The organism is Salinimonas chungwhensis DSM 16280 (genome assembly GCF_000378185.1).
GTDB classification, from domain to species: Bacteria; Pseudomonadota; Gammaproteobacteria; order Enterobacterales; family Alteromonadaceae; genus Alteromonas; species Alteromonas chungwhensis.
Window position 1 is genome coordinate 1 of record NZ_KB899389.1, and the last position, 106,314, is coordinate 106,314.

At 47.0% G+C, this 106,314-nt stretch carries 90 protein-coding genes, 3 tRNA genes and 1 pseudogene; 51 read left to right on the plus strand and 43 right to left on the minus strand.

Translation table 11 applies throughout. The features are described 5' to 3' along the window. From F458_RS20945 to F458_RS19770, 5 genes and pseudogenes are all read left to right on the plus strand, one after another. A pseudogene (locus tag F458_RS20945) lies at positions 1-223 on the plus strand (IS110 family transposase); the annotation flags it as partial. Between the two features lie 338 nt (positions 224-561). Next, positions 562-1,479, plus strand: coding sequence for a hypothetical protein (locus F458_RS0116035; RefSeq protein WP_018984456.1), 918 nt, complete (start codon positions 562-564; stop codon positions 1,477-1,479). Between the two features lie 114 nt (positions 1,480-1,593). Then, positions 1,594-2,316: an AbiV family abortive infection protein gene (locus F458_RS19765; protein WP_018984457.1), complete on the plus strand. Its 723-nt coding sequence runs from the start codon at positions 1,594-1,596 to the stop codon at positions 2,314-2,316. Positions 2,317-2,586: 270 nt separating this feature from the next. Beyond that, positions 2,587-3,734, plus strand: a protein-coding gene (locus F458_RS0116050; protein WP_156824278.1) for an IS3 family transposase whose coding sequence is annotated in 2 segments (ribosomal slippage) — positions 2,587-2,824 and positions 2,824-3,734 — 1,149 coding nt in all. Because the reading frame shifts where the segments join, the coding sequence is not laid out codon by codon here. A gap of 117 nt (positions 3,735-3,851) precedes the next feature. Continuing rightward, positions 3,852-4,601 carry a hypothetical protein gene (locus F458_RS19770; protein WP_018984460.1) on the plus strand — a complete coding sequence of 250 codons (750 nt, stop codon included), beginning with the start codon at positions 3,852-3,854 and terminating at the stop codon, positions 4,599-4,601. Positions 4,602-4,769: 168 nt separating this feature from the next. Here F458_RS19770 and nth read toward each other — a convergent pair whose 3' ends face one another. From nth to F458_RS0116100, 9 genes are all read right to left on the minus strand, one after another. Continuing rightward, a complete protein-coding gene (nth, locus tag F458_RS0116060; RefSeq protein WP_018984461.1) occupies positions 4,770-5,402 on the minus strand; it encodes an endonuclease III in 633 nt (210 codons plus the stop codon). Positions 5,403-5,411: 9 nt separating this feature from the next. After that, the gene (locus F458_RS0116065; RefSeq protein WP_018984462.1) at positions 5,412-6,104 is read right to left on the minus strand and encodes an electron transport complex subunit E; all 693 of its coding nucleotides are present in this window, start codon (positions 6,102-6,104) and stop codon (positions 5,412-5,414) included. A gap of 11 nt (positions 6,105-6,115) precedes the next feature. After that, positions 6,116-6,748 carry an electron transport complex subunit RsxG gene (gene rsxG / locus F458_RS0116070; RefSeq protein ID WP_018984463.1) on the minus strand — a complete coding sequence of 211 codons (633 nt, stop codon included), beginning with the start codon at positions 6,746-6,748 and terminating at the stop codon, positions 6,116-6,118. 6 nt (positions 6,749-6,754) lie between these two features. After that, positions 6,755-7,840, minus strand: a complete 1,086-nt coding sequence (gene rsxD / locus F458_RS0116075) for an electron transport complex subunit RsxD (RefSeq protein ID WP_018984464.1) — start codon at positions 7,838-7,840, stop codon at positions 6,755-6,757. Positions 7,841-7,932: 92 nt separating this feature from the next. Beyond that, positions 7,933-9,924 (minus strand): electron transport complex subunit RsxC, encoded by a 1,992-nt coding sequence (gene rsxC, locus F458_RS19775; RefSeq protein WP_018984465.1) that lies wholly within the window; start codon positions 9,922-9,924, stop codon positions 7,933-7,935. Further along, positions 9,924-10,493 carry an electron transport complex subunit RsxB gene (rsxB, locus tag F458_RS0116085; RefSeq protein ID WP_018984466.1) on the minus strand — a complete coding sequence of 190 codons (570 nt, stop codon included), beginning with the start codon at positions 10,491-10,493 and terminating at the stop codon, positions 9,924-9,926. Before rsxB ends, rsxC begins: the two co-directional genes overlap by 1 nt. Continuing rightward, entirely contained in the window at positions 10,493-11,074 is a 582-nt protein-coding gene (gene rsxA / locus F458_RS0116090; protein WP_018984467.1) for an electron transport complex subunit RsxA, read from the minus strand. The genes rsxB and rsxA overlap by 1 nt, the downstream gene beginning before the upstream one ends. Before the next feature lie 240 nt (positions 11,075-11,314). Then, positions 11,315-11,391: transfer RNA gene (locus F458_RS0116095), tRNA-Asn, on the minus strand. Between the two features lie 26 nt (positions 11,392-11,417). Continuing rightward, positions 11,418-11,494 (minus strand) — tRNA-Asn (locus F458_RS0116100). A gap of 1,089 nt (positions 11,495-12,583) precedes the next feature. Here F458_RS0116100 and F458_RS0116105 point away from each other — a divergent pair. From F458_RS0116105 to F458_RS0116115, 3 genes are all read left to right on the plus strand, one after another. After that, a complete protein-coding gene (locus F458_RS0116105) occupies positions 12,584-13,891 on the plus strand; it encodes an MATE family efflux transporter (RefSeq protein ID WP_018984468.1) in 1,308 nt (435 codons plus the stop codon). Then, positions 13,888-15,903 (plus strand): excinuclease ABC subunit UvrB, encoded by a 2,016-nt coding sequence (uvrB, locus tag F458_RS0116110; RefSeq protein WP_018984469.1) that lies wholly within the window; start codon positions 13,888-13,890, stop codon positions 15,901-15,903. The genes F458_RS0116105 and uvrB overlap by 4 nt, the downstream gene beginning before the upstream one ends. Before the next feature lie 171 nt (positions 15,904-16,074). Next, on the plus strand, positions 16,075-17,001 hold the full coding sequence (locus F458_RS0116115) for a LysR family transcriptional regulator (protein ID WP_018984470.1): 927 nt from the start codon (positions 16,075-16,077) through the stop codon (positions 16,999-17,001). A gap of 80 nt (positions 17,002-17,081) precedes the next feature. On the opposite strand, the gene queC is transcribed toward F458_RS0116115, so the two are convergent. Beyond that, complete coding sequence (gene queC, locus F458_RS0116120) at positions 17,082-17,741, minus strand: 7-cyano-7-deazaguanine synthase QueC (RefSeq protein WP_018984471.1); 660 nt, start codon at positions 17,739-17,741, stop codon at positions 17,082-17,084. A gap of 117 nt (positions 17,742-17,858) precedes the next feature. Between queC and queE the strand changes: the two genes are divergently transcribed. From queE to F458_RS0116135, 3 genes are all read left to right on the plus strand, one after another. Continuing rightward, positions 17,859-18,509 (plus strand): 7-carboxy-7-deazaguanine synthase QueE, encoded by a 651-nt coding sequence (queE, locus tag F458_RS0116125; protein ID WP_040610682.1) that lies wholly within the window; start codon positions 17,859-17,861, stop codon positions 18,507-18,509. A gap of 27 nt (positions 18,510-18,536) precedes the next feature. Continuing rightward, on the plus strand, positions 18,537-19,430 hold the full coding sequence (locus F458_RS0116130) for a type 2 periplasmic-binding domain-containing protein (RefSeq protein WP_018984473.1): 894 nt from the start codon (positions 18,537-18,539) through the stop codon (positions 19,428-19,430). 177 nt (positions 19,431-19,607) lie between these two features. Then, the gene (locus F458_RS0116135; RefSeq protein ID WP_018984474.1) at positions 19,608-21,236 is read left to right on the plus strand and encodes a GAF domain-containing hybrid sensor histidine kinase/response regulator; all 1,629 of its coding nucleotides are present in this window, start codon (positions 19,608-19,610) and stop codon (positions 21,234-21,236) included. Positions 21,237-21,292: 56 nt separating this feature from the next. Here F458_RS0116135 and F458_RS0116140 read toward each other — a convergent pair whose 3' ends face one another. The 3 genes from F458_RS0116140 to F458_RS20950 all read right to left on the minus strand — a co-directional run bounded on the left by F458_RS0116140 (position 21,293) and on the right by F458_RS20950 (position 25,450). Continuing rightward, positions 21,293-22,453: a M56 family metallopeptidase gene (locus F458_RS0116140; RefSeq protein ID WP_018984475.1), complete on the minus strand. Its 1,161-nt coding sequence runs from the start codon at positions 22,451-22,453 to the stop codon at positions 21,293-21,295. Next, positions 22,446-22,838, minus strand: coding sequence for a BlaI/MecI/CopY family transcriptional regulator (locus F458_RS0116145; protein ID WP_018984476.1), 393 nt, complete (start codon positions 22,836-22,838; stop codon positions 22,446-22,448). Before F458_RS0116145 ends, F458_RS0116140 begins: the two co-directional genes overlap by 8 nt. 194 nt (positions 22,839-23,032) lie before the next feature. Next, positions 23,033-25,450, minus strand: a complete 2,418-nt coding sequence (locus tag F458_RS20950) for a hypothetical protein (protein ID WP_018984477.1) — start codon at positions 25,448-25,450, stop codon at positions 23,033-23,035. Between the two features lie 113 nt (positions 25,451-25,563). Between F458_RS20950 and F458_RS0116155 the strand changes: the two genes are divergently transcribed. Then, positions 25,564-25,743: a hypothetical protein gene (locus F458_RS0116155; RefSeq protein ID WP_018984478.1), complete on the plus strand. Its 180-nt coding sequence runs from the start codon at positions 25,564-25,566 to the stop codon at positions 25,741-25,743. On the opposite strand, the gene asnB is transcribed toward F458_RS0116155, so the two are convergent. Beyond that, positions 25,728-27,395, minus strand: coding sequence for an asparagine synthase B (gene asnB, locus F458_RS0116160; protein WP_018984479.1), 1,668 nt, complete (start codon positions 27,393-27,395; stop codon positions 25,728-25,730). The two genes, F458_RS0116155 and asnB, sit on opposite strands and share 16 nt — an antisense overlap. A 205-nt stretch (positions 27,396-27,600) precedes the next feature. Continuing rightward, complete coding sequence (locus F458_RS0116165; RefSeq protein ID WP_018984480.1) at positions 27,601-29,271, minus strand: M28 family metallopeptidase; 1,671 nt, start codon at positions 29,269-29,271, stop codon at positions 27,601-27,603. Between the two features lie 70 nt (positions 29,272-29,341). Here F458_RS0116165 and F458_RS0116170 point away from each other — a divergent pair, with 70 nt between their 5' ends. Continuing rightward, positions 29,342-30,211, plus strand: coding sequence for a DUF3025 domain-containing protein (locus F458_RS0116170; RefSeq protein WP_051085036.1), 870 nt, complete (start codon positions 29,342-29,344; stop codon positions 30,209-30,211). Here the strand turns inward: F458_RS0116170 and F458_RS0116175 are convergent. Then, on the minus strand, positions 30,192-30,896 hold the full coding sequence (locus F458_RS0116175) for a Yip1 family protein (protein WP_018984482.1): 705 nt from the start codon (positions 30,894-30,896) through the stop codon (positions 30,192-30,194). The two genes, F458_RS0116170 and F458_RS0116175, sit on opposite strands and share 20 nt — an antisense overlap. A 177-nt stretch (positions 30,897-31,073) precedes the next feature. Between F458_RS0116175 and F458_RS0116180 the strand changes: the two genes are divergently transcribed. Further along, positions 31,074-31,850, plus strand: a complete 777-nt coding sequence (locus tag F458_RS0116180) for an ABC transporter ATP-binding protein (protein WP_018984483.1) — start codon at positions 31,074-31,076, stop codon at positions 31,848-31,850. A gap of 6 nt (positions 31,851-31,856) precedes the next feature. After that, on the plus strand, positions 31,857-33,050 hold the full coding sequence (locus F458_RS0116185) for an ABC transporter permease (protein ID WP_018984484.1): 1,194 nt from the start codon (positions 31,857-31,859) through the stop codon (positions 33,048-33,050). A gap of 52 nt (positions 33,051-33,102) precedes the next feature. On the opposite strand, the gene F458_RS0116190 is transcribed toward F458_RS0116185, so the two are convergent. From F458_RS0116190 to F458_RS0116260, 15 genes are all read right to left on the minus strand, one after another. Continuing rightward, positions 33,103-34,827 (minus strand): SLC13 family permease, encoded by a 1,725-nt coding sequence (locus F458_RS0116190; protein ID WP_018984485.1) that lies wholly within the window; start codon positions 34,825-34,827, stop codon positions 33,103-33,105. 18 nt (positions 34,828-34,845) lie between these two features. After that, a complete protein-coding gene (gene cysN, locus F458_RS0116195; protein WP_018984486.1) occupies positions 34,846-36,261 on the minus strand; it encodes a sulfate adenylyltransferase subunit CysN in 1,416 nt (471 codons plus the stop codon). A gap of 1 nt (position 36,262) precedes the next feature. Next, positions 36,263-37,051: a 3'(2'),5'-bisphosphate nucleotidase CysQ gene (cysQ, locus tag F458_RS0116200; protein WP_018984487.1), complete on the minus strand. Its 789-nt coding sequence runs from the start codon at positions 37,049-37,051 to the stop codon at positions 36,263-36,265. 2 nt (positions 37,052-37,053) lie between these two features. Then, positions 37,054-37,647, minus strand: coding sequence for an adenylyl-sulfate kinase (gene cysC / locus F458_RS0116205; protein WP_018984488.1), 594 nt, complete (start codon positions 37,645-37,647; stop codon positions 37,054-37,056). Position 37,648: 1 nt separating this feature from the next. Continuing rightward, positions 37,649-38,563: a sulfate adenylyltransferase subunit CysD gene (gene cysD / locus F458_RS0116210; protein ID WP_018984489.1), complete on the minus strand. Its 915-nt coding sequence runs from the start codon at positions 38,561-38,563 to the stop codon at positions 37,649-37,651. 256 nt (positions 38,564-38,819) lie between these two features. After that, on the minus strand, positions 38,820-40,328 hold the full coding sequence (gene putP / locus F458_RS0116215; protein ID WP_018984490.1) for a sodium/proline symporter PutP: 1,509 nt from the start codon (positions 40,326-40,328) through the stop codon (positions 38,820-38,822). A 133-nt stretch (positions 40,329-40,461) separates the two neighbouring features. Further along, entirely contained in the window at positions 40,462-41,169 is a 708-nt protein-coding gene (locus F458_RS0116220; protein ID WP_018984491.1) for a DUF3379 family protein, read from the minus strand. Then, complete coding sequence (locus tag F458_RS0116225; RefSeq protein WP_018984492.1) at positions 41,162-41,674, minus strand: sigma-70 family RNA polymerase sigma factor; 513 nt, start codon at positions 41,672-41,674, stop codon at positions 41,162-41,164. Before F458_RS0116225 ends, F458_RS0116220 begins: the two co-directional genes overlap by 8 nt. Before the next feature lie 196 nt (positions 41,675-41,870). Continuing rightward, positions 41,871-43,733: a DUF885 domain-containing protein gene (locus F458_RS0116230; protein WP_018984493.1), complete on the minus strand. Its 1,863-nt coding sequence runs from the start codon at positions 43,731-43,733 to the stop codon at positions 41,871-41,873. A gap of 46 nt (positions 43,734-43,779) precedes the next feature. Then, a complete protein-coding gene (locus F458_RS0116235; protein ID WP_018984494.1) occupies positions 43,780-45,477 on the minus strand; it encodes a BatD family protein in 1,698 nt (565 codons plus the stop codon). Then, entirely contained in the window at positions 45,477-47,426 is a 1,950-nt protein-coding gene (locus F458_RS0116240; RefSeq protein ID WP_018984495.1) for a VWA domain-containing protein, read from the minus strand. The genes F458_RS0116235 and F458_RS0116240 overlap by 1 nt, the downstream gene beginning before the upstream one ends. Continuing rightward, a complete protein-coding gene (locus F458_RS0116245) occupies positions 47,423-48,436 on the minus strand; it encodes a vWA domain-containing protein (RefSeq protein ID WP_018984496.1) in 1,014 nt (337 codons plus the stop codon). Before F458_RS0116245 ends, F458_RS0116240 begins: the two co-directional genes overlap by 4 nt. Beyond that, complete coding sequence (locus tag F458_RS0116250; protein WP_169334846.1) at positions 48,429-48,941, minus strand: DUF4381 domain-containing protein; 513 nt, start codon at positions 48,939-48,941, stop codon at positions 48,429-48,431. Before F458_RS0116250 ends, F458_RS0116245 begins: the two co-directional genes overlap by 8 nt. Before the next feature lie 10 nt (positions 48,942-48,951). Continuing rightward, positions 48,952-49,896 (minus strand): DUF58 domain-containing protein, encoded by a 945-nt coding sequence (locus F458_RS0116255; RefSeq protein ID WP_026294738.1) that lies wholly within the window; start codon positions 49,894-49,896, stop codon positions 48,952-48,954. Between the two features lie 6 nt (positions 49,897-49,902). Further along, positions 49,903-50,859: an AAA family ATPase gene (locus F458_RS0116260; protein ID WP_018984499.1), complete on the minus strand. Its 957-nt coding sequence runs from the start codon at positions 50,857-50,859 to the stop codon at positions 49,903-49,905. Between the two features lie 314 nt (positions 50,860-51,173). Between F458_RS0116260 and fadI the strand changes: the two genes are divergently transcribed. The 3 genes from fadI (at position 51,174) to F458_RS0116275 (ending at position 55,129) form a co-directional block, all read left to right on the plus strand. Continuing rightward, positions 51,174-52,484 carry an acetyl-CoA C-acyltransferase FadI gene (gene fadI, locus F458_RS0116265; protein WP_018984500.1) on the plus strand — a complete coding sequence of 437 codons (1,311 nt, stop codon included), beginning with the start codon at positions 51,174-51,176 and terminating at the stop codon, positions 52,482-52,484. Position 52,485: 1 nt separating this feature from the next. Beyond that, a complete protein-coding gene (gene fadJ / locus F458_RS0116270) occupies positions 52,486-54,654 on the plus strand; it encodes a fatty acid oxidation complex subunit alpha FadJ (RefSeq protein WP_018984501.1) in 2,169 nt (722 codons plus the stop codon). Between the two features lie 259 nt (positions 54,655-54,913). Next, entirely contained in the window at positions 54,914-55,129 is a 216-nt protein-coding gene (locus tag F458_RS0116275) for a hypothetical protein (RefSeq protein WP_018984502.1), read from the plus strand. A 56-nt stretch (positions 55,130-55,185) separates the two neighbouring features. Here F458_RS0116275 and F458_RS20880 read toward each other — a convergent pair whose 3' ends face one another. The 3 genes from F458_RS20880 to F458_RS0116290 form a co-directional block, all read right to left on the minus strand. Next, positions 55,186-55,350 (minus strand): hypothetical protein, encoded by a 165-nt coding sequence (locus tag F458_RS20880; protein ID WP_018984503.1) that lies wholly within the window; start codon positions 55,348-55,350, stop codon positions 55,186-55,188. Positions 55,351-55,610: 260 nt separating this feature from the next. Next, a complete protein-coding gene (locus F458_RS0116285; RefSeq protein WP_018984504.1) occupies positions 55,611-60,101 on the minus strand; it encodes an EAL domain-containing protein in 4,491 nt (1,496 codons plus the stop codon). A 197-nt stretch (positions 60,102-60,298) separates the two neighbouring features. Further along, positions 60,299-63,040 (minus strand): insulinase family protein, encoded by a 2,742-nt coding sequence (locus F458_RS0116290; protein WP_026294739.1) that lies wholly within the window; start codon positions 63,038-63,040, stop codon positions 60,299-60,301. Positions 63,041-63,220: 180 nt separating this feature from the next. On the opposite strand from F458_RS0116290, the gene sixA reads away from it, so the two are divergent. Next, complete coding sequence (sixA, locus tag F458_RS0116295; protein ID WP_018984506.1) at positions 63,221-63,730, plus strand: phosphohistidine phosphatase SixA; 510 nt, start codon at positions 63,221-63,223, stop codon at positions 63,728-63,730. Between the two features lie 184 nt (positions 63,731-63,914). Next, entirely contained in the window at positions 63,915-64,094 is a 180-nt protein-coding gene (locus F458_RS0116300; RefSeq protein WP_018984507.1) for a hypothetical protein, read from the plus strand. A gap of 7 nt (positions 64,095-64,101) precedes the next feature. On the opposite strand, the gene F458_RS0116305 is transcribed toward F458_RS0116300, so the two are convergent. Together F458_RS0116305 and F458_RS0116310 are read right to left on the minus strand one after the other, a co-directional pair. Beyond that, positions 64,102-65,406, minus strand: coding sequence for an HlyC/CorC family transporter (locus F458_RS0116305; RefSeq protein ID WP_018984508.1), 1,305 nt, complete (start codon positions 65,404-65,406; stop codon positions 64,102-64,104). A 99-nt stretch (positions 65,407-65,505) separates the two neighbouring features. Then, positions 65,506-66,300, minus strand: coding sequence for a cytochrome C assembly family protein (locus tag F458_RS0116310; protein ID WP_018984509.1), 795 nt, complete (start codon positions 66,298-66,300; stop codon positions 65,506-65,508). A gap of 236 nt (positions 66,301-66,536) precedes the next feature. Here F458_RS0116310 and ffh point away from each other — a divergent pair, with 236 nt between their 5' ends. The 5 genes from ffh to F458_RS0116335 all read left to right on the plus strand — a co-directional run bounded on the left by ffh (position 66,537) and on the right by F458_RS0116335 (position 74,420). Next, a complete protein-coding gene (gene ffh / locus F458_RS0116315) occupies positions 66,537-67,928 on the plus strand; it encodes a signal recognition particle protein (RefSeq protein ID WP_018984510.1) in 1,392 nt (463 codons plus the stop codon). A gap of 242 nt (positions 67,929-68,170) precedes the next feature. Continuing rightward, positions 68,171-71,857: an ATP-binding protein gene (locus F458_RS0116320; protein ID WP_018984511.1), complete on the plus strand. Its 3,687-nt coding sequence runs from the start codon at positions 68,171-68,173 to the stop codon at positions 71,855-71,857. Beyond that, a complete protein-coding gene (locus F458_RS0116325) occupies positions 71,854-72,489 on the plus strand; it encodes a condensin complex protein MksE (RefSeq protein ID WP_018984512.1) in 636 nt (211 codons plus the stop codon). The genes F458_RS0116320 and F458_RS0116325 overlap by 4 nt, the downstream gene beginning before the upstream one ends. Beyond that, positions 72,486-73,706: a coiled-coil domain-containing protein gene (locus F458_RS0116330; RefSeq protein ID WP_018984513.1), complete on the plus strand. Its 1,221-nt coding sequence runs from the start codon at positions 72,486-72,488 to the stop codon at positions 73,704-73,706. Before F458_RS0116325 ends, F458_RS0116330 begins: the two co-directional genes overlap by 4 nt. 303 nt (positions 73,707-74,009) lie before the next feature. After that, complete coding sequence (locus F458_RS0116335) at positions 74,010-74,420, plus strand: tellurite resistance TerB family protein (RefSeq protein WP_018984514.1); 411 nt, start codon at positions 74,010-74,012, stop codon at positions 74,418-74,420. 65 nt (positions 74,421-74,485) lie between these two features. Here the strand turns inward: F458_RS0116335 and F458_RS0116340 are convergent, their stop codons facing one another. The 3 genes from F458_RS0116340 to F458_RS0116350 all read right to left on the minus strand — a co-directional run bounded on the left by F458_RS0116340 (position 74,486) and on the right by F458_RS0116350 (position 80,580). Further along, a complete protein-coding gene (locus F458_RS0116340) occupies positions 74,486-77,593 on the minus strand; it encodes an efflux RND transporter permease subunit (protein ID WP_018984515.1) in 3,108 nt (1,035 codons plus the stop codon). Beyond that, positions 77,593-78,642 carry an efflux RND transporter periplasmic adaptor subunit gene (locus F458_RS0116345; protein WP_018984516.1) on the minus strand — a complete coding sequence of 350 codons (1,050 nt, stop codon included), beginning with the start codon at positions 78,640-78,642 and terminating at the stop codon, positions 77,593-77,595. The genes F458_RS0116340 and F458_RS0116345 overlap by 1 nt, the downstream gene beginning before the upstream one ends. A 138-nt stretch (positions 78,643-78,780) precedes the next feature. Next, a complete protein-coding gene (locus F458_RS0116350; RefSeq protein WP_018984517.1) occupies positions 78,781-80,580 on the minus strand; it encodes an ABC transporter transmembrane domain-containing protein in 1,800 nt (599 codons plus the stop codon). 201 nt (positions 80,581-80,781) lie between these two features. On the opposite strand from F458_RS0116350, the gene rpsP reads away from it, so the two are divergent. The 7 genes from rpsP (at position 80,782) to tyrA (ending at position 85,725) form a co-directional block, all read left to right on the plus strand. Continuing rightward, a complete protein-coding gene (gene rpsP / locus F458_RS0116355; protein ID WP_018984518.1) occupies positions 80,782-81,033 on the plus strand; it encodes a 30S ribosomal protein S16 in 252 nt (83 codons plus the stop codon). Between the two features lie 22 nt (positions 81,034-81,055). Next, entirely contained in the window at positions 81,056-81,577 is a 522-nt protein-coding gene (gene rimM, locus F458_RS0116360; RefSeq protein ID WP_018984519.1) for a ribosome maturation factor RimM, read from the plus strand. Positions 81,578-81,622: 45 nt separating this feature from the next. After that, entirely contained in the window at positions 81,623-82,339 is a 717-nt protein-coding gene (gene trmD, locus F458_RS0116365) for a tRNA (guanosine(37)-N1)-methyltransferase TrmD (RefSeq protein ID WP_051085041.1), read from the plus strand. A gap of 18 nt (positions 82,340-82,357) precedes the next feature. Beyond that, on the plus strand, positions 82,358-82,717 hold the full coding sequence (gene rplS / locus F458_RS0116370; RefSeq protein WP_018984521.1) for a 50S ribosomal protein L19: 360 nt from the start codon (positions 82,358-82,360) through the stop codon (positions 82,715-82,717). An 81-nt stretch (positions 82,718-82,798) separates the two neighbouring features. Further along, positions 82,799-83,326, plus strand: coding sequence for a maltose acetyltransferase domain-containing protein (locus F458_RS0116375; protein WP_018984522.1), 528 nt, complete (start codon positions 82,799-82,801; stop codon positions 83,324-83,326). A 141-nt stretch (positions 83,327-83,467) separates the two neighbouring features. Then, on the plus strand, positions 83,468-84,559 hold the full coding sequence (locus tag F458_RS0116380; RefSeq protein WP_026294742.1) for a 3-deoxy-7-phosphoheptulonate synthase: 1,092 nt from the start codon (positions 83,468-83,470) through the stop codon (positions 84,557-84,559). Further along, positions 84,559-85,725, plus strand: coding sequence for a bifunctional chorismate mutase/prephenate dehydrogenase (gene tyrA, locus F458_RS0116385; protein WP_018984524.1), 1,167 nt, complete (start codon positions 84,559-84,561; stop codon positions 85,723-85,725). The genes F458_RS0116380 and tyrA overlap by 1 nt, the downstream gene beginning before the upstream one ends. A gap of 39 nt (positions 85,726-85,764) precedes the next feature. Here the strand turns inward: tyrA and pheA are convergent, their stop codons facing one another. From pheA to yciH, 3 genes are all read right to left on the minus strand, one after another. After that, positions 85,765-86,946, minus strand: coding sequence for a prephenate dehydratase (pheA, locus tag F458_RS0116390; RefSeq protein ID WP_018984525.1), 1,182 nt, complete (start codon positions 86,944-86,946; stop codon positions 85,765-85,767). A gap of 244 nt (positions 86,947-87,190) precedes the next feature. Continuing rightward, positions 87,191-87,991 (minus strand): response regulator, encoded by an 801-nt coding sequence (locus tag F458_RS0116400; protein ID WP_018984527.1) that lies wholly within the window; start codon positions 87,989-87,991, stop codon positions 87,191-87,193. Positions 87,992-88,048: 57 nt separating this feature from the next. Next, positions 88,049-88,375 (minus strand): stress response translation initiation inhibitor YciH, encoded by a 327-nt coding sequence (yciH, locus tag F458_RS0116405; RefSeq protein WP_018984528.1) that lies wholly within the window; start codon positions 88,373-88,375, stop codon positions 88,049-88,051. A 224-nt stretch (positions 88,376-88,599) separates the two neighbouring features. Between yciH and F458_RS0116410 the strand changes: the two genes are divergently transcribed. The 6 genes from F458_RS0116410 to F458_RS0116440 all read left to right on the plus strand — a co-directional run bounded on the left by F458_RS0116410 (position 88,600) and on the right by F458_RS0116440 (position 95,079). Further along, complete coding sequence (locus F458_RS0116410) at positions 88,600-89,040, plus strand: tellurite resistance TerB family protein (RefSeq protein WP_018984529.1); 441 nt, start codon at positions 88,600-88,602, stop codon at positions 89,038-89,040. A 56-nt stretch (positions 89,041-89,096) separates the two neighbouring features. After that, positions 89,097-91,181 (plus strand): putative bifunctional diguanylate cyclase/phosphodiesterase, encoded by a 2,085-nt coding sequence (locus F458_RS0116415; RefSeq protein WP_018984530.1) that lies wholly within the window; start codon positions 89,097-89,099, stop codon positions 91,179-91,181. 204 nt (positions 91,182-91,385) lie between these two features. Continuing rightward, complete coding sequence (locus tag F458_RS0116425) at positions 91,386-91,643, plus strand: EF-hand domain-containing protein (protein WP_018984532.1); 258 nt, start codon at positions 91,386-91,388, stop codon at positions 91,641-91,643. A 99-nt stretch (positions 91,644-91,742) separates the two neighbouring features. Beyond that, positions 91,743-93,140 (plus strand): sensor histidine kinase, encoded by a 1,398-nt coding sequence (locus tag F458_RS0116430; RefSeq protein ID WP_018984533.1) that lies wholly within the window; start codon positions 91,743-91,745, stop codon positions 93,138-93,140. After that, positions 93,140-93,730 carry a hypothetical protein gene (locus tag F458_RS0116435; protein ID WP_018984534.1) on the plus strand — a complete coding sequence of 197 codons (591 nt, stop codon included), beginning with the start codon at positions 93,140-93,142 and terminating at the stop codon, positions 93,728-93,730. Before F458_RS0116430 ends, F458_RS0116435 begins: the two co-directional genes overlap by 1 nt. Then, positions 93,727-95,079 carry a sigma 54-interacting transcriptional regulator gene (locus F458_RS0116440; RefSeq protein ID WP_018984535.1) on the plus strand — a complete coding sequence of 451 codons (1,353 nt, stop codon included), beginning with the start codon at positions 93,727-93,729 and terminating at the stop codon, positions 95,077-95,079. The genes F458_RS0116435 and F458_RS0116440 overlap by 4 nt, the downstream gene beginning before the upstream one ends. Here F458_RS0116440 and F458_RS0116445 read toward each other — a convergent pair. Continuing rightward, positions 95,071-95,955 (minus strand): DUF72 domain-containing protein, encoded by an 885-nt coding sequence (locus tag F458_RS0116445; RefSeq protein ID WP_018984536.1) that lies wholly within the window; start codon positions 95,953-95,955, stop codon positions 95,071-95,073. The genes F458_RS0116440 and F458_RS0116445 overlap by 9 nt on opposite strands. A 152-nt stretch (positions 95,956-96,107) precedes the next feature. Here F458_RS0116445 and aspS point away from each other — a divergent pair, with 152 nt between their 5' ends. The 13 genes from aspS to F458_RS0116515 all read left to right on the plus strand — a co-directional run bounded on the left by aspS (position 96,108) and on the right by F458_RS0116515 (position 106,314). Next, positions 96,108-97,871, plus strand: coding sequence for an aspartate--tRNA ligase (aspS, locus tag F458_RS0116450; RefSeq protein ID WP_018984537.1), 1,764 nt, complete (start codon positions 96,108-96,110; stop codon positions 97,869-97,871). Continuing rightward, positions 97,872-98,309: a dihydroneopterin triphosphate diphosphatase gene (gene nudB / locus F458_RS0116455; protein ID WP_018984538.1), complete on the plus strand. Its 438-nt coding sequence runs from the start codon at positions 97,872-97,874 to the stop codon at positions 98,307-98,309. A gap of 2 nt (positions 98,310-98,311) precedes the next feature. Beyond that, on the plus strand, positions 98,312-98,830 hold the full coding sequence (gene ruvC, locus F458_RS0116460) for a crossover junction endodeoxyribonuclease RuvC (RefSeq protein WP_018984539.1): 519 nt from the start codon (positions 98,312-98,314) through the stop codon (positions 98,828-98,830). An 11-nt stretch (positions 98,831-98,841) separates the two neighbouring features. Next, entirely contained in the window at positions 98,842-99,462 is a 621-nt protein-coding gene (ruvA, locus tag F458_RS0116465; RefSeq protein WP_018984540.1) for a Holliday junction branch migration protein RuvA, read from the plus strand. Positions 99,463-99,477: 15 nt separating this feature from the next. Then, positions 99,478-100,488, plus strand: coding sequence for a Holliday junction branch migration DNA helicase RuvB (gene ruvB, locus F458_RS0116470; RefSeq protein WP_018984541.1), 1,011 nt, complete (start codon positions 99,478-99,480; stop codon positions 100,486-100,488). Positions 100,489-100,869: 381 nt separating this feature from the next. Further along, positions 100,870-101,268 carry a tol-pal system-associated acyl-CoA thioesterase gene (gene ybgC, locus F458_RS0116480; RefSeq protein ID WP_018984543.1) on the plus strand — a complete coding sequence of 133 codons (399 nt, stop codon included), beginning with the start codon at positions 100,870-100,872 and terminating at the stop codon, positions 101,266-101,268. Beyond that, entirely contained in the window at positions 101,258-101,947 is a 690-nt protein-coding gene (tolQ, locus tag F458_RS0116485) for a protein TolQ (RefSeq protein WP_018984544.1), read from the plus strand. The genes ybgC and tolQ overlap by 11 nt, the downstream gene beginning before the upstream one ends. A 27-nt stretch (positions 101,948-101,974) precedes the next feature. After that, positions 101,975-102,397 (plus strand): protein TolR, encoded by a 423-nt coding sequence (gene tolR / locus F458_RS0116490; protein ID WP_018984545.1) that lies wholly within the window; start codon positions 101,975-101,977, stop codon positions 102,395-102,397. Between the two features lie 4 nt (positions 102,398-102,401). Beyond that, on the plus strand, positions 102,402-103,253 hold the full coding sequence (gene tolA / locus F458_RS0116495; RefSeq protein WP_018984546.1) for a cell envelope integrity protein TolA: 852 nt from the start codon (positions 102,402-102,404) through the stop codon (positions 103,251-103,253). Positions 103,254-103,255: 2 nt separating this feature from the next. Next, entirely contained in the window at positions 103,256-104,584 is a 1,329-nt protein-coding gene (tolB, locus tag F458_RS0116500; protein ID WP_026294746.1) for a Tol-Pal system beta propeller repeat protein TolB, read from the plus strand. Positions 104,585-104,625: 41 nt separating this feature from the next. Continuing rightward, positions 104,626-105,192 (plus strand): peptidoglycan-associated lipoprotein Pal, encoded by a 567-nt coding sequence (gene pal / locus F458_RS0116505; protein WP_018984548.1) that lies wholly within the window; start codon positions 104,626-104,628, stop codon positions 105,190-105,192. Further along, complete coding sequence (gene ybgF / locus F458_RS0116510; protein ID WP_018984549.1) at positions 105,192-105,995, plus strand: tol-pal system protein YbgF; 804 nt, start codon at positions 105,192-105,194, stop codon at positions 105,993-105,995. The genes pal and ybgF overlap by 1 nt, the downstream gene beginning before the upstream one ends. A 243-nt stretch (positions 105,996-106,238) precedes the next feature. Then, positions 106,239-106,314, plus strand: a tRNA-Lys gene (locus F458_RS0116515).

Genomic DNA, 106,314 nt, shown 5'->3' on the forward strand with positions numbered 1-106,314 from the left:
GTTTGTAGAATGGTCCGCTAAAAGTGTCCACCAATCCTACTGGGCTGGATTGTATTACGAAAAACAACGAGCAAAAGGCAAAGCTCATCAGGCAGCTGTCAGAGCTTTAGCGTTTAAATGGGCGAGAATCTTGTTCAAATGTTGGCAAACAAAAACGCCTTACAATGAAGCCCGATATTTAAAAGCGTTAAAAGAGAGAAATTCATCTCTTCTAAGCACATAAAAAGGTTGTTGAATGACTCAGGGCGTGAAGCGGAAGTTGGCGTATTGATTACTTGATAGCGTCAACGCGCGAATTTCTGACATTCCCGCGACTGGTACCAACCTTCTGCTTGAAGTGCCATAGCTGACCATAGTAATTTCATTGTTGAGAGTTAAGTGCTTGTATGGGTATACAGATGTAGTGACCTTTCCCCTATATACATATCGTCAATTTTCCATTATGTAGCAATATGATAGTTAGTTTGATATTTATTGTGAAAGTATAAAAGTGAGCGCTGCTTTGGCAGAAAAACGCGCAAATCGCGCTATATTAAATTGTTATGTCTCAAGGAGAATTTTATGACGCCAGAGGAATGGTGGAAAAACTTTGCGCTTAACCGGGAGATCGATACATCAGGTACATTTATATACAATTCAATTAGAGCTTTAGAGGAGCTTGAATCATTTCAACACTCGGTTGATACATTCGAAGTTTTGTATGGGCTGGCCGTCGGGATTGAAAGGCTTGCTAAGATCGCAATTATCCTTATAGAGCACGAAGAATCAACTGACATCGAAGAATTTGAAAAAAGTTTAATTTCACACAACACTCTTGAACTTGTCGAGAGGATATCTTCGAATAGAGAAGTTAAAATTTCGGCACAGAGCAAAGAGTTTCTTGCCTTGCTCTCCAAATTTTATAAAACTCATAGATATGATCGATTTTCATTTTCAAGCGTGCCAAATATTGAGAAAGAGAAAACAGACTATCTAAACTTCTTAGACAAGCATCTTAAGACAGAGCTTTTAAATTCAAATGAGTTTGACTTGATCCCAAATACTGATCAAATCAGAAAATTTACTGGCAGAGTTGTGTCAAAGATCACTACTCAACTTTTTTCTGTTATAAGTAGAGAAACTTATCGTCTAAATATCTACACCACAGAAATACGAGGAGATTCTAAGGCATTAAAAGTCTTTTATGGCGAAAGGTTAGATTTAATTGATGAACGTTATAAAAGAAAAGAGATTTTACTCTATCTCATCAGTGATAAGTTTCAAGGTTCACACCGTGAGTTGTTAAAAGCAATGGAATCGTTAGAACTAGATGAAGGAATGGTACCTAATTACATTCAGGCTTTACTGAATGATAGAAAAGTTACTTTTGTAGGAGATGAAATCGATGAACTATATTATGATGTGGAAGACATAAAAAGTCGCCTTCAGTTTCTTGATATCATCGATTGTGAATACCTCTCTTATGGAGACGAGACATAACAAACCACTCAAGGCTCTCGCTTCGCTCGCTGGGACGCTAACACATGGGCTGCGTCACTTCGTTCCTAATTTTAGCCCATGTGTTATCGCCCCTTAGTGGGAAGTTAGGTGTCTATGAGCATTCGAAAAATACCAAACTCCTTTCGCTACTCAGAGAAGCTTTTAACTGAGTACAGCCGGACTAGCCTCGAAAACGCTCAGGATCTCATAGAAGAGGCTGAATTACTGCTCAAGCAGGGAAAATTAGCACGGGCATATTTCATTGCCATTGCCGCTATAGAGGAGACAGGGAAGTCATTCATTGCATATGATGCGCAAGGGCGGAATCTGAACGACTCTGCCGTTACCGCTAAAATTAGATACTCTCTTGAAAGTCACTCTAAAAAGATAAGCTCTGCCTTCCTTGCTTCAGTGATCAGCCATAGCGACATAAAAAATGATGTTATGACGTTTGTGGACATCATGATTGCGCTGAAGAATGGTCGAGAGCCATCAATGTACACAGATATAAATTATTCCACGGGCGAGATTCAAACGCCTGTGCGAGTAGTTTCTCCACGTGCCGCGAATGACTGTGTTCAACTGGCAAAGCATTGCTACTACAAAAATACCGAGCATCAAAAAACACAGCCGCCTACCGTAAGGTCCCAAAGCGAAGATCATTTTTATGGAATGAAGGATGGAAAGGTCAACCAGCTGTTCAAGACGGAGGACTTTTGGTGGTTTCATATCGCAAGAATGGAGGCAGGGAATCAGGATGTTTCGGAGTCCATACTCGTATACCAAAGAGAGTACTTGAGCAAAGGGAAACGGTTTAAGCCAGAGGAAGCCGAGTAGTGATACCTAACAATTCGCGTCACGCGGACGCACCAAAGTGCGCCGGTACGCACTGGCGTTAACTTTACTAGGGAGGGTTTGTGCAAAACTCAATATTCGTAGTAAGTAAAGAACCATATTGCATTTGGGAAATGGATGTAGGCGAGCGCAATAGAGATTTCTTGAACGGAATTGATCCAGAGTATTTCTCATATTTAGCCGATATCTGGACTTCCCAGACTTTGCTAGACACTTTTAACAGTTACAATGTAACTTCACAAAGAGGTGTTTATGAGCAAAGGCAAACGATATACCCACGAGTTTAAAGTCGAGGCCGTTAAGCAAATTACTGAACGCGGGTATTCTGCCGCTGACGTGGCAGAGCGGCTCGGCATTTCAAGTAATTCGTTGTACAACTGGCAAAAGCAGTTGGATAAAAAATCTGAACCGAAGAAGTCCGCTGATGATTCTGTCCGTATCGCTCAGCTAGAGGCTGAACTCAAGCGGGTGACGGAGGAAAGAGACATTTTAAAAAAGGCCGCAAGGTACTTTGCAAGCCAGCCAGAGTGAAGTACGCCTTTATCCGTGACCATCAGCGAGAATTTTCGGTCGCTGCGATGTCTCGCGTTCTAAAAATCCACCGCAGTGGTTTCTATGCCTGGCTGAACCAGCCCTCAAGTGCGCGAGCGATTGAAGATGAACGCCTGTTAAAACTGATACGTGAATTCTATATCGCCAGTGGAGCAACATACGGCAGCCCCTGGATCCATCGTGACTTACTGGAAGCCGGAGAATCATGCAGCGTTCATCGTGTAGCGAAGATAATGCGTAGAAGCGGGCTTCGTGCACAAATTGGTTACCAGCGTCGATACATTAAGAACGGCAAGCCCTCACGTATTGCTGATAATGTTTTGGAACGTGCTTTCGCTCCCACCAGGCCAAACACAGCCTGGGTCAGCGACATTACTTACGTAAGAACCTACGAAGGTTTTTTGTATCTGGCCACCGTCATTGATCTGTTTTCGCGTCGTGTAGTGGGCTGGTCAATGGACAAAAATATTGATAAGCATCTGGTTATCAATGCGCTGCTCATGGCGGTTTATCAACGCAGACCGAAACAGCAGGTTCTGGTGCACAGCGACCAGGGAAGTCAGTACGGTAGTGCAGATTATCTGGCGTTCATGAAGGAAAACAACCTCAAACCCTCGATGAGCCGACGCGGTAACTGTCACGATAATGCGGTAGCGGAAAGCTTCTTTGCTACGTTTAAGACACGAGTTACAAAGAAAAAGATATATGACACGCGTGATGAAGCCAGATCAGAGATATTTAATTTTATCGAGATGTTTTACAATTCCAAAAAACGACATTCTCATACAGACGGTGTCTCACCTGCTCAATTCGAGAATGCTTGGTTTACGAAACAGATAACTGTCTAGTGAAAGCTGGGAAGTCCAATCCATTTAGGGGCTGAAGACGAAAAGAGGGCCGCTATAGCATTAAGAGCGGCTTTTCATCATGCCTTAGAAACTCTATTCTCTTTAATAGGTGCTTATGTGCAGGCTCCAGACTGTGCTTACGCTTGGGTTGCAAAGTGTTCAAATAATCAACTTAGAAAGTTTGTCGCTGATGTGAGCAGTCATAGAAATTCATTGTTCACAAAGCTGAATATCGGCAACGTGGCATGGAGCGAAATCTCTAGAAGTGTTTTTGCCGGCTACCTTCCAAATACAGAAAAGAATGAACGAACTGTTAATTTGTTTGCGGAACTATGGGGAAAATTAGCAGGTGAATTTTTGAATGATGCGCATATTGATGAATATAACAGTATAAAACACGGTTTCAGAGTTCGATCAGGAGGTTTCTCCCTAGCTATTGGCCTTGAACATGAGTATGGGGTTACACCACCACAAAATGAAATGAAATGTCTCGGACATTCCAAACATGGAACTACAATCATAAAACTGGAGAAAATAGGCCCTAATAGAGATGAACGCAGTTATCGATCAAAACGTCATTCGCTAAATTGGAGCGTCGAAAAGACTGCTTTACTGCTACAGTTGGCCTCAATGTCTATCAATAATGTTACTTCTGCCATGAAAATATCGAATGGAATTGAAGCTGACACTTGTAAATTCACTCGTCCGCTGGAAGATGACGACTTTGCAACTCCGTGGAGCTATTCAACTGGAGTGACGAGCAGCAATATGGACGATTTCTTTAAGTTTGATAAAAGTATGAATACCAGTAAAGAGCAATTGCAAAAGCAAGTCGACAGTTATGTGCAAAGTAAAGTTAACAAATAAGGCAACCGGACGGTTTCACCGCCGGTTTTTTAGGCGTTAGATGACCGTCCGCTTCTTGTCTTCAGCAGACCTTCGCACCAGCAGCAGTGAAGGTCTGCAATTCGCACACAGCGGACTAACAGGACGGATTATACCAACGATCGTCTATAGCGCTACGCTGCCGCTATCTCACTCTGTTTTATCTTTAAACTCACACAAGTCTTCGATGATACAGGACCCACAACGTGGTTTACGGGCGATGCAGGTATAGCGGCCATGCAATATAAGCCAGTGATGGACATCGACTTTAAATTCGGCAGGTACCACTTTAAGTAGCTTTTGTTCAACCTGATCGACATTTTTCCCTACCGCCAGTTTGGTGCGATTGGATACTCTGAAAATGTGGGTGTCCACGGCGATGGTGGGCCAGCCGAAAGCAGTATTAAGGACCACATTAGCCGTTTTTCTTCCTACGCCGGGTAAAGCCTGCAGCGCCTCTCTGTCTTCAGGAACGTCACCATTATGCTTATCCAGCAAAATACGACACATTTTGTGTACATTTTCAGCTTTGGCGTTATAAAGACCAATGGTTTTTATATAGTCTTTTAACCCCTCCAGCCCCAGGTCGAAAATAGCCTGTGGCGTATTGGCTACCGGAAACAGTTTTGCTGTGGCCTTATTTACCCCAACGTCTGTCGCCTGCGCTGATAAGGTAACCGCCACCAATAACTCAAAGGGCGAGCTAAAATTAAGTTCAGTGGTCGGGGAGGGGTTAGCCGCGCGCAACCGGGTCAGTATTTCTTTTCGCTTTGCATTATTCATAGTGGGTAATTAACTTTCTGCAGTGACCCGGATTCGGGTTACCTGCTTTTTCTGCTTAGTTTGTCTGGCAGTCAGGCGATTATCGATGGCATTTTTAGCGGCGATTAATAAGCCCATACCAATAAATGCGCCAGGTGGAAGAATGGCCAGGAGAAAGGGTTGCTCGGTAGCGAAAATTGTCAGTGTCCAGTTACTTGCTATCGGCCCGAACAGGCGATCTGCGCCTGACAATAACGTGCCTGCGCCTAACACTTCGCGCATACCGCCAAGCAGAACCAGAACCAGGGTGAAACCAGCACCCATCATGACGCCATCAAAAGCAGCAGGTAGCACTTTATTTTTCGAGGCGAAAGCTTCAGCGCGACCAATAATCGCGCAGTTAGTTACGATTAACGGGATAAATATGCCCAGCGCCAGATACAGCTCATACGTGAAGGCGTTCATCAGTAACTGAATAATAGTGACGAAGGAGGCGATGACCATAACAAAAACAGGAATACGGATTTCATTACGTACAAAATTGCGAACCAGTGATACGGTGATATTTGAGCCCACCAACACGGCCATTGTAGCCAGCCCCAGACCTAACCCATTAATCACCGTAGCGGTGACAGCTAACAGCGGACACAGTCCAAGCAACTGCACCAGTGCCGGATTATTATTCCACATGCCTTCGGCGGCAAGGGATTGATAGTTAGCCATTTGCTCTCCTGTTACTCCGTCTCACTGCAATTCGCAGGCTGCTCAAATAATACTGTTCGGTTATCTGCTACATAATCAAGTGTTCGGCGCACTGCACCCACAACCGCGCGGGGGGTGATGGTTGCGCCGGTGAACTGATCAAACTGACCACCGTCTTTTTTCACTTGCCAGGCTTGTTTTTCCTCCTCGCGATAGGTTTTACCGCTAAAGGTACGGATCCAGTCACTAACCGCTAGTTCTATCTTGTCACCCAGCCCTGGCGTCTCCTGATGTTCGAGGGTTCTGACGCCCAGTACCGTCATAGAAGCGTCCACGCCAACCACCAATTCAATATCACCGCTATAACCGTCGGGCGCTGTTGTCTGCAGCGCCAGGGCCACGGGCTGATTCTGCTCGCGCGCACGATACACTCTGTGGTTGCGATCTGAGCCCAGCGCATCGGCTGAAATTAGGGTGCAGTCAGCATACAGTTGATTATCATACAGAGCCGCGGGTACAACTTCATTGAGAATCGTAATTAACCGCGCGCGCTGTTGTTGTTCAATTCGATCTTCTGTCCCAAGGTACGTCAGGCTGATCAGGGCAGTGGTAACCACTGCAAAGGCGCCGAGCATACCACCGTTTTTTGCCAAAGTGTCGAGCATACCTGTTTACCTGCCACGCTTGTTTGAGCGAGAGCCGTGACCATAGGTTCGCGGCCGGGTGTAATAATCAATTAGTGGCACAGCCATGTTCATAATAATGACCGCAAAGGCCACGGCATCAGGATATCCTCCGAACGTGCGAATGATAACCAGCCAGAAGCCGATAGCAGCACCAAAGATGAGCCGGCCCTTGTTCGTGGTTGACGCCGAGACTGGGTCTGTAGCGATAAAAAATGCACCAATCAACAAGCTGCCATTAAAAATATGAAATAGCGGTGAAGCATAAAAATCCATATCGGCGATGTGTAGAACAGTGGCACACACCACAACACTACCAATCATACCTACCGGAATATGCCAGTTGATGACTTTGGTCTTTAACAAAAACAGCCCACCAGCCAGATAGGTCAGTGCAACCCAGGACCATCCGGCCCCAAGGCTATTGGCGAGACCGCCGTTAAAGATACGCGACTGAATCGCTTCAGAGTAAGTCAGCCCCTCGGTAAGCCCGGTTTTTACGGCATCTAACGGTGTGGCCATTGTGATGCCATCTGCTACAGTACGCAGCTGAGCCACGTCCAGCCCTGCCTGGGTATAGCCGGTGAATATTAAGCTGACTGTATCAGCAAAGGAAAGTGGGTCAGCCATGAATTGTACTGGCGGCAGCCACATCGTCATCGCCGCCGGAAACGATACTAATAATATTACGTACGCGACCATCGCCGGGTTAAACATGTTAAAGCCCAACCCGCCATACAGTTGCTTAACAATACCGATGGCGCAAAATGTACCTATGAGCGTCATCCACCATGGTAAACCGGGAGGGATACTTACGGCCAGCAACAGCGCAGTTAAAACAGCGCTATAGTCACTTAATGCCCTGACCACTGGTTTTTGGCGCAGGCGTAAAATGCCTGCCTCAGTGATAAGCGCGGTGCTTACAGCAATTATTGACTGAATGAGCAGTCCCCAGCCGAAAAAATACATTTGCACTAGCATCGCAGGGGCCATGGCATAAATTACCAACCGCATAACCTGGCCGGTGTCCCGCTGAACGCGCTGGTGGGGAGAACTGGATAATGTCAGTTTCATATTAATTATTGTTCTCGTTTTGGTTATCCCGCTGCGCTTTTTTTGCTTTGGCTCTGGCTACAGCCGCCGCCACCCGCTGTTTTTTGCTATCTTCAGCGCTTTGCGATTCCTGACGGGCTACTTTTATCCGGCGCTGACTTACTGTCTCGCTGTGCTTTTTTTGCTTTGGCTCTGGCTACAGCCGCCGCCACCCGCTGTTTTTTGCTATCTTCAGCGCTTTGCGTGCTGACTTCGTCAGTGGCTCTATTTTCTGATTGCGCAGAACTGTTTTCCTCAGAGGCCGCGCTGTTTTTATCCGGCGCTGACTTACTGTCTCGCTGCGTTTTTTTTGCTTTGGCTCTGGCTACAGCCGCCGCCACCTGCTGTTTTTTCTCATCAGCAACATTATCAGAGCGGTCTTGATTGTCCTTGCTATCAGACTGCTGCCCACCAGCCTTTTTAGCTTTGGCTCTGGCCACAGCCGCAGCAACCTTTGCCTGTTTATCAGTTTGTGTAGCGGATTGATCCTGTTCGGTGTTGTTTTCCTCTTTACCAGCCCGTTTTGCTTTGGCTCGGGCTAAGGCAGCTGCTACCTTGTCTTTGGATGATCCGGCTGGCGTTTTATTTTCACGTGCTTCTTTGGCGCGCCGATGCTTTTCTTCACGCTCAATTTTTTCCCGTTCCAGACGCGCCTTTCTTGCTTCAAAACGCTCTCGGGCTTTTTCCGCTCTTGCTTTTTCGTCACGTTGCTGCCGGATGCTGGATTTTGCCTGCCGGTAATAGTGAACTAAAGGGATTTCACTTGGGCAAACGTAGGCGCAAGCGCCACACTCGATACAATCAAAAAGATTGTATTCCTGGGCTTTGTCGTACTCATGCGCTTTAGCATGCCAGAATAACTGCTGTGGTAACAAGGAAGCCGGACAAGCATCGGCACATGCACTACAACGTATGCACGGACGTTCATTATCTTCATCAATGAGTTCCCCGGAGGCCGGGACTAACAGGCAGTTAGTAATCTTTACTACCGGAACATCGGCATCATTGAGGGTAAAGCCCATCATCGGCCCGCCCATAACTACCTGCGGCTGAGCTTGCTTGGTCGGGTTGTAGCCAGCTTCTTTTAATAAATGATTAACCGGTGTGCCGATAAGTGCCCAGACATTGCAGGGCTTCTCTACCGCTTCGCCGGTTACAGTGACTACCCGCTCCACTAGCGGCTTGCCCTGAAAGATCGCATCCGCGATGGCGTAGCAGGTCCCTACGTTGAACATCAATACGCCGATATCAGCTGGTAACCCATCACGGGGGACCTCACGTCCGGTCAGCACCTGGATAAGTTGTTTTTCGCCGCCGGCTGGGTATTTGGTAGGCACAGATACAACGCGAATATCCGCGCTGTCCTGACAGGCAATCTGCATGGCTTTGAGTGCTTCGGGCTTGTTATCTTCAATGGCAATAATAATTACTTGCGGCTTTATCAGGTGGGCCAGGACATCGGTGCCCTGACGAACCTGCCAGGCGTGCTCGCGCATAAGCCGGTCATCCGCGGTGATATAGGGCTCACACTCAACCCCGTTAATCACCATGAACTCTATCTTCTTCGTCCCGCTGGCTTTGATGTGGGTGGGGAAGCCCGCGCCTCCCATACCAGATATGCCAGCATCACACAGAGCCTCTACCACTTTTTCTGACGAGTGTGCTGTGTAATCAGATAACGGCGTTAGAGACGTCCATTCATCGTGACCATCGGGAATAATCGTGATTGCCTGTTCATTCAGGCCGCTGGGGTGAGCGGTTACATGAGGGCCTATTTCAGTCACCTTGCCAGAGGTCGGTGCGTGCACAGGAATCGCAAAAGGATGAGAGCTACGCGTAAGCGGCTGCCCCTTTTTAACCCTATCGCCCACGCTTATGGCCAGCCGGCCTTCTGTACCGACATGCTGGCGAATCGGAATAATTAATTTTTCCGGTAAACTGACGGTCTGTATCTCAGCCTGACTTGTTAAAAGCTTTTTATCTTCAGGATGCACGCCACCCGGGAAGTCGTAGAGTTTTCCCGCATTAAGTTTGGCAATAATTTCATCAAAACTGACAGACAACATTACGACACCATTTTTATGGGAATATCGCCTTTAGGCGTTTTATCAAAATCCCAGGTCCATGAGGTAGTTGTAGGGGAAACGGGTACCATATCTATGCAATCCACGGGGCAGGGGTCCACACAAAGATCACACCCGGTACACTCATCGGTTATCACGGTGTGCATATGCTTGGCAGCGCCCAAAATAGCATCCACCGGGCACGCCTGAATACATTTGGTACAGCCAATGCATTCATCTTCTCTGATAAAGGCAACTTTTTTCTCGTCTTCCTCACCATGCGCAGCATCCAGTGGCTTCGCCTCGACACCCATCAGATCAGCCAGTTGCTTGATAGTAGCTTCGCCTCCCGGCGGACATTTATTAATCTCATCGCCATTGGCAATTGCTTCTGCATAGGGGCGACATCCCGGATAGCCACACTGTCCGCACTGCGTCTGGGGCAGGATTTCATCAATCTGATCCACCAACGGATCGCCCTCAACCTTGAATTTAATGCTGGCATAACCCAGCACCAGGCCAAATATAAGCGCCAAAAGGCCGATTGCTATTAATGCTACTGTCAAACTCATTATACGTTCACCAGTCCGCTGAACCCCATAAATGCTAATGACATCAATCCGGCTGTAACCATTGCAATAGACGCGCCCTTAAATGGCGCTGGTACATCTGCAGCGGCTAATCGCTCACGCATTGCAGCGAACAGAATCAACACCAGTGAAAAGCCCACAGCAGCGCCAAATCCGTAAATCAGACTTTGCATAAAATTATGTTGTTCGGTCAGATTTAACAGCGCTACGCCCAGCACCGCACAGTTAGTAGTAATAAGCGGCAGAAAGATACCGAGCAGACGATACAGGGTAGGGCTGGTTTTATGAACGACCATTTCAGTAAACTGAACCACTACGGCAATAACAAGGATAAAAGCCAGTGTACGCAGATACCCAATGCCTAGCGGCTGCAGAATATATGTCTCAACCAGATAACTTGAAACAGAAGCAAGTGTCAGAACGAAAGTCGTCGCCATCGACATACCAATCGCCGTTTCCAATTTGCTGGAAACACCCATGAATGGGCACAGACCGAGAAACTTCACCAGGACGAAGTTATTCACCAGAACCGTTCCAACAAGTAACAAAAGAAAATCGGTCATGTTGCTATCAGATGCTCCACGCAATGCTCTATAAGCGTTCGAAATTCATCAGAATTACTGACAGAGGGTTAACCTCCAAGATATATGGCCATTATCCCTGTTTGTCTCGTGATTAACAACTTGATAAGACTAAGGTTATTTAAGTTGCTATGCATGGGAACAGGAAAATTGTAAGAAAAAGAGGAAGTAACGATAAAAACTGGAAATAAGCGAGAAGAAAATTAAGAAAATAAAAGAGTTTGGCTCCCCCTCCCCGACTCGAACGGGGGACCTGCGGATTAACAGTCCGTCGCTCTAACCAACTGAGCTAAGGGGGAGCAGATACTCTTTTTTGCTGAAAAGTTGGCTCCCCCTCCCCGACTCGAACGGGGGACCTGCGGATTAACAGTCCGTCGCTCTAACCAACTGAGCTAAGGGGGACCTGCTTTTCAACGGGAGCGAATATTAAAGACCATCGACGGTGGTGTCAACAAACTTACGTGAATTTTTTTCTGATTGAACAAAAAGTGATATTTTCGGGTCTTTTAGCTTATTTTTGCATCAATATGCACAAAATCATTTTAACGTCGAGCAGCAGGGATTAACCCGTTATTATTTTTACCGTTTTTTATACGCCGAATCACAGACATAAACTGTATTCTCCTCTTATAACTAAAATAAAGGGCGCGTGTAGAAAATACTATTAAATAATCCTTTTATACTGTTAAAATATACAGCTTGTCGCAAAACTGTAACCAAAGTGTAGTAGTTAAAAGGTTAGTCTTTACTTACACGATCGTTCAGGGCATTAGCAAAATACCCCGTCCTTGCTGGGCTTCAATCAGTTATCCACTAAAACTGTGGATAACTATGTTGATAGAGGCATTAAACGTTGCGTTACGCACAGATCCACTTGCACGCAGGCCTGTGGTTAAATAATGGTCTTATTGATAAATTGTTATATTTTCAGTAGCTTAGTGTTTTTTAGAGTGATCGGTGTTCGGATCAGGCAACGATCCGTTAGACAAGATTTTGCTTGTGTGTTAAATCGGCGCTCAGCCATATAATTGTGAATATTTCAGTGCTATAGCGTTTTGAGCGTACGCCCATAATTTACATCATCGCGACAAATCATAGGGTTAGCGGAAGTTTTGACAATATCTTAACGGTGCTTCTTTAAAAGAACGACGGATTGTCAGTCTCAACCATGACAATAGCCGTTTAATCAGCGTAGTGAAAAACTTGTTTTTTGTTGATTTCAGTGATTTGCATCTCAATGTTTCAATAAACCAATGTTCTTCTGATTCTGACTTTACATTATTTATTGCGCTCACCATGCAGCGGGGGTCATGCACATGGTAGGTAAAATTTGTGCTCTCACTGAATTGGGGTTTCAATACACTGCTGACTACTGTGTAATAGGCGGCTGAAATAACACCTGGGACCATTGTGCGCAGAATTACCCGAACACGAAATGAAAATTTAACCGAAGGTCCGGTCGGAGAAACACTTAGACGGATGACTATCCCAATGATCCTGGGCATGGTCATGATGATGAGCTTTGGCCTGGTAGATACATTTTTTGTCAGTTTGCTGGGCACTGACCAGTTAGCCGCGATTAGTTTTACCTTTCCAGTCACGTTTACCGTGATAAGCCTTAATATTGGTCTGGGTATTGGTACCTCCGCCATCATTGGAAAGTTGTTGGGCGCAGGTGCTAACAACGATGCTAAATTGCATGCAACAGGGTCGTTGATGCTCTCTGTGATCCTGGTCAGTTCAATGGCGACGCTGGGTTATTTTTTAATTGACCCGATTTTCAGTTTGCTCAATGCCAGCGATAATCTGATGCCATATATCCGCGACTATATGGGCGTGTGGTATCTTTCCAGTGTATTTTTAAGCTTACCTATGGTGGGCAATAGCGTACTTCGCGCCTGCGGCGACACCCGCACGCCAAGTATAATAATGGCGTGCGGCGGGGCGTTAAACGCCGGTCTCGACCCTATTTTTATTTTTGGCTTTGGCCCCGTTCCGGCGATGGGCATTCAGGGCGCGGCAATGGCAACATTTTTCGCCTGGCTGATCGGAGCGATCTGGATTGTATGGTTTTTGGCGATCCGTCGTGGCTTGATGGTACCGCGGCTGCTCAATATTGCAGAGTTTAAAGAAAGTGCCCGTGATGTTTTAAAAATTGGTTTACCGGCAGCGGGCGCCAATATGCTCACACCTATCGCTGGCGCAGTAATGACTGCGCTGGTGGCAAACTATGGCGCAGAAGCGGTAGCTGCCTGGGGCGTCGGTAACCGGCTGGAATCCATTGCCAGCATCATTATTCTGGCGTTGTCGATGACCTTGCCGCCGCTCATCAGTCAAAACGTAGGGGCCGATTTACATGAGCGGGTAGAGGCTGCCTATAAACTAACCTTAAAATTTATTTTGGGCTGGCAGCTTATCGTCTACGTCGTGTTATGGCTGCTGTCTGACTGGATTGCCGCTATTTTTGCTAACGAGCAGGAAGTTGCCCAGCTTATTACGCTATTTTTGGCAATTGTTCCATTAGGATACGGGATGCAGGGTGTCATAATCCTTACCAACTCGTCATTCAATGCTATGCACATGCCTATGACGGCCCTTGTTTTAAGTATCATCCGTCTGTTTGTATTTTTCGTACCAGTGTCGTATGTGGGAAGTTTGTTGTTCGATATTCCCGGATTGTTCTGGGGAAATGTTGTGGCCAATATCATCATGGCCTTAATTTCTTTTATTTCGTTTAAACGCGCGCTGCTCAGCCGACGAGCTGAGGCAGCCGAAAGTGAGGAAAAAGTGACGTTATGAGTCGAGGGTTTGAACTTGTATCCAAATACCAGCCAGCCGGTGATCAGCCCAAAGCAATTGACGCTTTGATCGACGGGCTCGACAGCGGGCTTGCAGCACAAACGCTATTGGGGGTAACAGGTTCCGGAAAAACATTCACCATGGCGAATGTTATAAAATCTGTCCAGCGACCAACGCTGATTCTCGCTCACAATAAAACGCTGGCGGCCCAGTTATATGGTGAGATGAAAGAGTTTTTCCCCAACAATGCGGTGGAATACTTTGTTTCTTATTACGATTACTATCAGCCCGAAGCATATGTGCCCAGCACCGATACCTTTATTGAAAAAGATTCGTCAATAAATGACCATATCGAACAGATGCGGCTGTCAGCTACCAAAGCGCTGATGGAGCGCCGCGATGTTGTTATTGTGGCGAGTGTATCTGCAATCTATGGTTTGGGCGATCCCGAATCTTACATGAAAATGCTGTTACATCTGCGTCAGGGTGACACCATGGATCAGCGGGATATCTTGCGTCGGCTTGCCGAACTGCAATATAGCCGAAACGATCTCGCGTTTGAGCGCGGTAACTTTCGGGTGCGCGGAGATGTAATTGATATTTTTCCGGCAGACTCTGAGAAGCAGGCTGTGCGCGTTGAACTTTTTGATGAGGAAATTGACAAGATCAGCCTGTTTGATCCGCTCACAGGCGCGGTGGAAAAAAGTGTTGTCAGAGCAACAGTGTTTCCCAAGACCCACTATGTCACACCGCGAGAGAAAATTCTGGATGCCATCGAAAGAATTAAAGAAGAGCTGAAAGACCGTAAAGAGCAGCTTAAATCCGTTAACAAGCTACTGGAAGAACAGCGCATCTCTCAGCGTACCCAGTTCGATATCGAAATGATGCTAGAACTGGGGTATTGCTCTGGCATCGAAAATTACTCACGGTATTTGTCTGGTCGGGCCCCGGGCGAACCACCGCCTACGCTACTGGACTACTTTCCCGCCGATGGCCTGATGTTTATTGATGAGTCTCACGTTACCGTATCTCAGGTTGGCGCGATGTACAAAGGCGACCGCTCACGCAAGGAAACCTTGGTTGAATACGGCTTTCGGTTGCCCTCTGCGCTCGACAACCGGCCGCTGAAATTTGATGAGTTCGAGCAAATTTGTCCGCAAACAGTTTATGTATCCGCCACACCGGGTAAGTATGAGCTGGAGAAATGCAACGACGATATTGTTGAGCAGGTAGTACGTCCCACTGGCTTACTGGACCCCCAAATTGAAGTTCGACCGGTAGCGACTCAGGTCGATGATGTTTTATCAGAAATTCATAAGCGGGTTGAGGTAGACGAGCGAGTATTGATTACCACGCTCACCAAACGTATGGCAGAGGATCTAAGCGAATACCTCAACGAGCACGGCGTTAAAGTCAGATACCTGCATTCCGACATTGATACGGTAGAACGGATGGAAATAATCCGTGACCTCAGATTAGGTAAATTCGTTGTACTGGTCGGCATTAACCTATTGCGGGAAGGGTTGGATATGCCGGAGGTTTCTCTGGTAGCAATTCTGGATGCGGATAAGGAAGGCTTTCTGCGTGCAGAGCGGTCACTTATCCAGACCATCGGCCGGGCAGCACGGCACATCAATGGCAGAGCGATTTTGTATGGTGATACGGTGACCAAATCTATGCAAAAAGCGATTGATGAAACAAACCGGCGACGGGAAAAACAGGAAGAATACAATAAAAAGCATGGCCTTACTCCTCAGCGCCTCAATAAGCCAATTACTGACATTATGGATATTGGGGAAAGTAGCGGCGGAGAAACCGGTAAGGTCAAATTACGCAAAGTCAGTGAGAAAAAGAAAGGCGCTCATGCAGCCAGTGCCACTGAGTTAATGGCCAGAATCACTGAACTGGAAAAACAGATGTTCGAACATGCCAGAGAGCTCGATTTTGAAAAAGCGGCCTCGTTACGGGACGATATCGAACAGTTACGCAATCAGGTGGTATCTGTTTCCTGAGTTAACGCCTGATAAGTGTATTACTAAAAATACCCTTGTCAGGCTTGCTTACTATTCACCTTTTTGTAGCCAGTTCAATAAACTTAAAAAATCCCGTTGTAATCCCGTTAAGTGTTGCCTATGATAGATTCTTGAGTATCTATAACTATACCTATAAAAAATGGTGACTCCATGTTAAATCGACTTCAAGAGTCAGATATAAAGCTTTTACGGGTCTTTTATGCAGTGGCCAGTTGTAACGGATTTACTGCCGCAGAGCCGGTGCTTCGTATGCAGCGTCCGAATATCAGTGCTGCCATAAAGAAACTGGAAGAACGATTAGATTTGGTACTTTGTCATCGAGGCCGTGGTGGTTTTCAAATGACGAAGGAAGGCGAGGTGGTTTTTCAGGAAACTAAACGCATATTCAATGCCTTTGATAACTTTGTTTTCAATCTTAAATCACTTCATGACGATTACTCTGGCCACATTACTTTAGTGTTGATGGCTGGTTTACCTTTGTCTATACAGCTGGCGGTAAGTAAAGCTGTGAAGAGCACCATGAAAAAATTTGACGATATTCATGTCAATATTCAGACACGCCTGTACAACGAAGTCGAGCATGTGGCTTTATCGGGTGAGTGCCATCTGGTGATTTCAACTTATGATATGGTCAAACCGGAATCGGTAACGTTTCATCCGATCGGTATCAAATGCAAGGGTAGGTTGTATTGTTCGCCCGGTCACCCATTAGCAAAGTATCGGGATACGCCATTACCAGATGATGTCCGTATTGAGGATTACCCCGCTATTGGTTTGTCTGGTCTGTCATCGGGCAACTATATAGAAGATGACCGCAGGTTGGCGATTCAGACTTTCTCGGACTCTTATGATGCTGCAATGTCAGCTATTATGACCGGCGAGTATGTAGCCTTGTTGCCTGACTTTATTGCCAAAGAGCAGGGCGCGAGCCTGGGCCTGGTGCCAATCGCTCAGGGCAGCATGTTTAACTTTGAGCATGAGTTATTTGTGATGAACGGGAAAAATACCCGCCTCAATCCGGTTTTACGTCACTGCATCAAAGAATTAAGTTACTTTATTTCTGAAAGTCAAAAGTAAATAACGCTAGCAGTTTACATAATACGCTGCCGGTACCATTTATTGTAAATAAAGGTACCGGCAGTAGTTATTAATTGTGGTCAGGATTCATAATACAGCGGGTCGGTAGCATTATTGAGCGCGAAAGCCTCAAGCCGTTCCTGGCAGGCGCCACATTTACCGCATGCTTTTTCACGGCCGTTATAACAGGTCCAGGTTTCACTATAATCCAGTCCCATAAATAAACCATCTGCTAAAATGGCGGTTTTACTCTCTAGTAGATAGGGGGTCACGATCTCTACCGGACTATAATTGGCTATTTGCGAAACGTCATTCATTTTTTGCACAAACTCGGGGCGGCAATCAGGATAGATAGCATGATCACCAGAATGTGCGCCATAGTAAACTTTGGTGGCATCCAGTGATACAGCATAGCCAATAGCAAGAGACAACAGAATCATATTTCTGTTGGGAACCACCGTAGTTTGCATGGATGGTTCTTCGTAATGGCCTTCCGGCACCGCGATATCACTGGTTAGTGCAGACCCGCCCACTAACGAATTAATACTCGATATATCAACGATTTTGTGCGCAATACTGAGACGCTTGCACACTTTTTCGGCATAATCGAGCTCCTTTTTATGCCGTTGTCCATAATCAAAAGACAATGCATAGGGAGTTTTACCTTCACGTAATGCTTTATTCAGTACGGTGTAGGAATCCATGCCACCGGAATAGATAACAACAACACTTTCAGACATGAGTCTTTACCAGTTCTGTAAATAATGACCGCAACTTTTCACGAAACTTGATAAAATTGCAAGATAACACGCTGTCAGGGGATCACATTGAGCGCGCAAGAACTTAGTATCAACGAAATGTTTGAAACAATCCAGGGGGAAGGCTTTCATACTGGCGTTCCTTCCATTTTCATTCGCTTGCAAGGCTGTCCTGTGGGCTGCCCGTGGTGTGATACAAAACATACCTGGACACTGGATGACGCATTTCTGACCACAGCGGAAACTGTCATGACTAAAACCCGGGAAAGTGAAGCATTTTTTAACACAGCCGGCGCCAGCGTTCTGGCGATGTTCGACACGTATGGATATCAGGCCAGGCATGTGGTTATTACTGGCGGTGAGCCCTGTATGTATGACCTGACAGCGTTTACCCGCTTACTGCATGAAAATGGTTACTCTACACAAATAGAAACCAGTGGCACCTACGAGATAAAGTGCGTTCCGGAAACCTGGGTAACGGTATCGCCTAAGGTGGATATGAAAGGTGGATTGCCAGTGCTTACCAGCGCGCTTAAGCGCGCCGATGAAATTAAACATCCGGTTGCCATGCAAAAGCATATTGAGGAACTTGATGTCCTTCTGGAGCGCCTTGACGGGGCGTTTTCCGGCCAGATTTGTTTGCAGCCCATCAGCCAGCAGCAGCGTGCAACAGACCTTGCAATAAAAACCTGTATCGAGCGAAACTGGCGATTGTCGTTGCAAACCCACAAGTATATCGGCATCGAATAGCCTTAATCGCTTAACAGGAGCTTACGTATGGATTTTGGTCAGTCGTTAAAATATTTTTTTCGGATACTGTTGCCATTATGGCTGCTAATGGCCGGTCAGGTTCACGCTGCCTTGTGGTCCATCACGTACCCGCGTCCAATCAGCGAAAATGACATGCGCACAGAGTATCCCGTCGCGCTACTCACGCTGGCGTTGGAGAAAACAGGGGTTAAATATTCGTTATTGCCCTCTGAGCGAATTTTGTTGCAGGGTAAAGCATTGCGCCGCTTAAAGGAAAACAGGGAAGTTAACGTGGTATGGAGCATGACTGATGTTCAGCGGGAAAAAGATTTATTGCCCATCCGTATTCCCATTGCAAAAGGCCTGATAGGCTGGCGTGTTTTCTTAAGTACCAAAGGTCAGGTCGATAATTTTGGTCAGATAACGTCAAAATCAGGCTTGCGCGCGCAAACCCCGGTACAGGGTGAAGAATGGCCAGATACAAAAATACTGCAGGCAAACGGGTTTAATGTATTTACCGTTCCAGACTACTTAGACGCTATTGAGATCCTTCAGTCACAACAGGCGAGTTTCTTTCCGCGCTCGGTCATTGAGGTTATCAGCGAACTGGAAAGTGGCGGATTGCCAGCAGACATCGTGCTCGAGAAACATTTGGCGCTCTACTATCCAACAGCTATGTATTTTTTTGTAAATCGGGGGAATCCGACACTGGCCCGATTAATCAGAACCGGCCTTGAGCGTGCAATAGAAGACGGCTCTTTTGACGCGCTGTTCGACTCCTCGTATCAGGAAACGTTCAAGCAACTGGACCTTGATAACCGAAAAATCTTTATATTGAATAATCCTGCGCTACCCGACGCTACACCTTTAGATGAAAGCGCATTATGGCATAAACCGAGCGGAACCAGCGTAAACAACTAGGCAATCACCAATTGCTACGTCGCGTTTTGACGCTTAGCTGATATGACGAATTATCGCGTATCCGCCGTAATTTCAGTGAAAATCTGGCAGAACAGTGTGAATCAGCTATATTGAGGGCAACGTGTTTAATCACGTTGTATTTTGCTGATTAACTCTTTCATTTGGTAGTAAAAATAGATGCGCCCAGCACCTGAAGCAGAGAACGAGAAAGAACGCCTTGACGCGCTGTATCAACTTGATGTTCTTGATACTGAAGCTGAAGATGTGTTTGACGATTTTACCCGTATCGCTTCGCAAATATGTGATACCCCCATCGCCCTTATCAGCCTGATAGATGATAAGCGGCAATGGTTTAAATCCAAATTCGGTTTAAACGCATCGCAAACTAACAAAAATATCGCTTTTTGCAGTCATGCAATACTTCAAGACGAGGTTTTCGAGATCAACGATGCATTAAAAGACGAGCGCTTTTTTGATAATCCGTTGGTTACTTCTGAGCCATATATTCGATTTTATGCCGGTGCGCCGCTTATTAGCTCGGAAGGGCACGCTGTTGGTACACTGTGCGCCATCAGCGATAAACCAAAGTCACTGACTGAGTATCAGCGAGAAACCCTGGCGATATTGGGGCGTGCGGTTATTGATCATCTGGAACTGCGATATAAAAACCGGCAACTGGCCCTGGTAAGTCAGCGTAAAACTGATTTTCTGTCGACGATAAGCCATGAGCTTCGTACACCACTGAACGCAATAATTACGTTAAACGAACTAATGCTCGAGGAGGCCAGCGAGACCCCCCTCCCGGAAAAGTTTGTGCAGTACATGAACCACATTAATTATAGCGGCAAGCGGTTGATGGAGCTGGTTAATTCTGTACTCGACCTGAACAAAGCTGAAGCGGGTAAGATGGAGTTATCGCCTGTAACTATAGACAGTTCCACATTTTTTGCCTCTATAGAAGGGGTAATGCGGCCAAAGGCTGAGAACAAGAGCATTGACCTGAGTTTTCATTTGTCTGATGACTTACCGTCAGTTTTGTACGCTGATGAGTCAAAGCTATCTCGCATAATCTTTAATCTGCTTGGTAATGCAATTAAGTTTACTTCACAGCACCAGTGGGTGCGTTTAACAGTCTCGTGCGCAGAAGGCTATCTGGTTCTCACCGTCGCTGATGGCGGAGTGGGTATTGCAAAGCAGGACATGGATGTGTTGTTCGACAAATTTACTCAGGTAGGTCGCCAGAAAGAAATAGAGGGTAGCGGATTGGGGCTGGCAATTACAAAGGCGCTGGTGGAGCTAATGGAAGGCACTATTGAGCTGGACAGTGAACCTCAAAAGGGGACAACAGTTACTGTTTCATTGCCCCTGAAGCCAATGGTGGAGAACACCATGCACGAACAGGCGCCGGTGACTCAGGCTGAAAACGCTGGCAGCTACAACACCCAGGCACATATTCTGGTGGTAGAAGATAATCTTATCAATCAGGAAGTGGCGAAAGCAGTATTTGAGTCGCTTGAACTGACTATAGATATAGTGGAAAGCGGTGAGCAAGCGGTTCGTCAGACCAAACACACACACTATGATTTGATATTTATGGACTTGAACCTACCCGGTATTGATGGCTGGGAAGCGGTTGAGCAAATCCGGCTACATGATACCCAAACGCCAGTAGTCGTACTTTCAGCAACAGTCCTTGATACCGGAGAAAGCAAGCTGGCAAGTCGGGGAGTACAGGGCTTTGTCACCAAACCCATTGAGATAACAACGCTGATTGATGTATTGGTTAACGTTATCCCGGCGCATTGATGACCAGCTAATCTGAGGGCCGAAAAAAGCCCTCAGATCGTTGACGATAAGGTACCTTAATTTTGGGCAGGCGGACTTAGTTTAAAATCCAGCTGGACGAGCAAGTCGGTTTGTCGTTGCGCTTTTCCACCCTGAATGCGAGGCTTATATTGCCACTGAGCAAGTGCAGTTTTTGCGCTGTCATTAAATATGTTCGCGGGTTTCGACTCGACGATTGTAATATTATCCGTAGCGCCATCTTCGTTGATATCAAACTGCAATGTTACGGAACCTTCCTGATTATTTTCAACCGCTTCTGCCGGGTAAACCGGGTCAACCCGTTTAACCGGCATCGCCTCATTAACTTTCTGCATATTCACTGTTTGCTGCGGCAACTTAGCCAGGACGGTATTGGCACTCAACGCCAGAGCAAGTAGCGAGGATGTAACAGCCAGGGTTTTACTTACTTTGGTAGGTTTGGTTATAAAGTTTAAACGTTTGAGCATTGTGCTTTTTCCTCCAAGGGTGGGGTATGAAGTCAGGTGGACTGACGTATGCTCAGCACACTGCACAAGTGCTTTTGCATAAAGTTTTCTTTCAGTAAATGTTTTCTGGCGTAAAACGTTATTGTCGCAGGCCAGTTCCTGACTAGTGCGAAAAGAGCGCACACCAAGCCAGATAAAAGGGTTAAACCAGCATAGAATAAGCAGTAGGAGTGCCAGCGCGTTCCAGATATGATCGCCGTGTTTATAATGTGTGTTTTCATGTTCAAGTATAAGGCGCTGCTGAGTCGGCTCAAATATGCTATCAAAATCTGTAGGGACAACTATTTTCGGTAAAATTAGTCCAAACAACAGTGGTGTAGAGACGACTTCTGAGACATAAACGGGTCGACCAAAACAAGCTGATTTACGCAAAGAGCGAAGAAGCTTAAGGGAGTGGTAGCCGGTGTATAAGGAAAGCACAATTATGCCTGAAATCCAGGCAATAAATAAACTGTTAACATCCTCCTTGGCTAGTGATGGCGTGACGTTGACCACATAGCGGGCATAGCTGTTAGTAACAACTACAGCGTCTTCTAAAGGAAGATTGTTAACTATCAACACCAATGGCACCAGAAGCCACAATCGGTACATAAGCCCGATACCTACCCGGACACAGAACATACGCTCAAGGAGAATCAGAAAAACCAGTGCGATAGATAGCGCGGCTTGCTGATTCACAATCCACTCAATCATTATCGTTTTCCCATTTTTCAATTAGCGCCTTTAGCTCATTTACATCTTCTTTGGATAGAGAGCCTTCGTTGGCAAAGCCTGCAACCAGCGGAGCAACTTTGCCTTTAAAAAGCCGGGTGACAAAGTTACTTGTCTCTTTTCTGGCGTATTCATCACGACCAACTAGTGGATGATAAAGATACTGGCGCTGTTGCTTTTCAAAGCCCAGAACTTGCTTTTTAACTAATCTACTGAGCAGTGTTTTTACCGTTTTATCGTGCCAGCTTTTGCGTTTGTTTAAACGTTTTACCACTTCACTGGAAGTTACCGGGTAGTCATCCCAAATGACATCAAGCACATCGAATTCTGTAGTGGTGATCTCAGGTTTCGCGTCGGACATTGCCATGCAATACTCTCATTTGATTACAGTTGTAGTCTTAGAATTTAGATTACACGTGTAATCTAAAAGAGCAAGCTTTTTTTGATTATTTTTCAGACAAACCTGGAAGGTTGGTGGCAAGGTTGTGAGCCGGAAAGGCGCAATGGAATTAAAAAAGCCTGGTGCATGTGACCAGGCTTCATATCTAAAACATAAAACTACTACTTAATTGTGAGCCTGCGACGAAGACCTATCAGTGCCAGAGATAACAAGCCAGCAATACCCAGCGAGCCGCCGCCACCGCCGCCAGAGCTACTACCGCCGTCAGAACCGCCGTCGCTACCAGAACCGCCGTCGCCGCCTGAACCGCCGTCGCTACCAGAACCGCCGTCGCCGCCTGAACCGCCGTCGCCGCCTGAACCGCCGTCGCCGCCAGAACCGCCGTCGCCGCCGTCATCAGAATCATCTTCGGACGTCATTGACTCTATAAATCCGACCTGTTTGTACAACCGGCTATCACCAAAGGTTATTTTAACGATGGCGTACTCATCATCAACGTCATCAAACATGCCGGCGGGCGCCGATACAGAAACCGTGGTCTCACCACCATCCTGAGAGACATCATATCCTGGAGTCCAATTAGAGAAAGCATCGGAAATAACGCTGACTTCAATATCATCTTGATCGAATGTATCGGTAACTGTTACCTGAGCCTGACCACCATTACTGCCGACCTTACCCACCAGGGTGGATGCCGTGGCGCGAGGAATCGCCTCGAACATGCCTCGCATATCCAGGCTCAATGAATAGGTTTCGTTGGTACCTGCCAGGTTGACAAACATACGCAGCAGCTGAGGTTGAATTTCAGTACTCGCTAGCGATTCAATCCAATCAAAAGAATCAGTATAGTCGTCACTGATTTCAAACGTCAGTTCCCGATTATTTCCAGAGCCTGAAACTGTAACAGTGAGAAATTGCTGAACTGCGTCTGCCTCTTCATAGGGAATGTCCGCGAATGTACTGCCAGATAACTTAGAAAAGTAAAGGTCGATATCATTATTAGAAATATCTCCATCAGCTACGTAGACAGGAACGGTGGTTGTAGAACCCGGTTCGGTAGACACGTTAACGTTGTCAACAAAAAAGCCAGCATCACCACGGTATTCCTGCATAACGCGGATAATCGGAAGAGTGTTGTCTTCTATTTCAATCCAGTTAACAATAACAAGGCATGAACTTGTGGATGCATCAATAGCAACAGAAGATTGAGAGGGGCCCAAGTCAATCAGGGTACTACCTGTGCCCGAGGTGAAAGTATTCAGGTCTGTACGATACAAATTACAGTTGTAACTGGATCCAATAAGAGTTTGCTTGACCGTCTCCGGCATGGGCGTCCAGCTTAACGTAACTTCTGAGTCGTTAATCGCCAATGAAGATGAGCTTTTAAGGTTAGTCCCATTCATTGAAAGTTTAGCTGTTTTGCGTAGAAACTGGGCGTTATCCGCCGCATCATCCCTACTATCTTCTACACCAATAGTGATACCATCGACCACTTCGTCAGGGTTGGAGAAAAATGCTACGCGCTCTGCATCAGCGTCATTACTCGATGCCATAATTGTCGCGGTTTCAGAAGGTTCTAAAAAAGCGTAAGGAAGCGCACCAGGTACTACTTGGTCTAGTGAGCTCCGCTCATGATTGAGCGCTAAGTTATGGCCAAACGCATGCGCGAGTTTATCACTACTAAACGGCAAATATTTAACGTGTGATTCCTTAACAAATCGCAAGCTTTGCTCTGCGTTTGCGGGATCGTTGTTGGTTACAACGCGCGTGTTGGCACGGCTATCAAAATTATCTTCAAAATCACTGACATGCATGGTGCTAACAAAATCGGCTTCGCCGGCTCCAAACTCAGCCTTAGCCATTACGTCATCATTTGCAAAGAACCCACCTTTATCATCAGCAATAAGGTAATAATTGAGAATGCCGACCGCGACATCGTCTACCCCAGCTTCAGATAGTGCAGTATTAAATACTGCTAAATCTTGCTCAATAATCGACTCTGGTGATACGTCATCACTGGTATCAGAGGCGACAGCTTCAGCGGCTACATACGAATCTGCAGATATAAAAAATGCCGCACCCGCTGTCTCAGACAATTCCGAAATAGTTTCAGTAACCGTTTGTTTAGTGTCAATATTTGTAGGGCGTAATGAATGCCACCAGGGCGAAGCAGTTGGTTGTTGAATAGCCGGTATACCTGGCTCTTTACCGGTAACTGTTGACTGATAACGAGACAGTGTTCCACCGTTATCAGTCAAACTCAACGATTTCTGTACGCCGTTTTCAAACAACAGCGCGCTAACCGCGTCTCCGCGTTTACGAAAAACCAGTTTATCTGAGGAGTCAAATGCCTGATAACGGTAAGTTTGACCAAAGCGGTCTGTTGTCTGCGAATCATAAATATAAGCCGTATCATTGATGACAATATCCTGTTTAAAAGATAATGCCTCTTTTACTTCGGCAAGCGTTATGGATGATACTGACTCCCGTTTCACGGTGTAATCAGGTTGTGCTGAAGCAAATCCGTTTTGAGAAAACGCCAGAGCGACAGCAAGTGTGAGCGTTGCTTTTTTAAGCATAATAATTCCTTTCCTAATTGCTAATGTCCAACCATCAACAACCCATTTTTATGGTATTGCCGTTTATATCAGTCAAAAATCGGAAAAGATCACAGTTTTGCTAATGATTTTGTATGATGATGGAAACAGCATTGTTAGTTTTGCTAACGGGTTCAATCATCCTGACTGAAATCGATGGTTATTTGGATAGTGTAACTGACTTTGGGGAAGATAGCATGAGCAGAAATAATGGTGATGATTCAGCAGCGATAATTGACCATTATCGCTGCTGTCAGAATCAGGTGCTACCGTGAACACCTTTCATTGAGCGACCTGAGGGATCTGCATTTTGCTTGAAACTTTCATCCCACTCTAGTGCTTCAGCGGTACTACAGGCAATTGACTTACCTCCAGGGACGCAGCGGGCAGCACTTTCCTGCGGGAAATAACTTTCAAAAATGGTGCGATAATAATAGCCTTCCTTAGTATCCGGCGTATTTACCGGAAAGCGGAATTCAGCTGTGGCCATTTGTTTATCGGACACCTGCTCTTCAACAAATGCTTTGACCGAATCAATCCAGGAGTAACCGACACCGTCTCCAAACTGTTCTTTCTGCCGCCACAATACATCTTCGGGTAATGTATTTCCGTCATCAAATGCTTTACGCAGAATCCACTTTTCGATTTTTCCATCCAGGCACATCTTATCTTTCGGGTTGAGCCGCATGGCCACGTCAATGAAGTTTTTATCTAAAAACGGGACGCGCGCCTCTACACCCCAAGCGCTGGTAGCTTTATTGGCTCGGGCACAATCGAACATATGCAAGCGTTCCAGTTTACGTACTGTTTCTTCATGAAAAGATTGCGCATCTGGCGCTTTATGAAAATACAGATAACCACCAAAAATTTCGTCAGCGCCTTCACCCGATAGCACCATCTTTATCCCCATCGCTTTAATTTTTCGGGTCATCAGATACATAGGGGTGGCAGCACGGATAGTGGTTACATCGTAGGTTTCCAGCTTGAAAATAACATCACGAATCGCGTCCAGACCTTCCTGAATGGTAAAATGTACCTCATGATGCACCGTACCAATTTTGTCAGCCACCTTCTTTGCGGCAAGTAAGTCCGGGGAGCCTTCCAGGCCCACTGCAAAACTATGCAGCCGAGGCCACCAGGCATCAGTTTTATCTTCATCCTCAACACGCTTAGCAACATACTGCGCTGCCACAGCCGAAACAAGTGACGAATCCAACCCGCCGGATAACAGCACAGCATAGGGAACATCTGACATCAGATGAGACTTAACTGACTTTTCAAATGCGTCTTTTAATTCCCCAAGATCTGTTTCGTTATCCTTCACATTGGCATAATCCATCCAGTCACGCTGATAATAGCGAGTCACTTCACCGTCTTTACTCCAAAGATAGTGACCAGGGGGGAATTCGCTAATAGTTTTACAGATAGGGGCCAGCGCTTTCATCTCGGAGGCAACGTAAAAATTACCATGTTCATCATAGCCGGTGTAAAGCGGTATGATCCCCATATGGTCCCGTGCGATCAGGTACGCATCCTGTTCATCATCATATAAGATAAACGCAAACATACCCTCCAGTTCATCAATAAAGGATACGCCGCGCTCCTGAAAAAGCGGTAAGATAACTTCGCAATCAGAGCGCGTTTTGAAAGGATAAGGATTTGATAGCCCCTCAGCCAAAGACTTATGATTATAAATCTCACCATTAACGGCAAGGACTTGCTGATTATTCTGACTGATGAGCGGTTGCGCACCAGTGTCTACATCAACAACGGCCAACCTTTCATGACACAGAATGGTATTATTATTATTCCAAACACCAGACCAGTCAGGGCCGCGGTGGCGCAACAACTTGGCAAGCTCTAAAGCCTGAGTTCTGAGTTCGGACACATCGGTTTTAATGTCCAGGATACCGAAAATACCACACATAAAACGGGCTCTCTCTTTTCACAAAATTTAAACAAGTGGTGTTTTCTGTCGCGTGCTGTATAGCGTCGTCGTTTTTATTCTTATTCGGTGTACAGCCCTGTTTATGAATGTGCCATTGTGAACAGAAAAAGCAAGCAGAAACTTGCTTCAATACAGGGAGTTTGTGCCCATGATAAAAAAAGCCACCCGAAGGTGGCTGTAATTATTAATTTTGCTGGCGTTGAAACTCGCTTTGCTTGCTCCATTGCGGCCATTGCTTTGCATTGGCAACGTGCACACCCACATCAAACAGCAGGCGAGTATCCTGCGCAATACCACTTAGATCCCAATCATCACGGTACTCATCACAAACCTGGTGATAGCAGCCGGTAACAATTACATTCATGCGTTTGCGATATTTGGCGGTAGCCTCGTCCGCTGGTGTACTGCCACCTTCTGCATAAAGTGCTGGCACGCCCTGCTTGGCGAAGCTGAAGTGATCTGACCGGTAATAATACCCGGCTTCTGGTTTATCTTCTTCAGTCAGAGTTCTATTCTGTCGTTCAGCAGCGTTGGCCAGATAGGACTCCATTTCAGATTTACCTTTACCCACTACCGCCACATCTTTCGTTTTGCCTAATACATTCATTGCATCCATATTGATATTTGCAACAGTATTTTTCATCGGAATAACGGGGTTAGAGGCATAATACTTAGAGCCCAGTAATCCCTGTTCTTCTGCGGTGACAATTAAAAAGCTGATAGACCGGTCAGGGCGGGGTGCAAGCCTGCCAAACGCCTGCGCCATTACTAGACTTGCAGCGGTGCCAGTGGCGTTATCATGAGCACCGTTATAAATCTGGTCGCCTTCTAATGATTCATCTTTACCCAAATGATCCCAGTGTGCCGTGTATATAACATGTTCATCGGGCATTTTCTCACCAGGCAAGGTTGCTATCACATTATTGCTTTGTGATTTTTTAAACGTGTTGCTAACCGTTACTGAAGCCGCGATGTCCATCGCCTGATGATAAGGACCTTTCATAGCTTTTGCTTTTTGTTCCGCGAAGTCCATACCTGCATCGGCAAAAACCTCTTTTGCTGCATCCAGTGTCAGCCATCCTTCTACAGCAACGCGACTGGCACCGCCATCCTGGCTTACCAGACCGTACTGAGGGCCGCTCCAGCTATTGGCTACCACTGACCAGGGATAAGAAGCAGGCGCGGTTTCATGGACAATGATTGCCGCCGCCGCGCCCTGGCGACTGGCTTCTTCATACTTGTAGCTCCAGCGACCATAATAGGTCATTTTTTTACCCTGGAACTGTTTGCCATCCGGATTGGCAAAGCCAGGATCATTTATCAGTATAACCACTGTTTTGCCTGTTACATCAACGCCCTCGTAGTCGTTCCAGTTATACTCCGGCGCGTTGACACCATAACCCACAAAAACCAGTTCAGAGTCGGTTAATTTGACTTCTGCCTGTTCACGTTTTGAAGACGCTACCATATCTTCTTTGTATGCAAATACATTATCGCCGATGGTCATTTGCATGTCTGGATTAGCAGTAATTTCCATCAGTTCAACTTGTTGTAAAAAACTCTCTCCGTTGCCGGGCTCAAAGCCTGCTGCTTTAAATTCGCTGATAAGATAGTCGAGAGTTTTCTTTTCCCCCGCCGTGGTGGGGAGCCGTCCTTCAAATTCATCGGATGAAAGTGTTTTTAAAGGCGCTTCAATTTTTTCTGCAGTAATGCTGTCATAAGCTTCATCAAAATTAGACGGCGCCTGGGCCATGTCTGACGAGGTCGCTTTATTCTGGCTGTCGGTATTTTCTTCAGAGCAGGCTGCAACGCCCATAAGGACGGGTATCAGCACCGGCAAGATAATTTTTTTCATTGTTGGTCTCTGTTTGCTCTACAATGAGTACCAGTATAGAGAAACTCATCAGGCGAACCAATACTGTTTTATGAATTCGAACGGCGCGAACTGGCCTCCGGTCTCTTCTGACTCAGGATGCTCCTTTCTGGTCACTCAGTTACTTACCGAGCTCAAACTAAACAGGTATCACACTTTCCCATCACCACAGCAATTATCTTCAGGTGCCGTCAAGTTGCATAACCACACCTGGACCGGGCCCAATTTTGTCGCACAGGCAGCCTATGACAATGATGAATCTCGTTATTACGAACAAATTATTAGTCAGGATGCATGTGTGCCGACCCGAGAAAATAGCTGGCACGACTTATTTAATGCCTGCATCTGGATGCAATATCCCGCCACCAAGTGGCGGTTGAATCAACTGCACGTCCACGACATCAGGCAGGCCGGGTTACATCCTCGCACCAGGCGGCGCAATCATATTACGCATTTCGATGAGTGCGGTGTGATATTGGCTATTCCTGAGAACAGGCTGGGGGAGGGCAATGAGATACTTAATTTACTGGCAAATCATCAGTGGCAATCTGCGTTTCTGACCCACAAAAATGCATGGGATAAAATCATCTTTCCGCGGGTATTTGGCCATGCTAATTATGAGATGTTGCTGTCACCCTTTATCGGACTTACCGGAAAGTGGTTGGCCGTAACTGTGCCAGCTGACTTTGATACAATGAGCAATATGGAGCAGCTACAGGCTCTTGATTCAGGCATGCTAACCCAAATCGACAAGCTCGCTAACTTCTCCATGGCCAGTGCACTACCACCCCTACCATTACTTGGCGTGCCTGGCTGGCATTTTGCGCAGGATGGTGCCTTTTATGCCAACCAGGATTATTTCAGACCAAAGCGTTCGGTTGCCCCGACGCCACAGTTGCCACTTACATCAGCAGTAGAGTAATGGCCCAAATCCCATAAATAATTGCATAAGGAGCGATAGCGATAACGGCTGCTGTTTTTGAGGAAAAGCTGGTCCACTGGGTGATACCGACAATCGCCAGATAGATTGTCCATAGAGTGATTGGGCTGGCTGCCTGAGCCAGTGACAGCCAGGGGGAATTCATATCCACACTTAACACGTAGGCCAGCGAAAGAGGTTGTAAGATATTAAGGGAAATTTGGTGATTATCCGCCAGAGCCATGAGTATCAGTGCGACCAGGGACGTTACCAGCATTGGCATCATTATCCACCAGGTCATTCCATACCAGTCTGTATAACCCTGAACATTTTTTTCATCGGACTTTGTGGTTAAATGCAGATACAACGCGACGATAGCATTAAATAACGGCATGGCAATTACTGGCCCTACCAGGGCTGATATCTTATAAAACTGAAGCTTTTGCATGCTGCGTGCCTGCTCAATTTCGGCAGGTGAAACATCGCCCATTCCAGCAATAGTTCTTTCCACAAACCATTCGAAGTCTACCATTGAAAAGTATAGGTAATTGGTGACCATCGCGGCTGCAACGATGAGAATAAAAGGAATCCAGGACCAGTTATTTTTATGGGCCAGCGCCTGAAATACCCCGCGGGGTTTGAAAAAAATATTATTACAGGCCTGAATAGGGTTGCTGACAGTTTGCATCCGTTGCTCCTTGTATCTTGTTAAATGAGGTAATTGGTCTGAATTGCCTGAATAGCATACCTTTTTTTCAAATAAAAAAACTGTACCTGAAACATCTTGAAGCAATTTTACTGTGCGATGTAATGTTTTATCAGTAAAGTGGACGACTAGCAGTATCGCTTTTGTTAAGGAGTAACAATGATAAAAATAAGCCACTTAGCGAAAAAATTCGCTGTGGAAAATCCCAAAAAGCTGAGTGAGCAGGAACGTCAGGATCCGCGTTTAAGTGGTAAGTATTTCCACTCTGTGCAGGATGTCTCTCTCACCTGCCAAAAAGGTGAAGTGCTTGGTTTACTAGGGCCAAACGGCGCGGGAAAAACCACGACGTTGCGGATGTTGTCAACCGCGTTAAAACCCGATAGCGGAGATATTGAAATTGACGGCGTCAGCGTCGTTAAAAAGCCGCTGGTAGCCCGCAAGGCTATTGGCTTTTTATCCGGCGCAACCGGATTATATGGTCGGCTCACCGGCCGTGAAAATATCGCTTACTTCGGGCAATTACACGGGATGACGACGCAGGCCATCAACGAGAAAATTGACCAACTGTCTGAGGTACTGGACTTACACACATTCTTAGATCGAAAGTGCGACAATTATTCCACCGGCATGAAACAAAAAACCGCTATTGCCAGGTCGGTCATTCACGATCCGTCGCTGGTCGTGTTAGATGAGCCCACCACGGGGTTGGATATCATGGCCGCACAAACCGTACTGGATTTTATTAACAGCCTTAAAGAAAAAGGTGTTCCGGTAATATTTTCCACACATCACCTGGGCGAGGTGGGTGAACTATGTGATCGGGTTACAGTCATTAATCATGGTCGTTCAGTGTTCAACGATACTGTGGAAACCTTCAAAAATCTAGCGCCCGGGTCCTTACATCAGGCTTTTCTTAATTCACTAGCAGGGAAGTAATCGACTATGTGGAAAGTATTTCTAAAAGAGCTTAAAGAGGTGGTTAGAGATAAAAAAACCATGTTCTTTATGATTTTGTTACCACTGCTTTTGTTTCCGGTAATTATCGGTGGTGTCGCGTATTTTTCCAGTAAAGCGGCTAAAGATGCCCAAAGTGAAACACTAAAATACGCAATTGTTAATCCTCAAAGTGCGCCTGAACTGACCACTGCGATCAGAGAGTCTGAAGGCTTTGAGGCTATTCAGATGCCTGAAGATGCAGATATCCGTGAATGGGTCAAAACTGATCAGGTCGATTTTGTATTAAAAGTGCCGGGTAACTTCAGTACTGATCCGCTTCAGGTCAATCAGAACCAGCTTCAGCTTTACTACAATGGAGCAGGCTTTAATGCCATCAAATCACGCCTTAATACACTCATTGAACCTATTGCCGACCGCGTCCAGCGCGAAGCCTTTGCGCGCTTGAATGTCACCGAGGAGCAGCAAGCGGCGCTAATTGCTCCTATTGCACTTGAAGAAGTTAATGTTGCTGACGCGCGCGAGAATATTGGCGAGATCGTAGGCGGCATGGTTGCCTATGTGGTCTTCATTTTATGTCTGCAGGGGGGAATGATACCAGCGGCGGATCTGGGGGCGGGTGAAAAAGAGCGGGGGACGCTGGAAACGCTTCTTATTTCGCCTATCGATCGTAATAAAATAGTGCTGGGTAAATTTCTTACTATAGCAGTGGCGGGCGTTACTACTGCGTTAATTACCGTAATCAGTATGGCTATCTGGGGCGTATTAGTAGGCCAGGGGCTGGCTATAGAAGCCATCAACAAATTCCTCGGCGCCATTGATTTAATGGACCTGGCGTTGATATTTTTTATGCTGATACCGGTGGTCGCTATTTTTTCCGCCTTGCTGCTTAGTTTATCTATCTATGCCAAGACGTTCAAAGAGGCGCAGGGTTATATGGGCCCATTGGTAATGTTTGTGATTGTCCCTGTGATACTGGCCACCTTACCGGGTATTGAACTTGAAGGGGTATGGGCGTGGGTGCCATTGACCAATGTCGCCCTGGCCATGAAAGAGCTGATAAAGGGGACCATGGATTATTATCAGTTAATTGGCATCTTTGGATCTACAGCAATTATCGCAGGCTTGTTGTTAGGTTTTTGTGTTCACTGGTTCAATAAGGAAAAAGTATTGTTCAGATAATCAGTATGGGATGAGCAAAAAAGGCGTTCGGATAAGAACGCCTTTTTAATTTTTACAAATAGTACCAGTTCAGCATGACCAACACGATAGTAGAGTAAGCCAACGATATGGGCAGACCAAACTTTGCAAAATGACCAAAGTTGTAATTTGTCGCGTTGTAAACCAACAGGTTTGTCTGATAGCCATAAGGTGATATAAAGCTTGCGCTCGCCGCAAAGGCCACAGCCAGTGCAAATGGCATAAGCGGCGCTCCAATAATTCCCACCAGGCCATAGGCAAAAGGAAACATAAGTGCCGCAGCAGCATTATTGGTCACAAACTCAGTGAGCAACAATGTAGCCAGATAAACCACGATGAGCGCCACAAACCAATCGGTATCAGTCAGGTAAGGCATTAGGAAATCAGTGCTAAGATTTATCACCCCTGAGTTCTCTAACGCGGTAGCCAGACTCAACGCACCTACAATGACTACGATGAGATTAAGGGGAAGGTTGCGTTTAACCTCGGCGTTGGAAGTTACACTGGCCCCAATCAGGACAGCGGCAAAAAACAATAACCCAATTGCCAGTGAAATAATTTCTGCTGCCGATAGCGCTACCACAGAAAGAAACCCGCCTACTGTGATCCACTCCTGTAAATTACTCAATGGACGGTTTATTTTTTGCTCCGAGAGAACAAAAAAGTTACGTGACAGATTTTGTCGCGAGTGAAAATCTGGGCCGGCCGCAAGCAGCAGAAAATCCCCTGCCTGAAGTTTAATGTCGCCCAGTTTGCCTGAAAGCTGTTCACCATCCCGGCGAATCGCGACTACTGCTGCATCAAACAGCGCCCTGAAGCCCAGCGCTTTAAGCGATTGACCAATAATCTGAGCGCGATTGGCAACAATAACTTCTGTAAGGTTCTCGCGCAAAATACCATCGGCCTCAGCAAATGTGGTAAGACCTTTGATATGACTTAAGCTATCCAGTTTCTGGACATTTCCGGAAAATATCAGTTTGTCGTTCTGGTTGATGACAAAATCTGGCGATATGGGCGAGATTAAATGGCCATCTCGAATAATTTCCACCAAAAATAATTCAGGCAGATTTCTCAGATGATTTTCTTCTACTGTCTTGCCAATCAATTCCGATCCCGGATCCACATCAGCTTCGACTGTGTAGGCGTGATAGTTCGTTTCTTTATTGGCAATATCCGGTAGCATTCGTGTCATCAGAAACATGAGTACACCGCAGCTTAAACCGGCGACCAGCCCAAACAGCGTAAAATCCCAAAACGCAAACCCCGGATGTCCCTGTTCCTGCAAAAAGCTGTCAACTATAAGATTGGTTGAGGTACCGATCAACGTAACGGTACCGCCGAAAATCGCTGAGTAAGAAAGTGGAATAAGCAGTTTGGAGGCTGGGTGATGCTGATTTTGCTTCACCGGGCCAATTAGACTTGCCACTATAGCGGTATTGTTGAGCAAAGCCGAAGAAAAGAACGTTAAGCCAAACAACCGCCAGTATGAACTGGTAAAACTGGCAGTCACCAGTTTACGTCCCAGCCGCTTAATCAGGGCAGTTTTGTCAATGGCCGCGCTGACCATTAGCAACAATACAAGCGTAACCAGACCTTTGTTAGTCAGGTTTTGCAAAATATCATCAAAACTGACTTGTTGCGTGACAAGCAAGCCCAGCATGGTTAACGCAAATATTGTAGAAGGGCGTTGATTAGTAATTATCAACGCAAAAATAGTGCTGAAGAAAGCCCCCAGCACTATGATTTGATTTACATCCATATTGTATAGGACCTGCGTCTACAGCTTGCTGATATCGGTCGCATTCCAGTGGGGGAAGTGCTTTCTCACCAGCTCATTGAACTCAAGTTCAAATTCTGAATATTGCTGAGAAGCATGTTGTTCACTGCCGGATAATTCATCAATGATCATGCCGGCACCAACGGTACCGTTAGTCATTCGATCTATTACCACAAACGCGCCAGTACCTGGTGCTTTTTTGTAGGGGTCGCAGGCAACTTGCTGCGTAAACTTAAGATCCACATTACCAATTTCATTCAGATTCAAATGCGCCGCGCCTTTTTCCTCAAGGGTATTCACATCAATCTGGTGGTTAACCTGAGCAACGGCGCCAGAAGTGGTCTTGGTAGCAAACTTAAAGTTATATTGCTTGTTTGGCATCATCGGCTCTTCAGCCATCCATACCAAATGTGCTTTAAACTGGCTGTTGTGCAGTGGCAGATTATCCGATTTGGCAATCATGTCGCCACGGGAAATATCTATTTCATCTTCTAAAGTTAACGTTACCGCCTGAGGTGGATACGCGCGATCCTGTTCACCCTCAAATGTCACAATCGATTTGATCTTAGACGTTTTCATTGAAGGTAGTGCAGTAATCTCGTCGCCGGGTTTAACTTCACCGGAAACAACAGTTCCCGCAAAGCCACGAAAATCCAGGTTTGGACGATTTACATATTGAACCGGGAACCGGAAATCGCTGGTATTGACATACTTGCCAACTTCGATGGTTTCAAGAAGCTCCATAAGCGGCGTGCCTTCAAACCAAGGCATATTTTCGCTTTTGTTGACTACGTTGTCGCCGTCAAGGGCCGAGATAGGTACAAAACGAATATCCGGGAAGTCCAGGTTTTCTGAAAACTTCAGATAATCTGCCTGAATTTCTTTATATTTTTCTTCACTAAAATCGATAAGGTCCATTTTATTAATGGCTACGATAACGTGTTTAATACCAAGCAGGTTCGCTAAAAACGAGTGACGCTTGGTCTGGGTTTTCACGCCGGCGCGGGCATCTACCATCAGGATTGCCAAATCACAGGTTGACGCACCGGTAACCATGTTTCGTGTATATTGCTCATGTCCGGGAGTATCGGCAATGATGAATTTACGTCTGTCAGTAGAAAAGTACCGATAGGCAACATCGATAGTGATACCCTGTTCGCGCTCTGACTGCAAACCATCCACCAGCAAAGCAAGGTCAACCTTTTCACCAGTTGTGCCCATTTTCTTGCTGTCTTTGGTTACCGCCGCAAGTTGATCTTCATAGATCATTTTGGAGTCGTGAAGCAAACGCCCAATCAGGGTGCTCTTACCGTCATCTACGCTACCGCATGTTAAAAAGCGGAGTAGATCTTTCTTTTCGTGTTGTTCCAGATAAGCCAGAACGTCTTCTTTTAACAGGCTGTTTTCGCTATTCATACTATGCGCTCACAAGAAAATAGGGGTTTAACACAGACTCTTTCTGATTATAAGAAAGGTCTTCTGCTTCAGCATTCAGAGGGTTCGCCGGATCCAGCACAGTAACACTGGCACCTGCGGCAACGGCTACAGCATGCGCTGCGCCCGTATCCCACTCAGACGTAGGGCCGAGACGGGGGTAAAGATGTGCTTCACCGGTTGCTACCAGACAAAGTTTCAAAGAACTTCCCATGGCGACCAGCTCGGTTTCACCCTCAAGCTGTTCAAGCAAATTTTTAATTTCAGGACTTTGGTGAGACCGGCTACCCACCACTTTCCAGGTCTCACCTGAGGTGTGTGGTTTTGCAGAGATAGACGTGAAGGCATCATCTTTCTGTTGCCACGCCCCTTTGCCTACCAAACCAATATAGGCGGTTTTCTGGGCAGGTGCATAAACCACACCCATAGTGGGCTTTCCGTTATCAATCAATGCAATATTGACGGTGAACTCACCATTCTTTTTGATAAATTCTTTGGTCCCATCCAACGGATCGACCAACCAGTATTGCTGCCAGGTCTGGCGTTCATCCCAGGAAATATCCGCTGACTCTTCGGATAGCACAGGTAAGTCGGAAATCTTTGTCAATTCGTCAGCGATGACATTATGGGCAGCCAAATCCGCTTCTGTAAGCGGACTGGTATCCTGCTTTTCGTAAATGGCAAAATCTTTGTCGTAAATTGCCATTATTTCATCACCCGCCAGCTTGGCGATACGCAGAACCTGTTCTGCTAATGGATCAGGTAGTGCCATTACTAAATCAATCCTTTATCGTTTAATAGGTTGAAAAGCCGTTCTGCGGTTGCTTCAGCGCTTTCATCCTTGTATTCAAGATGGACTTCCGGGTTTACCGGTGCATCATAGGTCGAATCAATACCTGTAAAATCTCTGATTTCGCCATTTCGCGCTTTCTTGTACAGTCCCTTGGGATCGCGTTTTTCACACACTGCCAGAGGGACATCGACGTAGACTTCAACAAACTCTTGTTCTTCGAGCAGATTGCGGCAAAAGTCCCGGTCCGTCTGAAAAGGGGAAATAAAAGCCGTCAACACCATCACGCCAGAGTCAACAAATAGCTTTGCAACTTCACTGATACGACGGATATTTTCTACCCGGTCTTTATCAGAAAAGTCCAGGTCGCCGCACAGACCATGGCGCACATTATCGCCATCCAGCAAATAGGTTAGCTTACCCTGATCATAAAGCTTTTTTTCAAGCAAATTGGCCAGCGTGGATTTACCCGAACCGCTTAGCCCGGTAAGCCAGATAACGCGAGGCTTCTGGCCCAGCTTGTCAGAGCGGGTTTGCTTATTAACCTCATGCTTGTGCCAGACAATGTTGGTAGCCATATTAGAAGTATCCTTCCATTTTTTTCTTCTCCATCGAGCCGGCGCTATCATGATCAATAACCCGTCCCTGACGCTCAGAAGTTTTGGTAAGCAGCATTTCCTGAATAACCTCAGGTAGGGTGTCTGCTTCCGATTCCACAGCGCCGGTTAGTGGATAGCAGCCCAATGTGCGAAAACGAACTGAACGCATTTCAGGTGTTTCACCTTCTTCCAATGGCATTCTGTCATCATCAACCATAATCAGCACACCGTCGCGTTCAACCACTGGGCGAGGTTTTGCAAGATATAACGAAGGAATGTCGATGTTTTCCAGATAGATATATTGCCAAATATCTAATTCTGTCCAGTTAGACATAGGGAAAACACGAATACTCTCGCCTTTATTAACCTGTGAATTATAGATATTCCATAACTCAGGACGCTGGTTTTTAGGATCCCAGCGGTGATTACTGTCGCGGAACGAGTACACCCGCTCTTTAGCGCGGGATTTTTCTTCATCCCGCCGCGCGCCACCAAAGGCTGCATCGAACTGATATTTGTTGAGTGCTTGCTTAAGCGACTGAGTCTTCATAATATCAGTGTGTTTTGAACTGCCATGTGAAAATGGCCCTACGCCTTGCTCGACACCTTCCTGGTTGATATGAACGAGCAGATCAAAACCGTATTTCTGAGCCTGGCGATCACGAAACTCAATCATTTCCTGGAATTTCCAGGTGGTATCCACGTGCAGTAGCGGAAATGGGATTTTGCCAGGCGCAAACGCCTTACGGGCAAGGTGCAATAACACCGAAGAATCCTTACCTACTGAATATAGCATTACCGGATTATCAAACTCGGCTGCTACTTCGCGAAAAATGTGGATGCTTTCGGCTTCAAGCTGCTTTAGATGGGTAGTAGACGGTATTTCTGCTGTCATTTTTCGATCCGATTGTCGTGTTATATATGAAACGATTATATGTATAGAACCCTAACATATTTAGATCAGTTTGTTGTATGCTATTTAGCTATACGAAATAGCACTTTTATACCTGTTTTTGTGCGCTGACATAAAAGTCTGAAATACTCTTGCATAATCAGCACCATAAACGTTCAGGTGAGTGGGCCGCATAATGTAGCCACAAATAAAAAAACCACCGACTAAGCGGTGGTTTTTAATTTACAACAAAACGCTATCAGGCGTGTTCTTTCATTTGCTTTTGAAATGCATCGAACGTGTCTTCAACGCCGTCTCTGGGCGTACCTGACTTGGACAGAATCATGATGGTCAGGCTGGACAGAATAAAGCCAGGGACAATTTCATACATCCAGGCAGACAAACGTTGGCCCTGAATCTCCACAGGGAAGTAAATCCAGAACAATACGGTCACAGCACCCACTACCATGCCACCTAATGCTGCTCTGCGAGTCATACTGCGTTTAAACAGACTAAATAGTACCAGTGGACCAAATGCTGCACCAAAGCCTGCCCAGGCATTGCTGACCAGAGTCAGGATAGTACTGTCTCTGTCATATGCCAGATAAATTGCCACGGCTGCAACGACGACGACAGAAATACGGCCTGCTATTACCAGCTCTGTATCTGAGGCATCCCGACGCAGGAACGCTTTGTAGAAATCCTCTGTTAATGAACTGGAGGTCACCAGTAGCTGTGATGAGATCGTACTCATAATCGCTGCCAGGATTGCCGCCAGTAAAAACCCACCAATTAACGGATGAAACAGAATTTGAGAAAGATAAATAAACACGGTTTCAGGGTCGATACTGTTATTGTTTCCCGTGACATACGCTAAACCGAATAAACCCGTCATCAGCGCACCAATAATGGACACTATCATCCAGCTCATACCGATATTACGGGCTGCAGGCACATCCCTTACCGAGCGAATCGCCATGAAACGCACGATAATATGGGGCTGGCCAAAATAGCCTAATCCCCAGGAGGCCAGCGAAATAATGCCTATAACAGAAATTGCAGTGCCTGTTTCAGCATTCATAAAGGGATCAAACAATGCCGGATCGATACTCTTAAGTGAATTCACAGATGCATCGAGCCCACCCAGCTCCATGACAACCACAATAGGCACCATCACCAGCGACAGAAACATAATACAGCCCTGCACAAAGTCGGTCATGCTGACCGCCATGAAGCCGCCGATAAGGGTATAAGTCACCACAACCCCCGCGGTCACATAAAGACCGACTTCATAACTCAACCCAAATGAGCTTTCAAAGAGCTTGCCGCCAGCTACAACCCCGGAAGAGGTATATAGGGTGAAAAAAATGACAATTACCACCGAGGCGATAACTCGCAGTACACGGGTGTTATCGGCAAAGCGGTTTTCAAAGTAATCTGGTAGTGTAATAGAGTTTTTTGCCACTTCGGTAAATACGCGCAGACGAGGCGCTACCAGCAAGTAGTTTGCGAGCGCTCCGATAACCAGTCCAATGGCTATCCATCCGGCAGAAATACCCTGCACATACATAGCGCCAGGTAGGCCCATCAGCATCCAGCCACTCATATCTGAGGCACCAGCAGATAACGCTGTCACGGCCGGACCGAGCTGACGCCCACCCAGCATGTAGCCCTCAACATTGGTATCAGTCTGGCGATAAGCAAAAAGCCCGATCCCCAGCATTACAACGAAGTATAAACCCAGTGAAATTATTGTACCTGTTGCCATATTTGATTCCTTTTTTTCTGGCATGCTAACAGGAAGTTACGTAACACTCTACGAAACAGCACAAATTGATTTTATGTTTGTCTTCAGAATCTTTGAATCAGGGAACGCTTGTGAAATCCAGGCGATTTCGCCGTCAGGCAGAAAACTGTATGCTATGTTTTAGCTTTTCAGTCAGCGGCGTTAAATCTGCGCCCTTACTTCCAACGACCATGATTCTGGCTTTTTGAACGCCGAAACTCTTTCCTTCATAAATGTCATTACCAAAGCTGTCGGGTAATTCTTTACCCGCGTCATCAGGCAATACAAACACTGACATTTTTCCGGCAGGCGTATTCAGTATTACATGCAGACTGCGAGTAAGCTGCAGATGACAAAAGTTAGCCACTTCAATGTCGCCAATAGAGTCGGTAAGCGTGGCGCCAAAACTGGCCAGTTTTGCATTCACTAAAGACAAGTCAGTCTGGTAGCCTGAGCCGGGAAGTTCTTTTTCCAGATGTGTCACGTGAGCCAGGGCATAATCCTCGAGTCGGTCTGACGGGGTCATAACCCATACCGAGCTGGTTATTCCGATAAGTAAAGCCAGAGATGCTGCCACACCGACATACCAGCGTTGTTTACGACGCTGTTGATTATACTGTTGTGCGCTCTGCTGCCAAATAAGGCGGTGCGCCAAATTTTCCGGAACGTCCACGTTAACGGCTGTTTTCAGGCGCTGATTCATTTGTCGTGTTTCTTTAAGAAACAAACGCTTGGCCGGATCTTCTGCCGCTGCCCGGAGAATTTCCGGGTCAGTGGTATCGGGATTTTCATAAACACGACGTCGAAATGTCAGTTCATCCATTTTGCTTGCCTCCCGGGTGATATTGTTTACTCAGGATTTCTTTTAGCTGGCTACGCGCGCGAAATAAGCGTGTCATTACTGTATTTTTATTCAAACCAAGTTCTTGAGCGATTTCCTCGCCACTAAAACCAAATAAAAGCTGAAGTATGAGGGGCTCTCTGTATGGTTCAGACAATTTACTTATTAAACGCTGAAGATCAGCACTATCCAGATTGTCTTGAGATTCAAACGTATGGTCTGCTATTTCATGCTCATCAATATTTACAGTATCCAGTTGTTTTTTTTCAAACCGACGGGCGTTTTCGCGACGCAAAATGGTGATAAGCCAGGATTTTGCAGCTTTTTCGTCTTTCAACTTATCCAGTGAACGCCAGGCGCGCAGAAATGTTTCCTGTACAATATCCTCAGCGATGCTGGCTTCTCGCGTCAGGAAATACGCATAGCGGTATATATCCGCGTGAAATGCGTGGACCAGCGCTTCATAGCGTTGTTGCTTTTCTTTCATAACAAGATAAGACCTGACCATCAGCAAAAATATTTCGAGAATTAACGGTATTTTTTGGCTGTTCTGCTAACCCTGCGTTTAGACTTACCAGCCTGTACTGCAGTATAGCCAGAACTTAGCGCCAGAAAGGCTGTTTGTGCGCAAGGGAAATAAAAAAGCCGGGTATCTACCCGGCCTGTTGACGAATATTTGCTGGTTAACTTTGTTTAGTTTTTTCAATCCAGTCGTTGATTTTATCTTCAAGCACAGTTAACGGTACCGGTCCGTCCTTGAGAACTTCGTCATGGAACCCGGCAAAAGTGAACTTATCGCCCAGCTCTTTCTGCGCCTTGTCCCGCAGTTCCATAATCTTCAGTTTACCAATCATATAAGCCGTGGCCTGGCCAGGTAGTGCAATATAGCGCTCGATGGCTTTTACCGAGTCATTCTTAGGGTTTGGTGTGTTTTTTACCAGATAATCAATCGCTTCTTCACGCGACCACTCTTGGTTATGAATGCCGGTGTCTACGACAAGCCGACATGCGCGCCAAAGCTCCATCGCGAGTCGACCAAAATCGGAATACGGATCTTCATAAAAACCCATATCCTTAGCCAATTCTTCACTGTAAAGTCCCCAGCCTTCGGTATACGCCGTGGCGCTCAGGAACTTCTGAAACATTGGTACGCCTTCTAGTTCCTGTGCTATAGCGCGTTGCATATGGTGCCCGGGGATCCCTTCATGATAAGCCAGTGCTTCCATCTGATAAGTTGGCATGTCTTTCATATCGTAAAGGTTGGCGTAATAGGTGCCGGGTCGGGATCCATCCTGCGACGGGCTTTGATAAAATGCTTTGCCGGCTGACTGCTCACGAAAAGGTTCCACCCGTTTGACAATCATATCGGCTTTTGGCACCAGACCAAAATATTCAGGCAATGCGTCACGCATCTTATCGATATGCGCTTTGGCTTCAGTCAGATAGCTCTGACGGCCTTGTTCGGTGTTTTCATAATAAAACTGATCATCATTTCGCATGAATTCAAAAAACTCTTTAAGCGTGCCGTCAAAGTTTACTTCCTTCATGATTTCTTTCATCTGACCATGAATTCGTTCGACATTTTTCAGGCCGATTTCATGAATTTCATCGGCAGAAAGATCGGTTGTAGTGTAATGAGCCAGTCGATTATTGTACCACTTTTCGCCCTCTGGCAGTCGCCAGACTCCGTCACCTTCAGGGGTTTTATCTTGCTGCTGTTTAAAGGCTGCGATCAAGTCATTGTAAGCAGGTTTAACAGACGTAAGCAGTGCCGCTTTTGCCTCTTCCCGCAAGCTCTCTTTTTCTGACTGCTCAATATCCAGCGAGTCTATTTTCTTGTTAACGTCCTGCCAGATTGTCGAAGGCGTGTCGCTGTTATCAAACGGCGCGCCGGAAATGACATTATTAGCCGCCTGAACCATTTGATCATAAGCCCATTTTGGAGGGAACACGCCCGCTTCTTCACGTAGCTTCATTTGCTCAATAACTTGCTCGAAAAAGTCATCCACCTTATCGAGGCGACTGATATACGCCTGGGCATCAGACTTATCTGACACGCGATGAATATTTATCAAGAAGCTGGGAACCGTTGTATGGGGACCACGAAACTGATTAACTAAATAAGAATGGTGACGAAACTCATCATTTTTCAGGTCAAGTTCCAACTGATAACGGTACAGCGCCAGACTCAGTTTTTCTTTCTCCGAAAGCTTTTCTGTGTCAAAATTTTCCAGCTCTTCTAACCGGTTTTTAGCAGTTGCAGCAGCTTTATCCTGAGCTTCCTCACCGATATCATCCCATTCACCGTAGTCCCATTTGTAACCCAGATAACTTTGATACATGGGTGAACGTTTAAGATCTTCTTCAAACGTTCGTTCAAAAAATGCATTAAGTCGTTCTGACTCGGTTTTCACATTCTGAGTACTTTGTTCAGTAGAGGAATCTGTTGTTGAACTGGTTTGCTGGGTACTTTTTTCGGCAGGTGAGCAGGCCATAACTGAACTGATTGCGAGTGCAATAGCGCCGAGTTTAAACGTGGTTTTCATGATGTAACCCTCATATTTGTTTTATTATGCATCGCCTGGGCAGCCATTAATTAGCATAAAGCGGGGGCAAGCCCTGCGAATTGTTTTTATGATCACTGTACCAACGGGCTCTGACCTTATCTAGAGCGTCAAGCATTGGCTGATTGTCCCACTCAGTATGCCCACTGCTGTAAGCAGATGCCAGCATCTGGTCGACGAATGGTTGCAATGGTGCAGTTAATGACTTGTCAGCAGGGCGGACAGGCGCATTGCCGTGATAAATAACTGACAACCACTGCTGCAACGAGGCTTGCGTGGCTGATATATTTTTCGCTGCAACAGCCTTCTTCAAGTCTGCGAACTGTGCCTTCTCACTGTGCTGTGAAATGCCAGGGCTTCGCTTCTCTGAAGATCGCAGCTGGCGAACTTTGCGCTTGTAGTAAACAATCACTGCCGCCAACAGTACTAACAATAAGGCGATGACCAGATAAAGCACCCACAAGAATCTGGACATCTGTGTATCATTTGACTGCACCGTCTCGGCGTCAGAAGCTAATCTGCTTTGCGGTTCATCCACAGACTCTGTAACCATGGGGGCATTGACCTGACTGTCGCTGGCCGGTGCTACCGATACAGTGCGTGCTGGTATGGTGGCATAGTCTGTTTGTTGAGTGTTAACGTTGAACCATGCAACGGTGACGTCGGGTAAAATAATCTTGCCTGGTTCAGTAGGTATCACCGCCATTGATTCAACCCGTTGGGCAATCAACCGATTGTCTTTATCTATCGTGGCTGTTTGTGTTTGATCCGGATAGGTTTTAAACCCCGGCGGATAACGCACGTCAAGTTCAGGTAGTTGTTCTTCCACAACACCGGTAGCCGTAAGTGTCAGCGTTCTGGTAATGGGTTCCCCCACCACAAACTGGCTGTTCTCAGGCCATTCTTCGTGAAGCGACACCTGTTCACTGGGCAACCACTGACCATCCACGTTATCGGGTTTAGGTTTTATATCTACCGTAATATCAGCTCCCAGACGGTTAATGGTTTGAGTGCGGTTAAAAAAGCCAAAACGTTGATTGGTATCTGGTGCAAGTACTTCGGCGGTAAATACCGGCCCGGTGATGGTCATCTCGCCAGAACGCTGCGGGATAACCGCATATTTGCGCTCAATAATCTGGTAACGACGGCCATTCACCAAATCAACAGATCGCTCATCTTCGCCAATCTGACGAATAATTCCTTTTTCCATTTCCGGCGGCGTAAGGCTACCCCGTTCAATATCTGTGGATAAATAGAGTTTCAGGGTGTAAAGAATTTGCTGGTTCAGATAAACCGAGTCGTTATCGACTTCGGTCGTCAGATAATAGTCACGAGCCGGCTGAGCTCCATCGCCGCCATCGGGTACTGCTATAACTTCAACCTCAAACGAGCGGGTTTGCTGTCCTTCAATAGTAAACGACGGAATAGTGAACGTGCCTTCAGAGCGTGGGAACAAGGTCGTGGTCCAGGTAGTAGTCTGACTTCGCTGACCATTGATGATACTGGTGCGATTACTGGTTGCGGTGCGCCCGACCACAAAATCACTGAGTAATGCAGAGCTGTCAAATGCATCCCGGCCAGGGTTACCGTATGCCGTAACAGTCAGACGTATAGCTTCGTCAACCATCACCTGACGACTGTCTACCGTAGCTTCTACACGGGATACATCTGCCTGGGCGACAAATGAAACAAACAGACACAATATCGCTATAAGTTTACTTCTCATTACCAGTCACTCCGATCTGTCGGTGGACGCCGCTGCTGACGGCGTTGTGCTTCCAGTTGCATTTTCCGTTTCAGCAAATAAGCCGGATCATCGGGTATTCTTCGCTTTAGCTTTTCAAGCCGCTCAAGATTTTCTTTTTCTGCGTCGGTCAGTTCGGCCGGTCCGGCAGACATGGCTTGTTGCTGATTATCCTGCATAGCATTCTGCTCGGGTTTGTTTTCGCCAGAACGACCTTGGTTCTGTGGCCCATCTTGCTCGGACTGATTTTCGTTGTCTTTGCGCTGTGATTCAGCAGACTCGGGGGGAGGATTTTGTTGATCTGCCTGAGACTGTTCATCTGAATCCTGCGAAGAAGCCGACTTGTTTTGCTGCGCCGACTCTTCCGGGGTTTGCTGCGATTGACTGTCCTGTTGATTCTGTTGATTGCCCTCAGACTTATTCTGATCCGCTTGGGAATTATTCTGACTACTATTCTGCTGATTCTGCTGATTCTGCTGATTCTGCTGATTCTGCTGATTCTGCTGATTCTGCTGACTTTCCTGTTGTTCCAGTAATTTTTCAACCAGCGCTTTATTTTCAACCGCATCCTGATTGTCAGGGTTCAGCTCAAGGGATGCATCATACGCCTCAATCGCCCTCTTATACTGTTGCAGCTGAGCCAGTGCGTTGCCTCTGTTATAGTGTGCATCGGCTGTATTTAGCGTGCTATACAATTCGCTGGCTTGTTCATAATTACCGGCTTTGTAATATGCAGCGGCTTGCAGGGCCGGCGACTCAAACGTCTTCGCTGCTCGAGAATAAGCCTTATTGTTGTAAAGCAAATCACCCTGTTGGTCGGCATTATTAAACGCTTTTTGCCACCAGTTGAGTGTGGCTGTCTCTTCAGATTGAGCCATCGCTGGCGCAGGCTGCCCTGTTGTATAGACAAGCAGTAAAACACTGAATATCAGGCCGCGTCTGAATAACAAGGCGAGCAGGGGAAGACACACAAGTACAACAAATGGTCCCAGTTCCTGCCATTTATCACCGCTGGTGCGTTGGTTCTCTTTTGCTTCACCGGCTGCCGATGCCTGTTCGTTTAAAACATTAGCAAGAGCAGCCACATCACCATCATCTGAGGTAATTGATGTGTAAACTCCGTTACCGGCCTTCGCCAGAGTCTGTAGACGATCTTCTGACAACTGCGGTATAACAATTTGGCCGCGGCGATCCTTCAGCAACTCGCCATTAGCCTGCTTTATCGGTGCGCCATCCTGCGTTCCAACGCCAAGAATGTTGAGCGAATAGGGCATTTGGCTGACATACTCTCTTAATTCAGCCATACGATCCAGAGCCACACCGTCAGTGATCCAGAAAATATTCCCCTGCTGGTAACCGGCGTTATTTAAAAGCTCTGCTGCCGTTTGGAAACCAATAAGCGGATCACTGCCAGACACTGGCATTATTTCAGGGCTCAGACTCGGCAGTAAACTAGCCAGATTTCGATAATCGGCGGTGAGCGGGCTGATGGTAAAGGCGTCGCCGGCATAGGCGACGAGACCGGTTTCTCCCTCATTGATTGCCTTAACCAGGTCTATAGCTTTGTATTTAGCGCGAGTCAGGCGATCAGGCGATATATCGGTAGCCCGCATAGACAACGACATATCCATCACCACCACCTGACCAGCTTTTAACTGATAAACCGGCTGGGGCAAGCGCTCCCAGGTCGGACCGGCCAGTGCAATAGTTGCCAGCAACCAGAGTAAACCAACACTGGTGGGTAACAGGCTACCAGTCTTGCTGTCCCGACCACTGACCATCTGTGAGTAAAGATGCCCGGCAATCACTCCCTGCCACCCAGACTGTTGTTGGTGTGCGCGCCTGAATAACATTACCAGAATGCCAAGAGGAATGAGCATCAACAACCAATCGGGCCGTAAAAAGTGAAAATCCTGCCATGGAATATTCATTTTATACTCCTCTTTTTACTGGCGATGTATTGTTTAGCCTGCCATGCAACGCTGACAAAAATAATTACCATACTAAGGAGTAAGGCAGCAGCCAGTGGGTAAAAATACAACGCCGACAATGGTCGCATTTTCTGACTGTCGCCCTTGATTGGCTCCAGCTCATCCAGCCGTTCATAAATTTTCTCCAGTTCACCACGGTTGCGGGCCCGGAAGTATTGGCCACCGGTTGCTGATGCAATGCCGGCCAACATTTCTTCATCCAGTTCTTGCGACGGATTAACCTGACGACTGCCAAAAAAGTTATCCACCACCATACTTTCAGCACCCACGCCAATGGTATAAATCGTAATTTCATTGGCGACAGCAAGCTCTTTGGCCTGAGCGGGCGTAATATTACCTGCCGTATTCTGACCATCAGTAAGCAGCACAAGCACCTTATTAGACTCTTCGCGTGCGTCCAGCCGTTTTACTGCAAGACCAATGGCATCCCCGATAGCTGTCCGTTCTCCGACAAGGCCAATGACTGCCTCATTTAAAAGTTGCGCTACTGTATTACGGTCAAAGGTCAATGGTGCCTGTAGATAGGCGGTGTCAGCAAACAGAATAAGTCCCAAACGGTCTGAGACACGTCGTTCAATGAAATCACTTAATACTGCTTTTGTCATAGTCAGCCGATTGACCTGCTGGCCATTAATTTCCATGTCGCCCACTTTCATACTGCCTGACAGATCCACTGCCAACATCAGTTCGCGGCCTTCATTGGGGATACTGACTGGTTCTCCCAACCATTGGGGCCGGGCTGCTGCCAGCACACATAGCAACCAGATAACCCACAACAGGATATGCACAGGACGTCTGTTGACAATGCCTGGAGGTGACCCGGTTACCGCAGACAATCCCTGCGGGACACGTAATGCCGCTTTTGGAGACTGAGTCTGGGCAGGAAGCGCTCGCACCAGCAGGGGCAGGGGAAATAGCAATAATGCCCACCACCATGCAAATTCAAACATTGTTAGCTCCCGTTTCACGGACGCTGACAGCATGCTTGAACCTGGCTTTTTTTAACCAGTCCAACGCGGCTTTCTGGCAACTGTTAAACAGGGTGGGGTCAGGCCTTGTTGGTTGATATAGCATATCCTGAAGCTCATTGAGCCTTTTTGCCATCTGTGGTTGCTGAGAGCGACTGACTCGTTCGACCATAAACTGGGTCCAGCGCTGACCATACAGTCCCGATAACGAATATCTTGGATAATACGCCAATGCGGCGCGTTTTAAGACCTGATTCATCTGACTGGGCCAGTCGTTACTCTTATCATCAATCTGCTTCATTTCACTAATAGCTTCTCGTCGTGGCATATTAAAGCGACGCTGACGCCGCCACCAAAAGAAAAGCCCCACGATAACAGCCAAAGCTAGTAGGCCAACCAACCACCAGCCCCAGGCTGCAGGCCAGGCCTGTGCTGATGTCTTGTGAATATCATTCAACTGTGACAGAAGTTGCTGCTGTTCGTTCATACTGCGTAATTTAACCTGCATTAACCAGTTGTTGTTCCAAAGGTGAGCCGGCATCAATATGCTGCAAGCTTATTCCAGCTTGCTCCAGCCGATCGTTAATGGCGTCAAAGTGCGCCCGTCGGGCTTGCTCGTATTGGCGGGACTGATGCGCATTACCTAGCTGCCAGGTTTGCCGGCTGGTACCATCGGTAACCACCACTTCGCGCTGCCCCGACGTGACCGGAAGGCTAAATTCCAACGGATCTGAGACCATCAGTGCCTTGGCTTCACAATGCCGGGATAAATGGGCCAGGTGCTGAGTAGCGGTCTCATCCAGTTGGTAAAAATCCGAGATGATATATACCAGACTACCTGGCCGGGCTACGCGGCGCAATCTGGCGCAGGCATCCTGAAAGTTCTGCCCGGCGGTGCCCGGGGCGCCGTTGATTCCGTCTGTCTGCATTTGTATCAATTCATGACAAATCGCCAGAACTGCCTTACTGCGGGTCATGGGCTTGCATTCCTGATGACCTGATGCACCAAAAATCAACGCGCCAATTTTATCCCCCCGGTGCGCTGCAGCCCAGGCGATGAGCGCGGTCAGGTGAGCAGCCTGCACACTTTTAAGTAACAACTGGGTACCAAATTGCATGGAAGCGGACAAATCACACAATACAAAAACCGGGCGTTCTCGTTCTTCACGATAAACTTTAGTGTGGGTCGTACCGGTACGCGCAGTTACCCGCCAGTCGATAGCCCGAATATCATCACCAGGCTGATAATGCCTGGCTTCGTCAAACTCCATGCCGCGGCCTTTATGCTTGCTCAGATAAGCGCCGGAAATTGCGGCCTGCCTGTTTGCTGCCGGGGCCAGACTGATCAGTTTGTGTAGCTCACGATATCTGAGCAATTCATCGGTAGACAGATGTATACCGTCAGTGCGAAGGGCATCAAGCCAGGGTCGGGGATCTGTCATCACGGCTCAGGGCACCGCCACAAGTTGTAAAATGCGATCCAGCACTTGATTTGTGGTGATTCCCTGGGCCTCAGCCTGATACGTTAAAATAATGCGATGACGTAAAACATTGTGCATTACTGCCTGAATATCATCCGGGCCAACAAAGTCGCGACCGGCAAGCCAGGCGTGAGCTCTGGCACATCTGTCCATGGCTATCGTGGCTCTTGGACTAACCCCGAACTCTATCCAGCTTTGCAACTCATCATCTATTGCTGAAGGTTCGCGGGTAGCGATAACAAGCTGTACAAGATAGGTTTCCAGCTCTGGTGCCATGTGCAACTCCAGAACCTCTTCCCGGGCTTTAAATATGTCAGCCTGAGACAATCTGGCCGGGGTAACAGGTGCATGACGGAGAGCCTCACCCCGGGTGAGTTTGAGGATATCCAATTCTGTTTCTGCGCCAGGATAATCGATCTCCACATGCATCAGGAACCGGTCAAGCTGCGCTTCCGGTAAAGGATAAGTGCCTTCTTGCTCAAGGGGATTCTGCGTCGCCATTACCAGAAATAATCCCGGTAAAGGATAGGTTTTACTGCCCACGGTAATCTGCCGCTCAGCCATGGCTTCTAACAATGCCGACTGAACTTTTGCCGGTGCACGATTGATCTCATCGGCAAGCATCAGGTTATGAAAAAGGGGCCCTTGCTGAAAGACAAATTCGCCAGTCTCGGGGCGGTATATGTCTGTACCGGTCAAATCTGCCGGAAGCAGGTCCGGCGTAAACTGAACCCGGTGAAAGTCTGCATCTATTCCGGTTGCCAATGCGTTAATGGCTCGGGTTTTTGCAAGCCCCGGTGGGCCCTCAACCAGCAGGTGACCATCGGCGAGTAACGCGATGAGCAAATTGCGGGTAAGCTGATGTTGGCCAATTATTTGAGAATCGAGATAAGCATGGAGTTGCTGAAACTGCTCTGCTGCCATAATGTAGTTAATCCGTCACCTTAGGCGTAATAAGTAAGTTGTTCATATAAATTTAAGTATCGAAACAACAGACACTATTTTTCATATATGGTTCAAGAACGGTTCTTCAAGACCACTGGTGCTCAAATTAGCATAGAATTCAGCAGGGTTGTTATTGCTGCGCTAAATGTAAAATGTCGATGGCGTAAAATAATCGGGTGAATGAATCGTAAAAACCGGCTGAAAGGGTCAATTTGCTATTTCGATGATAGTCTGTAAAATCGGAATAATTACAGGTCAGACCACTTAAGTGTGGCACAAGAGTCAGGTAAATTATGGCGACTAAACAACAAGTAACAACACGTTCAGGAGACCGCATTGCAATTGTATCCGGTCTTCGCACGCCGTTTGCAAAGATGGCAACTTATTTTCATGGCGTTCCGGCCGTCGATCTTGGCAAGATGGTGGTCAACGAGCTGCTTATTCGAAATGGTGTTTCGCCTGATCTGATTGACCAGGTGGTATATGGACAGGTTGTCCAGATGCCCGAAGCGCCGAACATCGCCCGGGAAATTGTATTAGGTACCGGTATGAGCGTACACACTGACGCCTACAGTGTATCGCGGGCATGCGCAACCAGCTTCCAGTCAACCGTTAATATTGCCGAAAGTATGATGGCTGGCACAGTGCATGTAGGTATTGCCGGTGGCGCAGATTCCACCTCTGTTTCTCCGATTGGGGTATCTAAAAATCTGGCCCGGGCGCTGGTTGATATGCAAAAAGCGAAGTCAGTCGGTCAGAAAATGCAGATCTTCAGACGGCTTTCATTTAAGGATTTACTGCCAGTACCGCCGGCGGTGGCTGAGTACTCAACTGGCTTATCCATGGGACAAACCGCCGAGCAAATGGCAAAAAGTCATAATATCGCGCGTGAAGACCAGGATAAACTGGCGCATCGTTCACATACGCTGGCTGCCCAAAGCTGGGAAGAGGGTAAGCTGGATGATGAAGTTATGACAGCCTATGCAGAACCGTTTAAAGATGCACTTAGCCGAGACAACAATGTGCGCTTTGACTCCAGTTTGGAAGGGTACGCTAAGCCAAAACCTGTATTTGATAAAAAACACGGCTCGGTAACAGCTGCTAATGCCACGCCGCTGACTGACGGAGCATCTGCGGTATTGATGATGACAGAGAGCAAGGCTAAAGAGCTTGGTTATACACCCTTAGGCTATATCAAAAGCTATGCATTCTCGGCGATTGATGTGTGGGAAGATATGCTGATGGGACCATCCTATGCCACACCCATTGCCCTTGATCGCGCGGGGATGACACTAAACGATCTTACCCTTATAGAAATGCACGAAGCCTTTGCTGCACAAACACTGGCAAATATAAAAATGTTTGCCAGTGACAAGTTTGCCCGCGAGAAATTAGGCCGGGATAAAGCCACGGGCGAGATTGATATGGATAAATTTAATGTGATGGGTAGCTCAATCGCTTACGGCCACCCTTTTGCAGCTACCGGCACACGTATGATTACCCAAATGCTCAACGAACTTAAACGCCGGGGTGGCGGTAGCGGACTGCTCACTGCCTGTGCAGCAGGCGGCCTGGGTGCCGCAATGATTGTGGAGACAGAATAAAATGACTGAACAAACCACTACAACAGAAAACGAAAGCCAAAACCAAAACAAACAGACTGCTTTTGCGCTCAAACGTCAGGACAATGGCGTAGCTGTCTTGACGATTGACGTTCCCGGGGAGTCAATGAACACCCTAAAGGCAGAATTTGGTGAGCAGATTAATGCCGTGCTGGATGAGATTGATGCTGATAAAAGCATTAAGGGGGTGGTGCTGGTCAGTGGCAAGAAAAAATCGTTTGTCGCAGGTGCTGATATTTCGATGCTGGCCAAGTGCGAAAGTGCCGCAGATGCTCAAAAGCTTGCCAAAGATGGCCAGGATGTATTCAATCGAATAGAAAAAATGCGCGCTACCTTTGTGGCTGCAATCCATGGTCCCGCATTAGGCGGTGGTCTGGAGTTGGCGCTGGCTTGTCATTATCGGATATGTACAGACGATGATGCCACTCAGGTCGGCTTACCTGAAGTGCAGCTGGGACTGCTTCCCGGTAGCGGAGGTACGCAACGGTTACCTCGTCTGATTGGTATCCAGCAGGCGATGAAGATGATGTTAACAGGCTCATCAGCCCGGGCAAAGCAAGCTAAAAAGTACGGTATTGTAGATGAAATGGTACCTGAAACTGTTTTGCTTGAAGTCGCCGAAAAATATGCCCTGAAGCGTAAGCCTGAGCGTGACGACCCGCAAAAAGGGTTTATGAATAAGTTGCTCGAGGGGAATAGTCTTGGGCGAGGCATGGTGTTTAAAAAGGCGCGAGAACAGACTCAAAGCAAAACCAAAGGTAATTATCCGGCCCCGATGAAAATTATCGACGTCATCGAAACGGGCATGGATGAAGGCATGGCCGCAGGCTTACGCGCTGAGGCTAAAGCATTTGGTGAGCTGGTAATGACGCCGGAATCCTATCAACTGCGCCAGATTTTCTTTGCCACCACCGAAATGAAAAAAGAAAATGGCGTGAAAGGTGTTGAGCCTCGCAAAGTGAAAAAAGCGGGAATACTTGGCGGTGGCTTGATGGGTGGTGGAATAGCCTATGTCACTGCCACCAAAGCATCAGTTCCAGCCAGGATAAAAGACATCAAGCCAGATGGCATTGCCCATGCGATGAAATATAGCTATGACCTTCTAAATAAAAAAGTCAAAAAAGGTTATATGCGCAAAACCGCTATGCAAAAGCAGATGTCGTTGTTGACAGGTACGCTGGATTATCGCGGTTATCAGGATGCAGATATTGTCATTGAAGCAGTGTTTGAAGATGTTTCACTTAAGCAAAAGATGGTTGCTGATATTGAAGCAAACTGTAATGACAATACGGTATTTGCCTCAAATACGTCATCAATTCCTATTGGTCAGATTGCAGCGGAGGCGCAGCGTCCCCAAAACGTAATTGGTCTGCACTATTTTTCGCCGGTGGATAAAATGCCTTTGGCTGAAGTCATTGCCCACGAAAAAACTTCCGATGAGACCATTTCCACCACGGTTGAATTTGCCCGCAAACAGGGTAAAACACCGGTGGTAGTAAAAGATGGGGCTGGGTTCTACGTCAACCGCATTCTGGCGCCTTACATGAACGAAGCGGCTAATCTGTTGCTTGAGGGTGAGCCAATTGACCATATCGATAAATCTCTGGTCAAATTTGGTTTTCCGGTAGGTCCGGTAAAGCTGCTGGATGAAGTAGGTATTGATGTGGGTACTAAAATCATACCGATACTGGTTGATGCTTTTGGTGACCGATTCACAGCACCAGGGGCGTTTGATAAAGTTTTAGAAGATAATCGTAAGGGAAAGAAAAACGGCAAAGGGTTTTATAAGTACGATGATAGTAAAGATTCAGGAAAAGAGGTTGATGAAAGTATCTATAGCCTACTGAATATTGAACCATCATCTTCTAAAAGTGAGCAGGAAATTGCTGAGCGCTGTGTTTTAATGATGCTGAATGAAGCTGCCCGGTGTTTGGATGAGGGCGTTATCAGAAATCCTCGCGATGGCGATATCGGTGCGATCTATGGCATTGGCTTCCCCCCGTTTTTAGGTGGACCCTTCCATTATATGGACGCCTTGGGCATCGACACCGTAGTGGAGAAATTGTCACAGTATGCAGAAAAAGTCTCTGGTAAATTTTCACCTTGTGAATTGCTTACCTCGATGAAAGAGCAAGGCAAGACCTTCTACTAAAGCCAGTTAGTTTAGAGCCGGCAATCAAACGTGGTCATTTAAACAAAGCCCGTTTGTCTGCCGGTTTTTTTGGTTGTGGACCTGATCCGCCCAAAAGATTTTCTGCTCTGCTTATCCTGCTAACGTAGCAATCGGATCTCTCCATCCCTCTTGCATTAAACCTTTCATTATCCCTAAGCCCAGGTAGTGGATATCTGTGATTAAAATACGTACAATATGTGCCCGCCTAATCTAAGCAGTTGTTTCAGGAGTTGTGGTTTTGTTACTTGTATTATGGCCGGTGTGGCTTGTTGTGGTGTCGATCCTTTCCAGCGGCTATTTTTATGTGGAAGCGACAAAATCAGGTATGAAAAGAAAAAACTGGGCGCTGGCCGGGCTGGTATTAGGGCCTATGCTGTTCCCACTATTTACTATTCATCGGTTTATTTTATTAAAAAAGAATCTGAACCGTGCGGATATTTGGTTGAATGTGTAAGCCTGTAGATGGAACCAGAAGAGGCTATCTCGCCTCTTCTGGCTGAAATTATGTGCTTATTTTTTGGTGCCACAAACAAAACATTTGCCAGGTTTTGGGCGATGCAACTCTGTGCTGGTTTCTGCTTGTTGTTTTTCCAGTGGACGAACAGTTTCCTGGGTATCTGCGTTAACCGGTGCGCTGCTGGATAATACTAGTGCTACTGCGTATGCTTTTAACATTTTGTTTCTTCCTTAAATAATGGCTTTTTGAACAAACAAACCGCTTTGTTATTTTATTGCGGCTATGTAAAGACTATTGCGACTTCTGTGCCATTTTTAAAAACACCTTTATTTACAGTTACTTATTTGTTCAATAGAGGCTCGGCGTCAAAAATATGACGTAGCCTGAGAGGCTATGTATGAAACTTGATGGTGTGAAGGTAATGAAGATTTCTCAAATAAGCAGAGAATTGCCAGCGCGGTGCAACGCTGGCAGAAATTTACGGTTTTGGCTGATTGATAAGCTCGTGTAGTTTTTGATTTTCGTTTAGTAGCTGTTCAAAGCGATCAGCGGGTAGCGGTTTACTGTAGAGATACCCTTGCAACATTTCACATTCATACTGACGCAAAATCGATAGCTGGTCTTCATGCTCTACGCCTTCTGCTACTACTTTGAGACCAAGATTATGAGCAATGTTAATAATAGACGCTGTCATATGGCGGTCAATATTACTTTTAGCGATATCATCAATAAAAGCTTTATCAATTTTTAACGTATTAAGAGGAAAGCGTTTTAAGTACGCCAACGAAGAATAGCCGGTACCAAAATCATCCAGCGCCAGATGTATACCGCGCTCACGCAATCGCTCCATCATGCGCAGGCCCTGCTCAGGATGTTCCATCAGGGTACCCTCAGTAAGCTCACATTCCAGATGCAGTGGGGACAAACCAATTTCATTCAGCACCCGAATAATCCGTTCATCCAGATCCGGTAACTCAAACTGTTTGGCAGAAATATTTACGGCAACCCGACCGGTGAATATCCCCTGCTTTACCCAGCGTTTGGTGTCTTTTAGTGCTTTTCTTAAGACCTGTTCACCGATTTCAATAATTTGACCAGTTTGTTCCGCCAGCGGAATAAACTGTCCCGGGCTGACTATACCTTTGTGGGGATGCTCAAATCGCACAAGTGCTTCCATACTTACCAGTCGGCCGGTAAAGATATCTACCTTGGGCTGATAATATACGGTAAACAAATCATCTTTGATGCCCTGACGAATCAGGTTTTCAATCTGTAGCTGACGTACAGCATTCTGGTTCATTTCACCGCTGAAAAACTTATAGCTGTTGCCGCCGTTGTTTTTGGCAAAGTACATGGCTGTGTCGGCATTTTTGAGCATCTCCTGCGAGGTGGCTCCGTCTTCAGGGTAAAAGGCAATACCGATACTGGCGCCCAGTACAAATTCTTGCTTGTTGATAATAAAGGGACGCGAAAGAGTATCCAGCAACCCCTGCGCAAAATGCGTAATGGTATGGATGTCAGATTTATCTTCCAGCAGCACGCTGAACTCATCACCACCAAGACGATAGCAGGTGGCAGTAGTGCCGGTCATGCGCTGAATCCGCTTGGCAATTTGTTTAATCAATACATCGCCGGTTTGATGGCCCAGGGAATCGTTGATCTTTTTAAAGTTGTCCATATCCAGGCACAGCAACGCATGGGTTTCCGACCGTCTCACCAGGTTCTGGTGGCTGGCCTGAAAAAATGATCGATTGGGAAGATCCGTTAGCGGATCGGCGTTTGCCAGCTTAAGAAGTTCTTTTTCCGTGCTCTTACGGGAAGTGATATCAGAAAACACCCCTACAAAATGACTTATTCTGCCATCTTCATCATGAACTGCATCAATATTCAGCTCGATTTCAAATTTCTCACCATTTACCCGAATTGACTCTACCTCGCCAAACCAGTTGCCTTTGGTTTTGAGGGTCTTTTTTATCTCCTCGGTAAATGCTTCTGGATACTGATGAAAATACATGTACGACGCCAGGGCCTGGTCCCGGGTTTCGCCGGTGTATGTGCAATACGCATTGTTTACCGAAATAAACTTAAATTTAGTGTTGGTTATAAAGACGCCTTCAGAAATATTTTCGATAGAGCGTTTAAACAAATTTAGCTGCTCTTCGGCTTCCTTAAGATGGTGTATATTCTTGAGGGTACCCGTCATGCGCACCGGCTGATTATTGTGATCCCGGGTAACTACCTTGCCTCTGTCTAAAATCCATATCCACTGATTGCTGAAGGTTTTAGCCCGGTAAGCCAGTTCATAAAAATCGGTTTTATCTTCCAGGTGGGTGGTCAGCGCTTCCTGCACCCGCAATAAATCATTGGGGTGTATATTGGCATCATAGGCGGTGGATGTGCGGATGTTATCCTGGGGGAAATCCAGTGTGCCCCAGGTGTTGGAGCGGTAAACCTGGCCGCGATACACATCCCAGTCCCATAACTCATCACCGCTACTCCACAGGGTAAGTTTCAGTCGTTCCTCAGACTCACGAATGGCCTGTTGATTCTGTTTGCGAACCTGATACTGACGCAAAAGAAACAGCAAGAATGCGCTAAGAACAATTATGTAGAATATCAGCGCTGCTGTGTGCAGCCAGGGTGGCCGACCAACCCGAATAGTGCGTGATGCTGAGTCTGACCACGATTTCCCCTTTTCTTTTGCCTGTACCTCAAACACATAAGTGCCAAATGAGACATTATTAAATTGTGCAGTGCGATTTTTCTCCGCGTCTATCCACTTATCATCAAACCCGGTCAAACGATGCCGGTAATCAACCAGCGTCGGATTGGTGGGGTTGACCAGTTCGTACTGAATGGTAAAGCGGGATTCATCATACTCAAGTTCAACATCATACTGTCTGCTTAAGGCTTTAAGATTATTATCTGTGGCGTTATCACCAAAAGCCCGAATACTCGTAATTTCAGGCGTTCTGGTGGCAGTGGATGAGGCTGCATCCACTGCCATCTCTGATGGTTTGATGATATTGAAACCTTTTGCGCCACCAAAAATAAGTTCGCCGGTAGAGGCCTGTAGCACGGAGTTTTCATTAAAATCGTTATAATTCAGTTCTTCAAGATAAAGAGTAGTTTGCCTCTCCAGCGTTAATAGATCCAACTGGTAAATAGTGTTGTTGGTTGTTATCCAGATACTGCTATCAACACCCTGCGCCGATAGCACTGTACCGTCAGCCTGGCTCATTTGTGACTGTCGTTTAATCTGAAAACTTTTGTCATTTAACTGAAAAATAGTATTGTTGGTATTGACTAGCCAAAATGAGTTCTTCCATTCATACACAAAGAACACTCTGCTACTTGTGCCAGGTAAAGTTATTTCCTTGACTACTCTTCTCGAATTGGGGTCATAGATTATAATTTTATCGTAAGAAGCGACCCAAATTCTTCCTTTTGAGTCTATGTAAGTAATGGAGCTTTTAGCAGACGCTTCATCGACAATGTGCGTCTCTAGCAAATTTGAGAAATCTTTTTGAGTTTCAACATTTTTTATTAGCTTGGTATGAATAGAGTTGAGATGAACGTCTTCATCTGTAGGTGAAAACCATATAGTTCCATCTTTATAGAGGATGGTGTCAATGAGTTTAGAGCTAAAGAATGTAGTAATTTCTTCAAGTGTGTTACTAGAATATTGATAGACAGTAAGGCCATCTGAGCTTGCAATCCAGAATAGTCCGTTGTCATCTATTATGAAATCCCAAAAGGTTTTTCCGGACTTTTCAAGAAAGTAATCAATTGTACCGCTTTTTTTATCAAAGCGACCCAGCCCCTCACTTTGAGTAACAAACCAGATATAACCCTTGGGATCCTCGTCCAGTGCCCAAATGGCGTTACCTTCTGTTTTTTCCTGAAAGGCTTTTTCGTTAGAAAATAAACGGCTGCCATCTTTGTTCGGGTTGTATTTAAACAAACCATGATACGACCCCATCCAGATTTTACCGGTAGAGTCCTGCAGGCCGGAAAGAATATAGCGCTGAGTCAGGCCGGTCAGTTCAGCATTTTGCGGGCCGATAGAGACAAACTTTTGTTGCTCAGGTGAGTAGATAGATAGGTTATTGTCAGTACCCAGCCAGATGTCACCATCGATTTCCAGAATCTCAAAAATATTGTCAGAGCCAATCAGGGGGTGGGATTGAACATTCAGATGCTGTTTAATTTTCCCGGAAGCGGCAATTTGGTAGACACCATTGTTGCTCGCTACCCAGTAATCACCCTGAATGACCGCAATGTCTCTTATGCGTGGTGCATCAATATTAAATGAAAACGGATTAACATCCGTGGCAGAAAATAACTCTTGCCTGGTTTTATCATATATATACAAGCCATCGCTGTAAGTACCGATTAAGAGCTTTGAGGCTTCATCATGAAGCGTAACTATATGCGAATCAAACTGCAGCCCGCTGTCATAGGGTTTGATTATTTGGCTATCAATATCAAAGCTATAGAGCCGGGTTCCGGCACCAATAAGCAAATTACCATTCGTCCCGGCACCAATATAGGAAATACTATTGGATTTTAATGCTGAGTTTGACTGATTATAAACCTGGAAATTATCTGTTTCTGGCTGGTATCGCGCCAGGCCATTGAGGGTACCTGCCCATAGCGCACCGTCTGCAGTAACGTGAAGAGATCTGACTACACCTGAGGGCAGTGATGCAGGATCCGTGTCATCGGGCGAATATTGTTTAAATTCATATCCGGAATACCGATTAAGGCCGCCTAGCGTGGCAACCCAGATGTACCCGTCGGGGCCTTCAGCGATATCCAGAATGGTAGTGTCGGATAGCCCGTCTCGAAGGGTTAGTTCTTCGAAGTAAATATCAGTCACCGAAACAGCATGTGCAGCAGTCAAAAATAACGGTCCGCAACACCCCAGCATGACTATTGTAAAGAAGCGAGCAATGGTTGAGCGCACCAAAACACCTTTGAATGGCTTAGATAGCCTTATCATTATTAGTTTAATTATTATATCGGCAAAGTTCGTTCAATCCGAGAGCCCAATATGCCCAAATCACTCATTCTCTACAACTTTTTTTTGTCCGAAACAAAAGGGGTGGGGGTTTTTTGTACATTTTGCGTTGTACCTTCTTAAACCAGGTACAACGCGAAATATTAGTGGTTCAACATATTTTTAAATTCGGCGATGTCATCTACTCGCAGGCCTGAGGGCATTGTGTGGGTATTGAAATGGCCTTGGGCAAACAATACCAACTCGCCATAGAGTTCTCGATTGGCAACGCGCTGCGCATAATTTCTGACTTTATCAAAGGACAATGCGTTCACACAGCGTGCAAGCCGGGCATTTCGATTAAATGTATAATCTGCCGTGCCCAGACTAATCCATAATCTTTGAGATTTCATCGATAGCGAGAGATCCTGCTCATCGAGTTGTTTGAGCAGATTTTCCTGAATATTTTTCCAGTAGGCACTGTAGTAATCAATTTCATTTAGCTGGTCGAACAGAAAATGAGTTATTTCGGCAAGAATGTCTTGAGCAGAGTAACGCGGACTTTGGACATACAATGCCATCCCGGGATGCTGATTGTGAGGCACGTAGCCCGTACCTACCACATAGCCTAATTGTTTTTGTGTGCGCAACACATTGAAGAAAGGGCCTGCCAGCATTTGTTCCAATACCATGCACATCACAGTGTCTTCGATAGTTGCACTGGGCGCCTGCAAATAAAGCACCACAGCAGCATCATCATGCTCGCTGGGAACCTGATGAATCAGTGTTTTACCGGTGGGCAGGCGGGATACAGAACGAGCAAGCGCCTCTCCCGACGCCTGGGGCGTCAAAATATTGACGTCTGCACTGAACTGTTCCGCTTCTTCGGCTAACCAGTTTCCATGCATAAACGTTTCAAGATAGTACTTAGACATGGCTGATTCAGCAGTCACCATCATGTCGTCGTATGTGCATGCATTTACGGCGCTCAATAAGTCAACCGGGGCCTGGGTATTGCGCTGAATCAGCACGCTAAGACGAGAAAACAAGCGGTTAGTCGGCTTATTTAGCAGAGAGTTCTGCAAATTCTGTATCTGCATCGACTTGCGCAAGGCAAATTGTTCTTTGTTAGGAACCGTGGTGTTTATCGCTTTAATCAACTGTTTTGCCAGCAAGACCTGCTGGTTAGTGAAACCTCTGGTGTGGAGGCTGAACCCAGCCTGGTGGCCATATAAACGATAATGCAATCCGGCTATCTCTGCACGATAATACTGCGACTGGAGCTTATCATTTAAACAAGCAAGCCAAATGCGTTTAGCTGCGGTGGCATTAACGTCAGAACAAAATCCAGCGGTATCAAATGAAAGGTAAATATCGCCTTTAGGGGTGTGAAACTGGTGATCCTGTGCAAACCAGCTTCGATACCCCTGTTTTTGACAGATTAATTTAGGCAACGCATAGTCATTGTCTGGCAGGCATAGCGTGTAGGCATCACCGAGATAAGGATTAGGCGGCGGAAGTGCCATATTTTTCGGTACACCAGCCTGACTAAGATTCTCAACTAATGTGTCGGGTAATCTGCTAATACTGTACTTTGCGTTATAATAGTCGCAGACCTTATCAGTATCAATGCCCGGTGCTATCACCTTTACCCTTATTCGTGACGGGGTAAAATAGCTAAGAGCGTGTTCAAGGCTATTGCTGTCGTAGGTTTCTACCGGCGCTCTGAGAAGAGGAATTTCATCGAAATCATAGATAAACAGGTGCTGAGCATATTCACAGGCGACAGGCATCAGCTTGGGTGAATCTTCGTACTGATAGGCTAAAGCGTGTAATTGCATTTTTTCATCGTAGCGCCATTGTTCTGCAAGACCTTGCCTTAACAGCGTCAAAAAGCTGAATAATGCCATGAGAATTTCTTCACGATGGGTCAGCCCGTCCTGGGTTAACTGAAAACTCACATTAAAATCTTTAAAGTCGTCTCCTTCAATACCGCTCCCCGCAATCAAATTTGTGACCCAATTGCGGTTCTTAAGATAATTAAGTAACGAACCTTCTCCCTCGTCACCCAACAGATGGCTGATATAATCCAGAGGTTTGACTTTATAGTCGTTATGTAATGGTGGCAGCGGGAACGTTACGATCATTCGTCGAGCTGCCTGTAACGGTTCAATGGTAATCTGGGTACCAAGCTGTTCGGGTAGGTACAGTGCCGGCCATTGGCAAGGGGCAGGTTCACCGGCAGGCAGAATGCCAAACTGTTTTTTAATCAAGGGAATTAGAGTATCAGCCGGGATGGCGCTAAAAATACAAAGCGTCATATTGCTACCGCCATAAAACGTCCGGTGATGTTCTGTCAGCGCTTCTTGCAGAGCCTCAATACCATTACGTTGAAAAATATCTGCATTACCCACGGAAAATTTACTAAAAGGGTGGGCCGGATTACACGTTTCTTTGTGAATCTGATAAAGGCGGCGCAAATCATCTTTTCGCTTGAATTTGAATTCCGCATCAATGGCCTCCACTTCTTTCTGCAACGCATCCTGCTCAAGTAGTGGGTGAGCAAGCATGTCAGCAAAGGCCGGCAGCAATGAAGGCAGCGTGCTTTCGTGACAATGAAAATGATAATTAGCGTACTCTGTGCCTGTCCAGGCATTGAGCATCCCGCCACAACGCTCTATCAAATCGTTGATGGCGTTAGCTTTTGGCAGATGTCTGCTACCAAGAAATAATGCATGTTCCAGTAAATGCGCCAGTCCTGGATAAGTTTGCGGATCGAAAAAGTGCCCTGCTTTTACCGCCATTGAAACATAGGCAGATGTTCCCTGGGGAGGTGGACAAAGCATGACACGCAGGCCATTGGGTAAGGTGAAAAACCTTGATTGTGCTAAATTTAATGTTGTCAAAATACTCTCAGGTCAAAGAATTAACTACACTCACATAAAGTGAGTGTTTTAACAGCCTCCAGAACAGCACAATCGGGTGAGGCGTAAGTATGAATACATAATCGGGTGCCAATATCGCTAGGCGTTAAAACCTGATTCTGATATTGTAATGCAGCAGTTCTCTATACTATTAATAATGTAATGTCACGTCAAAGCAGCGACTCTACCTTGCTATTTATTATGCGCCATGGCGAAGCCGAGCCTGCTCGTCGAGACGATCGTTCCAGACAACTAACGGAATATGGTCGAACTCAGTCTCTAACTACGTCAAACTGGCTTAAAAAGTACAGTCAAAATGACTCTATCGACTTAGCCCTGGTATCACCGTATCAACGAACCCGCCAAACCCTGGACATGATGGGCCACCACCACAAGTTTCTAAACAGCCAGATTTGCCAGGATATCGTGCCTGATGGTGATATTCACCTTTGCCATGATTACATTGATGCGCTTCTGCAACAATCCTTGTCCAAACATAAACCTTTAAAGACATTGTTAATAGTCAGTCACATGCCCTTTGTCAGCTACTTGCTGGATGAAATTTGTCAGATACAGCGTATGCCACTGTTCGCAACGGGCGCTGTCGCGGTAATCGATTATTCCGGTAAGGGCCACCGTGGTAGTCTCTTAGAGCATTACCAGGGCAGTTAAGTTCAGCGGTTTCACACCAGTAGAATTATGCTTTGCATACCCTGTCATTTTTTTGACAGTATGACTTAATGTGACGACGACACTTTAGAAATGTTGAAAGTGACCGATATAAGGTGTAGTGAGAGTTTAGTTGCTATCCGGACATGAAGATACCGGAAAGGTAACATGAAAGGGTAATATCAGCATGACTACGAAATCAATACCGGAACTACTGCGGCGCTCGCTGGAAAGTCACCTGGCCGCATCTGATTTGCGCGAAGACGAAGAAATGAAAGTGCTTATGGGTAAGCTAAATAATCTTTCAGCAAAGGTAGCAGCCGCTAAAGCTCAGGTCGTTGCCCGTCGCAATCAGGTAAAAAAATAATAAGGACTTATTCCGCCATTTTAGATTTATCGGGATCGGACTGAGGCGCATAAAACTCCGGCATAATGCGCACAGTTTTAATCATGTTTTCATTAATATCGACAATTTCGACCGGGTAACCAGCCAGCCGAACACTTACCTTATTCTCCGGAATTTCTTCAAGATACTCTAATATAAGCCCATTTAGCGTTTTGGGACCTTCTATGGGTAACGCCCAGTTCATCTCTTTATTCAAATCCCGAATATTTGCACTGCCGTCAATCAATACACTGCCATCTTGCTGGACGTTTACTTCTTTGCTGTGATCAGGAACCATGCTGGTGGTAAAATCACCAATGATCTCTTCTAAAATATCCTCCAGCGTAACCAATCCCATGATATCTCCGTACTCATCGACGACCAGGGCAATGCGTTCTTTTTCAGCCTGGAACTTGTACATCAGCGTATGCAAAGGGGTAGACTCGGGCGTGAAGTAGATCTCTCTTACCGCCCGTAACAGACTAGATTTTGTGAACTGGTCTTTTGACAACAAGCGCAATGCGTCACGAACATGCACAAAGCCAACTGCATCGTCAACTTTGTCGCGGTATAGCAATACCCGGGTATGTTGGGAACTGGTTAACTGTTTTTGAATTTTTTTCCAGTCATCATTGATATCAATGGCAAAAATTTCCGCCCGGGGCACCATGATGTCTTCTGCGGTAACACTTTCTAGATCCAGGATACTTACCAGCATATCCTGGTGTTTTTTGGGTATCATCGTGCCAGCTTCGTATACCACAGTTCGCAGCTCTTCACGGCTCAGTGAATCATCACTGCCGCTGGTCGGATTTATCCGCAAAAGGTAAAGTATGCCGTTGGTAATACTGTTGATCAATGCGACAAAAGGGTACATCACGGTAAGCAGCGGTAACAAGATCAAGGAACTTGGGAAAGCTATTTTTTCCGGATAAAGGGCCGCCAGGGTTTTGGGCGTCACTTCTGCAAAAATAAGCAGAATCAGCGTTAGCCCGAAGGTTGTGGCAAAAAAGCCCCAGTAGTCACCAAATAAACGCACGCAAATAATGGTGGCTATTGATGAGGCGGCAATGTTAACCAGATTGTTGCCAATCAGAATCAGGCCTATCAAACGGTCAGGGCGTTCCAACAAGCGCTGAACCCGGTTTGCTCCGCGATTGCCTTCCTTTTGTAGATGCTTTAGTCGATAACGGTTTATCGACATCATGCCGGTTTCAGAACTGGAGAAATAGGCAGAAAAGAGTATTAGCACCGCTAAAACAATAAAAAGGGTGCCGGTAGATATGTCGTCCAACTATTGGGTTCCTGTACTGATCGTCAATCTATAAATTTTAAATATGGTTTGCACGATTAAGCCCGTGTCTAAGCGGTTCTCAACTAAAGAAAGCACCGCTTATAATAAAATTTCGCGCACAAAACGGCTGCCAAAATAAGCCACTGTTAACAGTAGCACGCCGATTACATTGAGCAAAATAACCTGTCTGGCGCGCCAGCCACGTAGTTTTTGGCCGGCGAGTACAATAACATAAAGAATCAGCGCAAACATGGAAAGTACAGTTTTGTGGGCATAAAGCCGACTGAACATATCTTCCAGAAAAACAAAACCGCTCACCAGGGAAATCACCAGCAGTACGGTGCCAATCTGAACCAATTTGAACATCATACCCTCAACCATCATCAACGGGGGGAGGGAGGAATGTAACAAGCTGGAGCCCTTTTGCTTCAGGCGATAAGTGATATAGGACATTTGCAGCGCATATAAAAATGCGATAACCAGCGTACCGTATGCAAACAATGACAAGGTGATGTGAATAAGTAGCCCTGGCTGAAGCTGAATATGCATGATGTGTTCAACGGGAATAAGCAAGGATGCCGCCACAGTTAACGCAGAAAAACAAAATACTACGGGCAGCAGAATTTGGTTGGGTAAGATTTTTGATGAGCCCAGCATTGCCGCAGTAATAAGCCATGAGACCAGTGACATGACGTTGGTTATACTCATATTCTGTCCGGGTGCGATAATGATCGCCTGCGTGAGAAATGCGATATGAGCTAACGCTGCCACCGCGGCGGCGATTAACGGTATCGCGTTCTCATTGGCGGGTTGGTGCTGGACAAAACGCCTCATGAATAAAAAGGCACTGAAAAGATAAAAAATAATAGCCGCAATGGCAAAAGGCGTGGTCATCAAAATTCCCGTAAAAACACATTCCTGAAGGGCGCGGAGACTGCCTCACAGCAACAAAAAAATGCTCCCCGCCGCTATTGATACTGCATGTCACGGCCAAATTCAACCATTGCTATGGTATTTTACCGTTTCACATTCACGTTAATGGCAAAAGAGTGATATCAATGGTACGTTCAGCGGCTAAATTTCGTTATACTATTGCCTGTTAATTTTTATCAATAAGAAGACTGCTTTGTATGTTTGAGAATTTATCAGATCGTCTCGGCCAGTCGCTGCGAAATATCAGCGGGCGGGGGCGTCTCACCGAAGACAATATCAAAGAGACACTTCGCGAAGTACGGATGGCTCTACTTGAGGCCGACGTTGCGTTACCTGTCGTTAAAGATTTTGTCGCCCAGGTGAAAGCCCGCGCTGTGGGCACAGAAGTGTCCAAAAGTCTTAAGCCCGGACAAGTGTTCATAAAAATTGTTCAGTCCGAACTTGAAGCGGTGATGGGTGAGGCGAACGAAAAGCTTAACCTGGCTACCAAGCCGCCGGCCGTTGTCCTGATGGCTGGTCTGCAGGGGGCTGGTAAAACTACCAGTGTCGGCAAGCTGGCTAAATACCTGACTGAGCGTGAAAAGAAAAAGGTAATGGTGGTAAGTGCGGATATTTACCGACCTGCCGCCATTAAACAGCTGGAAACCCTGGCCAATGAAGTCGAGGTTGGGTTTCACCCATCCACGGTACTGCAAAGTCCTGTCGACATTGTTAACGGCGCCATTGATGAGGCCCGCAAGCAGTTTTATGATGTTTTGCTGGTAGATACTGCCGGTCGTCTGCATGTTGATAACGACATGATGGATGAAATAAAAGCGTTGCATAAAGCGGTCGACCCCATCGAGACACTCTTTGTGGTCGATGCTATGACCGGCCAGGATGCCGCAAACACAGCCAAAGCGTTCAATGATGCGCTGCCACTAACCGGCGTTATTTTAACTAAAGCCGACGGGGACGCACGTGGTGGTGCTGCGTTGTCTGTGCGACAAATCACCGGTAAACCGATAAAGTTCATGGGGATGGGTGAAAAAGTCGATGCACTTGAGCCCTTCCATCCGGAGCGCGTTGCTTCACGAATTCTTGGCATGGGCGATGTTCTTAGCCTGATTGAAGATGTAGAGCGCAAGGTTGATAAAGACAAAGCCCAGAAGCTTGCGAAAAAAGTTCAGAAAGGCAAAGGGTTTGATCTGCAGGATTTTAAAGAGCAGCTTGAGCAGATGAAAAACATGGGTGGCATGATGGGGCTCATGGACAAGATGCCGGGCATGGGCAATATGTCTGAAAAGCTCAAAGACAGTGCCAATGACAAGCAATTTAATCAAATGGAAGCAATCATCAACTCTATGACTCCCGGGGAGCGCGCCAGACCTGATATCATTAAAGGGTCACGAAAGCGCCGAATTGCAGCAGGCTCCGGAACACAGATCCAGGATGTAAACCGTTTGCTTAAACAGTTTACCCAAATGCAGAAAATGATGAAAAAAATGTCGGGCGGCGGTATGAAAAAAATGATGCGCCAGATGAAGGGCATGATGCCACCAGGTGGTGGCGGCATGGGCGGGGGCGGCGGTATGTTTCCGCCTCGCTAATGCATTGCTCGTTGAAAAACAGCCGCCCGATTTGGCGGCTTTTTTTATTATGCACCATAGCGCTTATGGCAGATACGCGCCCAGGCATATCGATACTGGGAAATTATCACAAATAATAATACACTTTCGTGCGCTGCAAACGTGGGTAACGCGACTGACAATCAAGTCGCCAACTCTCAACATCACCTGCCCACTTCAAAAATAATACTACGCAGCAGTCGCCACGTAACAACAGGATTTTTATGGCTGGTTTAAAACGCATTATTCTAATTGACACGCATCTGCCGGGAGTTGTGGAACTCAAGCTTGATGGCCACACCAATATTTGTGGTACAAATGCATCAGGCAAGACCACCTTGCAACGTCTGATACCAGTATTTTACGGCGAATACCCCAGCCGGGTGGTGCCTGCCACTCGAGACAGCTTTGAAAAATGGTATCTGCCCCGTACGTCCAGCTTTATTATTTATGAATATACCCGCTCTGATGATGAGCTATGTCAGGCTGTTTTATCGTCTGGGGGAAGTGGTGTTAATTATCGCTTTATCGGTAAGCCCTTCGAAATAGATGATTATCTGTTTGAACAAAAAAATCAAAAACACGGCAGTGTCTCCAGTATAGAGCTGGCCCGGGCAATGAAGCGCAACGATGTGCTGGTGACCAGTCAGCTTAATACCAAAGATTTCAGGGCCATTCTCCAAAATGATCACAGTGTCTTAAATCAAAGCAGCAATGCCCGCGAGCTTCTAGGTTACGCGCGGATCTTCAGTTTGTGCGCGTCGCAATCACATATTCGACACATGGAAAAGCTGGCTAAAGCAGTCCATTCAAAAGAAGGCAAAATGGAAACCATTAAAGCCATGATTGCTGCTATTTTGGAAGAAGATGGCGTTCAGCCACCAACCTCGAATTTAAGTCGTCACCGGGTGGACGATTGGTTACGCGAATGCCAGTTGATCAAACAATTCGATAAAATTCGGCCCGAGTTCACCAAGCTTGAACAGGCTAATCTTGCGCTAACATCTGCTGAACAAACACTCGCGCGTTTGAAACACCAGTTTGAGCAGGATAAATGTCAGTTAGCTGCGCGGGTAGAGCAAAGCAAGTCTGAACTTGATGACAACCAGTTTGCCCGCAAACAAAATGATAATCAGTGGTACGAGCGCAGAGATGCTCTCAACCAGACCGTTTCTGCAGCCCGCGCAGATTTAGAAAAGTTCACCAGTGAACTGGAAGGTGTGGAAAAAGAATATGATAACTGGCAGGCCGAGGATATTGAACAGTTGCGCGAGAATGTGGCCAACTTGTCGCAATGGCAAAATGAGCTGGAAACAGTTTCAGGCCGCTACAGTTTACTGACGGAAAAGCATCAGGATATCGAATCAGCGTACGCCAGGCGACTGGCAGAAGCAGGAGAAAAACTCTCTGTCACGCTCGAGCAACTATCCGCTGCGCGCCAGGAAGCAGCGGAAAAGCGTAGCACGCAGCAACAGCAGGAAAGTGAGACGTTGCACAGTATCAACGGGCAGTTTGCGACCCGCCAGCAATCTCTGAGCGAGGCTTTCCAGTCCCGGCTTAGTGAGCTTAAAGTGACAGAGGCTGAACTGCGGGCGAGCGTAAATAATATCGGCTTCAATGAATTCGAGCAGTCACAATTGGATTTAATGGACGCCAGCATTAAAGAAGCGACAATTCACGAAGATAGCATGCGTACTGAATACCGTCAGGCACAGTCGCGACATCTTAAGTTACAGCAGGCACGGGAGGCCGCGTCACAATCACTGGAAAAAGCCCGGCAGCAGTATCAGAAAGAAGAAGCCTCGGTTGGGGCGGTGGAGCAACTGCTTTTTCCCGGCGAGGGTTCTTTGCTGGAGTATCTGCGTAAGAATGCCAGCAACTGGGAGCAAACCTTTGGCAAAGTACTGCGACCGGAACTTCTGCAGCGCAATGATCTTACGCCCGGATTGAGTGATGATAACACCAGTATTTTTGGTATCACCCTGGCAACTGAAGTGCTTGAAACACCGGCTTACGCGCAGAGTGAGCAAGCGTTAAAAATACAGCTGCAGGATGCGCAGCAGCGACAGCAAAATGCGCTTGAACACCAAACTGAATGTGAGCAGACTCTGGCTAAAGCCAACGAAGATGTAAGAAATGCAGAACTTGTCCTGACTCAGAAAGATAACTTAATCAGAAGTGCTGAATCTGCCCGTAAGAGGGCGCAACAGGATAAAGATGCGTTGTTAACTGAGTATCAGCAGGCCTTGTCTGAGCGAAAGCAAAAGGCGAAGACCAGGCTGGAATCGAATACTCAGTCGCAGCAGAAAATCAAAGCCCAGTTTGAGCTAGATAAAGAGGAACTTAGTGACCAGCTACGCGAGGCTCAGACGGAACATAAATTCCACTGGCAGCAGCTTATCGCAGATACAGACGCCCAGGTCGCTCAGTGTGATGCAGATATTAGAAAAGCCAAAGATTTGGCTGCCAGCGATCGGCGGGAAATGGATGCATGGCTTGAAAGTGAACTGAACAACCGTGGTGTTGATGTAGATGAAATAGCGCAACTCAAAAAGCGCATCAAAGCGTTAAAAGACAGTATTTACAAAACAGAATCTCAGCGCCATAAAGTCAGTGATTATGAGCGGTGGTACCAAACGGTATTTACCGGCTACAAGATAACCTGGCAAAACAGTTTAAGTGATGCACGTAAATCACTGTCTGAGGCAGAACGTAGCCTGGCGCAGGAACACACTGCTTACCGCGATACCCGTGAGCAGCTGGGGGAAGCGCAACAAACCCTGGAGGTGACGCTCAAAACCACCAGTGAACAACGTGATCAGGTCACCGGGCTACTTAAAACCCTCGCGAAATTGTCCCTGGACACAGGTGACGCCGGGGTGCAGCAGATCACCGAGGATGCCACGGTAAGTCAACGCCTGTCACAGGCTCAGAATCTGTTACAGGAACGCGAAGAATTAACCGCAGATGTGCGCAGTTATGTCGAACGATTTGACCAGTTGATTGCCGCCCAGGCCGGAACCGGGCTATCCGATACATGGGAACGTGCGCGGCAGGAGTGTGCCGTTATTAGTGCACAGGGTGTAAAAGGAATTGATCACAGAAGAATGGTTACACATCTGGCGCAGCTACTTAATGTGATTGTGCCGCAGAAATTACAGGGGCTTAAAGAGCAGGGACGAATTTTTGGTGCCGATCTGACCCAGTATTATTATGTATTGGCAGATATCGATAAGCGCATTGTCAGCCAGAGTCGTCGTATTACTAAAGAAGTCGACAGTGAATTGTTTCTTGATGGGGTTACCGAATCCGCTGTGAAAATCCGTTCGCGCATTAGTGAGCTGGAATTCTGGCCTGAACTGGAGCAGTTCCGCGCATTATACGATGAGTGGATGGGATCGGGTGCAACAGAGCTGCCGGATGAAGAATATGGCCATAGTATGCGTCAGGTTCTGGATATTCTGGGTCGCGCAGCCCTTACCGGTGGTATAAGCAAATTACTGGATATTGAGCTGCATCTGCGTGAGGGGAATAGTGATCTCATCATTCGTACTGACCGACAACTTAACGAGTCTTCCAGTCACGGCATGGCTTACCTCATACTTTGTAAGTTCTTACTGGCCTTTACACGATTGTTGCGGACCGATGACAATACGACCGTGCATTGGCCTATTGATGAGCTGGGTACCTTGCATCAAAGCAATGTTAAAAAGATATTCGACGCCTGCCAGAAAAACAACATTTGCGTGGTCGGCGCGTTTCCGAACCCGGAATCGGATGTGTTATCCCTGTTTGAAAATCGTTACCTTATTGATAAGGTCAGTCGCAAATTACAGGTAGTGCAGCCAAAAACCAGTGCCATTGCCGAACGAATTCAATCCCGTCGTACCCAGGAGGAAGCGTCAGCATGATGTCTCAAACCGGTCATGTTCTCAGCCAGTTGCTGGAAGGAAAGTTCATCTGTCAGGTAACCGATGAAGAAGCCTGGCGCTTTCTGAAACGTCGCGAAAATGCGGACAAGCTGGAGCCCCATCTGAATTTGCTGAACCGCACCCTGACGAGTGCAGCTGACGGAGAGGTGTTTTTTGCGGCGTATTTGTCTCTTGGTGATGACGAGCGCAAGGTATTGCAAAATCAGTTTCAGGAGACCACTTCTGCACTGGTACCACTGGTGGAGTGGTTGGTTCTGGTTCAGCAGGCTAGTGAGGCAGACATGCCTGTCACGATGGGCAGTGCTATTCGGCTAAACGAATTGCAGTCAGTGATAGAAGATACACCTGCCTATGCGGAGCAGCTGGAAAAGATATCCCGGTATCGACTGTTCAACTCCACAAGCGTCAACCTGGATGGCCAGTTAAAACAGGTTTTCAGACGGCTTACTGATATGGGGTATCTGATAAAACCTAACCAGGACAAGCAGATTTATCTGGCTACCGGTCGGATAGAGCACCTGTACGATATGCTTAAGTTCATTGACGAAACAGAGTCTCTTTCATTGTCAGAACAGGCTGAGGCGGCGATTAGTCAGGGCAACCTGTTATGAGTCAGGCGCTGGTAGAGGCGGGAGGCAAACTACTCAATGCACTGGGTCGCCACAGTGAACTTATAATGCAGGCGTATCTTACCGGTCACGTCAATGAGCAGGTGTACAGCAAAAAAGTACTGGATCAACTTGTTCAGTTGCAGGTGTTATGGCGTCCTGACCCACAAAGTTCTTTACGATTAAAAGCAGCCGTAAGAACGCTGTTAGAAGGCAGTCTGCAGGATGAGCGCAATCGCACCATCAACGCCAATATCGGCGCCTCGCTGGCCAGTCTGAAAACACTTACTGAGCATTATAAAGAAGCGTTACATTACTCACGGTTTAATGAAGCGCATGCGCACATGACAGACTTGACCGAGCATGTCTATCAGCTTACCGAATCTCTGGCTAACAGTGTTCGGGTGATGTTCAGCCGAATTAATAATGAATTCGGCTACGTGGCATCGGTAGAAGCAAAAATCCGCGAAAACGAACTTGCCCAAAGTCAGGTGTCAGAGCTGCTGACGCAACTGGAATGTTTTCGGTTTGACGAGCTTAGTGAGCTGGCGGGCAGTAACCGAGAGCTACGCCAGTTGCTAGTAGTAGCACTGCAACAAAATTTTTCCAAAGCGGCCCAGGAACTTGCTGTCGCTCAGGCGCGTCTGCTTGACTTGCTGGGACGCTTTCGTGAATTTCAGGGACGCACCCGGTTACTCAAAGGTTTCTTATTACATATGGAGCAACAGCCAGACTTTGCTCCGGGTAATTATGCCAATCTTAGCGGGGTCCCCGTATTGTTTAACCAGTCTGCCGATTTACTCGGTGATGCCCATGTTGATGTAAACAATGTTGGACAGGAAAATGAGCACTATCAGATTATCGCCGCGCTGACCGATATTCAACGACGCAAAGAGACGACAGTGCCCCAGGCCTCTGCTGCAGACATCGATGTTAGCGAGCAAGAGTCGGTGGCACTTGATAAAGCACCCATTCAGTTAGCTGTGGAAGCCTACTTTTGCGATGTCATCGATTCTGGACAACCGTGCTCTGCGTTGACGTATTATGCACAGAAATCACTGACATTTGATCCTGAGGCCTGGATTTATCAGGTCATTGGCGGGTATCAGGCACTGGATGAACAGGATAAGCAGTTTTTTGCTCTTGATACCACTGGTCAGACGGACCCTACTTTCAGCGGTAACTTTTACATCAATGACATAACCCTGGGGTTGCGTTAATAACCTATTGCGTTGTGAATGACCGCTCAGTGTCAGCTCTTTAAGGTGGCAATGGGTGGTACGCCAAACCCTCAATTGTGTATAAGTGGCTTTTATTAATTAGACTTACTTGCTCAGCTTTTGTCCGTCCAAACAGGTATTTTCCCGCGTGCTGAACTATCCTTTAACAGAATGCGTAGTTCGATGGTCGCTTGTTTCACGTTATGTAACCGCGACGTAGCTTATACCCTACACATCATCACAAAAACGAAGCGGGATGCTTCAATAATGATTCGCAAAGAACATGTTTGCGAAGGAGTTAGTATGCAGTTATCCAATCAACAATCATTTAATCAGGCGCTCATTCGTCTGGCTGTATTGCTTTATCAAATAGACAATAAAGTGACATTGACCGAACAGGATTACCTGGAGGAAATGGTCGACAGTTTATTGTGGGAGAGCCCTATCTGTCGTGAGGCATTTTTAAATGATGTCATCTACCAAACCAGAAAGGCACTGGATACCGGTGCAGTCATGACTTATTTGCGTGAATTTAAGGATGATCTTGAGTTTGATGCGCACAGAGCGATGGAAGTCGCCATGGCGATTACAGGAGTGGACGGAAACCGAAGTGATGAAGAAACTGAAATTTTATCGCTGCTCACCCATAAAATGCTTGCAAAAGCCCTGACCAGTAATTCTCAGCCACCATCGCAGTCTGTGACCGCCTCCTGATAATCAGCAAAAACATGAAAAAAGCCGCAGAATCTGCGGCCTTTTGCTTTCCATGGTTCAGCGTATTACAGAGATTGCTGACTTGCCGTATCCAGCTCGTTTTCCAGCCGCTGACTTTCATCAGCGCGGGGTTTGGTAAACCGTGCTAATCCCAGATAGAGAACAGGAGTCAGGTATAGGGTGAAAACCACCGCGATACCAAGGCCACCAAAGACCACCCAGCCTATAGCATTTCTCGCCTCTGCCCCGGCACCGGTAGACAGAATCAGCGGCAAGCCTCCTAAGACCGTTGAGACCAGTGTCATCATAATGGGCCTTAGCCTGACTTTACCGGCTTCGACAATCGCATCGTAAATTTCGTAGCCACGATCCCGCAACTGGTCAGCAAATTCAATTAACAGAATCGCATTTTTTGCCAACAGGCCAATGAGCATCACTAACCCTATCTGCGAATAAACATTAATTGTAGTATTGGTTAAGAACAGTGCATAAATGGCTGCAGCAATACCAAAGGGCACGGTCAACATCACTACCACAGCACTGTTGACACTTTCAAACTGTGCCGCTAATACTAGCAACACGATGATAAATGCCAGAACGTAGGTGATGGCAACTTGCTGGGATGTCTCCTCATAAGTTTGTGCCTCGCCTAAGAATATCAGCCCAATTCCATCTGGCAGGGTGTCCTGTAAACCACGAAGTTTCTCAACCGCTTCATTAATAGGCACATCTTCCGGTAAATCCATTTCCATCTCTATCGCCCGGCGCTGGGCCTGGCGTTCCAGTTCGGCCGCCACACCTTCTTCTGTGATATAGGCAATACTGGAAAGAGGCACCAGGTTTCCAGATTCTGATTTCACATAGAGGTTAGTCAAATCAGCGGGGTTGCTGGTATTTCGATTGCGTGACTGCAACATAATTGGAATAGACTGGTCACCAACATTCAAATCAGCGATATCATCGCCATTTACCGCAGCACGTAATGTTGTAGCAATATCGTTAAGTGGCACACCCAACTCATCGGCGCGACGACGATCAATATTTATGCGCATCTGGGGCTGAGTAGGTTCGTAACTGATTCGGGGGGTACCCAACTCAGGGATGGTTTCCTCAATTTTCGCTGCATAGTCTCGTGCAGCCTGGAAAATGCGTTCGTAACTGTCGCCGGTTAAGGCGATCTCAAGGCCGCCACCCTGGCCGCGTAAATTTAGACTGTTACCACCAAAGGCATTACCTGGCGCCCCTGGAATAGATTGCAGAACCGGACGGATCTCTTCCACCACGTCTTGTAAAGATTTGTCCCGATCGTCCCAGTGTTTGAGTGGCGCGGTGATAAATACAATGTTGGGATCCCATGAACCTACGACCGTGTAGATAGAATCCACCGTGCCATTTTCGACGTAGGGGAGCAAAACTTCTTCCATACGTACCGCTTGCCGGTCCATAAAATTGATACCTGCGCCGTCGGGTCCACGGGCAAAAATGCGGATAGTTCCGCGATCTTCACTAGGTAACAATTCACTTTTTATGTTTTTAGAAAGGAACCAGGCACCGCCGGCTGCAATCAGGCTAAGAATTATCACCACCCAACCATGTCGCAAACACCAGTTTAAAGAACGCTGATACCCAGACAAACAGGCGTAGCCAAAACGGCCCAGTGTCTTATCAAAAAAACCACCGGGTTTGTGATTTTTCAAAGGTAATCGCGCAGTAAGTGCAGGAACCAGTGACAGCGCCACAAAAGAGGAGATAATTACTGCGCCGGCCAGAACGCCGCCGAATTCCCGGAATAAGCGTCCGGCAGTGGAGGGTAAAAATGCAATGGGAATAAATACAGAGGCCAGCACTGCGGTAGTTGCAACAACCGCGAAAAACACTTCTCGAGAGCCGACTACAGCGGCAGCCCTTGCACCGAGGCCAGACGCCCGCCGGCGCTGAATATTTTCAGATACTACTATAGCATCGTCCACTATCATTCCGGTGGCGAGTACTAACGCCAGCAGTGTCAGAATGTTTATCGAGAACCCCAGCGCCCAAATTATGCCCAGCGCACCGGCCAGGGAAACAGGGATAGATAATGCCGGAACGATAGTCGCTCGCCAGGACCCGATAAAGACCAATAGCGTAAACACCACCAGCAATACGGTGATACTGAGCGACTGAATAACTTCACCCACTGAATCACGAATAAATTCTGCATCATCTGAGGTGATTACGATATCCATATCAGCAAACCGCTGGTTTAACTGACTGACCATGGCGCGTACTTCATCAGAAATTTCAATAGTGTTAGAGCTGGCCTGCCGAATCACACCCAAACCAATAACAGGCTTACCATCCAGTCTTACCATACTGGTAGTATCGGCCGGGCCAAAATAAACACTGGCGATATCACCGATGCGTACATCATTATTCAGAACAATAGAGGAGACATCTTCGGCGCTCACAGATGTCGCGTCAGCCCGCACGATAAGTGACTGATCTTCAGATTGAATACTGCCTGCAGGTACATCGAACGGTGCCAGTCTTAATGCATCAGCCACATCGGTCATGGAAAGGCCATAACTGGTCAGCCGCAAAGGGTCTACTGATACCCGCAATACCCGCTCGCGGTTGCCGTTAAGCTGCACATCAGCTACCCCCGGAATACTTAAGAACAGCGGCGCTAAATCTGTGTCGACCCGTTCAGTCAGTGTTTCCATATCCAGCGTTGATGAGGAAACCGCCAGACTCACCACAGCCTGTGCGTCGTTATCGGCACGAATGATGGCCACCTGTTCAACATCTTCAGGAAGCTGCCGCTGTACCCGGCTTACTGATTCCCGGGTTTCGCTGGCCGCATCCTCAAGGTTGATACCAGGTCGAAATTCAACCCGCACCCGGGCACTGTTTTCTTCACTTTGGGCGTAAATATTCTGTACACCGCTGACCCGGGCAACAGCGCCCTCAAGCCGACTGGTAACTTCGGCGTCAACAGTTTCCGGTGAGCCGCCCGGCAATTGAGCAGTAACGGTAATGGTGGGTGTATCAACATCAGGCAGTTCACGTACCTCAAGACCATTAAGGGCAGCAAAACCAGCAATAACGACCAACAGGTTTAATACAACAATAAGTACCGGACGACGAATCGCCGTAGAGGGAAGATCATTATTCTGGGAAGTAAGATGGCTCATTATTCGGCGCTCCGCGCCAGTTCCGTGGTAACGTCCTGACCAGCTCGCAGACGCTGAACGCCTTCGGAAATTAATAAGTCGCCCTGTTTAAGACTGCCGGAAACTAAAATTGTGCCACGCAAGCGCTGGTGGACTTCAACATCAACACGCTTAGCTTTACCATTTTCTGAAATCCACACATAGGCGCCATTCGCGCCCCATAATAACGCCGCTTCGGGAATTGCAGCAAAGCGATTACCATCTATCGACAGATTTACCCGAAAGCTCATCCCTGGCCGGTAGTTGTCGTTGCTATTGTCCAACACGGCGCGTGCTCGCATAGTGCGATCTTCCTCATTAATGCGGGAGTCGACTTCAGCGATGTCGGCGCTTATCGTTTTATTGCGGTTAGTCCAGGGTTCCAGTGTCACTTTGGGGTTATTCATCAGCACAGATAACGCCGCTTCCGGTGCTTTAAAATTTACAAAGAGCTTACTTCTGTCATCGATAGTCGTGATAGCTGTCTGCTCATTGATACGGTCTCCCACCTCAACATCGGTTAACCCCACCACACCACTGAATGGTGCCTCAATGGTGCGGTCTTCCAGATCGGCCTGCGCCTCCAGCAGCGTGACTTCAGCTAAATCACGTTGAGTTCTGGCTAAATCGAACTCGCTTTCAGAGACGGCACCACGATTATGACTTTCCTGCAATCTTTTGAAAGTGCGAGCTGTATCTTCAAGCTGCAGTTTTGCCCGACGAACGGCAACCTGCTGGCGACGATCATCAAGCTTAACTAATACTTTTCCTTTCTCCACGTATTGACCGGGCACGAAGTTTACTTCGGTAACTTCGTCTGACACCGGTGAAAATAACGTGACTGAACGAACGGCTTCCGCTGTGCCCACAGCTTCAACCTCTTTCGTTTCATTTTGAAAAGCAACTTCTTCCAGTACAACAATCTTGGCCTGATTATCGCCGAAGTACTGGCTCTGTACAGGCAAAGCGAGCGCGCACAACGCGAAACTCAGGCTTGCCAGCAAGCCTTTTCCAATTACATATTTAGACATCATAGTTCCATCGAGAAAATTGATTGCGAACTCGAGTACTGTTCGTTGAGTAATCAAACGAACAACACATTAAAATAGTTCGAACGTTGCTTATGATTAACGTTCTTGCAACGTGATAGATATAGCACCATAAGGTGACTAGCTAAGCAATTGCAATTCAGCGTATTGTCGGTACAAAGTGTCGCTTTTCATCAACATCTCGTGGGTTCCCTGGGCAACTATACGCCCTTTGTCCATGACTACGATGCGATCGGCATGTTGAACAGTAGCCAGACGGTGCGCAATAACGATGGTGGTTCGTCCTTCCATCAAACGGTTGAGTGCCTGTTGCACCATTTTTTCACTGCGGGCATCTAGCGCACTGGTTGCCTCATCCAGCAGCAAGACAGGGCGGTTGGCGAGAATGGCCCGGGCAATGGCAATGCGCTGGCGCTGGCCACCGGATAAACGCACACCGCGTTCCCCCAACTCGGTATCGTAGCCGTTTTCGAGCTCTTCAATAAAAGCATGCGCAAACGCCGATTTTGCTGCGGCAATTACTTCTTCATCCGTTGCCTGCGGGCGTCCGTAGCGAATATTCTCGAACACGGTCGTGGCAAATATAACAGAGTCCTGGGTCACTATCGCAATATGCTCCCGTAAGGAGCGCAGGGTGATATCGGTAATCGGCTTTCCGGCTAATTTTATCTGGCCTTGCTGAACATCATAGAAGCGCAAAAGTAACTGGAAAAGGGTGGTTTTGCCTGCACCACTAGCCCCGACTAGTGCGACTTTTTCAGTAGGTTGGATGGTGACGGAAAAGTTGGTAAATAAAGGTGGTGAGTCAGGGTAGGCAAAGCCAATGTCATCGATAATAATTTGCGGAGCCTTCTGATGCGTATCCAGTGTTGCTGTGCCTGGTATTATTTCGTTTGGCGTCGCGAGTAATTCTAACAGCCGTTCACTGGCGCCTACGCCCCGTTGAACTTCGCCAATGACCTCGCTGATTGTGGCCACGCTTCCGCCGGCCATAACCGCGTAGAATAAAAAAGCGGACAGCTCGCCAGCACTGAGCTCTCCGCTAAACACCTGGCGGGCCCCAACCCATGCGATAAGCAGTATAGCGCTTAAACTTAATACCATTATCAAACCGATGAGCAAAGACCGGTAATGAATCCGCTTGCGCGCGGTGTTAAAAGCCGCCTGGACCCGAGAAGAGAACTGCCGGCTTTCCATCGACTGTGCATTGAAAGCCTGAACAGTACTTATTTCGTGCAGGCTCTGATCGATATGGGCGCCAAGATCGGCGACCTTATCCTGGCTGGCCCGCGCGTAACGGCGAACCCGCGGTGCCAGCACGCGAATAGGGATAAGCACTGCAGGCACCGCCAGTAATACAAATAAGGTGAGTATCGGACTGGTTGTAGCCATCAGTACCAGCGCGCCCAGAAACGTCACCGTAGAGCGTAATGCCATGGACAGACTCATGCCAATAACCGATTGCAGTAGGGTGGTGTCGCTGGTAAAGCGGGATATTACCTCGCCGGTGCGAATCTTTGAAAAAAAAGTCGGCGACAAGGTGAGCAAGTGGTCGTAAACCTGCAGCCGGATATCAGCACTCACCCGTTCACCTAGCCAGGTCATTAAGTAAAACCTGCAGTAAGTGGCCAGGCTGGCGATAATACAGATGGCCAGCACGGCCAGCGCAGCGGTGTTGAGCGTCTGGGGCTGGTTACCCACAAAGCCGTTGTCAATGGCATACCGAACACCCTGCCCAAGCGTTAGCCAGGCGGCTGCGGCAATGAATAATGAGATCACGGCTCCGGTCACATACCAGCGATAAGGGGATAGGTGAGAAATCAACCAGCGTAGCACCTGGCGTGTGGTTACAGATTCTAATGCGCCTGACACGATAACTTCTTTTGCGAGGGAACATGCCGCATAAGATAGCGCATTCATCAGACGGCTGACAGTGGCTTACGGTGAAGTACCTCAAATGCCCGGTTAGACTAGACAGAGTTTCTACTTTGCAGATGGCATTTGTCCTTGCATTTTAGTCTGATATACGTATAATTCCGCGGCCTTCCAAACCTGCATCGCGTTATATGCAAAGCGGGAAGGTAAAGTTGACAGTAACGCTACAACGAGTTTGAGGCACTTATGGTTACTATTCGTTTACAGCGTGGCGGCGCGAAAAAGCGTCCATTTTATCAAGTTGTTGTGGCTGAAAGCAGCCGCGCAAGAGACGGTCGTTTCATCGAAAACGTCGGTTTCTTCAACCCAACTGCACAAGGTCAGTCAGAGCGTCTTCGCCTTGATCTGGAACGTGTTGATTATTGGGTTGGTGTTGGCGCGAGCTTATCAGAGCGCGTGAACAGCCTGGTAAAAGAAGCAAAAAAAGCTGCAGCGTAAGCTGCTCAAGTGGTGGGTATAAATGAGTCAAACGTCTGACAAAGTGATTATTGGCAAAATTGGCGCGCCTCACGGCGTAAAAGGTTGGGTCAAAATCAATACTTATACCGATACACCAGAAGGTATTTTCGCTTACCGCCCCTGGCTACTGGGGGATGGTAAGGAATATCAATTAGACCAATGGCGACCGCATGGCAAAGTGTTGGTTGCAAAAATTGAAGGTATTGAGACGCGGGATGACGCCGAGCGCATCAAAAATCTCGATATCACAATTTTAGCCAATCAATTGCCTGAACTCGATGACAATGAGTTCTATTGGCGCGAGCTAACTGGCATGCAGGTGGTAACAACGCAAGGTTACGATTTGGGTGTGGTTAAGGATGTATTTAATACCGGGGCGAATGACATTATTCAGGTCAAAGCCAACGCGAAAGATGCATTCGGTCTAAAAGAAAGATTAGTACCGTTTGTAATGGACGAAGTCGTTCAAACGGTAGACAAAGAAGGTAGAGTAATTACCGTCGACTGGGACCCGGGGTTTTAAGTGACCGCGAATAAATGGTTCGGCATTGTCAGTATTTTTCCTGAAATGTTCGGCCCGTTCACCCAGCAGGGTGTGATAGGCAGAGCAGTAAAATCAGGATTACTTGCAGTCGATACATTTAATCCCAGAGATTATACCCATGACCGTCACCGTACGGTCGACGATCGTCCTTATGGCGGTGGTCCGGGGATGTTGATGATGGTAAAACCTTTAACCGACGCAATTTCGGCAGCCAAACAGGCTGGCGGAGAAAATAGCAAGGTTATCTACTTATCCCCACAGGGTAAGAAACTGGACCAGGCAGGTGCAACAAGGCTGGCCAAGTCCGACCGCATAATTTTAATTTGTGGTCGTTATGAAGGAATCGACGAGCGCGTAATCGAAGACCAGGTAGACGAAGAAGTCTCAATTGGTGATTATGTGCTTAGTGGCGGTGAGTTACCGGCGATGGTCCTTATGGATACAGTCGCCAGGCTAGTTCCCGGTGTATTGGGTCACCAGTGCTCTGCCACAGAAGATTCATTCACCGACGGGTTATTGGATTGTCCGCATTACACGCGGCCTGAGATGCTCGACGGGAAAACAGTTCCTCCTGTGTTGTTAAGTGGTGATCACGAAAAAATCAGGCAGTGGCGACTTATGCAATCGCTGGGTAGAACCTGGCAGCGTCGCCCTGAATTGTTAAATCACCTAGCTCTGACTGAGGAGCAGCAGCAACTGCTTGAAAAATTCAAGTTGCAGCTGCGGCAAGATGACAGTTAACTAGGACGAGAGGATATGATGAGCAAAGTCAGTCAAGATATCATCAAAAATATAGAACAAGCACAGTTGAAAACTGATGTTCCTGCGTTCGGCCCAGGCGACACAGTTAGTGTAAAAGTTCGTGTTACCGAAGGTGACAAAGAGCGTCTCCAGGCCTATGAAGGCGTTGTTATCGCTAAGCGTAACCGTGGTCTTCACTCGTCTTTTACCGTTCGTAAAGTTTCAAGCGGCGAAGGCGTTGAGCGTGTTTTCCAAACACACAGCCCCGCAGTTTCTTCAATTGAAGTGAAACGTCGCGGTGCGGTTCGTCGTGCTAAGCTTTACTATCTACGTGAGCGTTCAGGTAAATCTGCACGTATCAGAGAAAAGCTTAACTAAGATTACTAATCCTTGCGTTATTGTTAACTTTTCAAAAGCCCGCAGATTGCGGGCTTTTTTCGTTTTAGGAAGCCAGTAAGAATGAATGACAGACTGATGAGTACGCCTATCGGGCAGCAGATGCAAAGCGGGCGATGGTACCAGACCTCAGCTAAACCACTGAGGCAGGCGCGTCAGGCTGTCAAAGCACTGTGTTATGCAATTAGCACGCAACCGGATGAGCAGCAGCGTAAACAACTTATTCATCAGTTATTACCCCATATTTGCTCCGTTGAACTGGGCACAGGGTTTTACTGTGACTATGGCTGTAATATTTATGCCGGACACCACCTGGCAGTGGGTGACAATGTGGTGATGCTGGATGCAGCGTCAATCACACTCGGCAATAATGTCAGTATCGGCGAGGGAACGGTCATCGCTACCGTCAGCCACCATCATAATGCACAGCAACGCTCAGCCGGCTGGCAACAGGCAACGCCGGTGGTCATAGGTCATAATGTTCGGTTAGGAGCCCAGGTTACTGTATTGCCTGGGGCTGTATTGGCCGATAATTCTGTAGTGCCGGATTACCAACTTGTGCCCTGTATATCGGCTAGTCATTCATCGTAATAACAACAAGGGTGAGCAAACAATGGTTGCGCGCATATAAATAAATTGATAAAAAGTCAATATCCTCCGTCCTGATTAGAGTTTGGTGCTGTATCGTAATATTTACATTAGGCGCTGACGGTTTTTTGAATGAGTAATTTTATGATTAAAGATACTGTTAATAATGTACACATCAGTACTGAAGATGTGCTGGTAACACCTGAGGATTTGAGCCACTCTCTGCCGGTTTCAGATGCCGCGCTAGGTGCTATATCGGAAGCGCGCAACACGATTTCGGATATTATTCATGGCCGCGACCACCGCATGCTTGTCATTTGCGGACCTTGTTCAATTCACGATATTGATGCAGCAAAAGATTATGCGTTGCGGTTAAAAGAAATGCATGAGGCATGCAAAGATACATTGTTTATAGTTATGCGGGTCTATTTTGAAAAGCCGCGCACGACCACCGGCTGGAAGGGCATGATTAATGATCCGCATATTGACGGCACCTTCGATATAGAAACCGGGTTGCGTCGTGCCAGAGAGCTGCTTATCTGGCTGGCTGAACTGGGGTTGCCTGTGGCTACAGAAGCCCTGGATCCGATTAGTCCACAATATCTGGCAGAATTATTTAGCTGGAGTGCAATTGGTGCCAGAACCTCCGAGTCACAAACGCACCGTGAAATGGCCAGCGGTTTGTCCATGCCTGTGGGTTTTAAAAATGGTACCGACGGTAGCCTCGGGATTGCTATTAACGCATTGAAATCGGCTGCATCGCCACACCGTTTTATGGGCATTAATAAACAGGGGCAGGTGAGTATTATAGGTACTAAAGGTAACCCTGATGGCCATATTATTTTACGTGGCGGCAAACAACCAAATTATGACTCAGTATGTGTAAGTGACTGTGAGCAGGAGTTAGTTACAGCCGGTCTTACAGCAGGGTTGGTGGTTGACTGCAGTCATGCAAATTCCAGTAAGGATTATCGCCGCCAGCCGCTGGTCGCCAAAAATGTGGTTAACCAAATCCTGGAAGGTAATCAATCGATTATCGGCGTGATGCTGGAAAGTCATGTTAATGCCGGCAATCAGAAGGCGGATGGTAAAACACCCGAAGAACTTGAATACGGCGTATCTATTACAGATGGTTGTATAGACTGGGAGACCACTGAACAACTACTGACACAAATGCGAGATCGGTTGATTACCGTTTTGCCTATGCGCCAGGATAAGCGCACGCAGGTCGCCTGATGGTCCAGAAAAATGATGAGCACCTAACCGGTACATCGCAACGACTGGATGAGCTGCGCGAGGGCATCGATGAGCTGGATTCTCAATTGGTTGAGCTATTGGCAAAACGGGCAGCATTAACTACGGAGGTTGGCCGGATTAAAGCCGATTCAGGTGTGCCGGTTTATGTACCTGAGCGCGAAAAACGTCTTATCGCCTCACGCCGCGCACAAGCTGAAGACAGTGGGGTCTCGCCGGATTTGGTCGAAGACCTGCTACGGCGGATAATGCGTGAATCTTACCATACGCAGAACAATCGTTATCGCTGTGTAAACCCAGGCATTGGTGACGTTGTAATTATCGGCGGTAACGGTGCATTGGGTAAAGTTTTTGTCTCACTGTTCCGTAAAAGTGGCTACACCGTTTACGTCGTTGAGAAAGAAGACTGGTCAACGGGGTCTGCATCGGCAAGGCTACGCGTTGCTGACGCTGTCATTGTCGCAGTGCCCATCAACATCACCGAGCAGGTTATTACTAATCTGACGATGCTAAAACCTGACTGCTTACTGGCAGATGTTACCAGTATTAAGAATCGGCCCCTGACTGCCATGCTTAAGGCACATAATGGCCCTGTGGTGGGCTTGCATCCCATGTTCGGACCGGATGCACCGGGTATGATAAAACAGGTTGTGGTGGTTACTGAGGGAAGAGATCCCGCGGCCTATCAGTGGCTGATGGATCAAATGATAACCTGGGGCGCCACGCTGCATCACAGCAAGGCTGCTGAACATGATGAAGCCATGGCCTATATTCAGGTAATGCGTCACTTCAACACCTTCGTGTATGGTGAGCATCTGCGTGAGGAAAACCCGGATCTTGAGACGTTAACGCAGTTTAGTTCACCCATTTACCGCCTTGAACTGGCGATGGTAGGCCGTCTGTTTGCTCAGTCACCAGAGCTCTATGCTGATATTATTTTTGATAATCCTGACAATATCGAGTTATTACAACGTTTTCATCAGCGTTTTGGTGATGCATTGCGTTTATTAGAAGCGGGCGATAAACAGGGTTTTGCAGAAAGGTTCAGCCGGGTAGGTAAGTGGTTCGGCAACTATTCAAATCGCTGTCTGGTAGACAGCAAGCAACTGTTGTTAAAAGCCGATGATGGCCAATTGTTGCGCAAATAGGCACTAGTACGTGCCTGTTTGTCACACCAGATAAGCTATTCAGGGCATTATCGCACTGGCAGCAGCAACTTTTGTCGGGCTGATTTCTTCTGAAGGATAACAGCCCAGCACTTTCAAATAGCGGGTGATTTTTCTAAGCGCGTCGATTGCACATTGTAGCGGGCCGTCAGCGGTATTTCCCTCCACATCCAGGTAAAACATTTCCTCCCAAGGATTGCCCGGCATCGGCCGCGACTCCAGTTTAGTCATATTAATATCATGATCTTTTAACACCATCAGCGCTTCAACCAGGGAACCAGGCTTTTGTACCGTAGACATAATAAGTGTGGTTTTAGCCGGTACCTGCAATGGCACGGCCACAGGTTGTCTGGCTACCACAATAAAACGACTGTGGTTTTCTTTTTGATTCGCAAGGTTCGATTTAATTGCACTTAAGCCATACAGATTTCCACCCGCTTCGCTTCCTATTGCCGCCACGTCCTCGCGGTCGAGCTCACTAACTTTAAGCATAGCCGAGGATGTACTGTCGATGGTTTTTACCTCGACATTACCCAACTCCGCAAGAAAATGGCTACACTGGGCGAATACCTGGGGGTGCGCATAAAGGGTTTTTATCTTATCCAGCTGGGTGGACGTAGCCACCAGCAGGGCATGACGAATCGGATGGGTAAGTTCGCCAATAATACTCAGTTCAGTATGCTGTAACTGATCGTAAACTTCATTGATACTGCCAGAGCTGGTGTTCTCGATAGGTAAGACTGCATAGTCGGCTTCCGCGTGCTCCACTTTTTTGACAATTTCGCTGAAACTCTGACAACCTATTTCCAGTAACTCTCCGGGCCGCCGAGAGAAATACTTCTGCGTTGCCAGGTATGAATACGAACCTTTATCGCCTAAAAACGCCACCCGATTCAGCGGCAGCGTACTACCAGGGTTCGCGCGCTCTGCCAACATTGCCTGTTGATTAAGGACCGAGTCTTCTATTACGACATGAAAAACCTGGGTGACATAATGTGGATCTAACCCTTTCTCCTGTCCCTGTTTGATAAGGTGGATCAAAAGCTGTTCTTCACGCTTAACATCGCGCACAGGGATCTGTTGCGCGATTTTTGTCTCTGCTACTTCGTTCGTAAGTTTTCTGCGCTCAGCCAGTAAGCTGAGCAGCTCACTATCCAGTTCGGAAATCCGTGCGCGGACAGCATCTAAAGCCGGTATCGTCATGAATTACGTACTCTCAGTTTTGCCAAAAAAAAACCTCCCGGTGCGGGAGGTTTTTTTGCACATAACACATCCTCCCTCAATTGAAGGTGATAAAATCAAAAAAGAATGTGCTGGTGCGTATGATGTTCATTTTATGACTGTATTTATCCGACGTGCAGCTGTCAACCAATTTTTACAAATGATTGACAGTTAAAGTGCCTGTTTATATTTGCTCGTAGCATTATTTGTGATAACGAGCAGCCTGTTATTCACCTAACAATGCCGCAAGCATGGCGCGGACTTCCGTAGGTTCAAAGGGTTTATCGCATAACGCATTAACCCCGGTTTGCTGGATATTGGTCATATGCGCACTGTCGGCAGACTCTGACGTCACCATAATAATGGGAATATGCGCTGTTGCCGGATTAAAGCGAATAAACTCGGATAATTCTCTGCCGTCCATTTCTGGCATATTATAGTCAGTGACAACCAGATCGAATGACTCGTCTTTAATCAGTGTCAACGCCATGGCCCCATTTTCAGCTTCCCGAATTCTTTCCAGCCCCATGCCTTCAAGCACTCGCCGGATATGATTGCGGGCAAGGCGGCTATCATCCACCAGCAGTACGCGAACTTCTCTTACATCAAATAATTCCAGGTTCAGTTCATCGTGATTTATTAAATCCAGGCTGGCATTGAGTGCTCGTGACAGATGAAGTGGCTCAAACGGTTTTGGCAGTATTGCTGCAACACCAGCCTGTTTGAGTTCTTCAAGTTTGCTTAACCGGTTCTCACTGGAAATCAGCATAAATGGAATACTGGCATGGTCCGGGTGCTCTTTAACAAAACGCAGCAGTTCATTGGCCGTGCCATCCTCAAAGTACATAGCACTGACAATTAAGTCTGCGCCATGCGCTTTAATCGCTGCCTTAGCTTCAGCCAGCGTACTTACCGGATCAATTTCTTTGACTTTTTCCTTGAGCAACAAAGTGGTAATAATTTTACGCTGAGTATCAGAAGGCTCGACCAGCACAATGTGAAGATCTTGAATTGACAGCTTTTCCATCGAAATATCTCACTTGTAGTGTTAGCGGTATTTTTAGTTAAATTGCATGAAGGATGCTTATCCGCCTGCAAGTTTAACGGTAAAATGTTTTGCCTGCAGTAAGCTTTTGAGCTTTTCGCGATCATCGGTCTGTACTTCTATGGCACCGTCTTTAACCGCGCCACCGCAGCCACATTTTTTCTTAAGCTCGGAACATAAAGACTTCAATGCTTTTGCATCCATATCTAATCCCGTCACAATAGAAACGCCCTTACCTTTGCGTCCTTTTGTTTCACGGCTAATTCTTACTACGCCGTCACTTGACAGGGATCGGGGAGACGGCCTGGTATCATCGTGTTTTATGCGACCGGTATCTGTGCTGTAAACAAGCTTGGAATCGTTCATAGATTTTATCCGACTAGTAAATGAAATCACTCTATTATGATAGAAACTGCGTTAAATTTTAACCGGCTTACGGAAATGCTTGCTGGAACTGTGATTATTTAAGATCAAATAGGTTGTTGAAACCGAAAGTTGCAACAATGCCGGTTCTGTTAACTTATCAATGAACAAACCTTATTCGCGTATGGTCGTAAAAAGGTAGCAGAACTAATAATAGGAAGTCGTGAATGTTGAAATCAGTTGTAGAATTATTTAAGCGCTCTAATGATGAAGGGCAAAATCAAACATTTTCGGTAGAGTTGGCTACAGCAGCCTTGCTCAGTGAGGTTATTCGGGCCGATAACAATACTGACGAACGGGAAAAGCAAGCTTATCGCGAAATAGTGCAACGTCAGTTCTCGTTGGACCAGAGTACATTGGAAAGCTTGCTGAGTGAGGGGGAACAGACCGCTGAAGAAGCCGTCGATTTGGTGCAGTTTACACAGGTAATTAATGAAAGTTGTGACAATGATAAGAAAAAGGTTATCTTAACGAGCCTGTGGGAAATAGCGTATGCGGATAATTCACTTGCGCCTATGGAAGAACATACAATCAGGCGTATTGCGGATTTGCTGTATATTCCCCACAGCCAGTTTATTAAAACAAAACTTTCTGTCACCGATTCTTAAACTCTGCGCAATAGCCAGTCAGACAGGGAGTGTCAGGGAACAAGGCAGTCGACATTTTGTTAAGAACGATAAAAGTACCCATCGCGCTCACGCTTGTCAGTGCCGTAGTGATAACGTCTATTCTGGCGATGTGGCTTACCATTAAAGAACACGAAAGGCTTTATACGGCTTCCGTTGAACAGGATCTTAATGTATTAACTGCCAATCTGGCTGACGAGTTATCCGGTGTATTGGTAAGCTCTGTGCCGCCTACCGAACAGCTCAGGCAAGAGCTGGCAACACTTGCATCTTATCAGCACATTCTGGAAGCCCGGGTTTACAATTCTGCCGGCGAGTTAATTTACGAACAGGGGCGTGCCGAATATAACACCTCTGTGCCGCTATCTGACTTGCTAACCCAGTCGCCTGCCACCTTTTCTATGGATGACAAACTTATAGCCACACGTCATATCATCAATGATGACACTAAAGTAGGCTATCTGATGATCGTTAATGATGTCGAAACCCCTGTTAGTAATAGCTGGCAAACTCTTATGCTGCATGTTTTGCCATTTGTTGCCGTGGCACTTTTACTGACTATCGCGGTGGCACTGGTATTACTAGACCGCTGGCTGACTCCCTTAAGTAAGCTTTCGGCTTTCACCCAACGATTGAGTTATTCCAAAGATTACACACAACGCTTTGACGCACGCTCTGCCAACGAAGTCGGCCAGCTGGCGGCGCATATTAATACGCTGCTTGATGCAATTGAAGCAGAGCTGACTATCAATCAGGAACAAAATCAAACACTCATCGAGCAACAACAGACCATGACGCACCTGGCAAACTTTGACAGCCTTACCAGTTTGCCTAACCGTCAGTTTGTGATGGATAACTTACGCCTGGAGCTTGCCCGTGCCAAGCGTTTAGAAAAAGATATCGCGCTGTTATTTTTTGATCTCGATGGATTTAAAGGAATCAATGATTCCCTGGGCCACGAAATTGGCGATTTAATTCTGATTGAAGTGGCAGAAAGAGTTACAACAATGCTAAGAGATGGTGATCTGGTGGCACGCTTAGGCGGAGACGAGTTTATCATTGTTCCTGATCGTGATGTCACCGATGTTAGCCTTAAAAATTTGGCTAACCGTGTTATTGACGCTTTTCGCGACCCGTTTCATTTTCGTGGTCTGGCGCTGACAGTGGGCGTGAGTATCGGCATCGCCAAAGCTTCAGAAGCCAGCTTTGAGTTAAGCCAGCTGATGAGTAATGCTGATCTTGCAATGTATCGCTCAAAAGCGAAAGGGCGGGGGATTTATACTATTTTCACCAATGAAATGGTCGAATCTCACAAGCGCAAGCTGTCTATTGCTAATAGTATTGACCAGGGACTGGCCGAGAACGAGTTTGTTTTATACTACCAGCCGAAGGTGGCTAAAGATGGCACACTGGTGGGGTTTGAAGCACTTATCCGGTGGCATCATTCAGAGTTTGGTATGATTAACCCGGCTGAATTTATTCCCATTGCAGAACAAAGCGGAAGAATCTCGGCGATCACTAAATGGGTCATTGAGCGCGTTAGTGCAGAACTGCCGCTGCTCCAATCAATCTTTACGTATAAGTTTCGGGTGGCTATCAATTTATCCGGCCATGATTTACGTCATCTTGGATTGTTTGACATGATACATAGCATTTTTACCGAACAGCAGGTCAATCCAGAGTACATTGAATTTGAAGTGACAGAATCGGCTTATCTGGAAAACTTTGCTTTTGCCAATAAGTTTTTTCGTCGTCTGAGTAACATGGGTTGTGCCATCGCCCTGGACGATTTCGGGACAGGCTATTCATCGCTGAGTTACCTGACTCAAATTACCATAGACACACTTAAAATTGATCGCCAGTTTGTCAGGGAGCTGGAGACATCTGAGCGAAGTCGTCTGGTGACTAATTCAATTATTGATTTAGCCAAACGATTGTCATTAACGATTTGCGCTGAAGGAATTGAGTGCGTTAGTCAATGGGAGTATCTCCTTGATCACGGATGTGACCATGTTCAGGGCTATCTTTTCAGTAAACCTATCCCCTTAGAAGACGTCGCGGCGCTGCCCGAGCGTTTTACCTTCCCTGGCCGAACATCCTCATATGACAATTCTGTTCAATAATGATTCTGTGGCTGAGCGTGTTGGCATTTTGCAACAGCAACATGCAAAGCTATGTTTAGTAAATGTTCATGTATATGATAAAGAAGAGTTTTTATTGATGGCACGGTTTCTGCTGAATGCATAGTTAGTAAGCCGCCGGGCTTATTTCAGTCAGCATTTAATACGCCAGCGTTCACGGTTGGTGATGTTGAAGCAGGAGGAATCATGAAACGTACAAATAAACTGTTATTGGTCATATGCGCAGCCATCGCAGTACAATCACTGGCACACGCCGGTGCAAAAAACGATACCATTGCCAGGTTAGATGTAGATATGGATGGTCAGGTATCGCTTAAAGAGGCGATCAGCGACACCCGATTACTACGGCGTTTTGCCACTATGGACCGTAATGGTGACGGTAAGCTCAGTGAAAAAGAGTTGGCCGAAGGTGAATATATGGCGAAGGTGTCAACACAATCTTGATTTAGCGGGAATTATGAGGCAACGACGTATCTGTCTGACTTGCTCGCAATTCTGGGGTGTGCCATTCTCAATGGCCGTTTTACTATCAGAGAGTAAGCAGTGCGACTGGGTTCTTTACGACAATTAACACTGGGTAGCTTTGTATTAGCGCTGATTCCGCTGATTGCGTTGCTTTGGCAAAGTCAAAATGATCTTGCCAAAGTAGGCAAAATGACGAGCGTCGAAACCCGCTATGTGGTGAATGTGGTCGGGCTGATGCAACAACTGGATGAGGCCGCCATCGATCTTGAGCGTGCGCTGCGCCAGTATGCAATTATTCAAAATGAAACCGTCGCCGATCTGAGCGACAACGCCATTGTGCAATTTATTGATGCATTAAGAGCCATTTGTGAATCTCTGCCACAAAGCAGTACCTGCACTACGCTAAAAAAAGATATCACTCAGCTTAAAACCTTTCGCAACATTGATGATACAATGTTGTTGAGTGCCTATCTGAATTCTTTGGGTAATAACGTGTCTGCAATGCGTCAGGATGTGGATACAGCAATCCAGCAACGTCTGGCCATTCAACAGGAAGATCTTAATGCTATGCAGGCCAAGCAGGCCTGGTCCACGGCTATGCTGGTCAGTGTCTCCTTGTTGTTAATTTTGCTGGGTAGCCAGCTTATTGTAAACCCGGTTAAGAAACTTAAGCTGATAATACGTATGCTGGCTCGCCAGCAGGGCGAGCTACCGCCCCTTTCTACCCATGCGCCGTCCGAGCTTATCGGTGTAGAAAAGGATCTCCATTGGCTTTCTGATCGGCTGCAGCAATTAGAACACATTCGTACTGCCTTATTACGCCATGCTGCCCACGAATTGAAGACTCCCTTGGCAAGTATAAAAGAGGGCTGCAGCTTATTGTCTGAGAATGTTGTTGGCGATCTGAATGCTCAGCAGGTCGAAGTGCTTTCTCTGTTAACGTCCAGCACGCAGCGATTAAATACCCTTGTTGAGAAACTTTTAGATTATAATCTGTTATTGCAACAGGCACAGCCCACTTTCACCGACGTGGATCCAGACCAGATGGTTAAAGATTGTCTGGAGGACTATGCGCTCGCCTTGCAGGACCGAGAAGTTACCGTAGATATCAGAACCAGTAGTATCTGGGTGGATGAAGAGTTGTATCGACGTATTCTGGATAACCTGATTTCTAACGCGGTGGCTCATGGTGCAGTGGGCCGGCCAATAAATCTGTCGATTTACGAAACAGGTGCATACACCGTACTGGATGTGGCTAACAGAGGTAAACGAATTAAAGAAGAAGCGGTCAAACGCTTATTTGAACCCTTTACGCGGGGCGACGATCCCCGCAATGATAATGTGATTGGAACCGGGTTAGGCTTATCGATAGTATCAGACTGCGCAAAATTAATGCATGGAGAGGTGTCTGTTGTCGAGGTTGAAAATGCCGATGTATGTTTCAGAGTAACTATCCCGCGTGAGGTAAAACAATAATGAGAAAGTTATTTTTGCTGCCTTTGCTGGCAGTATTGACAGGGTGTGCGGGATTGCCAGGCGCAGAGCCTGAAGAAGTTCAGGAAAATGAGCCTCAACCTGTGGTAATAATTGATGACAGTGACGACTTTTGTCTGGTTTCGCCTGACCAGATAACGTTTGCTCATCAATGTGATTTTTTATATTGGGCAGGTGTTTGGGTCAATGCTGAGAAGACCAGCTGGCCAGAGCGTAAAAAAACGATTATGCAGTTGGGTGATTCGGTGCCCGACACACTGACTAAAATTTTATTATCGCTGCCGGTAGATACTCCTTATCAGGACAGACTTCGGGCTCAGCACTGGTTAAGTTCGGTTAAACCAAAATTGCAGGAAAATGTAGCGCCGCTGGTGGAAACGATGGTTATCGCGCCTAATAGCGAAATGCTTGAGTTAGAATCTGCGCTGGTTGTATTAAATAAGGTGAATGCCGAACAAGCGCAGGACACCCAGGCACTCAAGGAAGAGCTCGAAGCGCAGCGCAAAAAATTAGAAGAGTTGTTAGAAGTAGAAGCCACATTGATGGATAAAAATCGAGGTAACCAGCAGTGAGTGAAACAGTAAAAGCTAACCCGCAACTATTGCTGGTAGATGATGACAAAAGTCTATTACGGTTATTAACGATTCGTCTTGAGGGTGAAGGGTTCAATGTGACCGCCGTTGAAGATGGCCAGGCTGCGTTAAAAAAAATCCGTAGTGAAGAGTATGATGTTGTATTAAGTGACCTGCGTATGCCGGGTCTGGATGGGTTGAACCTGTTTGAAGAAATTATGGGGATCCGTAAAGATATCCCGGTTATTTTGATGACAGCGCATGGCACAATCTCTGATGCGGTAGCTGCGACCCAGCGCGGCGTATTTGGCTTTTTGCCTAAGCCGGTGGATCATGATGAGCTGCGCACTCTGCTAAATAAAGCACTTAGTCAGTCCCAGGCCGCCCAACCGGGTGAATGGTGCCAGGATATCATTACCCGGGCCCCGGAAATGACTAATGTGCTGGACCAGGCTTATCGAATTGCCCAGCGCGAAGTATCGGTGCTGATTAGCGGTGCCAGCGGAACAGGTAAAGAGTTGCTGGCCAATGCGATACATCGAGCCAGTACACGTTCTCAAATGCCTTTTGTCGCTATTAATTGTGGTGCATTGCCGGAAAACTTACTGGAGTCGGAGCTGTTCGGCCACGCCAAAGGTGCGTTTACCGGCGCTGTTCAGGCGGCACCGGGATTATTCCGTGAAGCCGATGGCGGCACATTGTTTCTTGATGAAATAGGCGATATGCCAATGACGCTGCAGGTTAAACTTTTACGCGCGTTGCAGGAGCGTCAGATAAGGCCGGTGGGCAGCAGTAAACATATCGATATTGATGTGCGTATTATATCGGCCACCCATAAAGATTTGCATAAAGAAATGGAAGAGGGCACCTTCCGTGAAGACTTGTATTATCGGTTGAACGTGGTAAACCTGAAACTGCCTTCCTTGAAAGAGCGCAGTGAAGATATCCCACTATTAGCGCGCACGTTGCTCCAGCAAAGTGGTCAGCGACACGGGGTCAATGTAACGCAGTTTTCCGATGATGCTATGCAGCATCTGGTAAAGTCTGACTGGCCCGGTAATGTGCGTCAGTTAGTCAATGTGGTGGAGCAGTGCGTGGCGTTAACCCAAACACCGGTTATTCCGCTGCATCTGGTGGAACAGGCCTTATCAGCAACCAAGCAAAGCTGGCCTACACTGACTGAAGCCCGTGATGCATTTGAGCAACAGTATTTGTACAAATTGCTTAAAATGACTGACGGCAATGTTACCCGGGCGGCAGAGTTGGCCGGACGCAACCGCACCGACATGCACAAATTGATGAAAAAACATGAACTTGATGCGGGCGATTTTCGCAATGCGCTAGAATAGTCCGCGTTGTTGGTTAACACCAATATCCGGCAGCTTCCACTCTGGGTAGGCGGTGTTATACATAGTAATAAACAGGTGCGCCAGCCACGGCGCATTTTTATTGTCTGCACGATGAAGAAAAAGGTAGGGTGAAATGCCCTGTTCCCGCCACTGATGGCATTTTTTCACCCAGGGCGCAAGACAGCGCTGATTCAGCGTATCGTCATCATGCCCTACAAACCTGATGACCGGATGTTTGGCACTGGCCCAGACATGTAACGGCAGGCGTGGTTTCTTTTCTCTGGCCTCAGTCATTGCCTCACTGAGTGACACGCCGCTAAACAGGGCCCGGGTATCCATCATTACCCGATTTACGCCGTGCGTTTTCAACAATCTGTTGACGCGTTGCTCGGCAGACCCCTTATTAAAAAATGCCGGGTGACGAAGCTCCACAGCAAGAGTTATATCGGCTGGCCAGCGTGCCATAAATTGCGCAAGTTCAGGCAGTCTTTCAGGCGAAAATGAAGCAGGTAGTTGCAGCATTAGCAAGCCTAGTTTTTCTTTCAGGTGACGCATGACCAGAAGCTGTTCTTCCAGTTTGTCCTGCTGCAACAAAATATTGTCAGTGTGACTTATTTGCTGATTCAATTTAAACGTGAACTTAAAATTTGCAGGTACAGCGTCATACCAGCGTTTACAGGTTGCTTCATCGGGTAAGGCATAAAAAGGGCTGTTACCTTCAACGCTGGAAAGTTTGTCTGAATAGTATTCAAGCCCTTGTTGGCGCGCATCAGGCGTGCCGAACCATTGCGAGGGCCATGTGGTGTGTTGCCATACGGGCAACCCCAAATAAAGCGGGGCCAGCGAACCGGCGTCATTGAAATGTTGATTTGTCATTGGGCTTTAAAACGCATTTGTTTATACTATGCGGCCTTATTTTGACATATAGCGACTGATTGCCCGATAGCTTTTTCTTCAACCGTTACTGATTGAACGGATAACAGGCAGTCCGGTGACAGCAAAGTAACAACAACCAGGGGTCAACCACCATGCGCACAGATTACTGTGGGAATATCGATTCATCTTATGTAGGGCAGGAAGTCACTCTTTGCGGGTGGGTGAATAAGCGTCGCGATTTAGGCGGCTTGATTTTTATCGATTTGCGAGACCGGGAAGGTATCGTTCAGGTGGTCTTTGACCCCGACTTACCCGAGGTATTAGAAGAAGCAAACAAATTGCGTAGTGAGTTTTGTGTCAAACTTACCGGTAACGTGCGAGCTCGTCCGGATGGGCAAGTCAATGACAACATGCGCACAGGCCGTATAGAGATCCTTGGCACCGGTCTTGAGATATTCAGCAAGTCACCCGCCTTGCCGCTTGATTGGAATCAGGATAATTCAGAAGAACAACGCTTACGTTATCGCTACCTGGATCTGCGCAGACCAGTAATGAGTCAGCGTCTTCAGTTTCGGGCCCAGGTTACTGCCGCGGTGCGTCGTTACCTGGAAGATGATGGTTTTCTGGATATTGAAACGCCAATTCTGACCAAGGCCACCCCTGAAGGTGCCCGCGACTATCTGGTGCCAAGCCGTACCCACAAAGGTGAGTTTTTTGCGCTGCCACAGTCACCTCAGCTGTTTAAGCAGTTGTTGATGATGTCAGGTATGGATCGCTACTATCAAATCGTAAAATGTTTTCGGGATGAAGATTTACGTGCTGATCGTCAGCCCGAATTTACCCAGATAGATTTGGAAACCACGTTTTTAGATGCCGATGGCGTTATGCAAATCACCGAAGGAATGATTCGTGATTTGTTCATGAAAATGCTTAACGTTGATTTGGGCGATTTCCCGCGAATGACCTACGCAGAGGCTATGCAGCGTTTTGGCAGCGACAAACCGGACTTACGTAACCCCCTTGAGCTGGTGGATGTAGCAGATTTACTGGAGTCTGTTGAATTTAAAGTTTTCAGCGGTCCGGCAACCGATCCGAAGGGGCGCGTCGCAGTTATTCGCGTGCCTGGCGGCGCCGGCATGTCCCGCAAGCAGATTGATGAATACACCAAATTTGCCGGTATTTATGGCGCGAAAGGGTTAGCTTGGATCAAGGTTAACGCCATGGCCGAGGGGCAGGAAGGACTGCAGTCACCTATCCTTAAATTCCTAAGTGAAGATATCACAGATGCAATCATCGCTCGCACTGGTGCTGAACAAGGCGATATTTTGCTGTTCGGTGCAGACAACAACACGGTGGTCACTGAAGCAATGGGGGCGTTGCGTCTGAAGCTGGGTGAAGACTTTGATTTACTGGAGGGTGAGTGGAAACCACTCTGGGTTGTGGACTTTCCAATGTTCGAGGAAGTCGATGGACAGATGCACGCTCTGCATCATCCGTTTACTGCCCCCAGGGATGTCGACGCCCAGGGCCTAATAGACAACCCGGTCGAGGCATTATCTGATGCCTACGATATGGTTTTAAACGGGGTTGAACTGGGTGGTGGCTCAGTGCGGATTCATGAGCAGAAAATGCAGCAGGCGGTATTCACTGTACTGGGCATCAATGAAGAAGAGGCGCAAAATAAATTTGGCTTCTTGCTTGAAGCGCTGCAGTTTGGCGCGCCACCGCACGCCGGTCTGGCCTTTGGATTAGACAGACTGGTCATGCTAATGACTGGTGCGACCTCAATCAGAGATGTGATGGCCTTTCCGAAAACAACCACCGCGGCCTGTCCGTTAACTCATGCGCCCAGTCCGGCAAACCCGCAGCAATTGGCTGACCTGGCGATTGACGTTGTTAAAAAAGCCAGTGAGTAAATGCCACTAAAACGTCCCGAGTCCGTTCTGGTGGTGCTGTATGACCTGCGCCACCACGTACTCGTTATGCAACGCAATGATGATGCTGAATTCTGGCAATCTGTGACCGGCACTATCGAGTACGGTGAGTCGGCATTGCAAACTGCTTATCGCGAAGTTGCAGAAGAAACCGGTTATCAGCTGAGTCGCGAACGTCAGGAAATTGTGGACCAACGCACTACCAATACATTTGAAATCCGACCATGCTGGCGCTATCGCTATCCTCCAGGCACGCGTTTCAATACTGAGCATGTTTTTACCGCTCAGGTAGACAGCACACGCCCGTTAAGGCTGACTGAGCATTCTGCTTATGCATGGTTATCGAAAGAGCAGGCCATAGACAGATTGTGGTCGCACACCAATAAAGATGCTGTTAAGGCATTTGTACCGGACCAATAATAATGATTATACTGGGTATAGATCCAGGTTCCCGTGTTACAGGCTACGGATTAATTGCCCGTCGCCAGGGCAAGCTGGTTTACGTGGGCAGTGGGTGTATACGCCTGAAAGCTGAACAATTACCGGAGCGGCTTGCCCAGGTGTTTACCAGTGTCAGTGAGATCATTCGTCAGTATCAGCCCCAGCAGTTTGCGATAGAGCAGGTTTTTATGGCTAAAAACCCAGACTCGGCGCTTAAGCTTGGACAGGCCCGGGGGGCTGCTATCGTGGCTGCTACTCAGGCAAGCTTAACTGTTGCAGAGTATTCAGCGCGACAAATAAAGCAGGCAGTAGTGGGCAAGGGCGGGGCAGAAAAAACGCAGGTTCAGCATATGGTTAAACACTTGCTTGATTTACCCGGAACCCCCCAGTCTGATGCCGCCGATGCGCTGGCAGTGGCGCTGTGCCATGCACATTCAGAACAAAGTTTAGTTAAGCTGGCCGGACAGGCAAGAAAGACTGTGCGTGGCCGGCTCCGTTAAAAGGGAAGGATATGATAGGTCAGATTCGCGGCACGCTTATCGAAAAGCAACCGCCAGAGATAGTTATTGATGTGGCTGGTGTCGGTTACGAAATTCAGATGCCCATGACCAGTTTTTATCAACTGCCGGCCGTCGGCGAAGAAGTCACGGTACATACCCATTTTGTGGTCAGAGAAGATGCCCAGTTATTGTTTGGTTTTGCCGATAAAATGGAGCGTGGTATGTTTCGTGAGCTTATAAAAGCAAATGGGGTCGGACCCAAGCTGGGTTTGACTATTTTATCAGGCATGTCTGCCAGTCAATTCTTGAATTCGGTCCAAAACGAAGATGTTTCTGCCCTGGTAGCGATGCCGGGTATAGGCAAAAAAACCGCCGAGCGGCTGGTGGTGGAGCTTAAAGATCGGCTGGCAAAATTTGGCAAGTCACACGATGTTTCACTGCCAACACTGCCTATGGAAAATACTGCCGGAGAAACCCTGGTACCACTGAACGATGCCAGAGAGGAAGCTGCCAGCGCACTGGTTTCGTTGGGTTATAAGCCTGCGCAGGCCAGTAAAATGGTGACGGGCGTGTATCAAAGCAACATGGACAGTGAAACTATTATCAGAGAAGCGCTGAAAGCTGCGCTGTAACCGGAAAATGTAAGCATGATTGAAGCCGACCGACTTATTGATGCCTCAGCCAGCACCGAAGACGATGTTGTTGACCGGGCGATACGGCCCAAAATGCTCTGTGACTATACCGGGCAGCAGCATGTGTGCGAGCAAATGGAAATATTCATTCAGGCAGCGCGCAACCGAGAGGACGCCCTCGATCATCTGCTGATTTTTGGTCCGCCGGGGCTGGGGAAAACCACTCTGGCAAATATTGTGGCTAATGAAATGGACGTGAATATTAAAACCACTTCCGGGCCTGTGCTGGAAAAAGCGGGTGATCTGGCGGCATTACTGACCAACCTTGAGCGTAACGATGTGTTGTTTATTGATGAGATTCATCGGTTAAGTCCAGTCGTTGAAGAAATTCTTTATCCTGCCATGGAAGATTACCAGCTCGATATAATGATAGGTGAAGGGCCTGCTGCCCGTTCTATCAAGCTGGATTTGCCTCCTTTTACCCTGGTAGGGGCGACTACGCGCGCCGGGTCCCTAACGTCGCCGTTGCGCGACCGCTTTGGTATTGTTCAGCGCTTAGAATTTTATTCCGTCGCCGATCTGACGACGATCATCAGTCGCAGCGCACATTACCTTAATCTTGATATAGATGAAGAAGGTGCACTTGAGGTAGCCAGGCGTTCTCGCGGAACGCCGCGAATTGCCAATCGTCTTTTACGACGGGTGCGCGATTTTGCGCAAATCAAAGCAAATGGTCATGTTAATGCCGAGGTGGCGGCATCAGCATTGAATATGCTTGATGTTGATAAGGAAGGCTTTGATTATATGGACCGCAAGCTTCTGCTGGCTATCATTGAAAAATTTGATGGGGGACCAGTAGGGTTGGATAATCTGGCAGCGGCTATCGGTGAAGAAAAAGAGACCATTGAAGATGTTATCGAACCTTTTTTAATCCAACAGGGCTTTTTACAACGTACGCCCCGCGGACGTATTGTTCAGCAACGGGCCTTTCTACACTTCGGTTTTCCGATAGAAGCGCCGCGCTAGCCTCATCGCTAATTATAAATTTTTCCCGGCATAAAAAAAGCCCGCTCAAATGAACGGGCTAAAACAACAAGTGTTGAAGGAAATAATTCCAGGGAACTCATGTCTAACAGGAGAAAAAACTCAACCATCAGGCTGGAAGCCTTGATGTCTGTGTGACAGATGACGCGCATTATAAAGAAGATATTGGCGTAGGCAACTGAGGAAAATTTTATTTTCAGATTAAAAAAACTAATCTGTTAATTGACTGTTAAATAATTTCGAATTATGTACTAACTTACTGTCTATAGCGGCTTGACGCGGCATTTTCTGATTGTTCTACTACCAGCCACGTTTTTTTAATCTTTACTTCATATTAATTATATTAGGCTTGGAAGAATATCTATGCATAAATGGTCGGTCAGAGTGTACTACGAAGATACCGATGCCGGAGGTATTGTTTATTATGCTAATTATCTAAAGTTTTTTGAACGCGCCAGAACAGAATGGCTGCGGGAATTAGGCTATGAACAGGACAGGCTGCTGGAACAATCCGTAGCTTTTGTCGTCAAAAAGGTCGAAATGCATAACTATGCGCCTGCCCGCTTCAATCAGTTGTTGAGTATTGAGTCTCAGATTGTAGAATTGAAAGGCGCTAGCATGGTGTTTCACCAGGAAATAAAAAATGAAAGCGGCGATCGATTAGTCGGCGCTGATATTAGGGTTGCGTGCGTGGATCAGGTCAAAATGAAAGCCAAAAAAATGCCACGTACTTTATTAGGGGATTTATCGCGTGGAATCTGATTTGACCTTTATTGGTTTGTTTTTACAGGCCAGCTTTGTGGTGCAGTTGGTCATGTTACTGCTAATGGGTGTATCGGTGGCATCCTGGACATTTATCTTTCAGCGAACAAAAGCATTAAAAGCGGCAAAAACCGAAATGCATCAGTTTGAAGACAAGTTTTGGTCTGGTGCAGATTTAAATCGTTTATATCAGGAGTTGTCTGCCCGTTCTAATCTTACCGGCATGTCAGCAATCTTTTGTGCTGGCTTCAAAGAGTTTGTGCGTCTGCGCAAAGGTAATACTGCCGTCAATGGCATTGTTGATGGTACGTATCGTGCTATGCGAGTACGCATGTCTCGCGAGGTCGATGGACTGGAAAATCATTTACCATTTCTTGCCACCGCTGGCTCTATAAGTCCTTATATTGGCTTATTTGGTACTGTGTGGGGCATTATGAACGCATTTATTGCGCTTGGTGAAGTACAGCAGGCTACATTGGCGATGGTGGCACCGGGCATCGCAGAGGCGTTGATTGCCACTGCAATAGGTCTGTTTGCCGCCATTCCCGCTGTTATTGCCTACAATCGCTTTAGCAATAAGGTAGAAAAAATGGAAAACAACTACGGCAACTTCATGGAAGAGTTCTCGGCAATTCTGCACCGTCAGGCCATTGCGGCACAAAACCAGCAGGCCAGTTGAGAATTCTCGTTCACCCAGGAGTTTAGCATGTATATTCGCAAACGCCGTCGACCGGTGTCCGAAATAAACGTAGTGCCATACATCGACGTGATGTTGGTATTATTAATTATATTTATGGTGACAGCACCACTGATTTCACAGGGCGTGAAAGTTGACCTGCCCAAGGCCAGTGCGCAGCCAATAGAGCAGGAAGATATTCCGCCGTTGATTGCATCGGTGGATGTAGAAGGAAAATTTTATCTTAACGTTGGTGATACTCAGGACTCACCGGTGGCCGGCGAAGACTTAGCTGCAGTGGTTCAGGAACAACTTAAACAAGCTCCCAACACTCCGGTAGTGGTGAAAGGTGATGGTAAGGTTGCTTACGATAAAGTTATCGAGCTGATGGTATTATTGCAAAATGCGGGTGTGCCTTCTGTTGGTTTGATGACTGACCCGGTTGAGTCATAGTCGTATGCCCAAAAAAAGACCGTCCTTTTTTCGCAAAGCACACTGGCCGGATGATAAGTCGGCGCTGCTTAAGTCGGTTGGTGTGCATGTGGCAATTGCTGCAGTGTTACTTATAAGCGTCAGTTTTTCACCGGATCCTATGCCTTCACCAGCGCCTAGCAAGCCAGTGATTCAGGCAACCTTTATCGACGCTCAGGCTATTGCTGATAAACAAAAGGCGCAGGCAGAAGCCCAGGCTAAGGCAGAGGCTGAAGCTCGCCGCCAGCGTGAAGCGGCGGAAGCGGCTCGTCAGGCTGAAGCAGAGCGTCAGCGAAAGGCAAATGCACAACGCGCAGCGCAGGCAGCTAAACAGCGAAAAGCTGAAGAAGCCCGCAAGGCCCGTGAAGCAGAAGCCAGGCGGCAAAAAGAATTAAAACGTCTGGCGGCGCAAAAAGCTAAAGAGCGCAAAGAGCGTGAGGCACAACAAAAAGCCGAGGCTGAACGTAAACGAAAAGAAGCTGAGCAAAGAGCTGAACAGGAAAGGATTGAGCGAGAACAGCGCGAAGCAGAGGAAGCGGCCCAACGACAACGGCATCGCCAGCAGGTTCTATCTGAAAAAGACAGATACCGAGCGCTTATTCAGCAAAAGATAATTCAGGGGCTGTACAAAGATTCCTCTTACGAAGGTAAACGATGCCGGCTTAATATACGGCTTGCAACCACGGGTTTTGTTACCCGGGTTCAGACGTTAAGCGGTGACCCGGCATTGTGCCGCGCTGCAGAAGCGGCAGTGCGTCGGCCTGATAAGTTACCCATGTCAGATGACCCGGATGTCTATCAGGAACTTAAAGATATTAATTTAACGGTGGAACTGTAGTGATCAAAAAAACGATACGATTATGGCTGGTAACGGCTCTGGTGTTAATCACCAGCAGTGCGCATGCTTCATTAGAAATTGTGATTACCGAAGGGGTGGATAATGCTCGGCCCATCGGTGTAGTGCCGTTTAGCTGGAAGGGCAATGGCGAACTTCCCGGAGAACTCGCTACAGTGGTTCGCGCTGATCTTATGCGTAGTGGTAAGTTTAATCCTATGGCACCCGATAACATGCCGCAATATCCGTCTAGCGCTGATGAGGTAAGTTATTCAGGGTGGGCCTCAAAAGGCATTGATACCGTTTTAGTAGGCAGTATCGAGCAACAAGGCAACAACCGCTATAAGGTTCGGTATGAGTTGATTGATGTATTGCGGGGCCAGAACGCCGGGGCTAAGCGCAAAAATGAACATGTCATCGTTAAGCGCGAGGCGGTTATCAATGCAACAGATTTTCGTCAGTATGCTCATCGTATTTCTGATGTTGTGTATGAAGAGCTTACCGGCGAGCGCGGCGCGTTTTTAACCCGTATTGCCTATGTTGTGGTTAAGGATCGTAAAGCAAATAAATTACCTTACCAACTTGTTATCGCTGATTACGACGGAGAAAACGAGACCCGTCTTTTATCCTCGCCGGAACCCCTTATGTCACCATCCTGGTCACCAGACGGGGAGAAGCTTACTTATGTTAGTTTCGAAAACAAACGGCCGCAGATATTCATTCAGGATATTTACACAATGAAACGGGAAAAGATGACGGATTTTGCTGGTATTAATGGTGCGCCAACTTTTTCTCCCGATGGCGAAAAACTAGCAATGGTATTGTCGAAAGATGGTAACCCCGAAATTTACGTTATGGACATTGCTTCTAAAGATCTGCGGCGAATTACCCGAAATCGCGCCATTGATACCGAACCTTCCTGGTCACCAGACGGTAAGAGCTTAATATTTAGCTCTGAACGGGGTGGTAAACCTCAGATTTATCGCGTAAATTTAGGAACAGGGAAAGTCAGACGTCAGACGTTTGAAGGAGAACAGAATTTAGGCGCCACCATGACCCCTGATGGCAAAGCCATGGTCTTGGTAAACCGGACTAAAGGTGATTACAGAATCGCCCGGCAAGGACTGGATGATGGTTCTATCCAGGTTCTGACCCGGACATATCTGGACGAGTCGCCCAGTATCGCGCCTAATGGCAGCATGATAATTTATAGCACCTTGCACAATGGTACGCAGGTATTATCCTTAGTCTCATTGGATGGTCGCTTCAAGGCAAGGTTACCAGCTACCGACGGTCAGGTTAAATCGCCGAGTTGGTCACCGTTTTTATTTTAACGATATAAATTAATTATAAAAATCGATAAGGAATTTAGAAGATGCAACTTAACAAAGTAATGAGAAGCTTCGTTATCGCCTTACCTGTTGTGACCATGATGGCATGTTCATCTGGCCCTAGCGAGGAAGAGTTGGCAGCTGAGCGTAACCGCGTAGCACAAGAACAAGCTGAAGCAGAGCGTGAGGCTCGTCAGGCTGAAGAACAGCGTGTACAGGCTGAAGCTGCGCAGCGTATGCAGCGTCAGGAAGAAATGGTTCAGGAACAGCTCGAATCACTTAAAGAAGAGCAAACAGTATACTTCGACTTCGATCGCGCTACCATTAAGCCAGAATTTCGTGAGATCCTTGATAAGCACGCTGAATTTCTCGTACAAAATCCCGACCAGGAAGTCGTTGTGGAGGGGCACACGGACAGCCGTGGTACACCAGAATATAACATTGCATTGGGCGAGCGTCGTGCCCAGGCCGTGGAAACATACCTGATGAACGCAGGTGTAAGCAGCGATCAGCTTTCCACAGTATCTTACGGCGAAGAAAAACCTGCAGTAATGGGTTCCACTGAATACGCAATGGCGCAAAACCGCCGTGGCGTGGTTGTTTATCAGTAATGCGTAAAATCTTGCTAAAAAGCATGCTTAAAGGCGGTGCCGCAGGCGCCGCATTAGCCGCTTCTTCGATAGCGTTCGCACAGGCGCCTGTTTATGATGTCAATAATTCAGGCACCGCTGAGCTGGAAAAGCGGATTACTGTATTGGAACGGATGGTAGATAGCCGCACTGACATGCAGCATCGACTGCAGCAACAGCTTGATTCGATGCAGGGTGAAATTGACCAGTTACGCGGTTCTGTTGAAGTTCATACTAATCAGCTGGAAAAGGTGCTTGAACGTCAACGTGAATTGTATCTCGAAATTGATAAGCGTGTTGAGGCTCTGAAGCAGTCCACCGGGCAGTCTGGTGGTGGCGCATCCTCTGAGCAAACTCAGCGGCCCACACGGGGCGATAACACCTCGTTGGATTCATCGTCTCAGCCATCAATGGGTGAGGATGAAGCTTATGACAATGCAGTTAATTTGATTCTCAAATCCAGGGAGTATGATAAAGCGATCCCTGCTTTTCGTTCGTTTATTGACGATTACCCGAATAGTCAGTACTCCGCCAATGCCCACTATTGGTTAGGACAATTGCTGTTCAATAAGCGTGAGTGGGCTCAGGCAAAAGAGCAGTTTTCTGAAGTAGTAAACCGCTATGAACAGTCTTCTAAACGGGCTGAAGCAATGCTCAAATTAGGTGTTATTGCTCAGCGTGAAGAAGATAACGATACGGCCCGTGAATATTTTGAAAGGGTTATTGCAAAGTACCCCAATTCATCTGCCAAGCGTTTGGCTGAATCAAAATTAGACGGCATGTAGGGTGTATAGAGTCCTGAATTAATAAGATTGTTCGTGCTCTGCATGTTAATATCTAACCGTTAATATTGAGGCGGCGCCATTGCCTTTTTATACGGGGTGGTGAGTACTATTGATGTTGTTTTGACCGTTTGGCGCCTTTTTTGGTAAAAAAACCAAATAAAACGCTATTTAGGGTTGCACGGCATCAGGAAATAAGTATTATATGCCGCCGTTGCCACAGACAGGCAACAACCGGAAAGTGATGGGTCGTTAGCTCAGTTGGTAGAGCAGTTGACTTTTAATCAATTGGTCGCTGGTTCGAATCCAGCACGACCCACCA

Excerpts from the sequence above, each read along its gene's own strand:
- F458_RS0116035 (WP_018984456.1), top strand. The coding sequence starts at position 562 with ATGACGCCAGAGGAATGGTGGAAAAACTTTGCGCTTAACCGGGAGATC.
- F458_RS19765 (WP_018984457.1), top strand. The coding sequence starts at position 1,594 with ATGAGCATTCGAAAAATACCAAACTCCTTTCGCTACTCAGAGAAGCTT.
- nth (WP_018984461.1), bottom strand. The coding sequence starts at position 5,402 with ATGAATAATGCAAAGCGAAAAGAAATACTGACCCGGTTGCGCGCGGCT.
- F458_RS0116065 (WP_018984462.1), bottom strand. The coding sequence starts at position 6,104 with ATGGCTAACTATCAATCCCTTGCCGCCGAAGGCATGTGGAATAATAAT.
- rsxG (WP_018984463.1), bottom strand. The coding sequence starts at position 6,748 with ATGCTCGACACTTTGGCAAAAAACGGTGGTATGCTCGGCGCCTTTGCA.
- rsxD (WP_018984464.1), bottom strand. The coding sequence starts at position 7,840 with ATGAAACTGACATTATCCAGTTCTCCCCACCAGCGCGTTCAGCGGGAC.
- rsxC (WP_018984465.1), bottom strand. The coding sequence starts at position 9,924 with ATGTTGTCTGTCAGTTTTGATGAAATTATTGCCAAACTTAATGCGGGA.
- rsxB (WP_018984466.1), bottom strand. The coding sequence starts at position 10,493 with ATGAGTTTGACAGTAGCATTAATAGCAATCGGCCTTTTGGCGCTTATA.
- rsxA (WP_018984467.1), bottom strand. The coding sequence starts at position 11,074 with ATGACCGATTTTCTTTTGTTACTTGTTGGAACGGTTCTGGTGAATAAC.
- F458_RS0116105 (WP_018984468.1), top strand. The coding sequence starts at position 12,584 with ATGATCCTGGGCATGGTCATGATGATGAGCTTTGGCCTGGTAGATACA.
- uvrB (WP_018984469.1), top strand. The coding sequence starts at position 13,888 with ATGAGTCGAGGGTTTGAACTTGTATCCAAATACCAGCCAGCCGGTGAT.
- F458_RS0116115 (WP_018984470.1), top strand. The coding sequence starts at position 16,075 with ATGTTAAATCGACTTCAAGAGTCAGATATAAAGCTTTTACGGGTCTTT.
- queC (WP_018984471.1), bottom strand. The coding sequence starts at position 17,741 with ATGTCTGAAAGTGTTGTTGTTATCTATTCCGGTGGCATGGATTCCTAC.
- queE (WP_040610682.1), top strand. The coding sequence starts at position 17,859 with ATGTTTGAAACAATCCAGGGGGAAGGCTTTCATACTGGCGTTCCTTCC.
- F458_RS0116130 (WP_018984473.1), top strand. The coding sequence starts at position 18,537 with ATGGATTTTGGTCAGTCGTTAAAATATTTTTTTCGGATACTGTTGCCA.
- F458_RS0116135 (WP_018984474.1), top strand. The coding sequence starts at position 19,608 with ATGCGCCCAGCACCTGAAGCAGAGAACGAGAAAGAACGCCTTGACGCG.
- F458_RS0116140 (WP_018984475.1), bottom strand. The coding sequence starts at position 22,453 with ATGATTGAGTGGATTGTGAATCAGCAAGCCGCGCTATCTATCGCACTG.
- F458_RS0116145 (WP_018984476.1), bottom strand. The coding sequence starts at position 22,838 with ATGGCAATGTCCGACGCGAAACCTGAGATCACCACTACAGAATTCGAT.
- F458_RS20950 (WP_018984477.1), bottom strand. The coding sequence starts at position 25,450 with ATGCTTAAAAAAGCAACGCTCACACTTGCTGTCGCTCTGGCGTTTTCT.
- F458_RS0116155 (WP_018984478.1), top strand. The coding sequence starts at position 25,564 with ATGATGATGGAAACAGCATTGTTAGTTTTGCTAACGGGTTCAATCATC.
- asnB (WP_018984479.1), bottom strand. The coding sequence starts at position 27,395 with ATGTGTGGTATTTTCGGTATCCTGGACATTAAAACCGATGTGTCCGAA.
- F458_RS0116165 (WP_018984480.1), bottom strand. The coding sequence starts at position 29,271 with ATGAAAAAAATTATCTTGCCGGTGCTGATACCCGTCCTTATGGGCGTT.
- F458_RS0116170 (WP_051085036.1), top strand. The coding sequence starts at position 29,342 with ATGAATTCGAACGGCGCGAACTGGCCTCCGGTCTCTTCTGACTCAGGA.
- F458_RS0116175 (WP_018984482.1), bottom strand. The coding sequence starts at position 30,896 with ATGCAAACTGTCAGCAACCCTATTCAGGCCTGTAATAATATTTTTTTC.
- F458_RS0116180 (WP_018984483.1), top strand. The coding sequence starts at position 31,074 with ATGATAAAAATAAGCCACTTAGCGAAAAAATTCGCTGTGGAAAATCCC.
- F458_RS0116185 (WP_018984484.1), top strand. The coding sequence starts at position 31,857 with ATGTGGAAAGTATTTCTAAAAGAGCTTAAAGAGGTGGTTAGAGATAAA.
- F458_RS0116190 (WP_018984485.1), bottom strand. The coding sequence starts at position 34,827 with ATGGATGTAAATCAAATCATAGTGCTGGGGGCTTTCTTCAGCACTATT.
- cysN (WP_018984486.1), bottom strand. The coding sequence starts at position 36,261 with ATGAATAGCGAAAACAGCCTGTTAAAAGAAGACGTTCTGGCTTATCTG.
- cysQ (WP_018984487.1), bottom strand. The coding sequence starts at position 37,051 with ATGGCACTACCTGATCCATTAGCAGAACAGGTTCTGCGTATCGCCAAG.
- cysC (WP_018984488.1), bottom strand. The coding sequence starts at position 37,647 with ATGGCTACCAACATTGTCTGGCACAAGCATGAGGTTAATAAGCAAACC.
- cysD (WP_018984489.1), bottom strand. The coding sequence starts at position 38,563 with ATGACAGCAGAAATACCGTCTACTACCCATCTAAAGCAGCTTGAAGCC.
- putP (WP_018984490.1), bottom strand. The coding sequence starts at position 40,328 with ATGGCAACAGGTACAATAATTTCACTGGGTTTATACTTCGTTGTAATG.
- F458_RS0116220 (WP_018984491.1), bottom strand. The coding sequence starts at position 41,169 with ATGGATGAACTGACATTTCGACGTCGTGTTTATGAAAATCCCGATACC.
- F458_RS0116225 (WP_018984492.1), bottom strand. The coding sequence starts at position 41,674 with ATGAAAGAAAAGCAACAACGCTATGAAGCGCTGGTCCACGCATTTCAC.
- F458_RS0116230 (WP_018984493.1), bottom strand. The coding sequence starts at position 43,733 with ATGAAAACCACGTTTAAACTCGGCGCTATTGCACTCGCAATCAGTTCA.
- F458_RS0116235 (WP_018984494.1), bottom strand. The coding sequence starts at position 45,477 with ATGAGAAGTAAACTTATAGCGATATTGTGTCTGTTTGTTTCATTTGTC.
- F458_RS0116240 (WP_018984495.1), bottom strand. The coding sequence starts at position 47,426 with ATGAATATTCCATGGCAGGATTTTCACTTTTTACGGCCCGATTGGTTG.
- F458_RS0116245 (WP_018984496.1), bottom strand. The coding sequence starts at position 48,436 with ATGTTTGAATTTGCATGGTGGTGGGCATTATTGCTATTTCCCCTGCCC.
- F458_RS0116250 (WP_169334846.1), bottom strand. The coding sequence starts at position 48,941 with ATGAACGAACAGCAGCAACTTCTGTCACAGTTGAATGATATTCACAAG.
- F458_RS0116255 (WP_026294738.1), bottom strand. The coding sequence starts at position 49,896 with ATGACAGATCCCCGACCCTGGCTTGATGCCCTTCGCACTGACGGTATA.
- F458_RS0116260 (WP_018984499.1), bottom strand. The coding sequence starts at position 50,859 with ATGGCAGCAGAGCAGTTTCAGCAACTCCATGCTTATCTCGATTCTCAA.
- fadI (WP_018984500.1), top strand. The coding sequence starts at position 51,174 with ATGGCGACTAAACAACAAGTAACAACACGTTCAGGAGACCGCATTGCA.
- fadJ (WP_018984501.1), top strand. The coding sequence starts at position 52,486 with ATGACTGAACAAACCACTACAACAGAAAACGAAAGCCAAAACCAAAAC.
- F458_RS20880 (WP_018984503.1), bottom strand. The coding sequence starts at position 55,350 with ATGTTAAAAGCATACGCAGTAGCACTAGTATTATCCAGCAGCGCACCG.
- sixA (WP_018984506.1), top strand. The coding sequence starts at position 63,221 with ATGTCACGTCAAAGCAGCGACTCTACCTTGCTATTTATTATGCGCCAT.
- F458_RS0116300 (WP_018984507.1), top strand. The coding sequence starts at position 63,915 with ATGACTACGAAATCAATACCGGAACTACTGCGGCGCTCGCTGGAAAGT.
- F458_RS0116310 (WP_018984509.1), bottom strand. The coding sequence starts at position 66,300 with ATGACCACGCCTTTTGCCATTGCGGCTATTATTTTTTATCTTTTCAGT.
- ffh (WP_018984510.1), top strand. The coding sequence starts at position 66,537 with ATGTTTGAGAATTTATCAGATCGTCTCGGCCAGTCGCTGCGAAATATC.
- F458_RS0116320 (WP_018984511.1), top strand. The coding sequence starts at position 68,171 with ATGGCTGGTTTAAAACGCATTATTCTAATTGACACGCATCTGCCGGGA.
- F458_RS0116325 (WP_018984512.1), top strand. The coding sequence starts at position 71,854 with ATGATGTCTCAAACCGGTCATGTTCTCAGCCAGTTGCTGGAAGGAAAG.
- F458_RS0116330 (WP_018984513.1), top strand. The coding sequence starts at position 72,486 with ATGAGTCAGGCGCTGGTAGAGGCGGGAGGCAAACTACTCAATGCACTG.
- F458_RS0116335 (WP_018984514.1), top strand. The coding sequence starts at position 74,010 with ATGCAGTTATCCAATCAACAATCATTTAATCAGGCGCTCATTCGTCTG.
- F458_RS0116340 (WP_018984515.1), bottom strand. The coding sequence starts at position 77,593 with ATGAGCCATCTTACTTCCCAGAATAATGATCTTCCCTCTACGGCGATT.
- F458_RS0116345 (WP_018984516.1), bottom strand. The coding sequence starts at position 78,642 with ATGTCTAAATATGTAATTGGAAAAGGCTTGCTGGCAAGCCTGAGTTTC.
- F458_RS0116350 (WP_018984517.1), bottom strand. The coding sequence starts at position 80,580 with ATGAATGCGCTATCTTATGCGGCATGTTCCCTCGCAAAAGAAGTTATC.
- rpsP (WP_018984518.1), top strand. The coding sequence starts at position 80,782 with ATGGTTACTATTCGTTTACAGCGTGGCGGCGCGAAAAAGCGTCCATTT.
- rimM (WP_018984519.1), top strand. The coding sequence starts at position 81,056 with ATGAGTCAAACGTCTGACAAAGTGATTATTGGCAAAATTGGCGCGCCT.
- trmD (WP_051085041.1), top strand. The coding sequence starts at position 81,623 with ATGTTCGGCCCGTTCACCCAGCAGGGTGTGATAGGCAGAGCAGTAAAA.
- rplS (WP_018984521.1), top strand. The coding sequence starts at position 82,358 with ATGAGCAAAGTCAGTCAAGATATCATCAAAAATATAGAACAAGCACAG.
- F458_RS0116375 (WP_018984522.1), top strand. The coding sequence starts at position 82,799 with ATGAATGACAGACTGATGAGTACGCCTATCGGGCAGCAGATGCAAAGC.
- F458_RS0116380 (WP_026294742.1), top strand. The coding sequence starts at position 83,468 with ATGATTAAAGATACTGTTAATAATGTACACATCAGTACTGAAGATGTG.
- tyrA (WP_018984524.1), top strand. The coding sequence starts at position 84,559 with ATGGTCCAGAAAAATGATGAGCACCTAACCGGTACATCGCAACGACTG.
- pheA (WP_018984525.1), bottom strand. The coding sequence starts at position 86,946 with ATGACGATACCGGCTTTAGATGCTGTCCGCGCACGGATTTCCGAACTG.
- F458_RS0116400 (WP_018984527.1), bottom strand. The coding sequence starts at position 87,991 with ATGGAAAAGCTGTCAATTCAAGATCTTCACATTGTGCTGGTCGAGCCT.
- yciH (WP_018984528.1), bottom strand. The coding sequence starts at position 88,375 with ATGAACGATTCCAAGCTTGTTTACAGCACAGATACCGGTCGCATAAAA.
- F458_RS0116410 (WP_018984529.1), top strand. The coding sequence starts at position 88,600 with ATGTTGAAATCAGTTGTAGAATTATTTAAGCGCTCTAATGATGAAGGG.
- F458_RS0116425 (WP_018984532.1), top strand. The coding sequence starts at position 91,386 with ATGAAACGTACAAATAAACTGTTATTGGTCATATGCGCAGCCATCGCA.
- F458_RS0116435 (WP_018984534.1), top strand. The coding sequence starts at position 93,140 with ATGAGAAAGTTATTTTTGCTGCCTTTGCTGGCAGTATTGACAGGGTGT.
- F458_RS0116445 (WP_018984536.1), bottom strand. The coding sequence starts at position 95,955 with ATGACAAATCAACATTTCAATGACGCCGGTTCGCTGGCCCCGCTTTAT.
- aspS (WP_018984537.1), top strand. The coding sequence starts at position 96,108 with ATGCGCACAGATTACTGTGGGAATATCGATTCATCTTATGTAGGGCAG.
- nudB (WP_018984538.1), top strand. The coding sequence starts at position 97,872 with ATGCCACTAAAACGTCCCGAGTCCGTTCTGGTGGTGCTGTATGACCTG.
- ruvC (WP_018984539.1), top strand. The coding sequence starts at position 98,312 with ATGATTATACTGGGTATAGATCCAGGTTCCCGTGTTACAGGCTACGGA.
- ruvA (WP_018984540.1), top strand. The coding sequence starts at position 98,842 with ATGATAGGTCAGATTCGCGGCACGCTTATCGAAAAGCAACCGCCAGAG.
- ruvB (WP_018984541.1), top strand. The coding sequence starts at position 99,478 with ATGATTGAAGCCGACCGACTTATTGATGCCTCAGCCAGCACCGAAGAC.
- ybgC (WP_018984543.1), top strand. The coding sequence starts at position 100,870 with ATGCATAAATGGTCGGTCAGAGTGTACTACGAAGATACCGATGCCGGA.
- tolR (WP_018984545.1), top strand. The coding sequence starts at position 101,975 with ATGTATATTCGCAAACGCCGTCGACCGGTGTCCGAAATAAACGTAGTG.
- tolA (WP_018984546.1), top strand. The coding sequence starts at position 102,402 with ATGCCCAAAAAAAGACCGTCCTTTTTTCGCAAAGCACACTGGCCGGAT.
- pal (WP_018984548.1), top strand. The coding sequence starts at position 104,626 with ATGCAACTTAACAAAGTAATGAGAAGCTTCGTTATCGCCTTACCTGTT.
- ybgF (WP_018984549.1), top strand. The coding sequence starts at position 105,192 with ATGCGTAAAATCTTGCTAAAAAGCATGCTTAAAGGCGGTGCCGCAGGC.